This is a genomic window from Occultella glacieicola (genome assembly GCF_004353825.1).
GTDB lineage: Bacteria > Actinomycetota > Actinomycetes > Actinomycetales > Beutenbergiaceae > Occultella > Occultella glacieicola.
The window spans coordinates 1-110,211 of record NZ_SMNA01000005.1 but is presented as its reverse complement, the minus strand read 5'-3'; the positions used below and the strand labels follow the sequence as shown (position 1 = coordinate 110,211).

117 protein-coding genes and 1 tRNA gene (1 of these 118 only partly in view) are annotated in these 110,211 nt (G+C 71.2%); 72 read left to right on the top strand and 46 right to left on the bottom strand.

The genetic code is table 11. The features are described 5' to 3' along the window. The 7 genes from EXU48_RS10900 to EXU48_RS10870 all read left to right on the top strand — a co-directional run. On the top strand, positions 1–352 hold the 3' portion of the coding sequence (locus EXU48_RS10900; protein WP_133107689.1) for a hypothetical protein. It extends 239 nt beyond the left edge of the window; 352 of the gene's 591 nt are visible here — the last part of the coding sequence; its start codon lies off the left edge, out of view; the stop codon is at positions 350–352. Then, entirely contained in the window at positions 349–1,086 is a 738-nt protein-coding gene (locus EXU48_RS10895; RefSeq protein ID WP_133107688.1) for a MazG family protein, read from the top strand. The genes EXU48_RS10900 and EXU48_RS10895 overlap by 4 nt, the downstream gene beginning before the upstream one ends. Before the next feature lie 74 nt (positions 1,087–1,160). Next, positions 1,161–2,450, top strand: coding sequence for a phosphopyruvate hydratase (eno, locus tag EXU48_RS10890; RefSeq protein WP_133107687.1), 1,290 nt, complete (start codon positions 1,161–1,163; stop codon positions 2,448–2,450). Positions 2,451–2,998: 548 nt separating this feature from the next. After that, positions 2,999–3,664, top strand: coding sequence for an FtsB family cell division protein (locus EXU48_RS25400; protein WP_133107686.1), 666 nt, complete (start codon positions 2,999–3,001; stop codon positions 3,662–3,664). Between the two features lie 19 nt (positions 3,665–3,683). Beyond that, positions 3,684–4,193 (top strand): DUF501 domain-containing protein, encoded by a 510-nt coding sequence (locus EXU48_RS10880; protein WP_133107685.1) that lies wholly within the window; start codon positions 3,684–3,686, stop codon positions 4,191–4,193. 25 nt (positions 4,194–4,218) lie between these two features. Next, a complete protein-coding gene (locus EXU48_RS10875; RefSeq protein ID WP_328591641.1) occupies positions 4,219–5,214 on the top strand; it encodes a Ppx/GppA phosphatase family protein in 996 nt (331 codons plus the stop codon). A 41-nt stretch (positions 5,215–5,255) separates the two neighbouring features. Next, a complete protein-coding gene (locus tag EXU48_RS10870; protein ID WP_165962765.1) occupies positions 5,256–6,245 on the top strand; it encodes a DMT family transporter in 990 nt (329 codons plus the stop codon). Here EXU48_RS10870 and EXU48_RS10865 read toward each other — a convergent pair. After that, entirely contained in the window at positions 6,238–7,329 is a 1,092-nt protein-coding gene (locus tag EXU48_RS10865) for an alkene reductase (protein ID WP_133107682.1), read from the bottom strand. The genes EXU48_RS10870 and EXU48_RS10865 overlap by 8 nt on opposite strands. Positions 7,330–7,410: 81 nt before the next feature. Between EXU48_RS10865 and EXU48_RS10860 the strand changes: the two genes are divergently transcribed. Continuing rightward, a complete protein-coding gene (locus tag EXU48_RS10860) occupies positions 7,411–7,773 on the top strand; it encodes a MerR family transcriptional regulator (RefSeq protein ID WP_235856970.1) in 363 nt (120 codons plus the stop codon). A 111-nt stretch (positions 7,774–7,884) separates the two neighbouring features. Here the strand turns inward: EXU48_RS10860 and EXU48_RS10855 are convergent, their stop codons facing one another. Beyond that, positions 7,885–8,490, bottom strand: coding sequence for a class I SAM-dependent methyltransferase (locus EXU48_RS10855; RefSeq protein ID WP_133107681.1), 606 nt, complete (start codon positions 8,488–8,490; stop codon positions 7,885–7,887). A gap of 67 nt (positions 8,491–8,557) precedes the next feature. Here EXU48_RS10855 and EXU48_RS10850 point away from each other — a divergent pair, with 67 nt between their 5' ends. From EXU48_RS10850 to EXU48_RS10830, 5 genes are all read left to right on the top strand, one after another. Further along, complete coding sequence (locus EXU48_RS10850) at positions 8,558–9,418, top strand: nucleotidyltransferase domain-containing protein (protein WP_133107680.1); 861 nt, start codon at positions 8,558–8,560, stop codon at positions 9,416–9,418. Next, positions 9,415–9,900 (top strand): aminoacyl-tRNA deacylase, encoded by a 486-nt coding sequence (locus tag EXU48_RS10845; RefSeq protein ID WP_133107679.1) that lies wholly within the window; start codon positions 9,415–9,417, stop codon positions 9,898–9,900. The genes EXU48_RS10850 and EXU48_RS10845 overlap by 4 nt, the downstream gene beginning before the upstream one ends. 16 nt (positions 9,901–9,916) lie before the next feature. Beyond that, positions 9,917–10,813: a uracil-DNA glycosylase gene (locus EXU48_RS10840; RefSeq protein WP_328591640.1), complete on the top strand. Its 897-nt coding sequence runs from the start codon at positions 9,917–9,919 to the stop codon at positions 10,811–10,813. A gap of 9 nt (positions 10,814–10,822) precedes the next feature. Beyond that, positions 10,823–12,211, top strand: coding sequence for an NAD(P)/FAD-dependent oxidoreductase (locus EXU48_RS10835; protein ID WP_133107678.1), 1,389 nt, complete (start codon positions 10,823–10,825; stop codon positions 12,209–12,211). Positions 12,212–12,295: 84 nt separating this feature from the next. After that, positions 12,296–12,369: transfer RNA gene (locus EXU48_RS10830), tRNA-Leu, on the top strand. Positions 12,370–12,388: 19 nt separating this feature from the next. Here the strand turns inward: EXU48_RS10830 and EXU48_RS10825 are convergent. Beyond that, the gene (locus EXU48_RS10825) at positions 12,389–13,909 is read right to left on the bottom strand and encodes a serine/threonine-protein kinase (protein WP_133107677.1); all 1,521 of its coding nucleotides are present in this window, start codon (positions 13,907–13,909) and stop codon (positions 12,389–12,391) included. 141 nt (positions 13,910–14,050) lie between these two features. Between EXU48_RS10825 and EXU48_RS10820 the strand changes: the two genes are divergently transcribed. Next, positions 14,051–14,935: a hypothetical protein gene (locus tag EXU48_RS10820; protein ID WP_133107676.1), complete on the top strand. Its 885-nt coding sequence runs from the start codon at positions 14,051–14,053 to the stop codon at positions 14,933–14,935. Here the strand turns inward: EXU48_RS10820 and EXU48_RS10815 are convergent. The 5 genes from EXU48_RS10815 to EXU48_RS10795 all read right to left on the bottom strand — a co-directional run bounded on the left by EXU48_RS10815 (position 14,917) and on the right by EXU48_RS10795 (position 19,432). Beyond that, entirely contained in the window at positions 14,917–15,465 is a 549-nt protein-coding gene (locus tag EXU48_RS10815) for a GNAT family N-acetyltransferase (protein WP_133107675.1), read from the bottom strand. The genes EXU48_RS10820 and EXU48_RS10815 overlap by 19 nt on opposite strands. A 34-nt stretch (positions 15,466–15,499) precedes the next feature. After that, positions 15,500–16,189 (bottom strand): response regulator, encoded by a 690-nt coding sequence (locus tag EXU48_RS10810; RefSeq protein ID WP_133107674.1) that lies wholly within the window; start codon positions 16,187–16,189, stop codon positions 15,500–15,502. After that, the gene (locus EXU48_RS10805; protein WP_133107673.1) at positions 16,186–17,559 is read right to left on the bottom strand and encodes a sensor histidine kinase; all 1,374 of its coding nucleotides are present in this window, start codon (positions 17,557–17,559) and stop codon (positions 16,186–16,188) included. The genes EXU48_RS10810 and EXU48_RS10805 overlap by 4 nt, the downstream gene beginning before the upstream one ends. Positions 17,560–17,624: 65 nt before the next feature. Then, complete coding sequence (locus EXU48_RS10800) at positions 17,625–18,476, bottom strand: ABC transporter permease (RefSeq protein ID WP_133107672.1); 852 nt, start codon at positions 18,474–18,476, stop codon at positions 17,625–17,627. Continuing rightward, positions 18,473–19,432 carry an ABC transporter ATP-binding protein gene (locus EXU48_RS10795; protein ID WP_133107671.1) on the bottom strand — a complete coding sequence of 320 codons (960 nt, stop codon included), beginning with the start codon at positions 19,430–19,432 and terminating at the stop codon, positions 18,473–18,475. The genes EXU48_RS10800 and EXU48_RS10795 overlap by 4 nt, the downstream gene beginning before the upstream one ends. Before the next feature lie 303 nt (positions 19,433–19,735). Between EXU48_RS10795 and EXU48_RS10790 the strand changes: the two genes are divergently transcribed. The 3 genes from EXU48_RS10790 (at position 19,736) to EXU48_RS10780 (ending at position 22,206) form a co-directional block, all read left to right on the top strand. Beyond that, entirely contained in the window at positions 19,736–20,632 is an 897-nt protein-coding gene (locus EXU48_RS10790; RefSeq protein ID WP_133107670.1) for a Bax inhibitor-1/YccA family protein, read from the top strand. 95 nt (positions 20,633–20,727) lie between these two features. Continuing rightward, positions 20,728–21,717 carry an acetylxylan esterase gene (locus EXU48_RS10785; RefSeq protein ID WP_133107669.1) on the top strand — a complete coding sequence of 330 codons (990 nt, stop codon included), beginning with the start codon at positions 20,728–20,730 and terminating at the stop codon, positions 21,715–21,717. Between the two features lie 81 nt (positions 21,718–21,798). Further along, positions 21,799–22,206 carry an FKBP-type peptidyl-prolyl cis-trans isomerase gene (locus EXU48_RS10780; protein ID WP_133107668.1) on the top strand — a complete coding sequence of 136 codons (408 nt, stop codon included), beginning with the start codon at positions 21,799–21,801 and terminating at the stop codon, positions 22,204–22,206. Positions 22,207–22,287: 81 nt separating this feature from the next. Here EXU48_RS10780 and EXU48_RS10775 read toward each other — a convergent pair whose 3' ends face one another. After that, on the bottom strand, positions 22,288–23,265 hold the full coding sequence (locus EXU48_RS10775) for a class I SAM-dependent methyltransferase (protein WP_133107667.1): 978 nt from the start codon (positions 23,263–23,265) through the stop codon (positions 22,288–22,290). A gap of 138 nt (positions 23,266–23,403) precedes the next feature. On the opposite strand from EXU48_RS10775, the gene EXU48_RS10770 reads away from it, so the two are divergent. After that, positions 23,404–24,633, top strand: coding sequence for an AI-2E family transporter (locus tag EXU48_RS10770; RefSeq protein WP_133107666.1), 1,230 nt, complete (start codon positions 23,404–23,406; stop codon positions 24,631–24,633). Positions 24,634–24,643: 10 nt separating this feature from the next. Then, on the top strand, positions 24,644–25,852 hold the full coding sequence (gene ilvA / locus EXU48_RS10765) for a threonine ammonia-lyase (RefSeq protein WP_133107665.1): 1,209 nt from the start codon (positions 24,644–24,646) through the stop codon (positions 25,850–25,852). Between the two features lie 94 nt (positions 25,853–25,946). Here ilvA and greA read toward each other — a convergent pair whose 3' ends face one another. Further along, on the bottom strand, positions 25,947–26,426 hold the full coding sequence (gene greA, locus EXU48_RS10760) for a transcription elongation factor GreA (protein ID WP_133107664.1): 480 nt from the start codon (positions 26,424–26,426) through the stop codon (positions 25,947–25,949). Between the two features lie 270 nt (positions 26,427–26,696). Between greA and EXU48_RS10755 the strand changes: the two genes are divergently transcribed. Beyond that, positions 26,697–28,433: a hypothetical protein gene (locus tag EXU48_RS10755; protein WP_133107663.1), complete on the top strand. Its 1,737-nt coding sequence runs from the start codon at positions 26,697–26,699 to the stop codon at positions 28,431–28,433. A 35-nt stretch (positions 28,434–28,468) separates the two neighbouring features. Here EXU48_RS10755 and EXU48_RS10750 read toward each other — a convergent pair whose 3' ends face one another. After that, the gene (locus EXU48_RS10750; RefSeq protein ID WP_165962764.1) at positions 28,469–28,900 is read right to left on the bottom strand and encodes a DUF4307 domain-containing protein; all 432 of its coding nucleotides are present in this window, start codon (positions 28,898–28,900) and stop codon (positions 28,469–28,471) included. Between the two features lie 115 nt (positions 28,901–29,015). Between EXU48_RS10750 and mca the strand changes: the two genes are divergently transcribed. From mca to EXU48_RS10735, 3 genes are read left to right on the top strand one after another with little or no spacing between them, the layout of a single operon-like run. Next, entirely contained in the window at positions 29,016–29,870 is an 855-nt protein-coding gene (gene mca, locus EXU48_RS10745; protein WP_133108024.1) for a mycothiol conjugate amidase Mca, read from the top strand. Continuing rightward, positions 29,867–30,163 carry a hypothetical protein gene (locus EXU48_RS10740; protein ID WP_133107661.1) on the top strand — a complete coding sequence of 99 codons (297 nt, stop codon included), beginning with the start codon at positions 29,867–29,869 and terminating at the stop codon, positions 30,161–30,163. Before mca ends, EXU48_RS10740 begins: the two co-directional genes overlap by 4 nt. Next, entirely contained in the window at positions 30,160–30,972 is an 813-nt protein-coding gene (locus EXU48_RS10735; RefSeq protein ID WP_133107660.1) for a nitrilase-related carbon-nitrogen hydrolase, read from the top strand. Before EXU48_RS10740 ends, EXU48_RS10735 begins: the two co-directional genes overlap by 4 nt. Positions 30,973–30,994: 22 nt before the next feature. Here the strand turns inward: EXU48_RS10735 and EXU48_RS10730 are convergent, their stop codons facing one another. Then, positions 30,995–31,984: a PPK2 family polyphosphate kinase gene (locus EXU48_RS10730; protein ID WP_133107659.1), complete on the bottom strand. Its 990-nt coding sequence runs from the start codon at positions 31,982–31,984 to the stop codon at positions 30,995–30,997. Between the two features lie 55 nt (positions 31,985–32,039). Further along, on the bottom strand, positions 32,040–32,711 hold the full coding sequence (gene trhA / locus EXU48_RS10725; RefSeq protein ID WP_235856969.1) for a PAQR family membrane homeostasis protein TrhA: 672 nt from the start codon (positions 32,709–32,711) through the stop codon (positions 32,040–32,042). A gap of 229 nt (positions 32,712–32,940) precedes the next feature. Here trhA and EXU48_RS10720 point away from each other — a divergent pair, with 229 nt between their 5' ends. The 7 genes from EXU48_RS10720 to EXU48_RS10690 all read left to right on the top strand — a co-directional run bounded on the left by EXU48_RS10720 (position 32,941) and on the right by EXU48_RS10690 (position 41,754). After that, positions 32,941–33,702 carry an isoprenyl transferase gene (locus tag EXU48_RS10720; protein ID WP_133107657.1) on the top strand — a complete coding sequence of 254 codons (762 nt, stop codon included), beginning with the start codon at positions 32,941–32,943 and terminating at the stop codon, positions 33,700–33,702. Between the two features lie 436 nt (positions 33,703–34,138). After that, positions 34,139–35,506, top strand: coding sequence for a PhoH family protein (locus EXU48_RS10715; protein ID WP_133108023.1), 1,368 nt, complete (start codon positions 34,139–34,141; stop codon positions 35,504–35,506). 117 nt (positions 35,507–35,623) lie between these two features. Further along, on the top strand, positions 35,624–37,165 hold the full coding sequence (locus EXU48_RS10710) for a UDP-N-acetylglucosamine 1-carboxyvinyltransferase (RefSeq protein ID WP_133107656.1): 1,542 nt from the start codon (positions 35,624–35,626) through the stop codon (positions 37,163–37,165). A gap of 190 nt (positions 37,166–37,355) precedes the next feature. After that, on the top strand, positions 37,356–38,627 hold the full coding sequence (locus EXU48_RS10705) for an extracellular solute-binding protein (protein ID WP_133108022.1): 1,272 nt from the start codon (positions 37,356–37,358) through the stop codon (positions 38,625–38,627). After that, positions 38,624–39,604: a carbohydrate ABC transporter permease gene (locus EXU48_RS10700; protein WP_133107655.1), complete on the top strand. Its 981-nt coding sequence runs from the start codon at positions 38,624–38,626 to the stop codon at positions 39,602–39,604. The genes EXU48_RS10705 and EXU48_RS10700 overlap by 4 nt, the downstream gene beginning before the upstream one ends. Further along, complete coding sequence (locus tag EXU48_RS10695) at positions 39,604–40,449, top strand: carbohydrate ABC transporter permease (protein ID WP_133107654.1); 846 nt, start codon at positions 39,604–39,606, stop codon at positions 40,447–40,449. Before EXU48_RS10700 ends, EXU48_RS10695 begins: the two co-directional genes overlap by 1 nt. 36 nt (positions 40,450–40,485) lie before the next feature. After that, on the top strand, positions 40,486–41,754 hold the full coding sequence (locus EXU48_RS10690; protein ID WP_133107653.1) for an ABC transporter ATP-binding protein: 1,269 nt from the start codon (positions 40,486–40,488) through the stop codon (positions 41,752–41,754). A 9-nt stretch (positions 41,755–41,763) separates the two neighbouring features. Here EXU48_RS10690 and EXU48_RS10685 read toward each other — a convergent pair whose 3' ends face one another. The 5 genes from EXU48_RS10685 to rmuC form a co-directional block, all read right to left on the bottom strand. Next, a complete protein-coding gene (locus EXU48_RS10685; protein WP_133107652.1) occupies positions 41,764–42,423 on the bottom strand; it encodes a carbonic anhydrase in 660 nt (219 codons plus the stop codon). Beyond that, complete coding sequence (locus tag EXU48_RS10680) at positions 42,420–43,343, bottom strand: carbohydrate kinase family protein (RefSeq protein ID WP_133107651.1); 924 nt, start codon at positions 43,341–43,343, stop codon at positions 42,420–42,422. Before EXU48_RS10680 ends, EXU48_RS10685 begins: the two co-directional genes overlap by 4 nt. Beyond that, entirely contained in the window at positions 43,340–43,627 is a 288-nt protein-coding gene (locus tag EXU48_RS10675) for an exodeoxyribonuclease VII small subunit (RefSeq protein ID WP_133107650.1), read from the bottom strand. The genes EXU48_RS10680 and EXU48_RS10675 overlap by 4 nt, the downstream gene beginning before the upstream one ends. Further along, positions 43,624–44,904 (bottom strand): exodeoxyribonuclease VII large subunit, encoded by a 1,281-nt coding sequence (gene xseA, locus EXU48_RS10670; RefSeq protein ID WP_165962759.1) that lies wholly within the window; start codon positions 44,902–44,904, stop codon positions 43,624–43,626. The genes EXU48_RS10675 and xseA overlap by 4 nt, the downstream gene beginning before the upstream one ends. Before the next feature lie 100 nt (positions 44,905–45,004). Further along, entirely contained in the window at positions 45,005–46,702 is a 1,698-nt protein-coding gene (gene rmuC, locus EXU48_RS10665; protein WP_235856968.1) for a DNA recombination protein RmuC, read from the bottom strand. A 102-nt stretch (positions 46,703–46,804) separates the two neighbouring features. Here rmuC and EXU48_RS10660 point away from each other — a divergent pair, with 102 nt between their 5' ends. The 5 genes from EXU48_RS10660 (at position 46,805) to EXU48_RS10640 (ending at position 51,152) form a co-directional block, all read left to right on the top strand. Next, on the top strand, positions 46,805–47,707 hold the full coding sequence (locus EXU48_RS10660) for an ABC transporter ATP-binding protein (protein WP_133107648.1): 903 nt from the start codon (positions 46,805–46,807) through the stop codon (positions 47,705–47,707). Beyond that, positions 47,689–49,281 (top strand): hypothetical protein, encoded by a 1,593-nt coding sequence (locus EXU48_RS10655; RefSeq protein WP_133107647.1) that lies wholly within the window; start codon positions 47,689–47,691, stop codon positions 49,279–49,281. Before EXU48_RS10660 ends, EXU48_RS10655 begins: the two co-directional genes overlap by 19 nt. A gap of 46 nt (positions 49,282–49,327) precedes the next feature. After that, complete coding sequence (gene ychF / locus EXU48_RS10650) at positions 49,328–50,413, top strand: redox-regulated ATPase YchF (protein ID WP_133107646.1); 1,086 nt, start codon at positions 49,328–49,330, stop codon at positions 50,411–50,413. A gap of 111 nt (positions 50,414–50,524) precedes the next feature. After that, the gene (locus EXU48_RS10645; protein ID WP_268958162.1) at positions 50,525–50,800 is read left to right on the top strand and encodes a HigA family addiction module antitoxin; all 276 of its coding nucleotides are present in this window, start codon (positions 50,525–50,527) and stop codon (positions 50,798–50,800) included. Between the two features lie 28 nt (positions 50,801–50,828). Then, a complete protein-coding gene (locus tag EXU48_RS10640; RefSeq protein ID WP_133107644.1) occupies positions 50,829–51,152 on the top strand; it encodes a hypothetical protein in 324 nt (107 codons plus the stop codon). A gap of 134 nt (positions 51,153–51,286) precedes the next feature. On the opposite strand, the gene EXU48_RS10635 is transcribed toward EXU48_RS10640, so the two are convergent. Continuing rightward, positions 51,287–51,880 carry a VOC family protein gene (locus EXU48_RS10635; RefSeq protein ID WP_133107643.1) on the bottom strand — a complete coding sequence of 198 codons (594 nt, stop codon included), beginning with the start codon at positions 51,878–51,880 and terminating at the stop codon, positions 51,287–51,289. A 311-nt stretch (positions 51,881–52,191) separates the two neighbouring features. On the opposite strand from EXU48_RS10635, the gene EXU48_RS10630 reads away from it, so the two are divergent. After that, positions 52,192–52,659, top strand: a complete 468-nt coding sequence (locus tag EXU48_RS10630; protein ID WP_133107642.1) for a P-loop NTPase family protein — start codon at positions 52,192–52,194, stop codon at positions 52,657–52,659. Between the two features lie 169 nt (positions 52,660–52,828). Here EXU48_RS10630 and EXU48_RS25035 read toward each other — a convergent pair whose 3' ends face one another. Beyond that, entirely contained in the window at positions 52,829–53,020 is a 192-nt protein-coding gene (locus tag EXU48_RS25035) for a hypothetical protein (RefSeq protein WP_235856967.1), read from the bottom strand. 16 nt (positions 53,021–53,036) lie between these two features. Here EXU48_RS25035 and EXU48_RS10625 point away from each other — a divergent pair, with 16 nt between their 5' ends. Further along, positions 53,037–53,405: a GNAT family N-acetyltransferase gene (locus tag EXU48_RS10625; protein ID WP_235856966.1), complete on the top strand. Its 369-nt coding sequence runs from the start codon at positions 53,037–53,039 to the stop codon at positions 53,403–53,405. A 32-nt stretch (positions 53,406–53,437) separates the two neighbouring features. On the opposite strand, the gene EXU48_RS10620 is transcribed toward EXU48_RS10625, so the two are convergent. After that, complete coding sequence (locus EXU48_RS10620) at positions 53,438–54,016, bottom strand: GNAT family N-acetyltransferase (RefSeq protein WP_133107640.1); 579 nt, start codon at positions 54,014–54,016, stop codon at positions 53,438–53,440. Between the two features lie 93 nt (positions 54,017–54,109). On the opposite strand from EXU48_RS10620, the gene EXU48_RS10615 reads away from it, so the two are divergent. The 5 genes from EXU48_RS10615 (at position 54,110) to EXU48_RS10595 (ending at position 56,429) form a co-directional block, all read left to right on the top strand. Next, positions 54,110–54,640 (top strand): putative immunity protein, encoded by a 531-nt coding sequence (locus EXU48_RS10615; protein WP_207947693.1) that lies wholly within the window; start codon positions 54,110–54,112, stop codon positions 54,638–54,640. 70 nt (positions 54,641–54,710) lie between these two features. Beyond that, a complete protein-coding gene (locus tag EXU48_RS10610) occupies positions 54,711–55,169 on the top strand; it encodes a group II truncated hemoglobin (RefSeq protein ID WP_133107639.1) in 459 nt (152 codons plus the stop codon). A gap of 14 nt (positions 55,170–55,183) precedes the next feature. Then, positions 55,184–55,591 (top strand): VOC family protein, encoded by a 408-nt coding sequence (locus EXU48_RS10605; protein WP_133107638.1) that lies wholly within the window; start codon positions 55,184–55,186, stop codon positions 55,589–55,591. A gap of 77 nt (positions 55,592–55,668) precedes the next feature. Further along, complete coding sequence (locus EXU48_RS10600; RefSeq protein ID WP_133107637.1) at positions 55,669–56,001, top strand: ArsR/SmtB family transcription factor; 333 nt, start codon at positions 55,669–55,671, stop codon at positions 55,999–56,001. Next, on the top strand, positions 55,998–56,429 hold the full coding sequence (locus EXU48_RS10595; protein WP_133107636.1) for an SRPBCC domain-containing protein: 432 nt from the start codon (positions 55,998–56,000) through the stop codon (positions 56,427–56,429). Before EXU48_RS10600 ends, EXU48_RS10595 begins: the two co-directional genes overlap by 4 nt. Before the next feature lie 8 nt (positions 56,430–56,437). Here the strand turns inward: EXU48_RS10595 and EXU48_RS24480 are convergent, their stop codons facing one another. Then, positions 56,438–56,602, bottom strand: a complete 165-nt coding sequence (locus tag EXU48_RS24480; protein ID WP_165962763.1) for a hypothetical protein — start codon at positions 56,600–56,602, stop codon at positions 56,438–56,440. On the opposite strand from EXU48_RS24480, the gene EXU48_RS10590 reads away from it, so the two are divergent. The 3 genes from EXU48_RS10590 to EXU48_RS10580 are packed head-to-tail and all read left to right on the top strand — an operon-like array spanning position 56,595 to position 58,447. Continuing rightward, positions 56,595–56,996 (top strand): ASCH domain-containing protein, encoded by a 402-nt coding sequence (locus tag EXU48_RS10590; RefSeq protein WP_235856965.1) that lies wholly within the window; start codon positions 56,595–56,597, stop codon positions 56,994–56,996. The genes EXU48_RS24480 and EXU48_RS10590 overlap by 8 nt on opposite strands. Beyond that, positions 56,972–57,685 (top strand): SagB/ThcOx family dehydrogenase, encoded by a 714-nt coding sequence (locus EXU48_RS10585; RefSeq protein WP_235856964.1) that lies wholly within the window; start codon positions 56,972–56,974, stop codon positions 57,683–57,685. The genes EXU48_RS10590 and EXU48_RS10585 overlap by 25 nt, the downstream gene beginning before the upstream one ends. A 21-nt stretch (positions 57,686–57,706) precedes the next feature. Then, the gene (locus EXU48_RS10580) at positions 57,707–58,447 is read left to right on the top strand and encodes a nucleotidyltransferase domain-containing protein (RefSeq protein ID WP_133107635.1); all 741 of its coding nucleotides are present in this window, start codon (positions 57,707–57,709) and stop codon (positions 58,445–58,447) included. A 19-nt stretch (positions 58,448–58,466) separates the two neighbouring features. Here EXU48_RS10580 and EXU48_RS10575 read toward each other — a convergent pair whose 3' ends face one another. Genes EXU48_RS10575 through EXU48_RS10560 form a run of 4 tightly spaced genes read right to left on the bottom strand, consistent with a single transcriptional unit; the run spans position 58,467 to position 61,517 of the window. Next, positions 58,467–58,865: a VOC family protein gene (locus EXU48_RS10575; RefSeq protein WP_133107634.1), complete on the bottom strand. Its 399-nt coding sequence runs from the start codon at positions 58,863–58,865 to the stop codon at positions 58,467–58,469. Next, positions 58,862–60,562, bottom strand: a complete 1,701-nt coding sequence (locus EXU48_RS10570; protein WP_235856963.1) for a SulP family inorganic anion transporter — start codon at positions 60,560–60,562, stop codon at positions 58,862–58,864. Before EXU48_RS10570 ends, EXU48_RS10575 begins: the two co-directional genes overlap by 4 nt. Then, on the bottom strand, positions 60,559–60,948 hold the full coding sequence (locus EXU48_RS10565; protein ID WP_133108017.1) for an SHOCT domain-containing protein: 390 nt from the start codon (positions 60,946–60,948) through the stop codon (positions 60,559–60,561). The genes EXU48_RS10570 and EXU48_RS10565 overlap by 4 nt, the downstream gene beginning before the upstream one ends. A gap of 41 nt (positions 60,949–60,989) precedes the next feature. Beyond that, positions 60,990–61,517 carry a GOLPH3/VPS74 family protein gene (locus EXU48_RS10560; protein ID WP_165962762.1) on the bottom strand — a complete coding sequence of 176 codons (528 nt, stop codon included), beginning with the start codon at positions 61,515–61,517 and terminating at the stop codon, positions 60,990–60,992. 127 nt (positions 61,518–61,644) lie between these two features. On the opposite strand from EXU48_RS10560, the gene EXU48_RS10555 reads away from it, so the two are divergent. The 6 genes from EXU48_RS10555 to EXU48_RS10530 all read left to right on the top strand — a co-directional run bounded on the left by EXU48_RS10555 (position 61,645) and on the right by EXU48_RS10530 (position 66,438). Further along, positions 61,645–62,055: a VOC family protein gene (locus EXU48_RS10555; RefSeq protein WP_133107632.1), complete on the top strand. Its 411-nt coding sequence runs from the start codon at positions 61,645–61,647 to the stop codon at positions 62,053–62,055. A 34-nt stretch (positions 62,056–62,089) separates the two neighbouring features. After that, complete coding sequence (locus tag EXU48_RS10550; RefSeq protein ID WP_207947692.1) at positions 62,090–62,491, top strand: RidA family protein; 402 nt, start codon at positions 62,090–62,092, stop codon at positions 62,489–62,491. Further along, positions 62,488–63,507, top strand: coding sequence for a Gfo/Idh/MocA family protein (locus EXU48_RS10545; RefSeq protein WP_133107631.1), 1,020 nt, complete (start codon positions 62,488–62,490; stop codon positions 63,505–63,507). Before EXU48_RS10550 ends, EXU48_RS10545 begins: the two co-directional genes overlap by 4 nt. Beyond that, complete coding sequence (locus tag EXU48_RS10540) at positions 63,504–64,520, top strand: Gfo/Idh/MocA family protein (RefSeq protein ID WP_133107630.1); 1,017 nt, start codon at positions 63,504–63,506, stop codon at positions 64,518–64,520. Before EXU48_RS10545 ends, EXU48_RS10540 begins: the two co-directional genes overlap by 4 nt. A gap of 164 nt (positions 64,521–64,684) precedes the next feature. Beyond that, positions 64,685–64,882 carry a hypothetical protein gene (locus EXU48_RS10535; protein ID WP_133107629.1) on the top strand — a complete coding sequence of 66 codons (198 nt, stop codon included), beginning with the start codon at positions 64,685–64,687 and terminating at the stop codon, positions 64,880–64,882. 200 nt (positions 64,883–65,082) lie between these two features. Next, the gene (locus EXU48_RS10530) at positions 65,083–66,438 is read left to right on the top strand and encodes an MFS transporter (RefSeq protein ID WP_133107628.1); all 1,356 of its coding nucleotides are present in this window, start codon (positions 65,083–65,085) and stop codon (positions 66,436–66,438) included. Here EXU48_RS10530 and EXU48_RS10525 read toward each other — a convergent pair. Continuing rightward, the gene (locus EXU48_RS10525) at positions 66,404–67,828 is read right to left on the bottom strand and encodes a glucose-6-phosphate dehydrogenase (RefSeq protein WP_133107627.1); all 1,425 of its coding nucleotides are present in this window, start codon (positions 67,826–67,828) and stop codon (positions 66,404–66,406) included. The two genes, EXU48_RS10530 and EXU48_RS10525, sit on opposite strands and share 35 nt — an antisense overlap. Before the next feature lie 118 nt (positions 67,829–67,946). Between EXU48_RS10525 and EXU48_RS10520 the strand changes: the two genes are divergently transcribed. Continuing rightward, positions 67,947–68,558 carry a DinB family protein gene (locus tag EXU48_RS10520; protein ID WP_133107626.1) on the top strand — a complete coding sequence of 204 codons (612 nt, stop codon included), beginning with the start codon at positions 67,947–67,949 and terminating at the stop codon, positions 68,556–68,558. 256 nt (positions 68,559–68,814) lie between these two features. Further along, positions 68,815–69,834, top strand: coding sequence for an AI-2E family transporter (locus tag EXU48_RS10515; RefSeq protein WP_235856962.1), 1,020 nt, complete (start codon positions 68,815–68,817; stop codon positions 69,832–69,834). Here EXU48_RS10515 and EXU48_RS10510 read toward each other — a convergent pair. Then, positions 69,831–70,625: a helix-turn-helix domain-containing protein gene (locus tag EXU48_RS10510; RefSeq protein WP_133107624.1), complete on the bottom strand. Its 795-nt coding sequence runs from the start codon at positions 70,623–70,625 to the stop codon at positions 69,831–69,833. The two genes, EXU48_RS10515 and EXU48_RS10510, sit on opposite strands and share 4 nt — an antisense overlap. A 156-nt stretch (positions 70,626–70,781) precedes the next feature. Between EXU48_RS10510 and EXU48_RS10505 the strand changes: the two genes are divergently transcribed. Next, positions 70,782–71,186, top strand: a complete 405-nt coding sequence (locus tag EXU48_RS10505; RefSeq protein ID WP_133107623.1) for an isomerase — start codon at positions 70,782–70,784, stop codon at positions 71,184–71,186. Positions 71,187–71,268: 82 nt separating this feature from the next. Here the strand turns inward: EXU48_RS10505 and EXU48_RS10500 are convergent, their stop codons facing one another. Further along, positions 71,269–73,488: an NADP-dependent isocitrate dehydrogenase gene (locus tag EXU48_RS10500; protein ID WP_133107622.1), complete on the bottom strand. Its 2,220-nt coding sequence runs from the start codon at positions 73,486–73,488 to the stop codon at positions 71,269–71,271. 632 nt (positions 73,489–74,120) lie between these two features. Here EXU48_RS10500 and EXU48_RS10495 point away from each other — a divergent pair. From EXU48_RS10495 to EXU48_RS10485, 3 genes are all read left to right on the top strand, one after another. After that, positions 74,121–75,989, top strand: coding sequence for an ABC transporter family substrate-binding protein (locus EXU48_RS10495; protein WP_133107621.1), 1,869 nt, complete (start codon positions 74,121–74,123; stop codon positions 75,987–75,989). Between the two features lie 192 nt (positions 75,990–76,181). After that, entirely contained in the window at positions 76,182–77,717 is a 1,536-nt protein-coding gene (locus EXU48_RS10490; protein WP_133107620.1) for an ABC transporter permease, read from the top strand. After that, positions 77,714–78,793: an ABC transporter permease gene (locus EXU48_RS10485; protein ID WP_235856961.1), complete on the top strand. Its 1,080-nt coding sequence runs from the start codon at positions 77,714–77,716 to the stop codon at positions 78,791–78,793. The genes EXU48_RS10490 and EXU48_RS10485 overlap by 4 nt, the downstream gene beginning before the upstream one ends. Positions 78,794–78,810: 17 nt before the next feature. On the opposite strand, the gene EXU48_RS10480 is transcribed toward EXU48_RS10485, so the two are convergent. Continuing rightward, positions 78,811–79,437 carry a PH domain-containing protein gene (locus EXU48_RS10480; protein WP_133107619.1) on the bottom strand — a complete coding sequence of 209 codons (627 nt, stop codon included), beginning with the start codon at positions 79,435–79,437 and terminating at the stop codon, positions 78,811–78,813. An 86-nt stretch (positions 79,438–79,523) separates the two neighbouring features. Here EXU48_RS10480 and EXU48_RS10475 point away from each other — a divergent pair, with 86 nt between their 5' ends. The 5 genes from EXU48_RS10475 (at position 79,524) to EXU48_RS10455 (ending at position 87,800) form a co-directional block, all read left to right on the top strand. After that, the gene (locus EXU48_RS10475; protein ID WP_133107618.1) at positions 79,524–81,353 is read left to right on the top strand and encodes an ABC transporter ATP-binding protein; all 1,830 of its coding nucleotides are present in this window, start codon (positions 79,524–79,526) and stop codon (positions 81,351–81,353) included. 249 nt (positions 81,354–81,602) lie between these two features. Then, complete coding sequence (typA, locus tag EXU48_RS10470; RefSeq protein WP_133107617.1) at positions 81,603–83,531, top strand: translational GTPase TypA; 1,929 nt, start codon at positions 81,603–81,605, stop codon at positions 83,529–83,531. Between the two features lie 61 nt (positions 83,532–83,592). Beyond that, positions 83,593–85,176, top strand: a complete 1,584-nt coding sequence (locus EXU48_RS24750) for a PIG-L family deacetylase (RefSeq protein ID WP_235856960.1) — start codon at positions 83,593–83,595, stop codon at positions 85,174–85,176. After that, positions 85,163–85,681 (top strand): flavin reductase family protein, encoded by a 519-nt coding sequence (locus tag EXU48_RS10460; protein ID WP_328591639.1) that lies wholly within the window; start codon positions 85,163–85,165, stop codon positions 85,679–85,681. Before EXU48_RS24750 ends, EXU48_RS10460 begins: the two co-directional genes overlap by 14 nt. 109 nt (positions 85,682–85,790) lie before the next feature. Then, positions 85,791–87,800 (top strand): VanW family protein, encoded by a 2,010-nt coding sequence (locus EXU48_RS10455; RefSeq protein ID WP_133107616.1) that lies wholly within the window; start codon positions 85,791–85,793, stop codon positions 87,798–87,800. A gap of 30 nt (positions 87,801–87,830) precedes the next feature. Here EXU48_RS10455 and EXU48_RS10450 read toward each other — a convergent pair whose 3' ends face one another. After that, positions 87,831–88,079 carry a putative acetyltransferase gene (locus EXU48_RS10450; RefSeq protein WP_133107615.1) on the bottom strand — a complete coding sequence of 83 codons (249 nt, stop codon included), beginning with the start codon at positions 88,077–88,079 and terminating at the stop codon, positions 87,831–87,833. Between the two features lie 126 nt (positions 88,080–88,205). Here EXU48_RS10450 and fdxA point away from each other — a divergent pair, with 126 nt between their 5' ends. The 3 genes from fdxA (at position 88,206) to EXU48_RS10435 (ending at position 91,078) form a co-directional block, all read left to right on the top strand. After that, the gene (gene fdxA / locus EXU48_RS10445) at positions 88,206–88,526 is read left to right on the top strand and encodes a ferredoxin (RefSeq protein ID WP_133107614.1); all 321 of its coding nucleotides are present in this window, start codon (positions 88,206–88,208) and stop codon (positions 88,524–88,526) included. Between the two features lie 3 nt (positions 88,527–88,529). Further along, the gene (gene dapC, locus EXU48_RS10440) at positions 88,530–89,657 is read left to right on the top strand and encodes a succinyldiaminopimelate transaminase (protein WP_133107613.1); all 1,128 of its coding nucleotides are present in this window, start codon (positions 88,530–88,532) and stop codon (positions 89,655–89,657) included. A 122-nt stretch (positions 89,658–89,779) separates the two neighbouring features. Further along, positions 89,780–91,078: a citrate synthase gene (locus EXU48_RS10435; RefSeq protein WP_133107612.1), complete on the top strand. Its 1,299-nt coding sequence runs from the start codon at positions 89,780–89,782 to the stop codon at positions 91,076–91,078. Positions 91,079–91,126: 48 nt separating this feature from the next. On the opposite strand, the gene EXU48_RS10430 is transcribed toward EXU48_RS10435, so the two are convergent. From EXU48_RS10430 to EXU48_RS10395, 8 genes are all read right to left on the bottom strand, one after another. Continuing rightward, positions 91,127–91,918, bottom strand: a complete 792-nt coding sequence (locus EXU48_RS10430) for a hypothetical protein (RefSeq protein ID WP_133107611.1) — start codon at positions 91,916–91,918, stop codon at positions 91,127–91,129. 50 nt (positions 91,919–91,968) lie between these two features. Continuing rightward, positions 91,969–92,763, bottom strand: a complete 795-nt coding sequence (locus tag EXU48_RS10425) for a hypothetical protein (RefSeq protein ID WP_133107610.1) — start codon at positions 92,761–92,763, stop codon at positions 91,969–91,971. A 63-nt stretch (positions 92,764–92,826) separates the two neighbouring features. After that, the gene (locus EXU48_RS10420; RefSeq protein ID WP_133107609.1) at positions 92,827–93,729 is read right to left on the bottom strand and encodes a hypothetical protein; all 903 of its coding nucleotides are present in this window, start codon (positions 93,727–93,729) and stop codon (positions 92,827–92,829) included. A gap of 8 nt (positions 93,730–93,737) precedes the next feature. Continuing rightward, complete coding sequence (gene dapD / locus EXU48_RS10415) at positions 93,738–94,712, bottom strand: 2,3,4,5-tetrahydropyridine-2,6-dicarboxylate N-succinyltransferase (RefSeq protein ID WP_133107608.1); 975 nt, start codon at positions 94,710–94,712, stop codon at positions 93,738–93,740. A gap of 44 nt (positions 94,713–94,756) precedes the next feature. Continuing rightward, positions 94,757–95,761: an NUDIX domain-containing protein gene (locus tag EXU48_RS10410; protein WP_133107607.1), complete on the bottom strand. Its 1,005-nt coding sequence runs from the start codon at positions 95,759–95,761 to the stop codon at positions 94,757–94,759. A gap of 63 nt (positions 95,762–95,824) precedes the next feature. Next, entirely contained in the window at positions 95,825–97,666 is a 1,842-nt protein-coding gene (locus EXU48_RS10405) for an acetyl/propionyl/methylcrotonyl-CoA carboxylase subunit alpha (RefSeq protein ID WP_235856959.1), read from the bottom strand. Positions 97,667–97,936: 270 nt separating this feature from the next. Further along, complete coding sequence (locus EXU48_RS10400) at positions 97,937–98,578, bottom strand: Maf family protein (protein WP_133107606.1); 642 nt, start codon at positions 98,576–98,578, stop codon at positions 97,937–97,939. Positions 98,579–98,627: 49 nt separating this feature from the next. Continuing rightward, positions 98,628–99,320: a TetR/AcrR family transcriptional regulator gene (locus tag EXU48_RS10395; protein ID WP_165962761.1), complete on the bottom strand. Its 693-nt coding sequence runs from the start codon at positions 99,318–99,320 to the stop codon at positions 98,628–98,630. Between the two features lie 201 nt (positions 99,321–99,521). Between EXU48_RS10395 and EXU48_RS10390 the strand changes: the two genes are divergently transcribed. Then, the gene (locus EXU48_RS10390; protein WP_133107604.1) at positions 99,522–100,502 is read left to right on the top strand and encodes an NAD-dependent epimerase/dehydratase family protein; all 981 of its coding nucleotides are present in this window, start codon (positions 99,522–99,524) and stop codon (positions 100,500–100,502) included. 83 nt (positions 100,503–100,585) lie between these two features. Then, on the top strand, positions 100,586–101,101 hold the full coding sequence (locus EXU48_RS10385) for a hypothetical protein (RefSeq protein WP_133107603.1): 516 nt from the start codon (positions 100,586–100,588) through the stop codon (positions 101,099–101,101). Between the two features lie 92 nt (positions 101,102–101,193). Here the strand turns inward: EXU48_RS10385 and EXU48_RS10380 are convergent, their stop codons facing one another. Continuing rightward, positions 101,194–101,997 carry a hypothetical protein gene (locus EXU48_RS10380; RefSeq protein WP_133107602.1) on the bottom strand — a complete coding sequence of 268 codons (804 nt, stop codon included), beginning with the start codon at positions 101,995–101,997 and terminating at the stop codon, positions 101,194–101,196. After that, a complete protein-coding gene (locus EXU48_RS10375; protein WP_133107601.1) occupies positions 101,994–103,676 on the bottom strand; it encodes a DUF885 domain-containing protein in 1,683 nt (560 codons plus the stop codon). Before EXU48_RS10375 ends, EXU48_RS10380 begins: the two co-directional genes overlap by 4 nt. Positions 103,677–103,836: 160 nt before the next feature. Between EXU48_RS10375 and EXU48_RS10370 the strand changes: the two genes are divergently transcribed. From EXU48_RS10370 to EXU48_RS10350, 5 genes are read left to right on the top strand one after another with little or no spacing between them, the layout of a single operon-like run. Further along, complete coding sequence (locus EXU48_RS10370; protein ID WP_133107600.1) at positions 103,837–104,199, top strand: hypothetical protein; 363 nt, start codon at positions 103,837–103,839, stop codon at positions 104,197–104,199. 2 nt (positions 104,200–104,201) lie between these two features. Beyond that, entirely contained in the window at positions 104,202–104,519 is a 318-nt protein-coding gene (locus EXU48_RS10365; RefSeq protein ID WP_133107599.1) for a type VII secretion target, read from the top strand. After that, entirely contained in the window at positions 104,516–105,376 is an 861-nt protein-coding gene (locus EXU48_RS10360; RefSeq protein WP_133107598.1) for a WXG100 family type VII secretion target, read from the top strand. The genes EXU48_RS10365 and EXU48_RS10360 overlap by 4 nt, the downstream gene beginning before the upstream one ends. Further along, positions 105,376–105,771 carry a hypothetical protein gene (locus tag EXU48_RS10355; protein ID WP_133107597.1) on the top strand — a complete coding sequence of 132 codons (396 nt, stop codon included), beginning with the start codon at positions 105,376–105,378 and terminating at the stop codon, positions 105,769–105,771. Before EXU48_RS10360 ends, EXU48_RS10355 begins: the two co-directional genes overlap by 1 nt. Continuing rightward, the gene (locus EXU48_RS10350; protein ID WP_133107596.1) at positions 105,768–106,604 is read left to right on the top strand and encodes a hypothetical protein; all 837 of its coding nucleotides are present in this window, start codon (positions 105,768–105,770) and stop codon (positions 106,602–106,604) included. The genes EXU48_RS10355 and EXU48_RS10350 overlap by 4 nt, the downstream gene beginning before the upstream one ends. Before the next feature lie 71 nt (positions 106,605–106,675). Here the strand turns inward: EXU48_RS10350 and EXU48_RS10345 are convergent, their stop codons facing one another. From EXU48_RS10345 to EXU48_RS10325, 5 genes are all read right to left on the bottom strand, one after another. Next, positions 106,676–106,933: an acyl-CoA carboxylase subunit epsilon gene (locus EXU48_RS10345; RefSeq protein WP_235856958.1), complete on the bottom strand. Its 258-nt coding sequence runs from the start codon at positions 106,931–106,933 to the stop codon at positions 106,676–106,678. Beyond that, positions 106,930–108,525, bottom strand: a complete 1,596-nt coding sequence (locus tag EXU48_RS10340) for an acyl-CoA carboxylase subunit beta (protein WP_133107595.1) — start codon at positions 108,523–108,525, stop codon at positions 106,930–106,932. The genes EXU48_RS10345 and EXU48_RS10340 overlap by 4 nt, the downstream gene beginning before the upstream one ends. 107 nt (positions 108,526–108,632) lie before the next feature. Continuing rightward, entirely contained in the window at positions 108,633–109,112 is a 480-nt protein-coding gene (locus tag EXU48_RS10335; protein ID WP_133107594.1) for a DUF421 domain-containing protein, read from the bottom strand. 34 nt (positions 109,113–109,146) lie between these two features. Continuing rightward, positions 109,147–109,662: a hypothetical protein gene (locus EXU48_RS10330; RefSeq protein ID WP_133107593.1), complete on the bottom strand. Its 516-nt coding sequence runs from the start codon at positions 109,660–109,662 to the stop codon at positions 109,147–109,149. Positions 109,663–109,731: 69 nt separating this feature from the next. Then, the coding region (locus EXU48_RS10325) for a hypothetical protein (RefSeq protein ID WP_207947691.1) at positions 109,732–110,211 on the bottom strand (480 nt) is incomplete at its 5' end.

Here is a 110,211-nt window from a genome sequence, read left to right as displayed (position 1 = left end):
GCTCCAGTTGCTGATCGCGGCGCCGGATCTGCTGCAGGTCACCTCCGAGAACGGGATCGCCTACTCCGACGAGCAGGCCCGGGAGGTGCTCGAGGCCACCGCGGCGGCCCAGGGCGTCCCGGTCGCCGACTACACCGAGGACACCCTGCGGGTGACCCGGATGATCCTCGCGCAGGGCGACCTCAGCCAGAGCCCCGACGGCCAGGCCATGCTCGACGACGCGAACGCGCGCCTGGCCTCCTCCGAGATCGTGGTGAGTCCCCGCTACGGCGAGTGGGACGCCGAGACCAACGGCATCGCCGCCGTCACCCCCGACTGGATCCTCGCGCCCGAGGCCCCGGTCGCCGGATGAGCCTGCCCGGTCCCGACGAGGACGGCCGCCCCGGTGCGGCACTCCTCGACGCGGTGGCCGTGATGGACCGGCTGCGCTCCCCGGGCGGCTGCCCGTGGGACGCCGAGCAGACCCACGCCTCGCTGGCCCCGTACGCGATCGAGGAGGCCCACGAGGTCGCCGAGGCCGCCGAGTCCGGTGACGCCGAGGCGCTCCGGGAGGAGCTCGGCGACCTGCTGCTGCAGGTGCTGTTCCATGCCCGCCTCGCCACCGAGGCGCCCGACGGCGGCGCGTTCGACATCGACGACGTGGCCCGCACGCTCGTGGCCAAGCTGGTGCGCCGCCACCCGCACGTGTTCGACGCCGGGTCGGGCGTGGGGGACGGCGCACCGCTGACCGCCTCCGACGTGAACCGCAACTGGGACGCGATCAAGGCGACCGAGAAGCCGCGCGAGTCCATCCTCGACGGCGTCCCGGCGGACCTGCCGGCCCTCGCCCGGGCGCAGAAGGTGCTCGGGCGGGCCCGCAAGGCGGGCCTCGACCTCAGCCTCGACGAGGCCGCCGAGGGCGACCACGGCGATCCCGCGCCCGACCGTGCGACCGACGCTCCGCCGTCGGACACCATCGGCGCGGCCCTGCTGGATCTGGTCCGCCGCGCGGACGCCGAGCACGTCGACGCCGAGGCCGCGCTGCGGGCCCGGACCCGAGCCCTCGAGGCCCGGATCCGCGCCGCCGAACGGGACCTTCCGCTCTGAACCGACACGTCCCGGGCCACTATCGTGGACCGTGGCTCACCGAACCTGAACACCACAACATTGAAGGAGTCACTGTGGCCACCATTGAGGCCGTAGGAGCGCGCGAGATCCTCGATTCGCGCGGCAACCCGACCGTCGAGGTCGAGATGGCGCTGGAGGACGGCTCGTTCGCGCGTGCCGCCGTGCCGTCCGGCGCGTCGACCGGTGCGTTCGAAGCCGTGGAGCGTCGCGACGGCGACAAGGGCCGCTACCTGGGCAAGGGCGTCGAGAACGCTGTCGCCGCGGTCACCGACGTCATCGCCCCCGAGATCCTCGGCCTCGACGCCGCGGACCAGCGTCACCTCGACCAGACCCTGATCGACCTGGACGGGACCTCCAACAAGGGCAAGCTCGGCGCGAACGCCATCCTCGGCGTCTCCCTCGCCGCCGCCCGCGCGTCCGCGGAGAGCGCGAACCTGTCCCTGTTCCGCTACGTCGGCGGCCCGAACGCGCACGTGCTGCCGGTCCCGATGATGAACATCCTCAACGGGGGCTCGCACGCCGACTCGAACGTGGACATCCAGGAGTTCATGGTCGCCCCGATCGGCGCCGGCACCTTCAAGGAGGGGTTGCGCTGGGGCGCCGAGGTCTATCACGCACTGAAGTCCGTGCTCAAGGAGCGCGGCCTGGCCACCGGCCTCGGCGACGAGGGTGGCTTCGCCCCCAACCTGGAGTCCAACCGCGCCGCGCTGGACCTGATCCTGGTCGCCGTCGAGAAGGCCGGCTTCAGCGCCGGCCGGGACGTCGCGCTCGCCCTGGACGTGGCGGCCACGGAGTTCTTCTCCGACGGCGCCTACCAGTTCGAGGGCAAGGCCACCTCGCCCGAGGACCTCATCGGCTACTACGAGACCCTCGTGGCGGAGTACCCGTTGGTCTCCATCGAGGACCCGCTGTCCGAGGACGAGTGGGACTCCTGGGCCGAGCTCGTCGGCAAGGTCGGCGACAAGGTGCAGCTCGTCGGCGACGACCTGTTCGTGACGAACCCCGAGCGCCTCGCGAAGGGCATCGAGCTCGGCTCCGCGAACTCGCTCCTGGTCAAGCTGAACCAGATCGGCACCCTGACCGAGACCCTGGACGCGGTCACCCTGGCCCAGCGCAACGGGTTCACCGCGATGGTCTCGCACCGCTCCGGTGAGACCGAGGACACCACGATCGCGGACCTGTCCGTGGCCGTGAACGCCGGCCAGATCAAGACCGGTGCGCCCGCCCGCGGCGAGCGCATCAACAAGTACAACCAGCTGCTGCGCATCGAGGACGAGCTGGACAGCTCGGGCCGGTACGCGGGCGGCTCGGCGTTCCCGCGCTGGAACGGCCCGAGCGCCTGAGCCGATAGGCCCGGCTGTGCCGGCTGTGCCGGCCGAACGGATGACGGCGGGTGTCCCCTTTCGTGGGGGCGCCCGCCGTCGTCGCGTTCGCGGGCGGGTGTGCGTCATGGATGTGGTGTCAGCGCGTTGGTGCGGGTCAGCGAGTGTCTCCGGCGTGCTGTGCACGATCAGACCCGTCGTGGGCGCTGGGTGCGTTCGGCCCGATAGGGGGGTGTGGTGCGCGCTCGCAGCGCCACACCCCGCTTCACCCTCGGCCGGTGCCCGCCCGTTCTGGTCCCTTGTGGTGTGATCGCGACGTGTCGGGCGCGTCGTTGTCGCACCGTTACGGTGTCGCGGTCCTGGGGCGAGCGAGGAGGAGGGTGGGGCCTGGGGTGCGGCGTGCCAGGGTCGAGGTGGGTGTGCGTCATCTGATGGCACCACAAACCTGACGCACACCCCGCGGGCCGAGCCCCGGGGCGGCTTGTCGGTGGGCAGGTCTAGCCTGCCGTGGCACGACTCACGGCTTGCTGCTCCGCCGAAATCCCCGGGGCGTGAGAGAACATGAGGGAGTGAGTCCCCGACGCCCTGCAACCCCGCGCGCCCGCGGGTCGGTGGCGACGGCGAAGCGACCGTCCTCCTCGAGCCACGCCACCGGCGGTGCGCGGGCCACGGGGACGCGCGCAACGGCGTCGGGGTCGGGAACCGGAGCGAAGTCCGCCCCGAAGCGCGCTGGCAAGCCCACGTCGAAACCGACGTCCAAGCCGGCCACGAAGCCGTCGGCGGCGCGGCGGGCCGGTGCCGCGAAGCGCAGCGGCGCCACCACCGAGGCGCACAAGGCGCCGCGACAGATCACCGTGCGCACGCTGGTGCTGTTCGTGGTGGTCCTGATGGCCTTCATCGTCCTCGCCCCGACCCTGCGCGCCTACATCACGCAGCAGGAGCGGCACCGGGAGCTGAGCGCCCAGATCGTCGCCGCGGAGCAGCGCAACGCCGACCTGAACGGCGCCGTCGAGCAGTGGAACGACGACGCCTACGTCCAGGCCCAGGCCCGTGACCGGCTCGGCTTCGTGATGCCGGGGGAGACCCCGTACCGGGTGGTGGACCCGGAGACGGTCACCGGCGAGGAACCGGCCCCCGACCCGGGCGAGGACGGGCCCGTGAGCGTGCCTCCGACCGGCCCCTGGTACCTGACCGTGTGGGACTCCGTCCAGGTGGCCGGCGAGGTCTCCGACTGACAACCGTCATGATGGTGCCGTGACCCCTGAGCCTGTGACTCCCGACCCGGTGAGCGCCGAGGACCTGGCCGTGCTCGCCGAGCAGCTCGGCCGACCCGCCCGTGGCGTGGTGGCCGTGGCCGCCCGGTGCGTCTGCGCACGCCCGACCGTGGTCCGCACCGCCCCACGCCTCGAGGACGGCACACCGTTCCCGACGACGTACTACCTGACCAGCCCGGGCGCCGTCGCGGCCGTGAGCACCCTCGAGGCCGGCGGCGTGATGCGGGAGATGTCGCAGCGGCTCGACGAGGATCCGGACCTCGCCGCCGCTCACACCCGCGCTCACGAGCACTACCTGGCCCAGCGGGCCGAGCTCGGCGAGGTGCCCGAGATCGAGGGCATCTCCGCCGGGGGCATGCCCATCCGGGTGAAGTGCCTGCACGTGCTCGTGGCGCACGCCCTCGCCGCCGGCCCGGGCGTGAACCCGCTCGGCGACGAGGCACTCGCGCTGATCGCCGATGTCTGGAGACCGGACCGCTGCACCTGTTGACCCCGGGAGGTGGGATCCTGTGCAGGTGACTCGTGTGGCTGCCATCGACTGCGGAACGAACTCCATCCGGCTGCTGATCGCCGACCGGTCCCCGGACGGTCGGACGCTGACCCCGGTGGACCGCCGGCTGGAGATGGTCCGGCTCGGGCAGGGCGTGGACGCCACCGGCCGGTTCGACCCGGTGGCGCTGGAGCGCACCCTCGCCGCGACCGAGGCCTACGCCGAGCTATGCCGCGCCCGCGGGGTCGAGGCGGTCCGGTTCGTGGCCACCTCCGCCACCCGCGACGCGGCCAACCGGGACGAGTTCCTCGACGGCGTTCGGTCCCGGCTCGGTGTCCCCGCCGAGGTGATCTCGGGGACCGAGGAGGCCGCGCTCTCCTTCGCCGGCGTGCTCAGCGGGATCGGGGCGCAGGCCCCCGGCCCGTACCTGGTCGTCGACATCGGGGGCGGCTCCACCGAGCTGGTGCTCGGGCGGGAGAGCCCGACGGCGTCCGTGTCGATGGACATCGGATCGGTACGTCTGACCGAGCGTCACCTCCGCGACGACCCGCCCACCCAGGCGCAGATCGACGCTGCCTCCGCCGACGCCCGGGCCGCCCTGGACGCCGCCGCGGCCAGGGTGCCGTTGGGCGAGGTGGCCACCCTCGTCGGCGTGGCCGGGTCGGTGACCACGGTCACCGCGCACGCGCTGCGGCTGGATCGCTACCGCCCCGAACGCATCGACGGTGCCGAGCTGCCCGTCGCCGCGGCCCTGGCCGCTTGCCGGAGCCTGCTGACCATGGACCGCGGTGAGCGCGCCGCGCTGCCCTACCTGCATCCCGGCCGGGTGGACGTGATCGCCGCCGGTGCGCTGGTCTGGTGCGAGGTGATCACCCGGGTGGTCGCCGAGGCAGCCGCGGCCGGCCGCCACCTAATTCACGTGCGCGCGAGCGAGCACGACATCCTCGACGGCATCGCCCTGTCCGCTGCCCTGCCCGGCCCTGCCGGCACCTCCACCGGACCGTCACGCGATGCCGAATGACGCCCGGTCGCGGGCGTCCGCCCGGGGTCGACTTCGCCTCCATGCCCCGCTGGGTGCGCGTCGCGAGCGTGCCGGTCATGGTCGTCGCCGGTGGGCTGACGTCCGTGCAGGCACAGATCACGGGCACCTTCCGAGCTGAGCTGGGCACCGGGCTGCGGGCCGCGGGGATGGCCGCGACGGTGTCCATGCTCGGTGGGCTGTTCACCATCATGGTCATCGCCCTCCTGGTCCCGGCGGCCCGGCGTGGCGTGGCCACGCTCGTGCGTTCGATCCGGTCCGGTGCGTACCCGTGGTGGACGTTCGTCGGGGGCTGCGTCGGCGGTGTCTTCGTGCTCAGTCAGGCCCTGGCGGTGAGCGTGATCGGGGTCGCCCTGTTCGCGGTCGCCGCCGTGGCGGGTCAGACCACGGCGTCGCTGGTCGTGGACCGAACCTCGTTGGCACCCGGTGGACCCCAGCCGCTCAGCGCGGCCCGGGTGGTCGCCGCCTCGGCCGCGATCGCCGCCGTGTTCGTCGCATCGGTCGGCGGCATCGCCACGGACGGCGGTCCGACGTGGGAGATCGTCGTCCTCGTGCTGCTGCCGTTCCTGGGTGGGGCGGGAAATGCGTTCCAGCAGGCGGTCAACGGCCGGGTCGCGCAGATCGCCGGGCCGGTCCCGTCCACCGCACTCAATGTCACCCTCGCCACCACCGTGGTGCTCGTGTTCCTGTGCGCCACCCTGATCGCCCCCGGCGAGAGCTTCCACGCCTGGCCGACGCAGTGGTGGATGTACCTCGCCGGGCTGATCGGTCTGCTCTTCATCTTCCTGGCCGCCATCCTGGTCCACGTCCACGGCGTGCTGACCCTCGCCCTGCTCACCATCGCGGGCCAGGTGATCGCCGCGGAGATCCTCAACGCGTTCGCCCCGGGCGGCGCGATGACCCCGGCCAGCGCCGTCGCCGCGCTGCTCGTGGTGGCCGGGGTGGCGGTCGCCCTGTTCTCGGCGCGCCGGCGCCCGGTCCCGAGCGCCGCGGCGCGTGCCGGCACTAGCTGAGCCCCTCCGTGACCAGGGCCGGGTAGTCCAGGTATCCGCGGGCACCCGGGGTGTACAGGTGCGCCTGCTCGATCGGGTTCAGGGGTGCCCGGAGCGCGAACCGGGCCGGCAGGTCCGGGTTCGCCAGGAACGCGCGGCCATAGGAGACCAGGTCCGCGAGACCGGCCCGCAGCACCTGTTCGCCTGCGTCCCGGGTGGTCTGGTCGCGGTTCTCGCCGACGTTCGCGATCAGGGTGCCGTGCCAGCGCGGACGCAGGTCCGCCAGCGCCGGGTAGTCATCGGCCTCGGTCAGATGCAGGTAGGCAAGGCCGAGGCGGTCGAGCCGGTCCACGAGGGGCCGGTAGACGGGCCCCGGGTCCGCCTCGACGATCCCGAACTGCGGGTTGCCCGGGGAGAGTCGGATGGCGGTGCGGTGCGCGCCGATCTCATGGGCGACGGCGGAGGTCACCTCGAGCGCGAACCGCGCCCGCTCCCGTGGTCGGCCGCCGTATCCGTCGGTGCGCAGGTTCGTGTTGTCGGCGAGGAACTGGTGGATCAGGTAGTTGTTGGCGCCGTGCAACTCGACCCCGTCGAAGCCGGCGTCGATCGCGAGCCGGGCGGAGCGGGCGTACGCGGCAACGGTGCTCGCGATGTCGGCCTCGGTCATCACCCGGGGCATCACCGGGGCCGCCCTGGTGCCGTCCGGCAGGTGCACCGACGCAGCGGCGGGCACCGCACTGGGTGCGAGCGGCAGGTCACCGGCCAGGCCGGCGAGCGGATGCCCGTTGCGGCCGCCGTGCATGAGCTGGGCCCAGATCCGTCCGCCGTGGGCATGGACCGCGTCCGTGACCCGGCGCCAGCCGGCCACATGCTCGGCGTCCGTCAGCCCCGGCACCCGCCACCCGCTCTGGCCGCGCCGCTCGGGGTAGATCCCCTCGCTGACGATCAGGCCAGCCGACGCGCGCTGGGCGTAGTAGTCGGCGACGATCGGCAGTGGGGTGCCGTCCTCGGCGGCGCGGTAGCGGGTCATCGGTGCCATCACGAGCCGGTTCGGCAGCTGCAGCCGGCCGCGGGAATAGGGTCGTAGGAGCAGGTCGTTCGACATGCCGGAACCGTAGGACCTCACATTGATGTCAGATTCAAGTGCTCGAGGCCTCGGCGCCGTCAGGTTCAGGAGATCGGGGACATGATGCGGATCGGAGAATTGGCGCGTCGGACCGCCGTGAGCGAGCGGTCGCTGCGCTACTACGAGGAGCAGGGCCTGCTCGACGCTCACCGCACGTCCGGCGGGCACCGCGAGTTCGCCGAGAGCGCGGTCGATCGGGTGATCCACATCCAGGAGCTGTTCGCGGCCGGTCTGTCCAGCCGCACGATCGCGGACGTGCTGCCGTGCATGCGGGACAGCGACGGCGGCCCGGCGGCCGTCGCGACGCCGAGCCTGGTGGAGACACTGCTCGGTGAGCGGGCCCGGATCGAAGCCAGGATCGCGCAGCTCGCGTCGTCCCGGGCGGTTCTCGACGAGGTCATCGAGGCCGCCTCCGGCAAGTGACCCCCCGCGAGGCCGCCGAACGCGCGGTGACAACGTTTCAACCGGTTGGCAACCAGCGGAAACAGCGCGTTCGGCTGGGTGCCGGGCCCGGGTGGGGGCGGGTGGCGAGGGTCAGCGGCGGGCCAGGACCGCGACGATGAAGTCCGAGTCCGTGGTGAAGGGACGCAGATCCCAGGTGGAGAACAGGGAGTCGGCGGCCAGGCCGGCGGTCGAGACGTCGGTGCGGAACGTCTCGAAGTCGTACCCGCGCCCGGCGCCGAACCCGACCACGGCGCGTCCGCCGTCGTTCAGGTGTCCACGGAACCGGCGCAGGACCTCGACCTCCGTGCCCGGGGCGAGGAAGGTCATGACGTTCCCGGCGCAGACGATCACGTCGAAGCCCTCGGTGACCCCCGCCGTCGGGAGGTCGAGCTCGGCGAGGTCGCCGACCAGCCAGGTCGGCCCCGGGTGGTCGGCCTCGGCGGCCTCGATGAGCACCGGGTCCACGTCCACGCCGACGACCGTGTGACCGGCGTCGGCCAGGAACGCCCCCACCCGCCCCGGGCCGCAGCCGGCGTCGAGGATCCTCGAACCACGGCTCGCCATGGCGTCGATCAGCCGGGCCTCACCGGCGAGATCGGCCCCCTGGGCGGCCATGGCGCGGAACCGCTGCACGTACCAGTGCGAGTGATCGGGGTTCTGCTGGACCTTCTGTTCCCATTTGCTCGGCGTGCGCACGCCTCATGCTACGTCGACGGGTGCGCCCGGCTGCGCCGGGGTCGACGCCGTGCGGACAATGAGGACCATGGCTCTCGACGACCCGCGACTGCGCACGATCGCCACCGAACTGGTCGCGGTGCCCGGGGTGATCGGTGTCCTCCTCGGCGGCAGCCGGGCCCGCGGTGAGCATCGCGCCGACTCCGACGTGGACCTCGGCCTGTACTACCGCGGGAGCCGGGCACGGGTCGACATCGCGTCGCTGCGCGACCTGGCCGGCAGGCTCTCGGGCCGGGAGATCGACGTCACCGAGCACGGTGGCTGGGGTCCATGGGTCGACGGCGGAGGCTGGCTCGATCTCGACGGCGTCGCCGTCGACTGGATCTACCGCGACCTGGACCGGGTCGAGGACTGCTGGGCCGGCGCCGTGGCCGGGCGGCACGCATTCCACGTCCAGGCCGGGCACCCGCTCGGCGTGCCGGAACTCGCGTACCCGGGTGAGGTGGCGCTCGGCCGGGTGCTCGCCGACCCCACCGGGGTCCTGACCGAGCTGCGCGAGCGGTACCGGCGCTACCCGCCCGCCCTGACCCGCGCCGTCGTCGCCGGGTTGTGGGAGGCCGGCTTCATCCTCGGCGGCGCCCGCAAGGGTGCCTCGCGCGGTGACGCCACCTACGTGGCCGGCTGTCTGTTCCGGGCGCTCGGCCTGTGCGCCCACGCGCTGCACGCCCACGCCGGACGATGGCTCGTCAACGAGAAGGGCGCGATCGAGGCGGCGGGCCGGCTGCCCGGGGCACCGCCGGACTTCGCGACCCGCGCCCACCACCTGTTCGGCGAGGTCGGCCCGCGTGGTCTGGCGGCAGCCATCGACCGGGCCGAGGTGCTCCTCGCGCAGGTGCGGGACGCCGTCGGCCCGGCCGCGACGGGGGACGCGGATACAGTGAGCCGATGACGGACACCCCGCGCACACCGGCGATCGAGGCACTCGAGGCCGCCGGCATCCCGTTCACGGTGACCAGCCACGGCAGGGTCGGCTCGCTCGCCGAGGCGGCCGAGGCTCGCGGCGTCCGACCGGGCGACATCGTCAAGACCATGGTGGTGCGGCGGGGCTCGGGCGACTACCTGTTCGTGCTCGTGCCCGGTGACCGCACGATCTCGTGGCCGAAGCTGCGCACCCTGCTCGGCGTGAACCGGCTCTCGATGCCGGACGCTTCGAAGGCCCTCGAGGTCACCGGGTACGAGCGCGGCACGATCACCCCGTTCGGTGCGAGCACCGCGTGGCCGGTGATCGCCGACCTGCGGGTCGCCGGGCGTCGGGTCTCCATCGGCGGCGGGGCGTTCGGAGTCGCCGCGACCGTGGCCGGCGACGACGCCATCCGCGTGCTGTCCGCCGAGGTCGCGGACGTGACGGAGCCGGAGGGCGGAGAACCGTGAGCTGGGCGAGACAGCGGTGAGCACCACCGGGCGGGCGGGCGACGCCCTGCCCCACCCGCTCACCGGTGAGCCGTTCGTATCCCCGGTCCCGCCCGGGTCCGGCTGGCCGGGTGATCCGGCCACGGTGCGGACCCCGCGGGCCGGCACGCCCGCCGAGGTCGCGCGGCTCGCCGAGCAGGCCACCCTCGCCCAGGTCGATGCCCGCAGCAGCGTCTGCTCCGCGTGCCCCCGGCTGGTGTCCTGGCGTGAGGACGTGGCCCGCACGAAGCGCCGGGCGTTCGCCGACCAGCCCTACTGGGGTCGCCCGGCCGCGAGCTTCGGTGACCCGGACCCGACCCTACTGATCGTCGGGTTGGCACCGGCCGCGCACGGGGCGAACCGCACCGGGCGGATGTTCACCGGCGACCGGTCCGGCGACTGGATCTTCGCCGCCCTGCACCGGGCGGGCTACGCGACCCAGGGCACGTCGGTCGCCGCCGGGGACGGGCTCGAGCTGCACGGGGCACGCATGGTCGCGACCGTGCGCTGCGCACCGCCGGACAACAAGCCGATCCCCGAGGAGAAGCACGCCTGCGCGCCGTGGCTGCACCGCGAGCTCGACCTTCTCGCCGACGGTCTCACCTCGATCCTCGCCCTCGGCGGGATCGCCTGGCAGGCCACGTTCGCGGCGCTGGCGCGGCTCGGCTGGGGGATCCCCAGACCGCGACCGGCGTTCGGGCACGGGGTCACCGTTGCGGTGACCACCCCGGTCACCGGACGCGAGCTCGCCGTGGTCGGCAGCTACCACGTCTCCCAGCAGAACACCTTCACCGGACGGCTCACCGAGGCCATGCTCGACGACGTACTGGCACGCTGTCGGGACGGCGCCACCCGTGCGCAATCACACACTGCCGGCGAGGGACATCCGCTCTAAGGTGATCGCATGACCACGATGCCCGCGTTCACGTCCGCGTCCGGCCGGACCCGCAAGGTTCCCAGGATCCTGATCCTGGGCGGCGGCTACGTGGGCCTGTACACGGCGATGCAGATCCGCAAACGGCTCGGCCGGCGCGAGGCCGCCATCGTGATGGTGGACCCGCGGCCGTACATGACCTATCAGCCGTTCCTGCCGGAGGCCGCGGCGGGCTCGCTCGAGCCACGCCACGTGGTCGCACCGCACCGACGTCTGCTCCGGGGCAGCACGCTGCTCTCCGGTTCCGTGGCGGCCATCGACCACGCGAACCGGCGCGCCACCATCAACCCCACCGAGGGCGAACCCTACGAGGTCTCCTACGACCACGTCGTGGTCGCGCTCGGGGCGGTCGCCCGGGTGCTGCCGATCCCCGGCCTGGCCGAGAACGGGATCGGCTTCAAGCAGATCGAGGAGGCCATCTCACTGCGCAACCGGGTCCTGAACAAGCTCGACGTCGCCGCCTCCACCTGGGACCCCGAGGCCCGCAGGCGGATGCTCACGTTCACCTTCGTCGGTGGCGGGTTCGCCGGGATCGAGGCGATCGCCGAGGTCGAGGACATGGTGCGCCAGGCCGTCAAGGACTTCGACTCGATCCGGATGAAGGACGTGCGGTTCGTGCTCATCGAGGGCGCGCACCGGATCCTGCCCGAGCTGGGCGAGGAACTGGGCGGGTACGCGCTCGAGCAGCTGCGCAAGCGCGGCATCGAGATCAAGCTCGCCACGTTCCTGAACTCCGCCGTCGACCACCACATCGTGTGCTCCGACGGGGACGAGTTCGACTCGGACACACTCGTCTGGACCGCCGGGGTGAAGGCGAACCCGGTCCTGACCGGCTCCGACCTCCCGCTCGACGAGACCGGGCGGGTCCGGGCCCTGCCCACGCTCCAGGTTGCGAACCCCGACGGGACCGTGGTCGAGGGCGCCTGGACCGCGGGCGACAACGCGGCCGTGCCGGACCTCTCGACCGGTGAACCCGGCACGTTCTGCGCTCCCACCGCGCAGCACGCCGTCCGGCAGTCCCGCCACCTCGGCGACAACATCGTGCGTCACCTCACCGGCGTGCCGCTCGAGGAGTACTCGCACAAGAACATCGGCACGGTCGCCTCGCTCGGCCTGTACAAGGGCGTCGCGCAGATCTTCGGGATCAAGTTCCGGGGGCCGGTGGCCTGGTTCATGCACCGCACGTACCACATGTGGGCGATGCCGACCCTGAACCGCAAGGCCCGCATCGTCCTGGACTGGACGGCGGCGCTGGTGTTCAACCGCGAGATGGTCGCCCTCGGCAGCCTACAGACCCCACGGGAGGCCTTCGAGGCCGCGGCCGCGAGTGCCGCGAAGCGGGCCCCGGCGGGCAAGTAGCGGGGCTTCGGCAGGGCCGGTAGCGCGCGTCCGACGGGCCCCGGGGACCGCGCGGGCGCGCGGATAGACTCGCGTGAGCCGTCGGCCCCCATAGCCCAATCGGCAGAGGCAGCCGACTTAAAATCGGCACAGTCAGGGTTCGAGTCCCTGTGGGGGCACCCAGCGCGGCCCCGCGGCTCACGCCCGGGTGATGACGTCCCTTCCGGCGGGCCCGGGACCGGCCTCCTGGGCGACGATCACGTGGTCGAGGGAGCCGCCGTCGGAGCCGCCCTGGCCGTCGGGCCGGTTCAGCCACCAGGATGCGAGGGCGATCGCGGCGGCGAGCAGCACGATGCCGAGGATGACCAGCACGATCCGGCCCCGCCCGCGGGACGGGGCGCCGACGAACCCGCCGCGGTACTCGCCCGAGGACTGCCCGAACGAACCCCGTGGGCCGGGTGCGGGCCGTTGCTGGTAGAGCGGGCGCTGGGCCGGTGGCGTGGCTCCCGGTGCGCCGTAGCCGTACGGGGCCGCCGGGGGCGGCGGCACCACCGGTGCGACCGGATCCGCCGACGGCACCCGGCCGGCCGGGTGCGGCGGTGTGGACTCGCGCCGCGGTGGGGTGGGGAGCGGTCCGGGACCGGTCGGAGCCTGGCCGGGCGGCGGCACTTCCTCGCCGGGCGCGAGCGTCAGGTGGCCCTCGGGCACCGGCATCCGCACCACCTCGTGCCTGGCTCGCGGCCGCACCCGGGTCTCACCGGGGTCCGGGGGCTCCGGTGCCGGGGTCGCTCCCTTCGGCACCTCGAGCGGGGTGACCTCGTGGCCGAGTTCGCGCTGCACGTCCTGCAACGCCCGACCCATCTCGATCGAACTGTCGAAGCGCGCGTCCGGGTCGTAGGACAGACCGCGGCGCAGCAGCGCACGCAGTGAGCCGGGCACGTCGGGACGTTGCATCTGCGCCACGAAACCGGTCGTGATGCGCCCGGTCAGGTGCGAGGCTCCGTTCGGGCCACCCGGCACCTCGTGCGGGGACCGGCCCTCCAACAGCGAGTACAACGTGGCGGCGAGCGCGTACCGGTCCGAGCGGGTGTCCGACGTGGGCGGCTCGGCGAGGGTCTCGGGGGCTGCCCAGGGCAGGCTCAGCCCGATGGAGTCCGACGCCTCGACGGAGGGTCCGCCGACCGTGGCGTACACCTGGGCCCGCGCGACGGTGGCGCCGGGGAAGTCCTCGTCGATCGTGGAGATCCCGAAGTCCGAGAGCACCGGCACGCCGTACTCGGTCAGCAGGATGTTCGCCGGTTTGATGTCGCGATGGACGATCCCGGCGCGGTGCGCCGCCTCGAGGGCGCCGCTCAGGCGTACCCCGAGCGTCAGCACGTCCTTCACCGACAGCGGGAAGTTCCGGTAGTGCTCCCCGAGGCTGCCACCCGAGCAGTACTCCATCACCAGGTACGGCTGGCCGTCGCCGTCCACGTCCGAGGAGTAGATCGAGGCGATGTTGGTGTGGTTGGACAGCCGGGCCATGAGATTGGCCTCGGCGCTGAACTGGCGTCGGCTGCCGTCGGTGAGTGCGTCGGTTCGGAGCACCTTGATCGCCACGTCCCGGCGTGGCATGAGCTGCTCGTACAGGTAGACGTCGGAGAAACCGCCGTGCCCGATCGGATACTTGTACACGTAGCCGGGGATCTCGGGAGGTGGTGGAGTCCGCTGCTCGGTCATGTACCTCCCCCGGGAACTTGTCTGTCGTCTCGAACCGGCCGACGGACGGACTACATTGGCCTCGCGCGTCCGCCGGCGACGCGTCCGATCATATGGGGGAGAGCGCCGATGGGTCGCAGGGGCAGGTCGCACTCCCGCACTGTGGGCCGCCCCACGCGGATCGGCGCGCACCGCGGGCGCCGCGCGGTCCCCATGATCCTGGCCGCCGCGGTGCTCGCCGCACTCGCGACACTGAGCGGCTGCGCGAACTCGCCGGCCGTCACGCTCGGCCCCGCGCCCAGCCCGGCCGTCGACCCGGACGGCGCGGCCGCCGACCTGCAGACCCTGCTGACGGAGTTGTACGGCGCATTCCTGATCGGGGATCCCGACGCGACCACCATCATCTCGGCGGACGCCACCGGCACCGTCGCCGTCGCGGAACTGGACGAGGCACTCTCCCTCGGCGGCCAGGTGGAGGCCTTCGCGGCCGCGACCGGCGCGGAACTGGCCCACCTCGCCGAGCAGTCGCCGCGAACGCCGACCGGCGTGCGCATCGAGGTCACCGACGCCACGGTCGTCGGCACGGAGCACGACCGGCCGGTCGCCACCGTCGACCTGGTCACCACCATCACCCAACGCGGCGGGGCCACCCGTGAGGCCGAGGTCGAGTTCCTGGTCGGCTGGGGCGCGGACGGGCTGACGGCGGTGTGGGCCGTCGAGCGTGACGGCACCGACGTGGTCAGGGACTCCGGTGCCGGGCTGGGGTCACCGACCGGGGCCGTGGACCGGTTCCTGAGGCTGGCCCTGAACGAGGAATGGGAGGCGCTCGAGCAGTTCAGCGGAGGCGTCAACGCGAGCGACACCGAACTGGCCGTGTTCGCCTCGGTGGCCGCGGCCGCGGGCCGTCACTACGTGCTCGAACTGCCGCAGGAGCGGGCCGGTGATACCCACGTCGTGTACATCGTGGGCGACTCGAACCAGGTGATCGGCAGGTTCGACGTGGTCCTGGGCGAGGACCCGCGGGTGGTCTACTTCCCGACGGCCTGAGCGGGGGAGTCGAGCGAGACCACCATCGTCGCGGCGTTCTGGTTGCGTCCGACCTCGACGAAGCCGAGCGAGGAGTACAGCCGCATCGCCGGGTTGCCGTCCTCGACGCTCAGGCTGATCCTGCGGATGCCCTGGTCCCGCGCCCGGTTCATCAAGGAACGGACCAGACCGGTGCCGATGCCGCGGCCGCGCTGGTGCGGCACGACCGCCATCGACAACTCCGGCACGTCCTCGGCGACGAAGCCGTAACCGGGGTTCCGGGCCGGGAACTGACGCAGCCACGCGGCGCCGATCGGTATCTGCAGGCCACTTGGGCCGGCCAGGTCGACGGCGATCACGCCGATGTCCCCGGCCCGCTGCCAGCCGGCCACATACAGCGAGGTCGACTTGTCCTTCAGGATCTGCTTGCGGGTGAACCGCTCCTCGCCGCTCCAGTTGAACGCCTCGAGGAGCATGTCCACAAGGAACTCGGAGTCCTCAGGACCGGCCTCGCGCACACCCACCGGTCCCCGCCGGGACTCCTCACTCATCGATGTCCTTCCGCAACTGCCACTCGGTTTCTGATCAGGCGGGACGGATCAAGCCGGTCTCGTAGGCGTAGACAACTGCCTGGACGCGATCGCGCAGCCCCAGTTTCGCCAGCACTTTACCTACATGAGTCTTGACTGTCGCCTCCGACACGAACAGTCGTTCGGCGATCTCCCCGTTGGACAGGCCCTCGGCGATGGCCAGGAGCACCTCGTGTTCGCGATGGGTGAGCTCCGAGAGGGGCCCGGCGGCGGCGCCGGCGGCGGCCGTGGGGGAGTCGGAGGCGGACCCCTCCGGCATCTGGGTGGCGAACATCTCGAGCATTCGCCGCGTGATCCGGGGGGAGACCACGGCGTCCCCGGAGGCCACGGTTCGGATCGCGGCGACGAGCTCGGCCGGCTCGGTGTCCTTGAGCAGGAACCCACTCGCACCGGCGCGCAGTCCCGCGAACGCGTACTCGTCGAGGTCGAACGTGGTGAGGATGATCACTTTCGTGTCCGGGTGCTCGGCGACGATGGTCGTGGTCGCCTCGATGCCGTTCACGCCCGGCATCCGGACGTCCATGAGCACCACGTCCGGGCGGAGCGAGCGGGTCATACCGACCCCGGCTGCGCCGTCGGATGCCTCCCCGACGACCGTGATGTCGTCCTCCGCCTCGAGGACGAGGCGGAACCCCATCCGCAGCAGCGACTGGTCGTCGACCAGCAGCACCGAGATCCCCGTCATGACTCCTCGTCCTTCCGCTCGAAGTGCAGCACGGCGCGTAGCCGCCAGCCGCCCGCGTCGGGGCCCGCTTCCACGGTCCCGTCGTAGACGGCGGCACGCTCGCGCATCCCGACCAACCCCTTGCCGCTGCCGGCCGGTCCCGCCTGGCCGCTTCCGGCATCATTGCGCACGCTGACCGTGACCGCGTTGTCGCGTCGCGCGATCGTGGCCGAGATGTAGGAGGCGCCCGGGGCGTGCCGGAGCACGTTGGTCAGGCCCTCCTGGACGATCCGGTACACGGTCAGCTGCAGCCCGGCGTCGTCGGGGAGGGCCGGGCCGGTGAACGTCAGGTGCACCGGCAGCCCGGTGGCGCGGAACCTCGCCACCAGGTCGCTCAGCGCGGGGGCGCCCGGTTGTGGGGCCATCGGCAGCGCACCGGAGTCGCGGTCGGAACCGGCCTGACCGGCCTGACCGGCCTGAGCGGTTCGGTCGGCCTGAGCGGTTCGGTCGGCCTGATCGGCACCCGGGGCCGATGCTCCCGGCCTCCCGGACGGATCCGATGGCTCGGCCGGGGTCCGTTCCATCGGGTCCTCACGGAGCACGCCGAGGATGCGGCGCATGTCCGCCAGGGCGGCCCGGCCGGTGCCGGACAGCTCCCGCAGCGCCTCGGCGCTGCGCTCCGGTGCCTTGTTCAGGCTGGCGCCGGCGCCGTCGGCGAGCGCGATCATGACGGACAGGCTGTGCGCGACGACGTCGTGCATCTCCCGGGCGATCCGGGTGCGCTCGGCGGCGGCGGCGAGCAGTTCCCGCTGGTCGCGCTCGAGCGCGAGCTGGTTGGCCCGGTCGAGCAGCCGCTGCAGGTGATCGCGCCGGCTCCGCACGCTCGCACCGATCGCGAGGCCGACCAGGGTGAAGCCGGCCACCAGCACCATGCTCACGATGGCGAACTGGAACTCGGAGACCGGCTCGATCTCCATGGGGTCCTCGGGCCGGCTCCAGAGCAGCAGTGCGGAGGAGGTCGCCACGTTGACGCAGATCAGGGTGAGCCACGCGACCCGCGGCGGGCGCAGGGTGGCCACCGCATAGCACCCGAACGCGAGCGCGAGTTCGAACCCGCCGGTGCCACCGGTCAGGCCGACGCTCAGCGTGCTCAGCGCCGTCAGGATCGCCACGCAGAGCAGCGGCCGGCTCCGGCGCCACAGCAGCGTCGCGCCGCCCACCAGGACCAGCGCCCCGTACAACGCCCACTGGGCCACGAAGGCCCCTGTGACCAGGCCCGGGATCACGAACCAGGCCACCAGGAGCCAGTCCATGGCAACCGGGTGGGTCACGAAGAAGCGCCGGAGCGGCCCGAGCCGGCGGGCATGCAGCTCGGTGAACGGAGCGTCCACGGTCGCGGGCGTAACCGAAGGCGCCGGCGGGATCGCTCCCGCCGGCGCCTTCCCTCGCTCGGTGCTCAGGCGTCCCTCCTACGCAGCAGCACCGCGGCGGCCACCAATGCGGCGACCACCCAGATCATGAGCACTCCGAAGCCCTCCCAGGGGGTCAGCACCGCGCCGACCTGCTCGCCGGTGATGATCCGCTCGCCGGCCGCACCCAACAGGTACGGGGAGATGTCCTGGATCCACTGGACCTGGATCGTGCCGAGAATGGGCAGCAGCAGGAGCATCCCGAGGACGGCCGCGATGCCGGCCGCAGCGTGCCGCAGCAGCGTGCCGATCCCGAAGGCGAACAGGGCGATCGCGGTCATGTACAGAGGTACGCCGAGCAGACTCTGCAGGCTGGCGGAGTCGCTCAGGTCCACCTGGAGGTCGTAGGTGGAGAGCATCGGCGTGGTGACCAGGACCGAGATCGCCACTCCGACGGCGCCGAGCACGAAGGAGGTGAGCGCGACGATGGCGCCCTTGGCGGCCATCACCGGCAGCCGGGTGGGCACCGCCGTGAGCGTGGACTTGATCTGCCCGGTGGAGTACTCACCGGTGATGATCAGCACGCCGAGAACGGCCACGACGATCTGACCGAAGTAGTAGCCGGTCGCGGCCACGCTGGTGCCGATGACGGTGCCCGTGCCTCCGAGGCTGGCCTCCCCTCCCATGGCCTCAGGGTTCTGGACGATCTGAGTCATGCCGAAGCCCATCAGCAGGCTGAAGCCGACCATGACCGCGACGGTCACGATCGCCACCCAGACGGTCGAGCGCAGGCTGATGAACTTGATCCACTCCGAGCGCAGGATGCGCCCGAAGGTCAGGTGGTGGCCGTTCGCGGCCGTGGGGGTCGCGGGCACGACGGTGGCGGTGGCGGCGGTCATCGGTTCGCCCCTTCGGTCTCGGCGACGACGGCGGGAGCGGTCTCCTCGCCGGCGCCGTGGGAGTGGTACTCCACGTCGTCTGCGGTCAGGGTCATGTAGGCCTCCTCGAGGGAGGCGCGCAGCGGGGTCAGCTCGTGCAGGACGAACCCACCGGCGGCGGCCGCCTCACCGATCTGCTGGGCGCTCAGTCCGTGCACCTCGAGCAGGGACGGTTCGACGGAGGTGACGGTGACGTCCGCGCCCTGCAGCCGGGACACGAGATCCTCGGCCTGGGGGGAGCGGACCCGCACGCTCGACTTGGTCACGGCGTCGATCACGTCCTGCACGGCCCCGGCGGTGATGATGCGCCCGCGCCCGATCACGATGAGCTCGTCGGCGGTGATCGCCATCTCGCTCATCAGGTGCGAGGAGAGGAACACGGTCCGACCCTCGTCGGCGAGGTAGCGCACCATCGTGCGGACCCACTTCACGCCCTCGGGGTCGAGACCGTTGACCGGCTCGTCGAGGATCAGGGTGCGCGGGTCGCCGAGCATCGCCGCGGCGATCCCGAGACGCTGGCCCATCCCGAGGGAGAAGCCGCCCACGCGCTTGCCGGCCACCGCGGCCAGGCCGGTCATGTCGATGACCTCCTGGACCCGGGCCTTGGAGATGCCGTGGGTCGCGGCGAGTCCCCGCAGGTGGTTCGTGGCGCTGCGGCCGGAGTGCACGGCCTTCGCCTCGAGCAGCGCCCCGACCTCGCGCAACGGGGCCTTGTGCTGGACGTAGGGCTTGCCGTTGACGGTCACGGAACCGTGCGTGGGCCGGTCCAGGCCGACGATCATCCGCATGGTCGTGGACTTCCCGGCACCGTTGGGTCCCAGGAACCCGGTCACCCGGCCGGGATTGACGGTGAAGGAGATGTCATTGACGGCGGTCTTGTCGCCGTACTTCTTGGTCAGGCCGTGGGCCTCGATCATCGGGCCAGCCTCGCTTCCAGGTCGACGTGTGTGGTGCTGGCACCAACGCTAGGACCTCGCCGGTGCCCTGCCCACCTGCGCCAGACGGATCTTGTCGGCCTCCGGCCTCGGCCCCTCGGGTGAGGCTCTCATCCGATCGGTGGAGACCGGGAACACCGCTGCGGTTGTGCGCGTTCTACAGCGTGGAACCATCTTCGGATCTCCCGCCGTCCCGCCGGTGGTGTGCCCCTAGGATGGGAGATGACGGCCCACGCACGCCGGCCGGCGGCGACGACCGGGTGGCGCGACCTTCGGAGGCAAGGCATGGCAAACCCCTTCTTCACGAACTCCGCGGAGTTCGGTAAGAGCAAGCCCAACCAACCACCGGTGAACCCGTACGGCCAGGCCGGATACCCGGGTCAGCCGGGCCAGCACGGTTACGGCCAGCAGCCGTACGGTGCGACGGCGACCCAGGGTTACGACCCGCAGTTCGCGGGGATCGAGCAGTCCTACTACGGCCCGGATGCCGGCCCGGCACAGACCGGCCGGCTCACCTACGACGACGTGATCGTGAAGACGGCGGGCGTGCTCGCCGTCGTCATCGGCGTGGCCGTCGCGGCCTGGTTCGCGGTTCCGGTCGAGATGCGCATGCCGGTCATGTTCATCGGCCTCATCGGCGGGTTCGTCCTCGGGCTCGTCAACGCGTTCAAGCGCGAGCCGAGCCCGGCGCTGATCATCGCCTACGCGGCCTTCGAGGGCGCGTTCCTCGGGATGATCTCCGGGGTCTTCGAGACCATGTGGCCCGGCATCGTGGTGCAGGCGGTCCTCGCCACGTTCGTCACGTTCGCCGTGACCCTCGCCCTGTTCAAGAGCGGCAAGGTCCGGGTCACCCCGAAGTTCACCCGGTTCCTGCTCATCGCCGGAGCCTCCTACCTGGTGTTCTCCCTGGTCAACCTCGGCCTGATGTGGTTCGGCGGGATGGACGGCTTCGGCCTGCGCAGCGTGGAGATCATGGGGATCCCGCTCGGCCTGGTCATCGGCCTGTTCGCGGTGGTCCTGGCCGCCATGAACCTGATCTGGGACTTCGACTCGATCAGCAAGGGCATCCAGAACGGCGCCCCGGCGAAGATGGCCTGGTCCGCGGCGTTCGGGATCACGATCACGCTCGTGTGGCTCTACCTGGAGTTCCTGCGGATCCTCGCGATCCTGCGCGGCGACTGATCAGGACCTGGTCGGCGAACGGCGCGTCACCCCGGCTCGGGGAGGCGCGCCGTTCGCGTTCCGGCGGTCGTGACGGGCACCACTACGGTAAGCGCATGCCGCTCTTCGACCTGCCACTCGCGCAGCTTGCCGACTACCGTCCCGAGATCGCCGAACCGGCGGATCTCGACGAGTTCTGGGCGGGCACGCTGGCCCAGGCCCGCACCAGCACGGCGACCGTCGAGGTGGCGCCGGTGGACTCCGGGCTGCGGCACGTCGAGGTCTTCGACGTGACCTTCCCGGGTTTCGGCGGCCACCCGATCAAGGCCTGGTACGCCCGGCCGGCAGGGGTCGCGCAGGACCTGCCCGTCATCGTGAACTACCTCGGCTACAGCGGCGGGCGGGGCCTGGCCCACGAGGTGTCCCTGTTCCCGGCCGCCGGGTACGCGTACCTGCGGATGGACACCCGTGGGCAGGGGTACCGCGGCGACGGCGGCCAGACCCCGGACCCGGTCGGCAGTGGCCCGGCGACCCCGGGGTTCCTCACCCGCGGCATCGGTGACCCGGCGGACTACTACTACCGGCGCCTGTTCACCGACGCCGCCCGCGCCGTCGATGCGGCCCGCACCCTGCCCGGCGTCGACCCGGCTCGAGTCGTGGTCTCCGGTGGCAGCCAGGGTGGGGGCATCGCGACGGCGGCCGCGGCCCTGGTCCCGGACGTCGCCGGTGCGCTCATCGACGTGCCGTTCCTGCAACACTTCCGCCGCGCCGTCGAGATCACGGGGTCGACGCCCTATGCCGAGCTCACCGCCTACCTCGCCGTGCACCGGACGTCGGCCGACCGGGTCTGGGAGACCCTGTCCTACTTCGACGGCGTGAACCTCGCGAAGCGGGCCCAGGCGCCCGCCCTGTACTCGGTGGCGCTGATGGACCAGGTGTGTCCGCCGTCGACCGTCTATGCCGCCTACCACGCCTACGGTGCCCTGGCCCCGGCGGGCTCGGTCGTCGACAAGCAGATCGAGGTCTACCCCTACAACGGACACGAAGGTGGCGGCGGCTACCAGGTGCAGCGCCAGCTGCGCTGGCTCTCCGGCCTCCTCGGATGAGGCCACCCGCCCAGGCGACCTGCGCCGTCGGGCGTTTAGGCTGATCTCGATCATCGACACCGAAACTGCGAAAGAGGATCCATGACTGACGCCACCCTGCCCACGGCCACCGGCTCGTTCGGTGACAAGCCGGCGCTGAGCTTTCCCGAGAACGCCGCACCCGCCGAGCTCGCCGTCCAGGTACTCAGCCCGGGCGACGGCCCGCTCGTGGAGGCCGGCCAGACGATCGACGTCAACTACCTCGGCCAGATCTGGGGCGGCGGCATCTTCGACAACTCCTACGACCGCGGGTCCTCCATCCAGTTCCCGATCGGCGTCGGCGCGGTCATCGCCGGGTGGGACAACTCCCTCGTCGGCCAGCCCATCGGCTCCCGCGTGCTCGTCTCGATCCCCCCGCACGACGGCTACGGCCCGAACGGGATGCCCCGCGCGGGCATCAAGGGCACCGACACGCTCGTGTTCGTGGTGGACATCCTCGGCGCCTCCTGACGCCCCCGGGGCAGCGAACGGGCCCGCCCGGACCTCGATGGTCCGGACGGGCCCGTTCGACGTCCTGTGCCTACCTCCGGCCTACTTCCGCAGGCCCACCCGGCGCAGCAGGCGACCGGCCCGGGAGCGGAGCCGGTGCGGCAGCGACACCACCGGGGCCGCCGCCGCGTGGTCGGTGACCGGCCGCGGCTCCGCGCCCGAGTCCTCGCCGCGGACGAGGATGACCAGGGCCTGCGGGAACAGCACGTTCGCGGGCACCCACTCTACGATCCGGAAGCCGGCGCCGCCCCAGACCCGCTCGACGTACGCGGGAGGCGCCGCGGCCCAGCCGTAGTAGTCGCCCGTGCGCACCTCGCCGCCACCGCTGCCGGCGTATTGGATCTCGCCCCGTTCGAAGCCGGCGCGGGCCGCGTCGACGTCCTCGAACGTCGTCGCGAGCGACGTCGCGAACTCGTCCGCCTCGCCGGCCTCCACGGCGGCCCGGGCACCGGCCACCTGGCCCATGAACGCCCCGTCCAGGACCGTGATCGCCGCGACTCCGCCGGGCCGCACCAGCCGCGCGAACTCCAGCGCCCACGCCTCGTGCGCCGGCCCGGACAGGTGCGAGAAGACGCTGAAGGCCACCGCGAGGTCGAACGCCCCGCGACCGAGCACGGTGGGCGGGAAGGGGTCCACGGTCATGGCATTGACCCCGGGCAGGGTGACATTGACCAGCGTCGTCATCTCCGGGTCCACGTCGAGGGCGTGGATGTGGGTCGGCGCGCTCCGGCCCAGCAGGAACCGGGAGATCCGGCCCCAGCCGGACCCGAAGTCGATGATGCGCGTCGCGTCACCGACACCGGAACCGGTGTGCTTGACGGCCATCTCGTCGACGACCTTCACGAACGTCTCGGCCTCGCTGTAGGCGGCCTCGTAGGAGAGCCCTACGAACTTCTGCTGGATCTCCTGGGGCGGGTTCGGGGGCGTCCCGGCGTCGACGTCGATCGCCTCCGGAAGGGCCTCGAGGGATGGCGCGGAGGCGAACCTCAGCACCCTGTCGGAGTGGGCGGAGTCTGCCACGTGGGGCCGGGCCTTTCCTCGTCGACGAGTGTTGGCGTCAGAGTAGTCCGTACCCCCACCCGGTGACCGGCGCTTCGGCACGTCGGCGGTGCGGCTGCGCGGGCCGTAGTCTGAGGGCCGGAACGCAGGAGGGACACCATGTCGAACGATGAGCGCAGCGCTGCTGACGAGCCTGCGGTCGAGCACGGCTCCGAATCCGTCCCGGCGGTGCCGGGCGACGGCGCTGGGTCGAACGACCCGGCCGGGGACACTCCGGCCGACGTGAGGAAGCCGGTGACGAAGAACTACACCGGTCCGGTACCGCCGGCGGTGACCGCGACGGCCGCCTGGTCCTGGCGCCTGATCGTCATCGTGGCCGCGGTCGCCCTGGTCGCCTTCGCCCTGGTCCAGGTCAAGACCGTGGTGATCCCGGTGTTGGTGGCCGCCCTGCTGACGTCGCTGCTGTCCCCGGTGACGAACTGGCTGCACCGGCGGGTCGGGCTGCCGCGGGTCCTGGCCGTCGTCGGGACGTTGCTGCTCGTGGTGCTGGTGCTGGGAGGGCTGCTGACGCTCGCCGGCACCTCGCTCGTGCGGGGGTTCTCCGACCTCGCCGAGACCGCCTGGGACGGGATCGAGACCGGGATCGCCTGGCTGAGTTCCGGGCCGCTCGGTCTCAGTGAGGAGACCATCAACTCCTACCTCGCCACGCTCCAGGACCAGCTGTCCTCGAACATCGACTCGATCCTCTCCGGCGCCGTGTCGGTGACCACGTCCGTGGGGCACGTGCTCGCCGGGGCGCTGATCGCCATGTTCTGCCTGTTCTTCTTCCTGAAGGAGGGCGAGACGATCTGGGGCTGGATCGTGCGCCTCTTCCCGCGGGTCGCCCGCGACCGGGTCTCCGGGGCCGGGATCCGGGGCTGGGTCAGCCTGAGCGTGTACGCACGCACCCAGATCGTGGTGGCGTTCATCGACGGCGTCGGCATCGGGCTGGGTGCCTGGCTCCTCGGCGTGCCGCTCGCCCTGCCTCTCGGGGTGCTGGTCTTCCTCGGTTCGTTCATCCCGATCGTCGGCGCGGTGCTCACCGGCGCCGTCGCGGTGGCGGTCGCGCTCGTGGACCAGGGACCGTTCCGGGCCCTGATCATGTTGGCCGTCGTGCTCGGTGTGCAGCAGCTCGAGAGCCACCTGTTCCAGCCGATGCTGATGAGCCGGGCCCTGAAGCTGCACCCCGTGGCGGTGCTGCTCGCCGTCGCGACCGGCACCCTGATCGGCGGGATCGTCGGGGCACTCTTCGCGGTGCCGGTCGTCGCCGTCGTGAACGCGGTGATGAACTTCCTCTACCATCCGACCCGTGACGATCCGGCCCTCCTCAAGGAGCCGGCGACGACATGAGGAGCGGCAGGTGACGGTCGACCTCGAGCGGATCCGCGGGGCCGCGGCCGAGCTCGAGGGGGTGATCCAGCGGACGCCGGTCCAGTACAGCGGGGCGCTGAGCGCGATCGCGGGCACCGAGGTCTGGTTGAAGTGCGAGAACCTGCAGACCGGTGGGTCCTTCAAGATCCGAGGCGCCTACACCCGCATGAGCAGGCTGGCTCCGGACCAGAAGGCCGCCGGGGTGCTCGCGGCCAGCGCGGGCAACCACGCCCAGGGCGTCGCCCTCGCCGCACGCCTGCTCGGGATCCCGGCCACGATCTACATGCCCGTCGGGGCGGCGTTGCCGAAACTCGCCGCGACCCGCGGCTACGGCGCCGAGGTACGCCTGCACGGCGCCACCGTGGGGGAGGCGCTCGTCGAAGCCCTGGCGGAGGCCGGTCGGACCGGCCGAGAGGTCATCCACCCGTTCGATCACGAAGACATCGTGACCGGTCAGGCCACGATCGCCCTGGAGATCGCCGAGCAGGTCCCGTCGGTGCGCACCGTGCTGGTACCCACCGGCGGCGGCGGGCTGCTCGCCGGCGTCGCGACCGCCCTGCACGGGGTCCTCGGCACCGACATTGAAGTGGTGGGGGTCCAGGCCGAGGGGGCGGCCGCGTATCCGGGCTCCATCAGCGCCGGCCACCCGGTCGCGCTCGCCACGATGAAGACGATGGCGGACGGGATCGCGATCGGCGAGCCCGGGCGGATCCCGCTCGAGATCGTCCGCCGCGAGGTGCGGCAGGTCGACCTGGTCAGCGAGGAGGACCTGAACCGGGCGATGCTGCTGCTCGCCGAACGTGCCAAGCTCGTGGTGGAACCGTCCGGGGCGGCCGGCGTCGCGGACCTGCTGGCCCGGCCCGGCGCGCATGAGGGACCGATCGTCGTGATCCTCTCCGGAGGCAACATCGACCCGCTGGTCCTGATGAAGGTGCTCCAGCACGGCATGGTGGCCGCCGGCAGGTACCTGCAGGTCCACGTGCGGGTCCAGGACACCCCGGGCCACCTCGCCGGGCTCCTGCGGGAACTGGCCGGCCTCGGCGCGAACGTCCTGGACGTGGCGCACGTGCGCACCGCGGCCGGCCTCGCGGTCGACGAGGTGGACATCGCCGTCGAGTGTGAGACCAAGGGTCCCGAGCACTGCACCGATGTGGTGCGCGAGCTCACCGAGCGCGGCTACCGGGTGCGGCAGGGCTGACGCCGGACCCGGCAGCGGCCGCACAACGCGGCTGCCCGCCGGACCGGATGGTCTGGCGGGCAGCGGGCGTGATCGGGTCGGACCCGGTGGCGGATCAGCCGGCGAAGGGCTTGGCCTTGGTGATCTTCACCTTGACGGTCGCGCCGTTCGGGGTCTTGTACTCGACGGTCTCCCCGGTCTTGTGGCCGAGGATCGCGCTGCCGAGCGGCGAGCTGGCCGAGTAGACATCCAGATCGGTGTCGCCGGCGACCTCGCGGGAACCGAGGAGGAAGGTCATCTTCTCGCCGCCGACCGTGGCCGTGACCACCATGCCGGGCTCGACGATGCCGTCGTCGGCCGGGGGCTCCCCGACCTGGGCGCCGCGCAGCAGCTCGTCGAGCTGGCGGATCCGGGCCTCCTGCTTCGCCTGCTCCTCGCGAGCGGCGTGGTAGCCACCGTTCTCCTTGAGGTCGCCCTCCTCGCGAGCCGATTCGATCTTGTCGGCGATCTCGGTCCGTCCCTCGCCCACGAGGTGGTCGTATTCGGCCTTGAGACGGTCGTAACTGTCCTGCGTCAGCCACGTGGTTTCGGACACGGTTCCTCCTTCATCTACAGTCGAGCCCCAGAGCGTGACCGCGATCGGTCACAAGCGGGCGAGTCTCCATTGCCCGGGCTGGATACCGTTGCGGACCGCACCGGGGCGGTGGAAAAGGTCGATTATACCTACCGGTGGCCATCGCGAGGCCAATGGATAGTTCGGCCGATGCCCGAAGTCGCCATCGTCGGCGGTCCGCCGCAGCCCCCACGATAGGCTGACCGCGGTCGATCAGAGCCGTGCGCGAGCCGGGAACCGAGAGGGGACGCGATGAGTCACGAAGCGCCGTCCTCCGCCGGTCCGGGCGGTCCGGGCAGTGTCGGGAGCCCGGGGCCGACCGTGGATCCCGCACCGTCGGTGTACCCGCAGGCGTGGCCGCCGAGCCCCTACGCCCAAGGCCCGCAGGCGCCGCGTTCGGGCGTCCACTTCCCCGAGCCGGCCGGGCGTGTCGCCGAGCCGGTCGGTTCCCTCCCGTCGGCGGCCAGCGGTGGCTGGTCACCGCCGGGCGGGACCCGGCCGGCTCCGCCGGCACCGGTGCAGATGCCGCCCTACGGGTACCGGTACCGGGAGATGCCCGCCTACCCTGCGCCCCGGTTCCCACCGCAGGCACCACCGCCCCCGCGTCGGCGGGGCGGGCCGCCGCCCGGGTGGGTGATGGCCCTCGGTGCCGTCCTGGTCGTCGCGCTCGTGGTGCTGGCCTCACTGGCCTACCTCCAGGACCGGAACGCCGAGCCGACGGCGGGCCCCGGCACCGCCGAGATGCCCACCGACGACGGGTATGGACGCCCGAACACGAACGCCGACGGCCGGTTCACCGGAACCCACCTGAGCGAGCAGCTCAACGCGGCGCTCGCGGCCCGGGACCGGGACGCCTTCTTCCGCTACGTCAGCGGTGACGCGGTCGAGCCGCTGTCGCTGTGGTGGGACAACATGGGCGTCCTCGGCTGGAGCCGGGGTGTGTTCTCGATGCAGGGCCTGCAGAACTCCAGCTACCGGGACAACACGGCCGTGCAGAGTGTCCAGCTCGGCGCCGTGACCGCCGGCTCCCCTGCGATCCCGGCCGATTCCGACCACCCGGATGCCGGCCGGGAGTACGCCCCGGTGAACGGCTACCGCGCCACGATCGCCGTCAGCGACGACGGCGCGAGCGGGATGATCACCGGCTGGGAGGTCGAGGAGGACCCGGCGCCGTGGGACCTCGAACCGCTGTACGCGGTGATCACCGAGCATTCCGTCGTTGCCGGCTACGTCGACGAGGTCGCACTGATCGATTCCGTGGCGGAACCCGCCGAGGAGAGCGCCCAGTGGGTCGTCGAGCGGTACGAGACCGAGACCGGTGTGGCGAACGCCCAGCGCTTCCTCTCCTTCTACAGCGAGGACATGGACACCTTCAACAGCTGGTTCATCAACCCGGACGAGTTGGACGGCTGGACCGGGGACCGGGCGGGCACGCTGTTCCCGCAGTCGCGTCCGTTCCCGGGGCCCGGGATCGGTGAGGACATCGCCACCGGCGGCTGGAACACCACCGCGGGCGGCGTCGTCACGGTCGGCCCGAACGGCCTGGCGTACGGCATCTCGGACACGCAGGACACGATCACGCACGAGTTCATCCACGCGATCCACGAGGTGAACGTCCCCGAGGCGGCGTACGCCGGGTCCCCGGTGACCGAGGGCTGGGCCACGTACAACGAGTCGCTCTTCCAGGGGCACGGCACCTACGCCACCCGGCTGAGCTACACGGGGCGCGTGCTGAGGGACTGCGTGGAGGACCTCGACGGTTCGTTCCCGTCCGAACGGGACTTCGAGGACGTCGAGGACGTCGGCTGTGCCTATTCGCTCAGCGGCAGCATGTATGCGTACGCGGAGTCGCTCGGCATCGACGTGTTCGACCTCTCCGACACGGCGCTCGAGACCGGGGAGTCCCTGCCCCGGACCGCCATGGAGATCGCTGACACCGACCTGACCGCAGAGGGCTGGACCGCGTGGCTCGAGGCGAACTTCGGTTGAGGCGGGTTCGTCGGCTCAGGTGCCGAGGGTGAGGTTCAGTCGGTGAAGGTGCACGCACGGACAAGGCCGGTCGTGGCCTCCTCGCTGGTCGCGACCTCGGCGGTGATCCGGACCGTGTCCGCAACCTGCGGACCGATCTCCACCTGGAGCAGCCCCACCTGCCCGTAGCCGGTACTGAGGGCCTCCAGCGTGCACACCGCGCTGCGCTCGGCCGGCTTCGTGACGTCGAAGGTCACGCGCACCGACTCGGAGTCCACGACGTGGAAGCCGACGTCACGGCTCTCCACGGACGGGGCGAACATGTCGACGGCGATCCAGGCCAGGACCGCGATCCCGGCCACGGCCAGCGCCGCGATCAGGATCCGTGCCCGCAGGCGTCGCCCACCGCCGGCGGTCCGTCGGCCGTAACGGTCCGCGAGCAGGGCCGCGGTAGCGTCCTGCTCGGTCCGGGCCGGTGCCTGCACCACGCGTACCATCCTTAGACTGGGAGTCCCGCGCGCGGAGTTCGGCGCGCGTCGTCGTGCCCATTGTCCCACCCGCCGATCCCAGGAGGATCACTTGGCTGCGCAGAACCTGCGGCTCATGGCCGTGCACGCCCACCCCGACGACGAATCGAGCAAGGGCGCGGCGACCATGGCGCGGTACGCCGCCGAGGGCGTCGAGGTCCTCGTCGTGACGTGCACCGGCGGCGAGCGCGGCGACATCCTGAACCCGCGTCTCGAGAACGACCCCGAGGTGCTCCGGGACATGCCGGGCTATCGACGCCGGGAGATGGCCGCAGCGGCGGCCGAACTCGGGATCTCGCAGCGCTGGCTCGGCTTCGTCGACTCCGGGCTGCCGGAGGGGGACCCGCTGCCGCCGCTGCCGCCGGGGTGCTTCGGGCTGGAACCGCTCGAGGTGAGCACCGAGGCGCTGGTGCGCGTGGTCCGGGAGTTCCGGCCGCACGTGATGACCACGTACAACGAGAACGGCGGCTACCCGCATCCCGACCACATCATGACCCACCGGGTCTCGGTCGCGGCGTTCGACGCGGCCGCGGACCCGGACGCGTTCCCGAGCGCCGGTCCGGCCTGGGAGATCGCGAAGCTGTACTACGACCACGGCTTCTCCCGGTCCCGCGTGGTCGCCATCCACGAGGCCGTCCTGGCTGCCGGTAAGGACTCCCCGTTCGCGGAGTGGCTGGAGCGCTGGGAGGACCGCGACGACCGCGCCGACCAGGTGACCACCAGGATCGAGTGCGCCGACTACTTCGACCAGCGCGACCGGGCCCTGCTCGCGCACGCGACCCAGATCGATCCGGACGGGTTCTTCTTCGCCGTGCCGCGTGAGATCGAGCGGGAGTCCTGGCCGTTCGAGGAGTTCGAGCTGGTCCGGTCCCGGGTCGTGACGAGCGTTCCCGAGACCGACCTGTTCGCTGGCATCCGGGAGCAGGTGTGATCGCGCCGCTGCTGGCCGAGGACGTGCCCGACCCGAGCGTGGTCACCCCCGGCATCGGCGGGTTCGCGGTGTTCTTCTTCCTGGCCCTGGTCGTGTTCTTCCTGGCCCGCGGCCTCGGCAAGCACATGCGCCGGGCGCGCACGAACGCCGCCGCGCAGGCCCGGTCGGACGCCGAGGACACTGCCGACAGTGCCGACACTGCCGACACTGCCGACACTGCCCACCCTGCCGGCCCGACCGGCTCCGGCGACCCGGTGAGCCCCACCGACCCGCCCGGCGGCACCCGGCCATGACCACCCTCCCGGTCGCCGTCGCGCAACTGAGCGCGACCGCGGACGCCGACCACAACGCGCGGCTGGCGACCGCGGCGATCGCGGACGCGGCCGGCCGCGGCGCGGAGCTCGTGGTCCTGCCCGAGTACACGTCCGGCTGGGCGCCCCGGCTCGGCCCGGACCTGGCCCAGCCGGCGGACGGCTCCTTCATGCGCGCCGTGTGCGAGGCCGCGCGGGCGGCGGCGGTGCACGTCGTGGTCGGCACCACCGAGACCGGCCCGACGGCGGAGGAGGGCCGGGCGCGCAACGTCGCCGTCGCGATCGGTCCGGATGGCACCGTGCGCGGCCGGTACGTCAAGGTGCACCTGTTCGACGCCTTCGGGGTTCGGGAGTCCGACGTGCTCATGCCCGGCGATCCCGACCCGGCGAACACGCTCGTCCTCGACCTCGGCGGGCTCCGGGTCGGGGTCGCGACGTGTTACGACCTCCGGTTCCCGGAGGCCTTCCGGGTCCTTGCCGATGCGGGCGCGCACGTCCTCGTGGTGATCGCGGCCTGGGCCGAGGGCCCGGGCAAGGTGGCCCAGCTGCAGACCCTGGCCCGGGCCCGTGCGCTGGAGAACACGAGTTATCTGCTCCTGGCGAGCCAGAGCGGACACGGCCGCAGCGGGCACAGCGCGATCATCGACCCGCTCGGCGTACCGATCGCCGAGACCGGCGACGAGACCACGGCGACCTTGCGCGCGGACCTGGACCCCGCCGTCGTGAACCGGGTCCGCGAGACGGTTCCGAGCCTGCGGCACCGCCGCTACCGGGTGGTGCCCGCGGGCTGACCGGACGACCGGTGAGCGCGGGCTACTTCTTCTTCTTTCCCTTCTTTCCCTTCTTTCCTTTCTTGTCCTTCTCCTTGGAGCCTGTGCCCCCGCCGCCCCCGCCGCCCCGACCGCCGTCGGTGTCCTGGTGTTCGTGGGCCTGGTAACCCGGCTCGGACATGGTGGCGGCGAGGCGCGCCTTCTCCTTCTCGACATCGAAGTCCGCCGTCGGCCAGGACAGGTCGAGATCGGACAGCGCCCGGTAGAGCAGTTCCGTGACGGCGATCCGGGCGTACCACTTGTGGTCCGCCGGCACCACGTACCAGGGGGCTGCCTCGGTGGAGGTGCGCGTGAACATCTCCTGGTAGGCGCCCTGGAACTCGTCCCACTTGAGCCGGGTGTCGACGTCGCCCGGGTTGTACTTCCAGTGCTTGTCGTCGCGTTCGAGCCGTTCCCGGAGCCGGGCACCCTGTTCCTCGTAGGAGACCATCAGGGCGACCTTGATGAGGGTGGTGCCCGCGTTGACCACCTGCCGGTCGAACCTGTTCAGCTCGGCGTAGCGGCCCTCGTTCTCCTCGGCCGGCTCCAGGCCGTCGACCTTGACCACGAGCACCTGCTCGTAGTGGGACCGGTCGAACACACCGATCTTGCCCGCCGGCGGAAGCGCACGACGGATCCGCCACAGATGATGGTGCTTGCGCTCCTCGGCGGTGGGCACTCCGAACGACGCGAGCGCGACGCCCTGCGGATCGAGCATCCCGAGGACGTGCCGCACGATGCCGCCCTTGCCGGCGGTGTCGAGCCCCTGCAGGACGAGCAGGACCGACCGGTCGCCACCGGTGCGACCGTCGGCGAACAGGCGTTCCTGGAGGTCGGACAGTTCCTCACCGCGGGCGGCCATGGCCTTCTCGGCGGCGGCCTTGCCCTCCGACCAGCCGGGCGTAGCGTCCCGGTCGAGGTCCGCGAGCACGAAGTCCCGGCCGGCGCGGAGCAGCTCCCCGGGCGCCTCGTCCCACTCAGCGTGCTTGCCCATGCGGCTCTCCCTCGTGGCGCGGCGACGTGCTGGGTCCAGCCTAGTGCGGGGCCGGTCAGACTGCCGAGAACGCCGCCAGGGCGATCGCGATCGCGTGGCAGGAGTAGCCGATGACCGTGCCGGTGTGGAAGACCTCGTGGAACCCGAACCAGGTGGGGCTGGGGTTCGGGCGCTTGAACCCGTACGCGAGGGCGCCGAGGGTGTACCCGAGGCCGCCCGCGATCACCAGAAGCGCGATGGCCGGCCCGCCGTTGGCCCAGAAGGCCGGCAGGAAGCCGACCGCGACCCAGCCGAGGGCCACGTAGACCGGGACGTAGAACCACCGGGGCGCACCGAGCCAGAAGACCCTGGCGAGCAGCCCGGCCACGGCGCCGCCCCAGACGAGCCAGAGCAGCAGGGTCGCGGTGCTCGGGGGAAGGAGCAGGACGGCCAACGGCGTGTAGGTGCCGGCGATGACGCCGAAGATGTTCGAGTGGTCGAGCCGGCGGAGCACCGCAAAGGCGCGCGGGGACCAGGTGCCGCGGTGGTAGATCGCGCTGGTGCCGAACATGACCACGGTGGTCAGCGCGAACACGGCGGTGCTGAGCTTGGCGGCCGGGGTCGAGGACCCGACCACCAGGACGATCCCGACCACGAGTGCGACCGGGGCCATGACGGTGTGGATCCAGCCGCGCAGCCGTGGCTTGACGGGCGCGTCCGTGATGAGCGGGTTCGTGGAGGGGGCCACAGGCTCCGGCGCCGGCCGAGGCCGGTGGGTTCTGGTGCGTGCCATGAGGACCCTCACATTCGTGGAGCAGCCTGGTTCGGGCCACCGTTCGATGGTCCTTACGTCATCGTAGGTTACGCAAGCGTAGGTCCATGCATCGGTTGAGAGTTGTAGCGTGTGTCCGTTCCCACCGATGGTGCGAGCGATCACCGCCGGATGTACACCCATGCGAGGAGGAGCGGAAACCGAGATGCGGCCACCGAACTTCCTGTACGGCATCTACGAGCGCAGGCTCGCGAACCAGATGCACGGCCGACCGGTTCCACATCACATCGGCGTGATGCTGGACGGGAACCGCCGCTGGGCCCGCTCGGTCGGACTGGAGACGGCCCAGGGGCACCAGGCCGGGGCGGACCGGATCACCGACCTGCTCACCTGGTGCGAGGAGGTGGGGGTGGGGGTCGTCACGTTGTGGATGCTCTCCACCGACAACCTCCGGCGCGATCCCGCCGAGATCACCGACCTCCTCGAGATCATTGCGGCCACCGTCGCGAAGCTCGCCACCTCCAGGCGCTGGCGCCTGCGGATGGTCGGCGAACTGGACCTGCTGCCGGCCGAGATCGCCGACCGGCTCCGGGCCGCCGAGGCCCTCACCGAGGACGTCGACGGTGTGCACGTCAACATCGCCGTCGGGTACGGCGGCCGGCACGAGATCGCGAACGCGGTGCGCTCGCTGATCAAGGAGTACACCGAGCAGGGCCGCCCGCTCGAGGACCTCACCGACGTGGTCACCGTCGAGAAGATCGCCGAGCACCTGTACACGAAGGGCCAGCCGGACCCGGACCTGGTCATCCGCACCTCCGGTGAGCAGCGGCTCGGCGGCTTCCTGCTCTGGCAGAGTGCCCACAGCGAGTTCTACTTCTGCGAGGCCTACTGGCCGGACTTCCGCCGGGTGGACTTCCTGCGGGCGCTGCGCTCCTACGGCGAACGTGAGCGCCGCCTCGGGCGCTGACCGGGCGGCCCCCGCCAGGGCTCCGTGGCCGGTGCCGTGCATCCGGTGCTCGTCCGCACCCGGACCCGTTGATGCAGAACCTTGCGCGGGCTGTCCTGACGGCACCAGGCCCTCTTGGGCGGGCGGGGAATGTGTCCGGCGGGTGAACTCTTCGCGATCCGCGCGCCACGCCGCGTCGATCCCACTCCGGACGTCGGCACGGTCGTAGCGTGGTGATCACTGGGTGGCACTCCGGCCACCCACCGGGAGGCCAGCCCATGGAGCACACGCTCAGGTGGGAGAGGGGCCGCCGGCCCCTCGTCGGGCCGACCGCCCTCACCCCGCACCCGCAGCGCGGCAGTGCGCAGCGGAGCAGGTTCACCTGGAGGAGCTACCAGTGACCCGTGAGTCCCTCGCGTTCGACGATCCGATCGATGTCACAGCAACGGGTAGATCGATGGGCGGTGAGGGACTCCACGGTCCCTTGCCGGTGCCCGACCCGCAGGCAGCCGACGGCGCACGCGTCACGTACGTCCTCGACACCTCGGTGTTGCTCTCCGACCCCCGCGCGATCTACCGCTTCGCCGAGCACGACGTGGTGCTGCCGATCGTGGTCGTCACCGAACTGGAGGCCAAGCGCCACCACGCCGAGCTCGGCTACTTCGCCCGCAGCGCCCTGCGCATCCTCGACGACCTGCGGGTCCGGCACGGCAAGCTCGACGAACCGATCGAGGTGGGGGAGGCCGGCGGCACGGTCCGGGTCGAGCTGAACCACTCGGACCCGTCGATCCTGCCCTCGGGCCTGCGCCTGGGCGACAACGACACGCGGATCCTGTCCGTCGCGGCGAACCTGCGCTCCGAGGGGCTTGACGTCCGGGTCGTCTCCAAGGACCTGCCGATGCGGGTCAAGGCGTCCGCCGTCGGCATCAGGGCCGAGGAGTACCGGGCCCAGCTCGCCGTCGACTCCGGCTGGCGGGGGATGTCCGAGGCCCAGGTCACCGAGACCGAGATGGCGACCCTGTTCGGTGAGGAGCGCCTGACCATCGCGGAGCTGGCGGTCGGCGACGGCGTCCGGGACCTGCCCTGCCACACCGGCCTGGTGCTGCACTCGCCGCGGGGATCGGCACTCGGGCGGGTGACGCCGGACAAGCAGATCTCGTTGGTCCGGGGCGACCGGGACGTCTTCGGGATGCACGGCCGCAGTGCCGAGCAGCGGATCGCGATCGACCTGCTCCTCGATCCGGAGATCGGCATCGTCTCCCTCGGGGGCCGGGCGGGGACGGGGAAGTCCGCGCTGGCCCTCTGCGCCGGGCTGGAGGCCGTCCTGGAACGGCGTGAGCACCGGAAGGTGATGGTGTTCCGGCCGCTGTACGCCGTCGGCGGCCAGGAGCTCGGCTACCTGCCCGGCAGCGAGGCCGAGAAGATGAACCCCTGGGCCCAGGCCGTCTTCGACACCCTCGGCGCGGTGGTCTCCTCGGAGGTCGTCGAGGAGGTCATGGACCGCGGCATGCTCGAGGTGCTCCCGCTCACCCACATCCGCGGCCGGTCGCTGCACGACGCGTTCGTGATCGTGGACGAGGCACAGTCGCTCGAGCGGAACGTCCTGCTCACGGTGCTGTCCCGGATCGGGCAGAGTTCGCGGGTGGTCCTCACCCACGACGTGGCCCAGCGGGACAACCTGAGGGTGGGACGTCACGACGGCGTCGCTGCCGTGATCGAGGCGCTCAAGGGACACCCGCTGTTCGCGCACGTGACGCTGACGCGGTCCGAGCGATCCCCGGTCGCGGCGCTCGTCACCGAGCTGCTGGAGGGCATCGAAGCCTGAGCTCCGTCGCCGACCTCATGCGCACTGCGCATGAGGTCGGCGCAAGATCGCGCGACACGCGCTGTGTTCCATCTCACGAAACCTCGCGATATCTCAGATGTGAGATATCGTGACGGCATGACCGTGATTGAAGAGACCGATACCTCCGTCGCCGAGATCGGCACCCTGATCCGCGGGGCTCGGCAGAACAAGGGCTTGACCCAGAGCCAGCTCGCCGAGCGCCTGAACACCTCGCAGAGCGCCATCGCCCGCATCGAGCAGGGCAGTCAGAACCTCTCCGTCGAGCTCCTCGCCCGGATCAACCGGGCCCTGGAGGCGGACCTGCTCTCGATCGGGGCTCCCCGGGCCTCGCACCTGCGGGTGACCGGCGGCCAGCAGCTCTCGGGCACGATCACCGTCAAGTCGTCCAAGAACGGCGCGGTCGCCCTGCTCTGCGCCTCGCTCCTGAACCGGGGAAGGACCCGGCTGCGCGGCGTCGCCCGGATCGTCGAGGTGGACCGGATCGTCGACGTGCTCCGGTCGATCGGGGTCCAGGCCACCTGGTCCGCCGACGGTAGGGACCTCGACATCGTGCCGCCGGCCCGACTGGACCTGAGCGGCATCGACTCGGACGCAGCCCGGCGCACGCGCAGCATCATCATGTTCCTCGGTCCGCTGCTGAACTCCGAGGCCACCTTCGACCTGCCCTACGCGGGCGGCTGCGACCTCGGCACCCGCACCGTGGAGCCGCACATGATCGCCCTGCGGCCGTTCGGACTGGACGTCGTGGCCACCTCGGGCGCCTACCACGCGACCGTGGAGCCGAACCGTCCCGAGGACATCAAGGTGGTGCTCACCGAGCGCGGTGACACGGTCACCGAGAACGCGATCATGGCCGCCGCGCGGCACCCGGGCGTCACCACCATCCGCAACGCCAGCCCGAACTACATGGTCCAGGACCTGTGCTTCTACCTCGAGCTCCTCGGGGTCCGGGTGGACGGTATCGGCACCACCACCCTTCGGGTGCACGGCCGATCCGAGATCGACGTCGACGTGGACTACGCACCGTCGGAGGACCCGGTCGAGGCGATGAGCCTGCTCACCGCCGGCATCGTCACGCACTCGGAGATCACGGTCTCCCGGGTGCCGATCGAGTTCATGGAGATCGAGCTCGCGACGCTCGCCGAGATGGGACTGCGCTACACCGTCTCGGAGGAGTACACCGCCGCGAACGGCCGGACCCGCCTCGTCGACGTCACCGTCCACCCGAGCGACCTGCACGCCCCGATCGACAAGATCCACCCGATGCCGTTCCCGGGCCTGAACATCGACAACCTGCCGTTCTTCGCCGTCATCGCAGCGTCGGCATCCGGTCACACCCTCATCCACGACTGGGTCTACGACAGCCGGGCCATCCACCTCACCGACCTGAACCGGCTCGGCGCCGACGTGCGCCTGCTCGACCCGCACCGTCTCGACGTCACCGGCCCCACCCACTGGTCCGGCGCGGAGGTGAGCTGCCCGCCCGCGCTACGCCCCGCCGTCGTGATCCTGCTCGCGATGCTCGCCGCGAAGGGGACCTCCGTCCTGCGCGGCGTCGACATCATCGCTCGTGGCTACGAGCAGCTGCAGGAGCGCCTGATCGAGCTCGGCGCGCAGATCGAGACGTTCCGGGACTGAACGCCCGCCGCGAGCCAGGTCGGAGCCCCCAGGGGCCGGCCTGGCTCGTGCGTTCCCGGGCCGTGGCGTCCGGCCCGCCGGTCGGTGGGCGTGCGGGCCCTCGACGTGCGCGCCGCACCGATCGGGTGTTGGCTGGGCGCCAAGATCCAGCGAAGACGCGATTCTGGGAGGACCGGTGCGTCGAAACCGAATGGTCGCGGCGACCCTCGGAGCCGCGCTCGCGGTGACGGTCGCCGGGTGTGCGCCCGACGAAGGGCCGCCCACCCTGAACTGGTACATCAACTCCGACAACGGCGGCCAGGCGCAGATCGCGGCGGAATGCACGGAGGCCGCGGACGGCGCCTACACCATCGAGACGGTGCTGCTGCCGCGTGACGCCGCGGCCCAGCGGGAACAGCTCGCGCGCCGCCTCGCCGCGGAGGACAGGTCGATCGACCTGATGAGCCTGGATCCGCCGTTCATCCCGGAGCTGTCCGAGCCAGGCTTCCTCGCGCCGGTCCCCGAGGACGTGGCCGAGGACGTCTCGCAGAACGTGGTGCAGGGCTCGCTGGACTCGGCGACCTGGAACGACGAACTCGTCGCGATCCCGTTCTGGGCCAACACCCAGCTGCTCTGGTACCGCGAGTCGGTGGTCGAGGAGGCCGGGCTGGACATGTCGCAGCCGGTCACCTGGGACCAGTTGATCGAGGTGGCTACCGATCAGGACCGCTATCTCGCGGTGCAGGGGATCAAGGGGGAGTCCCTCACGGTCTGGATCAACGCCCTGATCACCTCGGCCGGCGGGCAGATCATCGAGAACCCGGGCGCGAGCGCGGAGGACACCGAGCTGGGCCTGGAGACCGACGCCGGACGTGAGGCGGCCCGGATCATGGGGCAGATCGGTCGCGAGGGTCTCGGCGGTCCCGGCCTGCCCACCGCCGACGAGTCCGCATCGCTGCAACTGTTCCAGGGTGACGACGCCTCGTTCATGGTGAACTGGCCGTTCGTGTGGACGTCCACGCAACAGGCGGTCGAGGACGGCCTCATCGACCAGTCGGTGCTCGACGACTTCGGCTGGGCGCTCTACCCGGCGGTCACCGAGGGCACGGACTCCGCGCCGCCGGTCGGCGGGATCAACCTCGGCATCGGTGCGTTCAGCGACCACACCGACCTGGCGTTCGAGGCCGCCCAGTGCATCGTCACCCCCGAGCACCAGGCGTTCTACATGGTCAACGACGGGAACCCCGCCTCGAACACCGAGGCCTACGAGGACCCCGAGGTCCAGGCGACCTTCCCGATGTACGAACTCATCCGGGACTCGCTCGAACAGGCGGTGCCCCGGCCGCAGACCCCCCTCTACAACGAGATCAGCACCGGTCTGCAGGAGACCTGGCACCCGGTCTCCAGCGTCGACCCGGACACGACTCCGGAGGCGGCCACCGAACTCATCACCGCCGTCCTGAGAGGGGAGCGTCTGCTGTGAGTCACAGTGCGAGCGGGCCCGCGCCCGCGACCGACGTCAACAAGCCCGACCGGCGCGGCAGGAGCGCAAGGCCACGCGCGAGCGACCGGGCCCGATCCGAGGCCCGGCTCGGAATCCTGCTCGCCGCGCCGGCCTTCATCGTCATGCTCGCCGTCACGCTCTACCCCATCGTGCAGGCGTTCATCGACTCCCTCTCCCGGATCCGGCTGACCGCGCCGGACGCCAACGAGTTCGTCGGGTTCGGCAACTACGCGGTGGTGCTCAGCGACCCGGTGTTCTGGTCCGCGATGTGGGTGACGTTGTTCATCATGGTGGTGACCGTGGCGGTCGAACTCGTGATCGGGTTCGCCCTCGCCCTGGTCATGCACCGGGCCATCAAGAGCCTGCGCGGGATCCTGCGGACCGCGATCCTGGTGCCCTACGGGATCATCACGGTGGTCTCCGCGTTCGCCTGGTTCTACGCGTTCGACATCAGTTCCGGGTACGTGAACTCCTGGTTCGACTGGGTCCCGGGGGTCAGCGAGGACCTGAACTGGTTCGCGAGCCAGGGCACCAGCCTGTTCGTGATCATGGCCTCCGAGATCTGGAAGACGACGCCCTTCATCTCGCTGCTGTTGCTGGCCGGCCTCGCCCAGGTCCCGGGCGAGCTCGAGGAGGCCGCCAAGGTCGACGGCGCGACCTCCTGGCAGGTGTTCAAGCGCGTGATCGTGCCGAACATGAAGGCCGCGATCATGGTGGCCGTGCTGTTCCGGGCGCTCGACGCGTTCCGCATCTTCGACAACGTCTTCGTGATGACGAACGGTGCGAACGGCACCACGGTGCTCTCGCTGCTCGCCTACCGGACCTCGATCGGGCGCCTGGAGATCGGGCTCGGGTCCGCCGTCTCGGTGCTGCTGTTCCTGTCCGTGGTGCTGATCTGCTTCGTGGCGATCAAACTCTTCAAGGTCGACCTCTCCAGCGCGCGAGGAGGCAACTGATGGCTCTCACCGGACGCCAGAAACTGTGGTGGGTGCTCATCACGGTGCTCGTGCTCGTCTACGCGCTGTTCCCGGTCCTGTCCATCCTGGCCACCTCCTTCAAGCTCCCGGGCGACCTCAGTTCCGGCAGGTTCCTGCCGACCACGTGGACGTGGGAGAACTACGCGCAGATCCTCGCCCCGGACGGTTCGGCCCGGGACCTGTTCCTGCCCGCGCTGCGCAACTCCATCGGCATCTCGCTGATCGCGACCCTCATCGCCGTGGTGCTGGCCACCGTGGCGGCGTACGCGATCGCCCGGCTGGACTTCCCCGGCAAGCGGCTGGTGCTGACCACGGCGCTGGGGGTCTCGATCTTCCCGGTGATCTCGATCGTGACGCCGCTGTTCAACATCTGGCGCTCGATCGGGCTCTACGACACCTGGGCCGGGCTGATCATCCCGTACCTGTCGCTGACCCTGCCGATCTCGATGTGGACCCTCGCGGCGTTCTTCCGGCAGATCCCGTGGGAGCTGGAGCAGGCCGCCCAGGTGGACGGGGCCACGCCGATGCAGGCCTTCCGCAAGGCGATCGTCCCGCTGGCCGCGCCCGGTGTGTTCACGACCGCGCTGATCGCGTTCTTCATCGCCTGGAACGACTTCGTGTACGGGATCTCGCTGACCTCCACCAGTGCCGCGCGGCCGGTACCCGCGGCGCTCGCGTTCTTCACCGGCGAGTCCTACTTCGAGGATCCGACCGGCGCCATCTCGGCGGCAGCCGTGGTGGTGACCGTCCCGGTGATCGTGCTGGTGCTGCTCTTCCAACGACAGATCGTGGCCGGACTGACCCAGGGAGCCGTCAAGGGCTGAGGCCCTGACGCGAACGACTAGAAGGAGACATCGGAGATGGCGTCGATCACCTTGAACCACATCGTGAAGCAGTACGGCGACGGGTTCCCGGCCGTGAACGACGTGAGCCTGGACATCGCCGACGGCGAGTTCGTGATCCTGGTCGGTCCCTCCGGCTGCGGGAAGTCGACGCTGTTGCGGATGATCGTGGGCCTCGAGGACATCACGTCCGGTGACCTCGAGATCGACGGGAAGCGGGTCAACGACCTCGCCCCGCGGAACCGGGACCTCGCGATGGTGTTCCAGAACTACGCGCTCTACCCGCACCTGACCGTGTACGAGAACATCGCGTTCCCGCTGCGGCTGACGAAGGGTCAGTACTCGGACTCCGAGATCGACTCCCGGGTCCGCAACGCCTCGTCGCTGCTCGAGCTCGACGAGCACCTGGACCGCAAGCCCGCCAACCTCTCCGGTGGACAGCGCCAGCGGGTCGCGATGGGCCGCGCGATCGTGCGCCAGGCCCAGGCGTTCCTGTTCGACGAGCCGCTGTCCAACCTGGACGCCAAGCTCCGCGGTCAGATGCGCACCGAGATCGCCCGGCTACAGCGCCGGCTCGCGACCACCACGGTGTACGTCACGCACGACCAGACCGAGGCGATGACGCTCGGCGACCGGGTGGCCGTGCTCCGCCGCGGAGTCCTGCAGCAGGTGGCCAGCCCGCGGGCACTCTACGACCAGCCGGTCAATCTGTTCGTGGCCGGGTTCATCGGCTCGCCACCGATGAACTTCCTGCCCGGCCGCGTGGACGGCGACCACCTGGTGGTGCCGTTCGCGCGGATCCCGATGGACGAACGCCTGCGGACCGCGATCGGCAGCCGTGACCTGGTTATCGTCGGGATCCGCCCGGACGCCTTCGAGGACGCCGACGTGGTCAGCTCGGACAAACGCGGCGACGGCGTCACGTTCGACGCCGACGTGGACGTCACCGAGTGGCTCGGGTCCGAACTGTATGCCTACGTGCCGTTCGAGACCGACCCGGCAGTCCAGAAGCAGCTCGAGGAGCTCGACCGGGAGCTCGACGGGGAGGGCATGCGGACCCAGCTGGTGGTGGCCCTGGACTCCCTGAGCAGCATCCGGGACGGTGACGCCGCCACGCTCTGGTTCGATCCAGCGTCGGTGCACGTGTTCGACCCGGAGAGCCAGGACAGCCTCACCCGGGACGACGACAAGGCCGCGTCGATCGACGCCGACGCGGCCAAGGCCCGGCAGCGTGCCACCGCTCGGGCGAAGGAGCGTGCGGCCCGCGAGGACGCCGCCGCATCCTGAGCCGGACGCTCAGATCTTGCCGATGGTCTCCACCACGGAGGCCCGGCCGTCGGCGAGCGTGTACTCGACCCCGACGATCGCGCACCGGCCCTGTCGCACGGCCTCGGCCAGGCTCGCGGAGTAGCTCTGCAGCATCCGGACCGTGGCTCGCACGTGCTCGCGGCGCAGTTCGTCCGCGTCCGGGATCCGCATGGTCCGACTGTCGTCGTGGAAGAAGTCCGAGAGCGACCAGGACGGGTCGCTGCGGGTGACCAGGCTCGGGATCACCCGGTCCACGATCGCGCGCACGAAGCCGGACGGCAGTTCCCCGGTGGCGAGGGCGTGGCTCGCCGCCCCGACGGCGCCGCAGTGGTCGTGGCCGAGCACCACCACGAGCGGGGCGCCGAGGATGTCCACCCCGTACTCGATGGACCCCAGCACGGTGGTGTCCACCACATGCCCGGCGGTGCGGACCACGAACATGTCACCGAGGCCGCGGTCGAAGATGATCTCGGCCGCCACCCGCGAGTCCGAGCACCCGAACAGGACCGCGAACGGGTGCTGTTCCGTGGAGACCTCGGCGCGCCGGTCCACACCCTGGCTCGGGTGCTCCATCCGCCCGTCGACGAAGCGGGTGTTCCCGGCCATGAGTTCGGCCCAGGCCTGGGCCGGGGTGGGGCGTCGGTTCATCGGTCACCACTTTCGAGTTCGCTGCGGGTGGGAGGGCTGGCGCCGGCCCGGGAGACGGTGATCGCGGCGATCGCCGCCGCGTGCCCCATCACGGCGCGGAGGGCGTCGGCGTCGACGGCGTGCAGGGCTTCGCGCCGGTCGGCGCCGAGCAGGTCGGCGCTCCAGAGCCCGTCGATGAGCCCGCCCATGTAGGAGTCGCCGGCCCCGACGGTGTCGACCACCTGCACCCGGGGAGAATCGAGGGTGACCTCGACGCCGGTGCTGGTGACGGCGAAGGATCCGGCGCCGCCTCGGGTCAGCACGACCACGGCGGGACCGGAGGCCGCCCAGGCCCGGACCACGTCCTGCGGATCGCGGCCCGGCTGCAGCCAGGCGACGTCCTCGTCGGAGACCTTGACCAGATCCGCACCGGCGACCAGCCCGGTGACCGTGGGCAGCGTCTGAGCTGCCGTGCCCATGATCGAGGGCCGCGCGTTCGGGTCGTAGGAGATCGTGGCGAACTCCCGGGCCGCCACCACGAGTTCGGCGACCGCGGCACCGCCGGGCTGCAGGGTGGCGCCGATCGAGCCGACGTGCACCACGACCAGGTCGCCGTCCAGCGTCACCTCGGGCACCCGCCAGTCGAGATCGAACGTGTAGGTCGCGGCGCCGTCGGCGTCGAGGGTCGCGACGGCGGTCGACGTGCGGTCGGCGCGATCGGACAGCGGCACCAGGCGTACCCCGTTGCCGGTCAGGTGGTCGCGGACCAGGGCGCCGTGGGCGTCGTCGGAGAACCAGGTGGCCAGCTCGGCGTCCCGTCCGAGTCGGGCCAGGCCGAGCGCGACGTTCGCCGGGGAGCCGCCCGGGTGCTCGGTCACGGTCCCGTCGGCTGCGTGGACCACGTCGACGAGGGCCTCCCCGATGACCAGCGCGTGCGTCATGAGCCGGCGTCCTCGTCGGCCTCGGCCGGGCTGTCCGCGACGACGTCGGCGTCGGGCTCCACGAGTGAGACCGTGACGTCCCCCTTCGCGGCCGCGAGCCGGTCCCTGGCGGCGTCGAGCCACCGTTGGCAGCGGTCGGCGAGGGCCTCGCCACGCTCCCAGAGCGCGAGGGAGTCCTCGAGGTTGGCGGCGCCGGACTCGAGGCGACCGACCACCTCGACGAGTTCGTCCCGAGCCTGCTCGTAGCTGAGTTCCGCAACATCCGGAGTGTTCACGGCGTTCATCCAACCACCTCGTCGTCGGTGCGCGTACCGACGTCCCGAACCGTGACCCCCAGGCGGCCGCCGGCGACCAGCGCGGAGAGGCCCTCACCGACCGTGACCTGTGCAGGCGAGCGCACCACGGCGCCGTCGTCGGTGCGCAGCACGGCGTAGCCCCGTTCCAGCGTCGCCTGCGGGGACAGGGTGCGCAGCGCCGTCCGCAGGTTCGTCAGGTCCGCGTCGGCGCGGTCGAGTCGATGCCCGACGGCGGCACGTCCGGCCGCACGGGCCCGCTCCAGGGCGTGCAGCCGCGGGCCGACGATCGACGTCGGGTCCGCGAGCACCGGGCGGTCCCGGAGCGCGGCCAGCCGCTCGCTCTCGGTGCGTAGCCGCCGGGTCAGGGCGCTCGTCATCCGCTCCCGGGCCTGGGCGATCCGGGCCAGCTCCTGGGTGACGTCGGGCACGATCCGCTTCGCGGCATCGGTGGGGGTCGAGGCGCGGTAATCGGCGACCAGGTCCAGCAGCGGGGCGTCCGTCTCGTGGCCGATCGCGGACACCAGCGGCGTCGCGCACTTCGCGGCGGCGCGCACCATCGCCTCGTTGGAGAACGGCAGGAGGTCCTCGACCGAGCCGCCACCCCGGGCGATCACGATCACCTCGACGTCGGGATCGGCGTCCAGGTCCGCGATCGCGCGGCTGACCTCGGGCACGCAGTGCGGGCCCTGCACGGCGACCTCCCGGATCTCGAAATGGACCTGGGGCCACCTGGCCCGGGCGTTCACGAGGACGTCGTGCTTGGCCTTGGCGTTCGCGCCGCAGATCAACCCGACCCGCCCCGGCAGGAACGGCAGGGGCCGCTTGCGCTCGGCGTCGAAGAGCCCCTCGGCGGCGAGCACCCGCTTGAGGTGCTCGATCCGGGCCAGGAGCTCCCCGAGCCCGAGAGCCCGGATATCGTTCGCACGCAGGCTGAGCGTGCCGCGCTTGGTCCAGAAGCTCGGCTTGGCGTGCACCACCACGTGGGCGCCCTCGGTGATGGACTCCCCGCGGGCGGCGAGGAGCCGCTTGAGCATGGTCACGGACAAGGACATGTCCACGTCCGTGTCCCGCAGGGTCAGGTAGGCCGAGGCCGAGGCGTTGTGGGCGTTCACCTGGACCAGTTGACCCTCGACCCAGACGGGCGCCATCCGGTCCACGTAGTCGGCGATCTTCGCAGCGAGGAGCCGCACCGGCCAGGGCCGCTCGGCCGTGGTCTCCAGGGCCTTGGCGGGCAGGTCGCCCGGGCCGTTCGTCGGACCGCTCATCCCCCTAGGGTGCCCTACCGTGGGGACATCGTCGTCATCGCCGGTGGGCGCCCGCGGACCACCCGCGCCACGTCCGCGCGTGCGGCCGGGACCACTCGCGTCACGTGCCCGTGGCCCGCTTGGTGTCGCGGTCGGACTCGTCACCGCCGTCGGACTCGAACAGGTCGAGCAGATCGTCCGAGCCGGAGCCCAGGACGAGGTCGCGTTCGGCGCGGGCCCGCGCATCCGCCGAACCGCGCCGGCGCCGCGGCCCGCTCGTGATCTCCGGGCCGTGGACGTCGGACTTCTGCGCGGGCACGGCCAGGATCTCCAGCGGCGGCGGCACATCCATGGCCGGTTCGAGGCCCTGCAGGGCGCTGAACCGGCGCGCCTGCGTGATGACCTGGGAGTCCAGGGAGGAGTTGAGCTTGTTGAACGCGTCCACGGTCGAGTTCAGCCGCTTGGACAGCGTCTCCAGGTGCCGCCCCATGGTTCCCAGCCGCTTGTGCAGTTCCCGGCCGACGGTGAACACCTGCTGCGCCTCGGCGGCAAGCATCTCCTGGCGCCACGTGTAGGCGACCGTGCGCAGTAGCGCGACCAGCGTGGCCGGGGTGGCCAGCACCACGTTCCGCTCGAACGCGTGCTCCAGGATCGTGGGGTCCTGCTCCAGGGCGGCATTGAGGAACGTCTCCGCCGGCAGGAACATCACCACGAACTCCGGTGTGTTCTCGAAGTGGTCCCAGTACGCCTTCGCGCCGAGGCTCTCGACGTGGGTGCGCACGTGCCGGGCGTGCGCCTGCAGACGCTTGGTCCGGACGGCGTCGTCCTTGGCCTCCATCGCCTCGAGGTAGCCGCTGAAGGCCACCTTCGCGTCCACGATCACCTGCTTGCCGCCCGGCAGCTTCACCACGAGGTCGGGGCGGAGGTTGCCGTCGTCGGTCGCGACCGTCTCCTGCTCCTCGAAGTCCACGTGCTCGACCATGCCGGCCGCCTCGACGACCCGGCGCAACTGGAGCTCGCCCCAGCGGCCGCGCACCTGCGGTGCCCGCAGCGCCGTGACGAGCTGGCTGGTCTCGGTGCGCAGCGACTCCGAGGAGGTGCGCATCTGGTTGACCTGCTCGGCCAGTGTGGAATGGGCGGCCAGGCGGGCCTTCTCCGCGCTGGTCATCTCCGCCCTGACCTCACCGAGGGTCCGGCTCAGCGGTTCGACGAGGGCCTTGACCGCCTGCTCCCGCTTGGCCAGTTCGGCGTCCCCGGCCTGCTGGGCGCGCTTGAACCGTTCCTCGGCCTGCTCCAGGAACGCCTGGGTGTTGGCGGCCAGGGCCTTGCGGGACAGGGCCTCGAAGTCGTCCGAGAGTCGCTTCTGATCCGCGCGCATCTCGTCCAGACGCTCCTTCGTGGCGGCCTGCTCGGCCTCGAGCCGTTCTCGGGCGGCCGCCCGCTCCGTCTCGAGGCGGCCCTGGGCGTCGGCGCGTTCCGCGCCCAACCGCTCGCGCGCGGCCTCGGCCTGCTGCTCGAGCCGCTGCGTGAAGTGCTCCTGCTGGGCCGCGAGGCGTTCGGCGAAGCCGGCCCGCTCGTCCTCCAGCCGGGCCGCCTGGGCACGCTCGAGCGCGGCGACCTGCTCGGCCCCGTTGCGCTCGAGGGCCCCGACCCGCTCGGTGTGGGCGCGCTCCAGGGTGGTCACCTGCTGCTCGGCGGACCTGCGTTCGGAGGCGAGCTGCTCGCGCAGTCCGGCACCGCCCGCGCGGCCGGCGAACCACCCTGCGGCGACGCCCGCGAACAGCGCCGCGACGGCCAGAAGAACCCCGATGACGTCCATGTCCTCCACTCTCGCATCGGTCACCGACAATGCGCGGAACTGACGCGCTGACGGCGAACCCACGCTCCGCCGTCGGGCCCGGACACCGCCTACGGTGGTGCCATGTCCGCCCAGCAACCGCCGCCCTCGGGTCCGCCCCGCCTGGACCCCTTCGCCCCACCCGCGCCCGATGCGCTCCGGCCACCGCGGCCGGTCGCCGGCCAGCCCCAGGGCGCTCCGCAGCCCACCGCACCGCCGCCGCCTCCGGACCCGAACGCCGCGTTCTCGATCCGCGGCCTGTGGAAGCGGTTCGGTGACAAGACCGCCGTCGCCGGCGTCGACCTCGACGTCCCGAGCGGCTCCTTCTACGGGATCGTCGGGCCGAACGGCGCCGGGAAGACCACCATGCTGTCGATGGCCACCGGCCTGCTCCGCCCCGACTTCGGCACCGTGAGCATCCACGGCGCCGACTTCTGGTCCGACCCGGTCGCGGGCAAGCGCCGGCTCGGGGTCCTGCCCGACGGCGTGCGTCTGTTCGACCGGCTCACCGGCGAACAGCTGATCACCTACGCCGGGCTCCTGCGCGGCATGGACCGGGACGTCGTCGCCGAGCGCACCGCGGACCTGCTGCGCGCGCTCGACCTGGCCGCGGACGCGAAGACGCTCGTGGTCGACTACTCCGCCGGCATGACCAAGAAGGTCGCCCTGGCGTCCGCGCTGATCCACGCGCCGGCGATCCTCGTGCTCGACGAGCCGTTCGAGGCCGTCGACCCGGTCTCCGCGGCGAACATCCGCGACATCCTCGCGTCCTACGTGCGCAGCGGCGGCACCGTGGTGGTCTCCTCGCACGTGATGGACCTGGTGCAGCGCATGTGCGACCACGTCGCGATCATCGCCTCCGGGCGGATCCTCGCGGCGGGCACGGTCGACGAGGTCCGGGCCGGGGCCAGTCTGGAGGACCGGTTCGTCGACCTGGTCGGCGGGCGGCAGAGCGCGGAGGGGTTGGCATGGTTGCGCTCTTCGTGAGGCTGCGCCTGACGCTGATGGCGAACAGCTTCAAGCGCAGCGTCTGGCAGTTGATCGGCTTCATCCTCGCGGCCCTGTACGCGGCCGGCCTGGTCGTCATGGCCGTCTTCGGCACCGTCGTCGGGGTCCGCGCGGACCCGCACATCACCACGGACGTGGTCACGATCGTCGGGGCCGTGACCGTGCTCGCCTGGTGGGTGGTCCCGCTGTTCGCCTTCGGCGTGGACGCCACGCTGGACCCACAGCGGCTCGTCACCTACGGGGTGCCCAGGCGCAGCCTGCTCGCCGGCCTGACCGCGGCCGGCCTGACCTCGGTGCCGGGCTTCGCCATGGTCGCGCTCGCCCTCGGCATGGCGCTGGCCTGGGTCCGCGAGCCAGCGACGCTGCTGGCCGCCCTGGTCGGCGGCGCGCTCGCCGTCGCGCTCTGCGTGGTCGGGTCCCGGGCGATCACGACGGCGTTGGCCCCGTTGCTGGAGTCGCGCCGTTACCGCGAGGTGCTCACGATCGCGGCGTTCGTGCCGATCATGCTGGTCGGGCCCGCGTTCGCCTGGGGTGCCGCCCGCCTGGAGGAGGGCGGATCGGGCCTGGCCGAGCAGATCCCGGCGCTGCTCGAACAGGTCGCCCGGATGGCCGGGTGGACGCCGTTGGGTGCCCCGTGGGGGCTCGCCGGATCGGTGCACGACGGCGAATGGCTCCTCGCGCTCGCCCGGTTGCTGATCGCCGGCTTCGCCCTGGGTCTGCTGTGGTGGCTGTGGGACGTCTCGCTCGCTCGGTCGTTGGTGTCCCCGCCCACGGCGGGGGCGGGCAAGGGCCGGTCGAAGGGGCTGGGCTGGTTCGACCGGACGCCGGCCACCCCCGCCGGGGCCGTGGCGGCCCGGGCGCTGACCTATTGGTTCCGCGACCCGCGCTACTCCGGGTCGGTCGCCGTGATCCCGCTGCTGCCGGTGGTGCTGCTCGCGGTCGGCGGCGGGTCCGCGAACGAGATCCTGTTGATCCTCGCGCCGCTGACCGCGTGGATCCTGGGCTACGCGATCTCCGCGGACATCTCCTACGACAGCAGCGCGTTCGCGCTGCACGTGGCGACCGGCGTCTCGGGGCGCGACGACCGGACGGGCCGGGTACTCGCCGTCGGGATCCCCGGGCTGGTCGTGGTGGCCGCCTTCGCGGCGATCTCCCTCGGGGTGACCGGACGGTGGGACCTCGCCCCGGTCGTACTCGGCGCGTCCCTCGGGGCGCTCGGGGTCTCGCTCGGGGTGTCCAGCGTGACATCGGCCCGGCTGCTGTACCCGACGCCCAAACCCGGCGACAGCCCGTTCAAGCAACCCCAGGGGGCAGCCATGGCCACCATGATCTCGCAGGGCCTCGGATCCCTCGCGAGCATGGTGGTGTCGCTGCCGTATCTCGCGCTCGCGATCGCGGCCCTGCTCACCTCCAGCGCGCTGCTCGGCTGGCTGACGCTGGGAGTCGGTGTGGTCGAGGGGGTCGCGGTGATGCTGCTCGGCATCCGGTGGGGTGCGCGGATCTTCGACCGCCGTGGTCCCGAGCTGCTCCAGCAGGTCATGTCCTACGCGTGAGGCGGCTGCCCGGGCGCCCCGTCGCGGGCCCGTACACTGCTATTCCGTGGCTCTCACTATTGGCATCGCCGGCCTGCCCAACGTCGGCAAGTCCACCCTGTTCAACGCGCTGACCCGCGCGACCGTGCTCGCGGCGAACTACCCGTTCGCGACGATCGAGCCGAACATCGGGGTGGTCCCGCTCCCGGACGAGCGGCTGAACGTCCTGGCGGGGATCTTCGGCAGCGAGCGGATCCTGCCGGCCACGGTCTCGTTCGTGGACATCGCGGGCATCGTCAAGGGCGCCAGCGAGGGCGAGGGCCTGGGGAACAAGTTCCTCGCGAACATCCGGGAGGCGGACGCGATCTGCCAGGTCACCCGGGCGTTCGCGGACCCGGACGTGGTCCACGTGGACGGCAAGGTGTCCCCGAAGGACGACATCGAGACCATCAACACCGAGCTGATCCTGGCCGACCTGCAGACCCTCGAGAAGGCGATCCCGCGGCTCGAGAAGGAGGTCAAGGGCAAGAAGACCGACGCCAAGGTGCTCGAGACCGCCCGGGGCGCGCTCGCCCTGCTCGAGGCGGGCACCACGATCTCCGCCGGTGGCGACGCGGCCGGTCTCGACCCGGAGATCGTCGCCGAACTCGGGCTGATGACCGCGAAACCGTTCATCTACGTGTTCAACACCGACGACGAGGGCCTCGCCGATGCGTCCATGCAGGCCGAGCTGCGCGAGCTGGTCGCCCCGGCCGAGGCGATCTTCCTGGACGCCAAGTTCGAGGCGGAACTGGTCGAGCTGGAACCGGAGGAGGCCGCCGAGATGCTCGCCGAGACCGGCCAGGAGGAGGCCGGCCTGGACCAGCTGGCCCGGGTCGGGTTCGACACCCTCGGGCTGCAGACCTACCTGACCGCAGGTCCCAAGGAGTCCCGGGCCTGGACGATCCACAAGGGCTGGACCGCACCGCAGGCGGCCGGGGTGATCCACACAGACTTCCAGCGCGGCTTCATCAAGGCCGAGGTGGTCTCGTTCGACGACCTCGTCGGCGCGGGGTCGATGGCCGAGGCGAAGGCCCGCGGCCGGGTGCGGATCGAGGGCAAGGACTACGTGATGGCCGACGGCGACGTGGTGGAGTTCCGGTTTAACGTCTAGCGTTATTGACGCAAGACGTTATATACCGGTCTGGACCGATGCTGGTGCCGAGGACGTGCAGATCGTGGACCATCACTAGGAGGAGAGACGGCTGAGAAGCTCTACCCGCCGGTGCATCCCGGTGAGGTCTTGATGGAGGACTTCATCGAGGGGTTCGGCATCACCCAGAACAAGCTCGCTGTGTCGATCGGCGTGCCGCCGCGGCGTACCAACGAGATCGTGCATGGCAAGCGTGCCGTCACGGCCGACACCGCGCTGCGGCTGGGTCGCTACTTCGGGATCGAGCCGCAGTTCTGGCTCAATCTGCAGTCCCGTTACGACGTGGAGGTTGCTGAGGATCGAGTAGCTGAGCAGGTAGCGGCAATCACGCCGCTGCAGGTGGCGTGAACGGCGAGCACTCCGATCGAGTGGACGGGTGACGGAAGAGTTGCTGTCGGGTGGTAACGCAGCGGCTCTCGTCGTTCGGGTCGGTGGGACAGTGCGCAAGCCGTTGTTCGACGGCGCGTCCGCGTTCTCGATGAACTCGTCGGCGACGGCGCGAGTGCTCGACCGATTCGCGGCGGATCCGTTCTGGAGCGTGCGGATCGCAGTTGTCGAACACGAGAATACCGAGCGCGGCACGCTGCTCAGGCTGTTGGAGGAGGAACCGCGCCAACGCGGTGTGGTTCATCACGCGGCACGGAAACGGCTGGAGGCCGAGGGCATCGAGTTCGGAGCGAATGGGATGCCACGAGCATGACGACGACGTCCGGCGCAACGCGGCGTCAGGCCGTTTGTGCGGCCGCGACCGGCGCACATCTCGACTCTGTGCCGCATCATGTGCTCGCTGATGCGGTGGCGAGCTCGGTTTCAACGTATGAGCGAGTGCCTGACTCAGGCCTCCGGTAGGCGCTCGGTCAGTTCGGAGAGGAGACTTCTGGCTTCGTCGTGCGCTGGATCGTCAGCGGTTGCGCGATTGATCGCACCCTGGAGGATCTTGGCGGCCTGGGCTACGTCCCCTTTGCTGTCCGCGAGCACGACGGCGTTCCGAACGGCCTCACCCAGCCGACTGACTTCGGAGAGCGCGGCCTCCGAATCGCCGTCGCGGAAGAATCGAATCCAGTTGCCGGCCGGGTCGACGAGACTGAAGCCGCTCAGCCCGCCGGCGTTCTTTCGGGGGCGCGGCCTCGTGATGCGCGGGAATCCCTTCACCGGGAGGCGGCCATAGGCCTCGCGCAGTCCCGACGCGAACTCCTCCCAGATCGGGCCTGTGTCCGTGACGATGACGAGGCAGGAGCTGTGCGAGGACTCTGGTGTGTGACCGTCCAGGCCGTAGTACTGCAGGTCGAACCCGTGACCGTTGACCCCGAGGCACGCATAGGGTCGGTCCTGACGGTAGGTGGTGCGGAATCCCAGGGCGGCGAAGAACGTCTCGATCTCGCCGATGTCGGCGCACGGCAACAGGGGGATGGTGCGGGGAGGAGGCATGAGAGCACCCTATGCTCGCGGCCGGCCAGCCATCCGGACGTTGCGCTGTGCCGGACGGTGGCCGAGCTCCGCCCCAACGTGACATCGTCCGACTCGAAGACCGCTATCCGCCGGCGCTACGTCGGGACCGCAGAGGAGCTCTGGATGAACGTGCAGTCGAACCACGGGCCGCGCCTCGCACGTCGGACTCTGCCTGAACGGGTCGCCGCGGTCACGCCGCTCGATGTCCCGTGAGCGAAGGGGCCCGGGTTGGTTCCGACTCCTCGAGACTGATCATCATCCGTGGGAACTCCGGAAGCGGGAAGTCGCACTTGGCGCGCTCCATTCGGCAGGCGCGTCCGCGTGGTGTCGCGATCATCGGGCACGACGTGCTTCGGCGGGAGATCCTCCACGTCCGTGATCGCCCGGGTGCGCTGAGTGTTCCGTACATCGACATGTCGGCGCGCTTTGCGCTCGATCACGGGCTCGACGTCGTCATCGAAGGCATCCTGCACGCCGAGATATACGGCGAGATGCTCACCCAACTGCGTGCGGACCATCTGGGCCTCACACGCGCGTACTACTACGAACTGGAACTGGGGGAGACCCTGAGGCGGCACCGCACCAAACCGCTCGCTGTCGAGGTCACCGAGGAGCAGGTCACATCCTGGTACGTCGCCGGTGACCGCATCGACGACCTTGGGGAAGTGATCTTCGATGCGGGCCACAGCGAGCACGCGGCCCTCAGGAAGGTCCTTGCCGATGTCGGATGGAGTGCTCCCGGCCGACGGGTCCCGTGAGGCCCGCGCAGCCTCGTGAGGCTACGTGGTGATGGTTCCACCCGCTGATACTCGTTGGTGCTCCGGTGCAGCGTGTGGTCCAGATCCGGTCGGCACAGGGGTTGGGCCCGGCTCATTCATGGCGGAACCGGGCGACGCGGCCGTGGGACAGTGAGACGTGGCGAGGCGATCACCGGCAGCCCAGGCGTGGCTGGATGCCCTGCGTCCCGCGTGCCGTCGCCGCGGCATGCGGTTCGTCAGCGGGACCGCGTTCACTCTCGACGACGTCTACCTCGCCGCCATCGAGGTACCCGTGGTCCAGCCCGACCGGGATGCCGAACGACTGCGGATCGACCGACCCGACCTCGGTCGCGCGCTTCATGGCCGGGTGCCGACGGATGGCGGAGGATGGCAGCGGCGCACGGCTGGCCATCGAGCGCAGGTCCGACGGCACGTTCGTCGGCTGGTGCACCTTCAACAGTTGGGATGCTGACTTCCGAAGCGCCTCCCTTGGCTACTGCCTCAAGGAGGCTGCGTGGGGCCACGGCTATGCGACGGAAGCGGCGCGCGTCCTGCTCCAGTGGGCTTTCGACACGCTCGACCTCAACCGGGTCCAGTCCGAGACCGATACCCGCAACGGGGCATCGGCGCGCGTGCTGGAGAAACTTGGCTTCGTGCGTGAGGGGACACTACGCGCGGACTGCATCGTCAACGGTGCCGTGTCCGATTCCTGGGTGTACGGCTTGCTGAGGCGCGACTGGGCCTGACCCGCCAGCGCGCGGGCAGCATCTTGGGTGGATCAGGCCGGTTGGATCGTCCGGCGCATCACCGTGTTCTTCAGCCCCTTGGTGCGGATGAATTCGAAGCCGGCCTGCTCATACATCGTGCGAGTCCCGTTGTAGACGAATGAGTTGTTCATCCGCTTCTCACCGACTTCGTGCGGGTAGCCCTCGACCACACCGCCGCCCCGCGCGGCAATCTGGTCGAGTGCACCAGCCAGCGCCGCCCGGGCGTAGCCCTGCCTCCGGTAACGCTTGTCGACGAAGATGCAGGTGATTCGATAGTCGGGCGTGACGTCGGCCTCGGCGACGTACTGCTTGCGGTGATGGATGTTCGGCAGTTCATCCGGGGTGCCGTACTCGGCCCACGCGATCGCTTCGTCGTCCATGATCACCAGCGCCGCGTGAGCCTGTCCTTCCGTGACCAGCTGCTCCTTGAACGCGCGGCTGCCCTCGTAACCCGGCCCTCGGTCGGCGCAGTCGTGGAAGTAGGTGCACCAGCACCCGCCGAAGATTCCGTTGTGCCGCTCCACCAGAGCAGCGAACGCGCCCCACGTCTGCGCCGTGAGTGGCTGGATCGAGTAGTCGTCCGTGACCATGCCGCCGATTCTAGGCAGGAGGCTGCTGCGTGCCGGTGCCGCCAGGCCGCACAGCGGGCCGATGGGCCGGTTCCGGTGTGACACGATCTGGTCGTGGCATCGGCGCAGACCCTCAGCGATTCGGACCGGCGGGCCTTGGCACGGTGGGCGCTGGCCTGCGCCGAGCGTGCGCTTGTCCTGTTCGACGCCGATGACGCGGTTGCCGCCGAGGTCCGGGACGTGGTGACCCGCACGCGTGCCTACAGTTCGGGGCAGAGCACCGCCGCCGAGGAGATCACCAGACGATTCGTGGCGGTGCGGGCGGCAGGTGCCGCGACCACGCCGGCCGGCGCGGCGGCGGCCAGGGCGCTCGCCCAGGCCGCGGCGGTCGCGCACATGGGTGCTCATGCCCTGGGTGCGGCCGCATACGCGGCGAAGGCGGTATCGCTGGCGCACCCGGATCGACCGGAAGCGGTCGAGGACGAGATCCGGTGGCAGGTGGCGCACCTGAGTGAGCGGGAGCGAGCAGCGCTGCGACAACTACCAGCCGTGGGCAGCGACTCCGCCGGTCCGCTCGGGGGCGGGCTTCTCTCACGCGGCATCCTGGGCACGACGATCCGCGAGATCCAGTCACGGATCAGCTGAGCGCCCACCGGTGCCCGTACGGACTGGGCGAATGCGTCCATCCCGGGACGTCGCGGCGTACCGTGGCCGCATGACGACCGTGTACGAGGCGGCGGGCGGCTACGACGGACTGAGGCAACTCGCCCTCGCCTGGCATGAGCGCGTGATGGCCGACCAGGTCGTGAGCCACGCGTTCAGCCACGGCTTCCGCGCCGACCACAGCGAGCGGCTCGCCGCCTACTGGGCGGAGGCGCTGGGTGGGCCGGCGATGTACTCGGAGCGCTACGGCGACCAGACCGCCGTCGTGCGGATGCACAGTGGCAACGGCCCGCACGAGGAGATGGATCGTCGCGCGATCTCCTGTTTCGATCAAGCCCTGGCGGACGTCGGCCTCGACGCCGAGGACCGGTTGTGGCAGGTGCTCCACGACTACTGGTCGTGGGCGACCACCAGCGTGATGAATCGGTACCAGGAGAGCGCCGACGACGTCCCGGCGCGGCTCGACCTGCCGTCCTGGTCCTGGGACGGTCTCCGAGACCCGGCTTCGTAGGGAGGACTGCGTCGATGGTCGCCGTCGGTCAAGTGAACCTCGTCGTCGCGGACCTCGAGAGGAGCCGATCGTTCTACGAACGGCTCGGGATCGCGTTCGTGACCCGCAATCGGCGCGGCGACGGCCCCGCCGAGGCCTGGGTCTCGACCAATACGGGCATCCCCGTCGTCCTGCACTCGACCGGCTTCGCCTCGTGGTGGGACGCGACCGCGCCACAGCCTGCCCCCGGCGGGCCGCAGGTGGACCTTGTGCTCGACTCGGCGGAGCGACTCGATGCACTGGTCGCCGAGTTCGAGTCCGCCGGGACGCCGATCGTGAAGGCGCCGACCGACATGCCCTGGGGCCAGCGCCTGGCCATCCTGCGTGACCCGGACGGGCACCGGATCGGCCTCAAGGCGCCGCTCGACGCCCAGCGTGCGTAGCCGGACTGCTTGCGGGGGGTGGCGCCGACGGCTCGGTTGCCGTATGGTAACGGTTACCGACGGGCAACGGAGGCGATGTGGAAGCGGAAGCGGCGCTGGACGCCCTCGGTGACCCGACGCGGCGGCGGATCATCGAGGTCCTGCGCGACGGGGCGTGCCCGGTCGGCGGCATCGCCGACCGGTTGCCCGTGGGTCGACCCGCCGTGAGCAAGCATCTCAAGGTGCTCGAGGGCGCCGGTCTGATCGAGCACCGATCGGTCGGCACTCGAAACCTCTACGCGCTGGCGCCGGCCGGACTCGCCGCCGTCCAGGTCTGGCTCACCCAGCAGTGGGACACGGCGCTCAGCTCCTTCGTCACCCACGTCGAGCGCTCCAGCGCACCGTCCGATCCACAGGAGAGTCCGACATGACCCTGCCCCCGATCCGCCGTCAGGTGTTCGCCGCCTGCGAACTCCAGACCGCCTACGCCCTGTTCGTCAGCGACATCGGGTCCTGGTGGCCCGTGGCCTCCTTCGGCTGTTTCGGCGAGGGCTCCTCGGTCACCCTCGACGGGTCACGGTTCGTCGAGACCGGCCCCGCCGGGCAGACCGCGGTCTGGGGGACCATCATCGAGGCCGACCCGCCGACCATGGTGTCGTTCACGTGGCACCCGGGTAGGGAACCGGACGCCGCGAGCCGTGTCGTGGTCTCCTTCGCTGCCGCGGGCGACGGGACGCTCGTCACCCTCGAGCATGACGGGTGGGAGAGCTTCGCCGAACCGGCCGCGGCGCGTGCCCAGTACGGCGGCGGTTGGGTCACGGTGCTCGACCGCTACGCGGAGGCGGCATCGGCCCAGTAGGTGATGGCCTACCTGGCCGCGGCGCTCAGCGCGCCCTCGGCCCGATCGGCGCGCAACAGGTACGGCTGCTGTCGGCCGAGCAGGTCGCCGCTTCCGCGGAGGCGCCCGTCGGCCGTTAGCCCACGGGCGGCCGACCTGCGGCCGGTCGCGTGCGAGAGTGGGTCGATGGACATCGACGACCTCCCGACGGCGGAACTCGCGACTCCCGGGACGTTGCGGGACGCGCTGGTCGCCGCGGCCCTGGCCGGGACGAAGACGGCCACCAGTTCCCTGCTGGTCGCCTACGAGACCGCCGGCGAGCCGGTGCCGCAGGTCGGTGCCAGGTTCGCGCTGGTCGACTCCGCCGGGGAGCGCGTCGCGATCCTGGAGAACACCGAGGTCCGGGTGGTCCGCCTGAGCGACGTGGACGACGACGTCGCGCCTGCCGAGGGGGAGGGGTTCACGTCGAGGACCGACTGGCGCCGGGCGCACCAGGCGTTCTGGGACACCCCGAAACACGGGCCGAACTGCCGGCCGGATTCGTCATCGACGACGAGGCCTTGGTGGTTCAGGAGTTCTTCCGGGTGACCGGTCGCGATCCTGACGCGGCCGAGGCCACCGAGGCCACGGGGGCCACGGGGGCCATTGAGGCGATCGAGGCCATGCAGGCGCAGTCGGCGGAACCCGTTGCCTCGAGTCCGCTGCAGGATCTCCTGCGCCGACGGCGGACCAGCCGCCGGTTCTCGGCCGGGCCGATGAGTTCCGAACAGCTCTCGCGGCTGCTCCGGGCGGCGCTCGGACCGGTCGGCGACGGTCGTCGCAGCGTGCCGTCCGCGCACGCCCGTTACCCACTGTCACTGGCGGTCGTCGTCGGCGGCGTCGACGGTCTCCCGGCCGGGGTGTACCGGTACGACGCCGATGCCGACGCCGTGTCCCGGCGCACGGCCGGGGACCGTCGCCGGGACTTCGCCGCCGGGTCATTCGTCGACGAGGACTGGCTGGCCGGGGCTGCGGCGCTGGTGGTGATCGGCGCCGACCTCGGCGCCGCCGCGCGGGACTTCGCCGACCAGCCACCGGACCGTGGCGAGCGGTACGTCTGGCTGGAGGCCGGGCATCTCAGCCAGAACCTGTATCTCCAGGCGGCCGAGGAGGAACTCGGGGCCGCCCTGGTCGCCGGCGTCGACGACGAGCGGTTGCGGGAGGCGGCGCACGACGCGCTTCCCGAAGGGCACCTCCCGCTGGCACTGTTCGCCGTCGGCCCCGCGACGGACCGGTAGCCGCACGCCTACGATCGGCGGATGTTCACCACCGAGTACCGCGACGGGCTGGCCGAGCTCCTGAGAGAGCGGGCCCGGTCCGACCCCCGGGTGGTCGGGGCCGCGCTGGTCGGCTCCGCGGCAACCGGTCGCCAGGACCGCTGGTCCGACATCGACCTCGCCCTGCAGATCGCCGACGGCGTGGACCCGGATGGCGTCGCCGAGGAGTGGACCGCCTGGATGCGGGCCGAACAGGACGTCGCGGACACCCTCGACGTCCGCGGGGCGGGCACCCTGTTCCGGGTGTTCCTGCTCGCCAACTCGCTCCAGGTGGACCTCTCGTTCTGGCGCCACGATGACTTCCGCGCCACCGAGCCGGGGTTCCGGGTGCTCTTCGGCACACCCAACCCGGCCACGGAGCCGAACCTGCCGGACCCGGCCGGCCTGATCGCGATGGCCTGGCTGCATGCGCTCCACTCCCGCTCCGCCGTCGCCCGGGGCCGGCTCTGGCAGGCGACGATCATGCTCGACGGGCTCCGGGAGCGGCTGGTCTCGCTCGCCTGCCTGCGGCACGGACTGAACCCGCACCAGGGCCGCGGCGTCGACCAGCTGCCCACCGCCGAACTGGACGCCCTGACCGCGACCCGGCCGTCCGCCGTCGAACAGCAGGAACTGCGACGCGCGCACAACGCCGCTCTCGCCGCCCTAGCCGCCGAGGCCACCCGCCACGACCGTGCGCATGCCGAGCGACTCGCCCCGGCGTTGCGGGCGCTCGCGGGCTGAGCCGGACCGGAACTGCGCGTCAGGCCACGCAGAACTCATTCCCCTCGGGGTCGGCCATCACCACGTGGCCGAGGACCGTGCGGCCGTCGTCGTCGCGGTAGTGCTCCTCCCGGACCCGAGTGGCCCCGAGCGCGGTCAGTTCCGAGATCTTCGCCCGGATCAGCTCCGCGCGGGACACCCAGTCCCACGGTGGTTCGCCGGCCACTCGGATGTCGATGTGGAGCCGGTTCTTCGCGGTCTTCGGCTCGGGAACGCGCAGCCACCCGATCGCCGGCCCGACCCCGTCCGGGTCGACGATCGAGGCACCGTCCGGGTCGTCGTAGCCCGGTTCGGCGACGTATCCGAGCGCACTCGCCCAGAACTGTGCCAGTCGGTGCGGATCGTTCGCATCACCACCGAGGGTCCAGTGCATGGTCATGGATTGATGCTAGGCCTCGGTCTGGCGGCGGGGCCCGAGGCCGATCCCAGGGTGGCCAGGGCCTCGTCGACCGTGGCGTGCACCCGGCCGTCCGCCTCGAGCTTCTGGTACCACGCCACCCGCTGGGCCACGACCGCGGCCCTCGGCGGCAACGCGGCGAGGTGCAGCTCGACGCCGGTGCCGGCCAGCGCGCGGTCGAGCTCCGCGAGCCCGTCCAGCACCGTGATCGTGATCGCGGCCAGTCGGTGCAGGTCGAGTACGACCCTGGCCACCCCGGGCTCGGCCGCGACCAGCTCCTCGACCGCGGTCGTGTTCGACCTGGTGTTGGCCGTGTACAGACCGTTGCCCAGATGCACGGCCAGCACGTCGCCCTGGTGTTCGCCGGCCGTGACGGCTGCCCGGTTCAGCTCCCGGAGCACGAGCCCGAGGGTGACGACCACGCCGGCCACGACGGCCGGGAGCAGGCCGGCGGTCAGTCCGATGGCGGCCACGAGGAGTGCGATCCAGAAGTCGATCGGGCTGATCCCGGCCCAGCGGACCAGTTCGGGCAGGTTGATCAGGCCGACGACCGCGACGAACACCATCGCGGCCAGCGTCGCCTGCGGCAGCAGACTGACCACCGGACCGAGGAACACGGCGACCAGGACCGCGAGCATGACCGTGACCAGCGTCGAGAGTTGGGTCTTCGCGCCGGCGTTCTGGTTCACCGCGCTCTGCGAGAACCCGCCGGCGGCGGGCATCGCCGTGAAGAAGGCCCCCGCGACGTTCCCAGCGCCGGTCGCGAACAGTTCCCGGTCGGCGTCCACCGGGGGCTCCGCGGGCGTGCGGAGCGTCCGCGAGACCGTGGCCGACTCCAGGAACGACATGACCGAGATCGCCAACGCTCCCGGGGTGAGCGCGGCGAGACCGTCCAGGTCCGGCAGACCGGGGATCGGCAGCCCGGACGGGACCGGCTCGATCAGGGCGACCCCGCGCGCCTCCAAGCCCGCCACGGCGACCAGCAGGATGCCGGCGACCACCACGATCACGGGGCCCGGCACCCGCGGCGCGAACCGGGCGAGCACGACGAGCACGGCGATCGAGGCGACCGACAGTGCGACGGTCGCCGGATTCGCGGTGTCGAGCGCCTGACCCACGGCGGCGAGGGAACGGAGGAATCCGTGGCCGGAGTAGTCTCCCGTCTCCCCGAGCAGTTTCGGCAGCTGTCCGACGGCGACGGTCGCCCCGACGCCGATCTTCAGGCCGAGGACGGTTGCGCCGCTGATGTTCTCCACAAGTGACCCGAGTCGCAGCAGCCGCGCGATCAGCAGCACGATCCCGACCAGCAGGGTCAGCGTCATGAGCGAGCCGAGGGCGTCGTCGGAGCCCGCGGCGACGCCGGCCGAGACGAGCGTGGTCGCCGTCAGCGTCGCGATCGTGGACGTGGTCGTCACACTCATCGTTCGCGACCCACCGAGCAGGGCGTATACGGCCAGCGGCACGATCGCGGTGTACAGGCCCACCTGGACCGGCAGGTTGGCGATCGTCGCGTAGGCCATCGCCTGCGGAACCACGACGGCCCCGGCAGACAGCCCACCGACCACGTCCGGCAGCAGCCACTCCCGCCGATATCCGGTGAGTGTGGGGAGCAACCAGGATCGGCGGGTCCGGCGCGCGGCGGCGGACACCGGACCCACCGGTTCCTCGGGGTGGCTCACGCGGCCAGGGCGCGCGCCTTGATCCGCTCGAACTCCTCGGCCGTGATCGTCCCGGAGTCGAGCAAGCCCTTCGCCTTGGCGATCTCATCCGAAGGACTCGTCGCTGCGACGGAGCGGATGTAGTTGTCGGCGGCGTCCTGGGCCTGTCGCGCCTGGCCGGCGCTGCGCTCGGCCATGCCCTTGCCGCGCGCGATCAGGTAGATCAGCGCGGTCAGGAACGGGACGAACACCAGGAAGATCATCCAGACGGCTTTGGCCCAGCCGCTCAGCTCCCGGTCCCGGAACACGTCAGCGACGATCGAGAACAACGCCATCAGATAGGAGATGAACACGAAGGCCCAGAAGAACCACCAGATGATGTCCCAGAAACTCTGCCAGAAATCCACGGTCACGCCTCGCATCCTGGGTCCCCGTTGGACCCGCAGGCTCACCCTGACGGCTCGCCGGCGGCCGCGGCACCATCCGAGATGGGTGATTGCCCCCGCGGCTGGACGTGGCTCAGGTGTACGTCGTGATCATGACAGCGGTGGCCTCGTCGATCACCCGGCGCACGGCGGTGCCGGAAGATCCCGAGGATCTTGCTCTCCTGCTGCTCGAGCACGCCCTCACCGGCGAGCCCTTCGAGCAGCTGTTCCTTGAGGGTCTTGGCCCGGTCCGACCAGGAGAACATCCCGCCGAGGGCAGCGACGGCGTCCTTGGGTTTGCGGTCGTGGGCCTTGTCGAGGATCGCCAGACGCAGCGGGTCAGCAGGCAGGGACCGCCCGGTCCGGGCGAATCGGCCCTTCCGCACCGGCCCGTCCGCCTCTCGGCCACCTCGAGGGGCGCCGTCGGAGACGAGGTCCGTCAGCGCGGCCGCGGCGATCGCCGTGTGCAGGCTGTTCGCGTCGATCAGTGGTCGACCCGAGTCGTCGTCGAGAACCAGCAGCAGATACTCCTCGGCGAGGGTGTGGCTCATCGGTTCCTCCGTGGTCGGTGGTTCCTCCAGTCGACCATGCCCCTCGCGGCCCTGCATCCGGCTCATGGGGGAGGCCGGCCGGGCCATCCGGACGTGGATCGTCCGGAGTCGCGGCTACGGTCGTCGCATGACCGACGCAGCGATCGCGAAACCCGTCCTCGACCTGATCATCCTCGACTGCCCCGACGCCCTGGAGCTCGGGCGGTTCTACTCGGAGCTGCTCGGCTGGCCGATGGAGCCGGGCGCGGACCGGGACTGGGTCAACCTGGTCCCGCCAGGCGGCGGCGTGAGCCCGGAGCGCCCGGACGGCCGCCCCGCCCTCGCCTTCCAACGGATCGAGGACTGGGTCACGCCGACCTGGCCCGGCGGCGCCCACCCCCAGCAGGTCCATTTGGACCTGACCGTCGCGAACATCGACGCCTCCGAACCATCGGTGCTCGCCCTCGGCGCCCGGCGCCACGAGCACCAGCCGTCCGAGGACGGCAACTTCCGCGTCTTCCTGGACCCGGCCGGTCACCCCTTCTGTCTCATCCAGTGACCCGCGGACGCTCACCGTTCGATACGGTGAGCAAGTGAGCCATGTGCGCCTGATCCGTTCCGAGACCCTGGCACCCACCGAGTACGCCTACGCCGCGTCCGCAGGTCCCGGTGCAGAGCTGGTCTTCCTCGCCGGCGCCTGCCCCCTCGACGAAACCGGCGCTGTCGTGGCGCTCGGGGATCCCGTCGGCCAGGCCAACGCCGTCGTGGCGAACCTTCGGCAGGCACTCGCGGACGTCGGCCTGTCCCTCACCGACGTCGTGTCCACCCGGGTGCTGGTGGCCACCACCTCCCAACCCGATCTGGTCAGGGTCTGGGAGGTGGTCCGGGACGCGTTCGCCGACCATGACGTGCCGAGCACGTTGATCGGCGTGACCGTGCTCGGCTACCCCGGCCAACTGGTCGAGGTCGAGGCCGTCGCGGCGAGGAAGGCATGAGCGCACCACGCGTCGGCCTGATCGGCGCCGGCGGTATCTCCGGGGTGCACGCTGCCGGCTGGCGGGCCCTGGGGGCGGACGTGGTGGTCCACTCCGAGCACGGGGCGCACGCGCTCGCGGACACCTTCGGGTTCCGCACCGCGGACACCCTCACCGAGTTGTGGCCGCAGGTGGACCTGGTGGACATCGTCACCCCGACCGCCACCCACGCCGAGCTCGCCCTCGCGGCCATCGCCGCCGGTAAGCACGTGATCTGTGAGAAGCCGCTCGCGCGCACGTCCGTCGAGGCGGCGGCCGTCGTCGGGGCCGCCGAGGCGGCCGGGGTGCGGGTGTTCCCCGCCCACGTGGTGCGCTACTTCCCGGAGTACGTGGCCGCGCGCGACGCGATCCGGGCCGGCCGGATCGGCACGGTCGCCGTGGCCCGGTTCCGTCGGATGAGCGCGGCCCCGAAGGCGGACTGGTTCTTCGACGAAGCCCGCTCCGGCGGCATCGTGCTCGATCAGATGATCCACGATCTCGACCAGGCCGAGTGGCTCGCCGGTCCGGTCGCCCGGGTGTTCGCCCGTTCGACGGCGAAGGCCGGCGACGGCGGTCGGGTCGCCAGTGCCGCGGTACTGCTGACCCACACCTCGGGTGCGATCAGCCATGTCTACGGCGTCTGGGGACATCCCGGCCTGCGGTTCACCTCCTCGTTCGAGATCGCCGGGGACGCCGGCCTGCTCCGGTACGACATGGCGCGTTCCGACACGGTGCGGGTCCAGCTGGGCGGCCCGGCCGACGCCGGCGGCTACCTCCCGGCCACCGACCCGTCGGAGAGCCCGTACGCCGCCGAGCTCGCCGACTTCTGGGCCGCGATCGAGTCCGGCACCCAGGCATCCGTGGCCGGCACGGACGGTGTCCGGGCCGTCGCGCTCGCCGAGGCGGTGCTGGCCTCGGCCGCGAGCGGCGTGCCGGTGGACCTGCCGGCCGATCCAGCCGATTCCGCACATTCGAGCACCGAGGGGAGCCCGCGATGACCACCACCACGCCGCTGACCATCGGCATCCTGTCCTTCGCGCACACCCACGCCGCCTCCTACGCCCGGATCCTCTCCGCGATGCCGGACGTCGAGGTGCTCGGCACCGACCCCGGCCCGTACGACCCCGGCACCGTGCGCGGCGCGGGGTTCGCCGCCGAGCACGGCGTGACCTACGTCGAGGACGTGGCGAGCCTGCTCGCGAAGGCGCCGGACGCCGTCGTGATCTGTGCGGAGAACACCGCGCACCGCGAACTGACCGAACTGGCGACCGTCGCCGGTGCGCACGTGCTCTGCGAGAAGCCGCTGGCCACCTCCGACACGGACGCCGCCGCCATGGTCGCCGCTGCCGACGCGTCCGGGGTGATCCTGATGACGGCCTACCCGGTCCGGTTCGCGAGCGCGTTCACCGATCTCGTGGCGCGGGTCCGTGCCGGCCAGCTCGGTGAGATCTATTCCATCCTCGGCACCAACAACGGCAAGATGCCGCTGGCCCAGCGGTCCTGGTTCACGGACCCGACCCGCTCCGGCGGCGGCGCGCTCGTGGACCACGTCGTGCACGTCGCGGACCTGATCGACGCGCTCCTGGGCGAGCCCGCGCAGGAGGTGCACGCCGTGACGAACCGGATCCTGCGGGCCGACGCGGGGGTGGGTGTGGAGACCGGGGGAGTGGTCTCGGTCCGCTACCCGTCCGGGGTGATCGCCACCATCGACTGCTCGTGGAGCCAACCGGAGTCCGCACCCACCTGGGGCGGCCTGACCCTCGAGGTGCACGGCACCGCCGGGTCGGTGCGGATCGACCCGTTCGCGGCGCACGTGTCCGGCTACGACGCCGGCGGCGAGCTCTGGGCCGGCTTCGGCGCGGACCTGGACGCCCGGATGATCGACGAGTTCCTCGACGCCGTGCGCACCGGCCGGGCCCCGCAGCCCGACGGTGCCGTGGGCGCGCGCACGCTCGCCGTCGTGACCGCGGCACAGCGGTCGGTCGCCTCGGGGCTGCCGGTCCCGCTCTGAGCCGGTCCGGTCCACGCGCCGAGCCCGACGGCGGCCGGTCGCCGCCGCGGTGACCGACGGCAACTCGTGGCATCAGAGGGCATCGTCGCACCCGGGATCCCTAGGCTGCACGGGACGCCGCGTATCGGGGGTCGCGGCGTCGACGAGAGGGAGAGGCCGACGACGTGACCGACCGCACCACGGGCGTCCGCTGGACCCGCAACTTCATCCTCGCGATCGTCACCAGCTCGTTCATGGGGATGATCTTCTACCTGCTCATGACCACGATGGCGTTCTACGCCGTCGAACGGTTCCAGGCGACCGAGAGCCTGGCCGGCCTAGCGTCCAGCGCGTTCATCATCGGTTCGGGCCCTGTGGTGTGATCGCGACGTGCCGGGTGCGTCGTCCCCGCACCGCAACGGTGTCGCGGCCCTGGGGCGAGCGAGGTGGGGGTGGGCCTGGGGCGCGGCGTGCCAGGGTCGAGGTGGGTGTGCCTCATCTGATTGCACCACCACGATCCGGACCCACACCTGCGTCGGCCCAGGGCGTGGACCGATGTCGGTCCTCGGGCGGACCATGGGGGATGTCCACCCGCCCGCCCGAGGAGCCCGGCACCGCGGCCGGTAGCGCCGGCCCTGATGCCGGGTCTGTTGCCGGCCCCGATCCGGGGGTCCCGGACGACGTCGCCGCGAAGCCACGGTGGCGCCGGGACGCGACGATCTTCCTGAGCGGCCAGACCGTAACCCTGTTCGGGTCGATGCTCGTCCAGTACGCGATCATGTGGCACCTGACCCTCGAGACGAAGTCCGGCTCGGTGATGGCGCTGGCCTCGGTGTTCGGCTTCCTGCCGCAGGCGATCGTGTCGATCTTCGGCGGCGTGTGGGCGGACCGGCTCGACCGGAAGCGACTCATCATGGCCGCCGACGGCACGATCGCGGTGACCACGCTCGCGCTGGCGATCCTGATGCTGGCCGGCACCGACCACCTGTGGCTCTTCTACGGCACGCTGGCGATCCGTTCGATCGGCGCCGGGATCCAGCTGCCCGCGGTCTCCGCGCTGATCCCGCAGCTCGTTCCCACCTCGAAGCTGATGCGGGTCAATGGCCTGAACGGGACCATCCAGTCCGCGATGATGCTCGTGGCACCGGCGGCCGCCGCGGCCGTGTACGCGAACTTCTCGATCGTCGCGATCTTCTTCGTCGACGTCACCACCGCGGCCATCGGCATCGGCCTGCTGGTGGTGCTCTCGGTGCCGCGGATCGTGCGCCGCGACGTCGACGGGCCGCTGCCCGGTTACTTCGACGACCTGGTCGGGGGAGTGCGGTACGTGGGGCGCCACCCGTTCATCCGCTGGGTCCTCCTGCTCTTCGGGGTCGTGTTCCTGCTGGTCGCGGCACCCTCGTACCTCACCCCGCTGCTGATCGTGCGCACGTTCGGCGAGGAGGTCTGGAAACTGACCGCGAACGAGTTGGCGTTCAGCATCGGCATGACGCTCGGCGGCGCACTCATCGCGGCCTGGGGCGGGCTCAGGAACCGGATCCTGATGATGCTCGGATCCGTCTTCGTCTTCGGCGGCCTCACCGCCGCGCTCGGCCTCGCTCCGAACCTCTGGGTGTTCCTGGCCCTCATGTTCGGAATCGGCCTGTTCGTGCCGCTCTTCTCGACGCCGTCGTTCACGGTGCTCCAGGAGACCGTCGAGCCGGAGCGCCAGGGCAGGGTGTTCGGCTTCGTCGGCCTTGTGATGGCGGTGTCCATGCCGCTCGGCATGGCGGTGTTCGGTCCACTCGCGGACCTCTACAGTGTCGAGGTCCTGATGATCGCCGCCGGTGTGCTGCTGATCGCGGCTGCCGCGGTTGCCCTCCTGGTGCCCGCGGGCCGCCGTACGATGCTCGCCGCCGGGGACCTCAGCCGACGGGAGGGGCGACGACCGGGTCGTTGACGCCCGGCACGGCACCCCAACCCTCCGGCCCTGCGGAACCGGCCGGGTAGTCCTGCATCGGGACCTCGTCGGCCCGCCACGCGGCGAGGACCGGAGCCACGATGCGCCAGCAGTCCTCCGCGACGTCGCCGCGGATCGAGAGCAGGGGATCACCGTCGAGCATCCGGCCCAGGACCTCGCCATAGGGCAGCATCCGGGCGGCGCCGAGGGTTGCCCGCAACTCCTTCTGCTCGAGTTCGAAGGGGTCCCCCTCGGCGTTGACGGACATCGAGATGACCATCTCGGCCGGCTTCAGCCCGAGGATGAGCAGGTCCGGGCTGCCGGTGCCGTGCAGCCCGCTCGGCACGTGGGCCGGTTCGCGGAAGTAGACCTCGATCTGCTTGACGGCCTCGCCGAGCGCCTTGCCGCTGCGCAGCACGAATGGTGTCCCGCGCCAGCGCTCGTTGTCGATCTCGACGACCAGTTCGGCCAGGGTCTCGGTGTCCAGCGCCGGGTCCACGCCCTCCTCGGCGACGTAGTCCGGCACCTCGCGGTCGCCGATGGTGCCCGCGGTGTACCGGGCCCGTCGGGAGGCGGTGGTCGGGTCGTCGCCCCAGACCCGGGCGGCCAGCAGCGCCTGGGCCTTGAGCGAGCGCACGTGCTCCGCGTCCAGGGTCCGCGGGGCCTCCATGGCGAAGAACGCGAGGACCTGCAGCAGGTGCGACTGGATCATGTCCACGAGCGCGCCGGCCCGGTCGTAGTATCCGGCCCGGCCCTCCAGCGCGAGGTTCTCGTCGTAGCGGATGACCACCTTCTCGATGTGCGCCGACTTCCACACCGGCATCAGTAGCCGGTTCGCGAACCGGACCCCGAACAGGTTCAGCACCGTGCTGAGGCCGAGGAAGTGGTCCACCCGGAAGATCCGGTTCTCCTCGACGACCTTGAGGAGCTGGACGTTCAGCGCTTCCGCCGACGCGAGGTCGCTTCCGAAGGGCTTCTCCAGGGCGAGCCTGGTCCCCGGAGCGACGCCGCGCCGCTCGAGCAGGGCACAGACGCCCGCGGTGATGCGCGGCGGGAGTGCGAAGTAGATGATCGTGGGCCCGTCCACGGTGTTGAGCAGGCTGTCGACGGCGTCGACATCGAGCACGTCGGTGCGGACGTACCGGGTGTCGGCCACGATCGCGTTCGTGGCCGGCTCGGGCACCCCGGCGCCGCTCAGACCCGAACGCACCCGCTCCGCCCAGTCCTCCTGGCCGAGGTCGGCGATGTCCGCCCCGACGACGCGGACCTCACGGGTCGGCTCGTCGGCGAGGAGTGAACCGAGACCCGGCAGCAGCAGCCGGTTCGTGAGATCGCCCGAGGCACCGAGGATGAGGATGGTGTTGGCGCCGTGCGTCGTCGCGTCGCTCATCGCGCCAGTCTCGCAGGAGTGCCCCGGCGATGCGATGCGGGTGGTGGCACCATCCGGTGTCGGGACCGCGAGCGGACGGCCGCCGCCGATGTCACCGACCCACGCTAGCGTTCGGCCCATGGCTGAGATGAAGGCGATCCTGACCCGTTACCTCGATTCGCAGCGGAACGCGCTGCTCTGGAAACTGGACGGCCTGGGTGAGTACGACCTGCGCCGCCCCATGGTGCCCAGCGGCACGAACCTGCTCGGCCTGGTCAAGCACGTGGCCGCCGTCGAGTCCGACTACTTCGGCAACGTCTTCGGGCGTCCGTTCCCCGATCCGCAGCCCTGGATGGCCGAGGACGCCGAGCCGAACGCGGACATGTGGGTGACGCCCGAGGAGTCCACGGCCTCGATCCTGGACCTGTACGCCCGCGTCCGCGAGCACGCCGCCGAGACGATCGCGGCGCTCGACGTCGACTCACCCGGGGTGGTGCCCTGGTGGGGCGAGCACGGCGACGTCACGCTCGGCTGGATCCTCGTGCACGTCGCGACCGAGGTCGCCAGGCACGCCGGTCATGCGGACATCGTCCGGGAGCAGATCGACGGAGCGATCGGCCTGCGCGACGGCGTCTCGAACCTTCCCGAGGAGGGCAACGTGGCGTGGTGGTCCGGATACACCGCCCGCGTCGAGGCGGGGGCGCAGGAGGCGGCGGGCGTACGTGATGCAGGGCCGCAGAACACGGCCTAGGCTCACGGAGGTCTCGCGCGGTCGGCGAGGGCGGACCTGGTGGACGTTCGGAGGAACGGGAGGCGCGACGCGCCCGACGCCCAAGGGGGCAGATGTGGTGATCGGCAGGGTTCGGCGCAGGCGGGGGCCGGGCAGGAGTGCTCGGCAGGCCGTCACGGCACCCGCGGCCACGGTGACGGGGCCGCGTGCCCCGGGCGGGACGTCCCCCCTCTGGACGGACCGTCTCGGCCGGGCGAGCATTCGCACGCTGCAGGTGATGATCCTGGTCGCCGGTGCCGCGGTCATCGTCCTGGCCCTCGTGCAGGTCAAGCTTGTCGCGATCCCGCTGATGGTCGCCCTGATCCTGGCCGCGGCGCTCACACCGGTGGTCGCATGGATGCGCCGACGGGGGGTCCCGGCCCTGCTCGCCACCTGGCTGACCCTCATCGCAGCCGTCGTGTTCATCGGGGGCGTGGTCACCGGGATCGTCTTCGCAGTGCGCAACCAATGGGAGGAACTCGCCACCGCTGCGCGCGAGGGTCTGGCCGAGCTCCAGGAGATCTCGCAGCGGTTCCAGGTCTCCTTCGACATCGACTGGGACTCCGTGCTCGACTCCGTCACCGAGTTCGTCACGAGTGCGCAGTTCGGCTCGGGCGCCGTCGCGGGCCTGTCGGCGGTCGGTCAGGTGATCACGGGTCTGATCCTGATCGTCGTGGTCCTGTTCTTCTTCCTCAAGGACGGGGAGAAGATTTGGAACTTCTTCCTCACGCCGCTGCAGGGTGAGCACCTCGACCGGGGCGAACGGATCGGAACCACGGCCGTGAAGGTCCTCGGCGGGTACGTGCGGGGCACCGCGCTGGTGGCACTGGTGGACGCCGTGGCGATCGGCGTCGGCCTGGCGATCTTGCGCGTGCCACTCGCGTTGCCCCTCGCGGTGGTCGTGTTCTTCGGCGCGTTCATCCCGCTCGTCGGCGCCACGGTGGCAGGGATCTTCGCCGCGCTCGTGGCCCTGGTCGCGAACGGACCCGTCACGGCGCTGATCGTGGTGATCCTGGTGATCGCGGTCAACCAGCTTGAGGGGGACTTCCTCCAGCCGGTCGTGATGGGGCAGTCGCTGAAGCTGCATCCACTGGTCATCCTGCTCTCGCTCACGATCGGCACCATCCTCGGCGGCATCCTCGGCGCCATCCTCGCCGTACCTGTCACCGCCGTCGGCTGGGCCGTCGCCAAGATCGTGCTCGAGCCCGAACGTGAGATGAAGCTCGACCCGGCAGCGGCTCCGCCCGCGCCGCGTTAGCCGGCGGCTGCTGCCACGAGGATCCGGCGGGTCGTGTCGTCGGCCGGGAAGAACGTCTCGATGGCGATCTCGTCGAGGGTCACGTCCCGAGGGGAACCGAACACGGTCACGGCGTACAACAGGGACAGGTCCCCGAACTCGGTGCCCAGGATCATCGGCACGGCGATGTCGTCGCCGACCGCCCGCACGTCACCCCCGGGCGGGGGAGCGGGGTAGGACTCCAGCTCCTCGAGCAGATCCGCCAGCGCCGGGTCGTCGGTGCGCTCCCACTGCCGGCGGACTCGCCGGAGCACGTGGCGGCGCCACTGCGCCGGGTTGCGCAGGCGTCCCGCGAACCCGTCCGGGTGCAGGCTCACGCGCAGCATGTTCAGCGGTGGCCCGGTCAGGGACTCGGGGGTGTCAGCCAGGAACCGGCGCATCGCGGCGTTGGCCGCGAGCAGGTCCCAGCGGCTGTCGACGGCGACCGCGGGGTTCGGGTTTTGCCCGGCCAGCACGGCGTCGATCGCCTCGCGCGCCGCACCGAGGTCGGCGAGGGGGCGCTCCCGGTGCACCGGGGCCAGGCCCGCGGCCAGGTGGAACGCGTTCCGCTCCCGCAGCGGCACGTCGAGCTCGTCACAGAGCCGCTCGATCATGTCCCGGCTCGGTCGGGACCGACCGGTCTCGATGCAGCTCAGGTGCCGCGTGGAGACATCGGCGGCGATCGAGACATCGAGTTGGGACCGTCGGCGCCGTTCCCGCCATCGCCGCACCAGTGGGCCCACGCCCGTCGCCCCGCCCGTCGTCATCGTCATGCCGAACAGCCTGCCCACAACCGTGGACCTGCGGCAATGACCCCCGGGGTCATGGCGACGGACATGACCTCACGCGTCATCGACGCACGACCGGTCGCCGCCTCACCGTGGACGTCCCGGCTCCACCCGGGAGCCGACCGACGAGAGGACCACGACATGACGACCACCACGACGGACCGGATCATCACCGGCTACACCCGGTTCTGGAACACGGCCGACCCGGCCGAACGGAGCCGGGTCGCGGCCACGGTCTTCACCGACGAGATCGACTACCACGCGACGGTCGGTGTCCTCACCGGGGCGCATTCCCTCGGCGCCTTCCGGGACGAGTTCGTCGGGCACGTCGGCGGGGCCACCCTGCGGCACCTCGACGAACCCGATCTACTGCCGGACCGGGCCCGGCTGCGCTGGGAGATCCTCCTGACCGACGGGACCTCCTTCGCCACCGGCACCGACGTGCTGGTGCTCGCGCCGGACGGCCGGATCGCCTCGGTCACCGCGTTCCTGGACCGGGCCCCGGAGGGCTTCGCCGACCACCACGGCGAGCAGATCGACGCCTGAGCCGATCAAAGACGACGGCGGCCGTCACCACGAGAGGTGACGGCCGCCGTCGTACATGCGTCCCGCGCGTGCCGCGCGCAGCTCAGGAGAGCGTGGCGAGGACCTCGTTCAGGGTCGTGGACGGACGCATGACGGCCGCGGCCTTCGCGTCGTCCGGGCGGTAGTAGCCGCCGAGGTCGACGGGCGAGCCCTGCACCGCGAGCAGTTCGGCCGTGATGGCTTCCTCGTTCTCGGTGAGCCCGGCCGCGACCGTCGCGAACGCGGCGGCCAGGTCGGCATCGTCGCTCTGCGCGGCCAGCTCCTGCGCCCAGTACCGGGCCAGGTAGTAGTGGCTGCCACGGTTGTCGATCTCCCCGGCCCGGCGGCTGGGCGACTTGTTCTCGTTCAGGAACGTGGCCGTGGCCCGGTCCAGGGTGTCCGCGAGGATCTGGGCGCGGGCGTTGCCCGTGGTGGTGGCCAGGTGCTCGAAGCTGACAGCGAGCGCCAGAAACTCGCCGAGGCTGTCCCACCGCAGGTGGTTCTCCTCGACCAGCTGTTGCACGTGCTTGGGTGCAGAGCCGCCGGCCCCGGTCTCGAACAGGCCGCCGCCGTTGATCAGCGGCACCACGGAGAGCATCTTGGCGCTGGTGCCGAGCTCGAGGATCGGGAACAGGTCGGTCAGGTAGTCACGCAGGACGTTCCCGGTCACCGAGATGGTGTCCTCACCGCGGCGGATCCGCTCCAGGGAGAACCTGGTGGCCTCGACCGGGGACATGATTTCGATCTGCAGGCCCTCGGTGTCGTGCTCGGCCAGGTACGTGCGGACCTTGTCCGCCAGGTTGGCGTCGTGGGCTCGGGCCGGGTCCAGCCAGAACACGGCCGGGGCGCCGGTGGCGCGGGCGCGGGTCACGGCCAGCTTCACCCAGTCCCGGACCGGGACGTCCTTGGTCTGGCAGGCGCGCCAGATGTCACCCGCGGCGACCTCGTGCTCGATGAGGACGGTTCCGGCCGAGTCGACGACCTGCACGGTTCCGGGGTCGGTGATCTCGAACGTCTTGTCGTGGCTTCCGTACTCCTCGGCCTTCTGGGCCATCAGACCGACGTTCGGCACCGAGCCCATCGTGGTCGGGTCGAAGGCGCCGTTCGTGCGGCAGTCGTCGATGACGGTCTGGTACACACCGGCGTAGGAGGAGTCCGGGATCACCGCGAGGGTGTCCGCCTCGGCGCCGTCCGGGCCCCACATGTGCCCGGAGGTGCGGATCATCGCGGGCATCGAGGCGTCCACGATCACGTCGCTGGGCACGTGCAGGTTCGTGATGCCCTTGTCGGAGTTGACCATCGCCAGCGCCGGGCCGTGGGCGAAGCCCTCGGTGATCGCGGCCTGGACCCCGGCGCGGGTCGCCGGGTCGAGGGCGTCGAGGCCGGCGAGGATGGAACCGAGGCCGTTGTTCGCGCTCAGCCCGGCGGCGGCGAGCTGCTCGCCGTGGACCGCGAACAGGTCGGGGAAGAACGCCCGGACCACCCGCCCGAAGATGATCGGGTCCGAGACCTTCATCATCGTGGCCTTCAGGTGCACGGAGAACAGGACGTCGTCGGTCCTGGCGTGGGCGATCTGCTCGGCCAGGAACGCGTCCAGCGCGGCCGCGCGCATCACGGTGCCGTCCACGACCTCACCGGCGAGCACCGGCAGCGAGTCCTTCAGGACGGTCGTGGCCCCGTTCGCGGCGACGTGCCGGATCTGAAGGGTGTCGTCGGCGGCGAGCACCACGGACTGCTCGTTGGAGCGGAAGTCGTCGGCGTCCATGGTGGCCACGTTCGTCTTCGAGTCCGGCGTCCAGGCGCCCATGGAGTGCGGGTGCGATCGGGCGTAGTTCTTCACCGACGCGGGCGCACGGCGGTCGGAGTTGCCCTCGCGCAGGACCGGGTTGACCGCGCTGCCCTTGACCTTGTCGTAGCGGGCCCGGATCTCCTTCTCCGCCTCGGTGGCCGGCTCGTCCGGGTAGGCCGGCAGGGCATAGCCCTGGCCCTGCAGTTCGGCGATGGCCGCCTTGAGCTGCGGCACGGAGGCGCTGATATTCGGCAGCTTGATGATGTTCGCCTCCGGCTGCTTGGCCAGCTCACCGAGCTCGGTCAGGGCGTCGGGCAGCCGCTGCTCCGGCGTGAGGTACTCGCCGAACAGGGCGATGATGCGGCCCGAGAGCGAGATGTCCCGGGTCTGCACCTCGACGCCCGCCGTCGATGCGTAGGCCTCGATGATCGGCAGGAACGAGTACGTCGCGAGCAGCGGCGCCTCGTCGGTGTGGGTGTAGATGATGGTGGACATACGAAGAAGATCCTCTGCTGGTCGGGGAATCGCTCGACATCAAGATATCGGGTGTCCGGCGCGAGGGTTGCGCCCGGCACCCGCCGAGGGAGGGGGCTCCCTCCCGAGCCGCAGCGAACCACGCGGTGGCGACGCCCCGCCGTCGGGCCTCGGATACGACATGCAGGTCGTGCAACCGCGCCGAACCGAATGCCCGGCGCATCGCGGAGCCGTAGAACTGAACCTCGGCAACGCCGAGGAGCCCGACGGCGGAACTCGCCACCGCGATGAAGCGGGATCGGTCGGTCGGTGGGAGCGCGATCCGCGCCGCGACTGCGTCGCCTCGGACCTCGGTTGGCTCAGTTCCACGAGTGCACCGACGTCCGTCGCGATGGCGGGCGCGAGGTCGGGCAGCGACGTGACCAGCGCATAGCAGTGACGTTTCCGGCTCATTACCACTTCCCGGAAAGGGACGCACTCGGGTCTCACTTGGATAACGATGCGGCCACAACCTTGTGACCAAAGGGCGAGATGGCAACTGAGCGTGTGTACAGTTCCGGTGTCCATGGCGGACGCTCTGCCTCGTCAGACCCATCAGGTCTTTCCGGAACCGGTCCGGGACAGGGGGCTCCATGCCATCCATAGGAGGAACATTGAAGATCCGGCGCATTTCCGCCCTGGCTGCGACCGTCGCAGCAGGTGCGCTCGTGCTCAGTGCTTGCACCCCGCCCGGGGACGAGGGCACTGACGGCGGTGACGGTGGCAACGCCGGCATCGACGAGGGCACTTCCATCAACATCGGTTGGAACCAGCCGTTCTACGAGTACAACTCGAGCACGGCGACCGGTAACGCGACGGCCAACGCCATCGTCCTGTACCTGATGAACTCGAGCTTCAACTACTACGACAAGGACCTCAACCTCGTCACGGACGAGTCCTTCGGCACGTACGAGAAGGTCAGCGACGACCCGCTCACGATCACCTACACGATCAACGATGACGTGACCTGGTCCGACGGGACCCCCGTGGACGCCGCGGACATGCTCCTCACCTGGGCCGCGACCAGTGGCCACATGAACACGGTGGAGGCCGAGGAGGACGAGGAGGGCAACGTCACCAACCAGGACGAGGTCGACGCCGGCGTCTTCTTCAACAACACCAGCGCCGGCCTGGCCCTCGTCGAGGAGACCCCGGAGATCTCCGAGGACGGCCAGAGCATCACGCTCGTCTACTCCAAGCCGTTCGCTGACTGGGAGGTCAACTTCGGTGTTGGCGTCCCCGCGCACGTCGTGGCCGGGCACGCGCTCGACATCGACGACGCGCAGGAGGCCAAGGACGCCCTGATCGCGGCCGTGAACGACCGCGACGCCGAGGCGCTCAGCCCGATCTCGCAGTTCTGGAACACCGGCTTCCAGTTCGGTGACGCGCTTCCGGACGACGAGTCCCTGTACCTGTCCTCCGGTGCGTACCTGCTCGAGGAGTACGTCAACGGGCAGTACGTGACCCTGGTCGCGAACCCGGACTACACCGGTGACCACGCGCCGACGGTCGAGCGGGTCACGATCCGCTACAACGAGGACCCGATGGCTCAGGTCCAGGCGCTCGAGAACGGTGAGGTCGACGTGATCTCCCCGCAGTCCACCGCGGATGTGCTGGCCTCGCTCGAGGCGCTCGGCGACGGCTACAACATCGTCACCCAGGACGAGGGCACCTACGAGCACGTCGACGTCATGTTCGACAACGGCGGCCCGTTCGACCCGGCCACCTACGGCGGCGACGAGGCGACGGCCCTGGCGGTTCGGCAGGCGTTCCTCAAGCTGATCCCGCGCCAGACCATCATCGACCGCCTGATCCTGTCGCTGAACCCCGAGGCCGAGGTCCGCAACTCCTACACCTCGATCCCGGGCTCCCCGAACTACGACGTGGTGACCGCGGTCAACGGCATGGGCGAGCAGTTCCCGGCCGAGACCGACCTCGAGGCAGCGACCGCGCTGATCGAGGAGGCCGGGGTCACGACCCCGATCGACGTCCGGTTCCTCTACGGCGCGAGCAACGTGCGTCGTCAGCAGGAGTACCAGCTGATCGCCGAGTCGGCGGGCCAGAACGGCCTGTTCAACGTGATCGACGGCGGTGACGACAACTGGGGCACCCTCCTCGAGGACTCCAGTGGCTACGACGCGTCGCTGTTCGGCTGGCAGTCCACCTCCACGGCCGTGTCGGAGTCCGACGCGAACTACCGCACCGGTGGCCTGAACAACTTCGGTGGCTACTCCAACGCCGAGGTGGACGCACTCTTCGACGAGCTGCAGATCGAGACCGACACCACGCGCCAGGGCGAGATCCTGGCCGAGGTCGAGACTCACCTCGTCAACGACGCGTTCGGTGTCACGATCTTCCAGTTCCCGGGTGTCACGGCGTACAACACGGAGGTCGAGGGCATCGACCCGATCTCCATCTCGCCGACCATCTTCTGGAACTTCTGGGAGTGGAGCACGACCGCCACTGAAGAGGCCTCGAGCTGAGCCGGTTCGGTTCAGCGCTAGCCTCTAGCTGACGAAGCACGTGAGGGGCGCCGGGACAACCCGTCCCGGCGCCCCTCGCGTGACTGCAGATCAGCTGGTTCCCCACCCCTAGAGGTTCGGGCTGCATCGCGGTGGTGTCGGCGTAGACTCCACGGCCATGTGCCCGAGCCGGTTGCGAGGTATCTCCCCACGATGTTGAGATTCATCATTCGCCGAGTTCTGATCGGACTCGGCATCCTCCTCGTCTCGTCCTTCCTGCTGTATCTGCTGGTCGACCTGACGCTCGACCCCCTCGAGGACCTGCGGACGTCCACGGATCCGAACAAGGAATTCCTGATCGCGCAACGGATCGAGCTGCTCCAACTGGACCAGCCGGTCGTCCAGCGCTACCTCGACTGGATCGGTGGCGTGCTCACCGGCGACCTCGGCAACTCATGGGTGACCAACCGCCCCGTGAGCGAACTGCTCCAGGGCGCGATCATCTCGACCATCCAACTGGTCAGTGCCGCGACCGTGCTGTCCATCCTGCTCGGCGTCGCGGTCGGCATCGTCTCCGCCCTGCGTCAGTACAGCGGCTTCGACTACCTGATCACGTTCGTCTCGTTCCTGCTCTTCTCGCTGCCCTCCTTCTGGGTCGCGGTCCTGCTCAAGCAGTGGGGCGCGATCGGGTTCAACGACTTCCTGGCCGACCCGTGGATCGCCTGGGGCGTGGTGATCGGCGTCGGCCTCCTCGCGGGGTTCCTCTGGCAGCTCGCCATCGGTGGGGAGCTGCGGCGCCGACTGATCAACGCCGCGATCGGCGCGGCGGCCACCATCGGTGCCCTCGCGTATCTGCAGCTGTCCGGCTGGTGGTCCGAGCCCAACATCGGACCGGTCATCCTGGCGGTGACCTCCGTGGTGATCGCGTTCGCGGTGACCTCGCTGTCCACCGGCCTGAAGAACCGGCGCGCGCTCTACACCGCGCTGACCTGCGCGGCCCTCGGCGTGGCGCTGTGGTACCCGATCCGGTTCTACCTGTTCTACTACCTCACGCCGTACATGAACTGGGCGATCGCGGCCGGCCTCGGCCTGCTCGCGGCCCTGGTGGGGATCGGGATCGGGGTCCTGTACCGCGGACCGGACTGGAAGCAGTCGGCGCGCACCGGCGGCATCGTGGCCTTCCTGGTGGCCGGACTGATCTTCATCGACCAGGTGATGAGCGTCTGGGGACCGTTCTACAACTCGAACGCCGTGAACGGGCGCCCGATCGCGACGATCGGTGACCGGACCCCGAACCTCGGCGGCAACTGGTGGGTCGGCGTGCTCGACTCCTACGCCCACCTGATCCTGCCGACGCTGGCCCTGATGCTGATCTCGTTCGCCTCGTACACCCGGTACTCGCGCGGCAGCATGCTCGAGGTGATGAACCAGGACTACATCCGCACGGCTCGGGCGAAGGGCCTGTCCGAGCGCACCGTCGTGGTGCGGCACGGCTTCCGGAACACCCTGATCCCGCTCGCGACGATCGTGCCGATCGACGTGATCACCCTCATCGGGGGCGCGATCATCACCGAGCGCATCTTCGGCAGACCCGGGATGGGACAGCTCTTCCTGCAATCGCTGGCCGGCAACGACATCGAGCCGGTGATGGCCTACCTGCTGATCGTCGCGTTCCTGGCGATCGTGGCCAACATTGTCGCGGACCTGGTCTACGCCGTCCTCGACCCAAGAATCCGGGTGAACGCATGAGTGCCAACCACATGACCGACCCGACCCCGGACGACGGGCGCGTCGAATCGGCCGAGAACGCCATCGAGATGAAGGAGGTCGAGGGCAAGTCCCAGGGTCAGATCGTCCGGGCCCGGTTCTTCCGGCACAAGGGCGCGATGATCAGCATCATCGTGATGGCCTTCGTCCTGCTCCTCGCGCTCACCTCGATCGGGTTCCCGGTGTTCACCGACTCCTGGTACATCTCCGGGTGGTGGGCCTACGGTCCGAACGAGACCAACACCATCGTCAACCCGGGCGGCGCCCCGACACTGACCATGCCCTGGAGCCCGGAGGGCTTCGCGATCGGCCCGCACCCGTTCGGCCAGGACGAGATCGGGCACGACATCTTCGCCCGGGTCATGCGCGGCGTGCAGACCTCCCTGCTCGTGATGATCGTGGTGGGTCTGGTCTCCACTGCCGTCGGCGTGATCGTCGGCGCACTCTCCGGCTTCTTCCGCGGCTGGGCCGACACCGGGCTGATGCGGATGACCGACCTGGTCATCACCGTCCCGACCATCGTGATCGGCGCCGTGCTGGGGAAGCTCTTCGGCGGCGCGGACCCGCTGCCGCTGGCCATCGCGCTCGGCGCGGTGACCTGGACCGGTCTGGCCCGGCTCGTCCGCGGGGACTTCCTGTCCCTGCGCGAGCGGGAGTTCGTCGATGCCGCACGGGTGGCCGGGGCGAGCAACTCACGGATCATCTTCAAGCACATCCTGCCGAACGCCATCGGTGTCATCATCGTGGCGACCACGCTGCTGATGAGTTCGGCGATCCTGCTCGAGACGGCCCTGAGCTACCTCGGCTTCGGCATCACGCCGCCGAACGTCTCCCTGGGACAACTGATCAACCAGTACCAGTCCTCGTTCAGCACCAGACCGTGGCTGTTCTGGTGGCCCGGCCTGTTCATCATCGTCATCGCGCTCTGCGTGAACTTCATCGGTGACGGACTGCGGGACGCGTTCGACCCGCGGCAGCGCCGGATCCCGTCGGCCCGGAAGATGGCCCGCGCCGCGCGCCGCGGCCAGGCCGAGGTGTCCCAGGCCCACGCGTCATGACGGCGGGCCGGACCTGCTCAGCCCAGCGTGAGGCCAAGGACACTCAGGGGGGCCAGGATGCCGAGCACGACCAGCACCTCACGGTTCCAGGTCACGACCGGGTGCACGGCACCGATGGTGCCTCGCCCGAGATGACCGGCCTCCGTGAGCGCCTCCAGGCGCGTCCCGATGGCCAGAGCGACGGCGTCCGCGCTCGCTCCGGAGATCGTGGTGCGGCCCTCGGCGGCGCTGCCGCGGTCCGCATCGCCGGGCTGTTTCTGCACGCCGGAACGCGATGGTCGGCGGGTCCGGGCGCCCATGCCGCTGCTGGCCGGCACCGCCCAGGACGAGTGGCGGCGGCCGTCATCGGTGTGGACGCGCAGGGCCCACTGGGTGTCCACCGCGGCCAGCGTCGGCCACGGGATCTGCGTGGTCCGGAGCACGTTCACGATCGTGATGCCGCCGTCGGACACCTCCACCAGCGGGTTCCAGAACAGGGCCCAGACGCCCGCGACCACGAACAGCGTGACCGGGCCGGAGCGGGCCAGCTCGCGCCATCCGCCGTCGAGCACGAAGAACACCAGGGCGCACACCGCCACCACCGCGACCATGATGGTCAGTGCGCGCGCGAACAGCGTGCGGAACGTCAGGGTCGGACCGATCATCTCCCCATGCTCCCACTCGCAGGTTCCCGGCCTGCTCGCCAGCGTCGTGAGACCCACGGACGCCGAAGGAAGGAAGGTGTGCGGGCGTGACCACGCAGACCACCGAAGAGACCCCCAGCCCCACCGGTGTGCCCATCCTGTCCGTGAACGGACTCAACGTCGACTTCTACGTCGAGGGCGAGTGGTTCCCGGCCGCGATCGACATCAGCTACGACGTGCACCCGGGTGAGGTGCTCGCCATCGTCGGTGAGTCCGGCTCCGGCAAGAGCCAGTCGTCGATGTCGCTGCTCGGCCTGCTGCCCCCGAACGGGCGCGCCAGCGGCAGCGCGCAGATCGGTGGCAACGAGCTGATCGGCCTGACCGGCCCGGCGATGCGCAAGATCCGGGGCAAGGAGATCTCGGTCATCTTCCAGGAGCCGATGACGGCCCTGAACCCCGTGTACACGGTCGGGTTCCAGATCGTCGAGACGCTCCGGACCCACTTCGACATGGGCCCCGCGGCGGCGAAGGAACGAGCGCTCGAGCTCCTCCGGCTCGTGGAGATGCCGAACCCGGAGGTGCGCTTCCACTCCTACCCGCACCAGCTCTCCGGTGGCCAGCGCCAGCGCGCCATGATCGCCCAGTCCCTCTCGTGCGACCCGAAGCTGCTCATCGCGGACGAGCCGACGACGGCCCTGGACGTGACCGTGCAGGCCGAGATCCTCAAGCTGATGCGGGACCTGCGCTCCCGGATCGACTCCGGGATCGTCCTGATCACCCACGACATGGGCGTGGTCGCGGACATGGCGGACAAGATCATCGTCATGCGCCGGGGCCGGGTCGTCGAGCACGGCACTGCCGACAAGATCTTCAACCACCCCGAACACGAGTACACGAAGGAACTCCTCGGCGCGGTGCCGCACCTCGGTGCCCACAGCCGGGCCGAGGTGACCGAGCCCGCACCGACGGGGTCGCCGTCCTCGAAGCACACGAAGGCGGAGGCGCCGTTCGGCGAGCGGGTGATGGACGCCGTCGGCATGGAGATCGAGTACCCCAAGCGTGGCCGCACGCCCGCGTTCAAGGCGGTCGACGGCGTCGACCTGAGCATCAACCGTGGCGAGGTCGTCGGTCTGGTGGGGGAGTCCGGCTCCGGCAAGACGACCATCGGCCGGGCCGTGGTGGGGCTGCTCCCGGTGACCGGCGGCTCGCTGACCATCAACGGCGCCGACATGGTCGGTATCGGACCCAAGGAGTTGCGCGAGCTGCGCAAGTCGATCGGCATCGTGTTCCAGGACCCGGGCTCCTCGCTGAACCCGCGGCTGCCGATCGGGGAGTCCATCGGTGAGCCGCTGATGCTGCACACCGGCATCAAGGGCGCCGAGCTGACGAAGCGGATCGACATCCTGCTGGACCAGGTCGAGCTGCCGCGGTCCATGCGGAACCGCTACCCGCATGAGCTCTCCGGTGGTCAGCGTCAGCGTGTCGGCATCGCCCGGGCGCTCAGCCTCGAGCCCGCGTTGCTGGTCGCCGACGAGCCGACGTCCGCGCTCGACGTGTCGGTGCAGGCCCATGTGCTGGAACTGTTCAGTGAGCTGCAGCGCGAGCACGGGTTCGCGTGCCTGTTCATCAGCCACGACCTCGCCGTGGTGGAGATGCTGTCCAGCCGGATCGCCGTGATGCACCACGGCAAGCTCGTCGAGATCGGCCCGACCGGGCAGATCGTGAACAATCCCCAGGACCCGTACACGCAGCGGCTGATCGCGGCGGTTCCGGTGCCGAACCCCGAGGAGCAGAGGGTGCGCCGGGAGACCCGCGACGCGCTGCTCAGCGCGGCGGTGGCGGAACTCGCCGCGGAGGACGAGTACGGAGCCGAGCACGCGGGCGGCGACCCCCTGGCCGGGATGGACACCCAGCGCAGCTCCGGCACCGGGGTCTAGGCGCTCGCAACCTCGCAACACGGCAACACGGCAACACGGCAACACGGCAACACTGCAGGGCCCGGCGGGGTGCACCGCCGGGTCCTGCCGTGTCCCGGGGGTGTGGGCTGCGTCGGCGGTGTGGGCCACCTCACCGCCACGACGGCACTCGCCACTAGGTGCGACTGGCGGACGCCGGTAGGATGATGTCGGCGCCCCGTGATGGATTGGCGCGTTCCCCCTTCCCCCTCTCGGAATTGAGTACTGCGGATGAGTGTGCCCACGACTGGCCTGCTGCAGCGCACCGATCTGCGCAACGTCGCGATCGTCGCGCACGTCGACCACGGCAAGACGACCCTGGTGGACGCGATGCTGTGGCAGTCCGGTGCGTTCGGAGCGCACGACCACGTGGACGAGCGCGCCATGGACTCCGGTGACCTCGAGCGCGAGAAGGGGATCACGATCCTCGCGAAGAACACCGCGGTGGAGTACGCCGGCCCGGCCGCTGCCGCCGCGGGCCACGCCGAGGGCGTGACGATCAACGTCATCGACACCCCGGGGCACGCCGACTTCGGTGGCGAGGTGGAGCGTGGGCTGTCCATGGTGGACGGCGTGGTGCTGCTCGTGGATGCGTCCGAGGGCCCGCTGCCGCAGACCCGGTTCGTGCTCCGCAAGGCGCTCGCGGCGAACCTGCCGGTGATCCTCGTCGTGAACAAGGTCGACCGACCGGACGCCCGGATCACCGAGGTGGTCGGGGAGGCCCAGGACCTGCTGCTCTCCCTCGCCTCCGACCTCTCCGACGAGGCGCCCGACCTGGACCTGGACGCGATCCTCGACGTCCCGGTCGTGTACGCCTCCGCGAAGGCGGGCCGCGCCAGCATCACCCAGCCCGCCGACGGCGAACTGCCGGACTCGCCGGACCTCGAGCCGCTGTTCAGCACCATCCTCGAGCGTATCCCGGCCCCCTCCTACACCGAGGACGCACCGCTGCAGGCGCACGTGACGAACCTCGACGCCTCGCCGTTTCTCGGTCGCCTGGCGCTGCTGCGCATCTACAACGGGACGCTGCGCAAGGGCCAGACGGTCGCGTGGGCCCGCCGCGACGGCAGCCTGCAGAACGTGCGGATCAGTGAACTGCTGCGCACCAAGGCGCTGGACCGGGTGCCGACGGACGTCGCGAACCCCGGGGACATCGTCGCGGTCGCCGGCATCGAGGACATCACCATCGGGGAGACCCTCACCGACGCCGAGGACCCGCGCCCGCTGCCGCTGATCACCGTGGACGACCCGGCGATCTCGATGACCATCGGGATCAACACCTCCCCGCTGGCCGGCCGGGAGAAGGGGTCCAAGGTCACCGCACGTCAGGTGAAGGACCGCCTCGACCGCGAGCTGATCGGCAACGTCTCGCTCAAGGTGCTCCCCACGGAACGCCCGGACGCCTGGGAGGTGCAGGGCCGCGGCGAGCTGGCGCTGGCCATCCTGGTGGAACAGATGCGCCGTGAGGGCTTCGAACTGACCGTCGGCAAGCCGCAGGTGGTCACCCGCGAGGTCGACGGCAAGGTGCACGAGCCGGTCGAGCGGATGACCATCGACGTGCCCGAGGAGTACCTCGGCGCGGTCACCCAGCTGCTCGCGGCCCGCAAGGGTCGCATGGAGAACATGTCCAACCACGGCACCGGCTGGGTGCGGATGGAGTTCCTGGTCCCGGCCCGTGGCCTGATCGGGTTCCGGACCCGGTTCCTGACCGACACCCGTGGCACCGGGATCGCCTCCTCCATCGCCGAGGGGTACGAGCCGTGGGCCGGCCCGATCGAGTTCCGGACCACCGGCTCCCTGGTGGCCGACCGTGCCGGGGTGGCGACGCCGTTCGCGATGCTGAACCTGCAGGAGCGCGGCTCGTTCTTCATCGAGGCGACCTCCGAGGTGTACGAGGGCCAGATCGTCGGCGAGAACTCACGTGGTGACGACATGGACGTGAACATCACCAAGGAGAAGAAGCTCAACAACATCCGCTCCGCCACCTCGGAGTCGTTCGAGAACGTGGTCCCGCCGCGCAAGCTCACCCTCGAGGAGTCCCTCGAGTTCGCCCGCGACGACGAGTGTGTCGAGGTCACCCCGACGGCCGTGCGGATCCGCAAGGTGATCCTCGACCAGAACGACCGCAGCAAGGCGGCGTCCCGCGCCCGGAAGGCCTGAGCCCGCCGGCCCCGTGCGGCCGGGTGCGCGAGCGCGCGGCCGGTGGTGCGAGGATGCTCCGGTGACAGATCCGATTCCCGCCGGGGCGGTGCGCGTGCTGGCGACGTTCGCCCACCCCGACGACGAGACCCTCGGTGCCGGAGCGGTCCTGGCCAGACTCGCAGCCGGTGCCGACGTCACCGTGGTGACCGCGACCCGAGGTGAACGGGGCGAGGTGATCCCGGGCGACCTCAAGCACCTGGAGGGGGACGGGCAGGGCCTCGCCGCCGTGCGGGAGGCCGAGTTGTCCGCCGCCCTGGCCGCCCTCGGGGTGCGCCGGCACGTCTTCCTCGACTCCGTCGCCGAGCCGGGTACCGCGTCCTACACCGACTCCGGCATGGCCTGGGCCCCGGGCTCCACGGTGCGGGCCGTGCCAGCCGCCGACGCCACGCCGGACGCGTTCTCGCGTGCGGGCGTCGAGGGCCCCGCCCGGCTGTTGGCCGGGCTGATCCGGGCGCAGCGGCCCGACCTGGTGATCACCGAGGAGCCCGACGGCGGTTACGGGCATCCCGATCACGTGCACATCCATCGGGTCACCATGCGCGCCGTCGAACTGGCCGCCGGCCCGACCGACCCCTCGACCGCCATCTCGCCCGCCCCCTCACCCCGCTCCGGCGCCGCCGAACGCGCGCTTCCCACGGCTCACGCGGACGGTGACCGGGGGGAACCGCGCACTCGGGGCGTCGCCGAGGGCGAACTTGGGGGCATCGGGGGCGAACATCGGGGTGTTGGCGGGGGTGGCGGTCCGTGGCGGGTACCGATCGTGGCGTTCTCGGTGCGGGGGGCGCAGGCGTCCCGGCGGGCCACCGCGTGGCTGCAGACCCACCCCGATCGTCCCCGGACGGGCGTGAACGGGGGCGCGCTGTCCGTGCCGGAGCCGGACGGCGAGCTGGCCAGCCAGGTGGTGCCCGACGGCGAGGTGGACTTCGAGGTCGACGTCACCACGGTGGCCGGGCAGGTCGTGGCCGCCATGACGGCGCACCGCACCCAGGTGCAGCTCGCCACCCGGGTCGACGCGGTGGACGCGGTCGGGTGGTTCGCGCTCAGCAACGACATCCTGGCGCCGATCCCCGCGCGGGCCGGCCTGCAGGTCGCCGCCGGGCACGGCACCCGCGCGGACCTGCAGCGGCTCCTGGCACGGGTCCCGGCGGCCCGGAACGGCGAACCGGCCGGCGCACCCGCCGGTGCGGACGTCGGTGCCGGTGCCGGTGCTCGGCCCGATGCCGACGACCGGTCCGGTGCCGACCCGGAGCCACCGCCGTCGTGGTACCCGCCGGTGATGACGGTCTTCTCCGTCCTGCTCGGGGTCATCCTCGGTGCCACCGGCACCGCGTTCCACCGGTGGTCCGAGCCCTGGGGCCTCGTCATCGGCCTGGTGGCCGTCCTCGCCGCCGGCGTCCTGGCGCGGACCTTCGCCGACGCCCGTGGACTCCTCGGCTATGGCGCCGGGGTGGTGCTCACCGTGCTCGCGATGACCTACCTCGGGCCCGGCGGCGACGTGATCGTCGCCGACGACTCGATCGGTATCGCCTGGCTGTTCGGTGTCATGTTCGCCGTGCTCCTCGGGGCCTTCGCGCCGCGGAGGTGGTTCCGTGACGACGTCTGAGCCGGGCTCCGAGGTGAGCGAGGAGGCCCGGGAGGAGTTCCGGGCGACCATGTCCCGGCTCGCCTCCGGGGTGAGCGTGGTGGCGGTGCGCCACGGCAACCAGGATCTCGCGATGACCGCGACGTCCCTGGTCTCGGTCTCCCTCGACCCGCCCACCGTGCTGTTCTGCGTGCACTCGGACGCCCGGCTGCGGGAGGCCGTCGAACCCGGCGCGCGCTGGGCCGCCAGCATCCTCGGCGGCGACGCCCTCGCCGCGGCGGACTGGCTGGCCACCCCCGGCCGGCCCGCCTTCGGTCAGCTCGCCACGATCGCGCACCGTCGGGGCGAGGTCAGCGGGGCGGCGATCCTGGACGGCGCGAGCGCCTGGCTGGAGTGTGAGACGGAGTGGATCCGGACGGCGGCCTCCCACGACGTCGTCGTCGGCCGGGTCCTGGCTGCGGCGCGGGTGCCCGGTGCGGGCGGTGCGATCCTGCATTTCCATGGACGGATGACCACGATTCCGTGACACTTTCGTTGCCTCATCCGACCATCGAGGTGCACGGGCGTGGTATTGGGGGCCGGTAGAATGGCGCGCCGGGGGGCCACGTCGGGTGGCCGACACGAAGGACATCTGCTTGCGACACGAACACGACACGCCGGACACGGCCGCCGGGACCGACGGTCCCGACGGCTCCGAAGAGGCACAGCAGGGCGCCACGCCCGCTGAGCCCACGGATGCCGCGGCGACGCAGGTGATCGACGCGCAGGTCGCGGAGCCCGAGGTCCCCGTCGAGCCAGCCGCAGCGGCCGAGCCGGCCCCCGATCTCGATGACGTGGTCGCCGGCGAGTCCGCCGGTGGACGGGATGAACCAGCAGGGGACGAGAGCGCAGTGGCAGCTGGTGGCAAGGGACGCAAGCCGAAGGGCAAGCGCACGGGGCGGGCCAAGAAGGCGCTGATCTGGACGGCTGCCGTGATCGTCGTGCTCGCCGGCGCCTATGCGGCGGGGGCCTGGTTCCTCGGTGACCGGGTGCCTGGCGACACCCGGGTGGCCGGCGTGGACATCTCGGGTCTGGCGGTCGACGACGCCGTCCGCACCCTCGACGAGGGCCTCGCGGAGGCTCGCATCAGCCCCGTCCCGGTGGCGTACGGCGACGCCTCCGGCGAGCTCGACCCGACCACCGCCGGGCTCGATGTGGACGCGGAGGCCACCGTGGCCCGGATCACCGGGTTCACCCTCGACCCGCGGGTCGTGCTCGGTCACGTGTTCGGCCTTGGCGACCAGCCGGTCGTGTCCACGGTCGACGAGGCCGCCCTCGACGCTGCCGTGGCCGCTCTCGCCCAGAGCCTCGATGTGCCGCCCACAGAAGGTGTCATCGAGTTCGTGGACGGTGCCGCCGCCATCACCGAACCCGCCGACGGCGTCGGGCTCGACGTCGAGGGCGCGAGCGAGGTGCTCGCCGCCGAATGGCTCACCGCGCCGCGCCCGCTGGAGCTCCCGTCGGAGGCGACCAGCCCGACGGTCGACTCCGACGTGATCGCGGCGGCGATGACCGAGCAGGTCGAGCCGATGCTGAGCGGCCCGGTCACGGTCGCCGTCAACGACACGACGGCCGAACTCACCCCGGCCGAACTGGCGTCCGCCGCCACGATCGCCGTGGACGGGGCCACCCTCACGCTCACCATGGACGGCATGGCGCTCGGCGACCTGGTCACGACGAAGGTCCCCTCGATCGGCGAGACCCCCAAGGACGCACAGATCGTGCTCGGCGACAACGGACCGACCATCGTCCCGGCCGTCACCGGCACCGGGCTGGACCCGGCCGCGCTCGCCGAGACCGTCCGCGCCGCCGCGGTGAACCCGGACCCGGCGGCCCGGACCGCCACCCTCGAGCTGACCCAGACGGAGGCGGAGTTCTCCACCGCGGACGCCGAGGCGCTCGGCGTCACCGAGGTCATCGGCACCTACGCCACCCCGTACCCGCACGACCCGACCCGGACCCAGAACCTGCTCGCCGGGACCGCGCACATCAACGGCACCCTGGTGCTCCCGGGTGAGCAGTTCTCCCTGCTCGACGCGCTCCGGCCGATCACCTCGGCGAACGGCTACAGCGTCTCCGGCGTGGTCGTGAACGGGTTCGAGAGCGAGGCGATCGGTGGTGGCCTGTCCCAGGTCTCCACGACGTCATTCAACGCCGGCTTCGAGGCCGGGCTGACCGATGTCACCCACCAGCCCCACTCACGATGGTTCTCCCGTTACCCCGAGGGCCGCGAGGCCACCGTGTACGACCCCAGCATCGACATGGTCTGGGAGAACAACACCGGCTACGGCGTGCTCATCCAGGCCTACGTCACCGATGACGAGGTGGTCGTCACCCTCTGGGGCACCGACGTGTTCGACGTGAACATCACCACCGGCAGCCGGTACAACTTCACGTCGCCCCAGACCGTCTACAACACCTCGGCGAACTGCACCCCGGAGCGGGGAGGCTCCAACGGGTTCTCGGTCAACGTCACCAGGACCGTCTCCCGCGACGGCGAGGTGATCACCGACGACACCTACAGCCACCGCTACTCGGCCTGGAACCGGGTGATCTGCGGACCTGCGCCGTCGGCCGAGGACGCCGACGCCGACGACGCCGGCTGACGGTAGCCCAGGCCGGCTGCCGCTGCCGCCTCAGCCGCGCACCCGTCGCGGCGGCGCCGGTGGCACCCGCTTGCCCAGCGCGATGTCGCCGGCCTCGACCGCCACCAGCCCGTGCCGGGTGGCGACCTCGACGCCGGACTCGTCCACCCGGACGAGCTCACCGAGGGCGTCGCTGACCCCGCCTGCCTCGAGCCGGTAGCGGACCACGACGCGCTCACCCACCTGCCAGCCATGCCAGAACGGCGGCAGCGTGCCGCTGGGCTCGCGTTCGTCGACCATGGACTCCCCTCCGGGCGCGGCGCGGAACGAATCACGCCGTCACCCTCTGATGGGAGATACTAGGCGGAGCAGCCCCGGCGGCGGTTGATTCGTGACGCCGCCAGCAAGGTTCAGGAGGGACCATCCATGACCTACGTGATCGCGCAGCCCTGTGTGGACGTCAAGGACAAGGCCTGCATCGACGAGTGTCCCGTCGACTGCATCTACGAGGGCCAACGCTCGTTGTACATCCACCCGGACGAATGCGTGGACTGCGGGGCCTGCGAGCCGGTCTGCCCTGTCGAGGCGATCTACTTCGAGGACGACGTGCCCTCCCAGTGGTCGGAGTACTACCGCGCCAACGTGGACTTCTTCGACGACATCGGCTCGCCCGGTGGCGCAGCCAAGATGGGTCTGATCGAGAAGGACCACCCGATCATCGCCGCGCTCCCGCCGCAGGGCGAGTGAGGCGTGGGCTTCGTCCAGCTCAGCGACGCCTACCCGTGGGACGCGCTCGCCCCCTACGTCGAGCGGGCCCGACGGCACCCCGGCGGGGTCGTGGACCTGTCGATCGGCACGCCCGTCGACCCGACCCCGCAGGTGGTCCAGGACGCGCTCCGGGCCGCCGCAGACGCCCCCGGATATCCGACAGCGCACGGCACCCCCGCGCTGCGGGCGGCGGTCGTGGACTGGTTCGCACGATGCCGCGGCGTGAACGGTCTGGACCCGGACGGGGTGCTGCCCACGATCGGTTCGAAGGAGTTCGTGGCCGCGCTGCCGTCGCTGCTGGGGCTCGGCCCCGGGGACAAGGTCGTGGTGCCGAGCGCCGCCTATCCCACGTATGACGTGGGCGCCCGCCTGGCCGGGGCGGAGGTGCTGGTCGCCGACGACGTCGCCGCCTGGGCCGGTGACCCCGCCGTCCGGCTGGTCTGGGTGAACTCACCCAGCAACCCGACCGGGCAGGTCCTCGGCGCCGAGCGACTGCGCGGCGTGGTCCGCGCAGCCCGGGAGGTCGGGGCGGTGGTCGCGTCCGACGAGTGCTACGCACAGCTCCCGTGGGTCGCGCCGTGGACGGACGACGGCGTCCCGTGCCTTCTGCAGGAATCGGTCGCCTCGGGCGATCACACCGGTCTCCTGGTCGTCTACTCGCTGTCGAAGCAGTCCAACCTGGCCGGCTACCGCGCCGCGTTCGCGGCCGGCGACCCGAGCCTGATCGCCTCGATCCTGCTGCTGCGCCGGCACATGGGCATGATGATCCCGGCGCCGGTCCAGGCCGCCATGACGGCCGCCCTCGGCGACGACGCCCACGTGGCCGCCCAACGGGCGACATACGGCGCTCGCCGGGAGCTGTTGGTGAGCGCCCTGACCACGGCGGGCTACGCCGTCGACCACTCCGAGGCGGGCCTGTATCTGTGGATCCGGCCCGTCGCCGGTGGTGGTGACTGCTGGAGCACCCTCGGCGACCTGGCCGACCACGGCATCCTGGCCGGGCCCGGGGCGTTCTACGGCGAGGCCGCCACCGGTCACGTGCGGATCGCGTTGACCGCGCCCGACGAACGGATCCGGGCGGCCGCGCAGCGCCTGTCCAGCATGCGGTAGCCCACGGCCGGGCAGCGGCAGCCGTTTGGGAAACACCCGGATCGGCGAGTACGTTGGAGACGGAAGATCTTTCGCCCGGGCACCGCTTGCCCGTCGGCAACCAGAATCAAGGAAGGGACATGATGTCCGACGCCACACTGAGCCCCGCGACGTTCCGGGTCGATGACCATGAACTCGAGTTCGCGCGGGTGCCGGCGGTCGAGGGGAACGACGGCGTCGTCATCTCGAACCTGCTGAAGGAGACGGGTCTGGTGACCCTGGACTCCGGCTTCATGAACACCGCGAGCTGCGAGTCGAAGATCACCTACATCGACGGCGACGAGGGCATCCTGCGCTACCGCGGGTACCCGATCGAGCAGCTCGCCGCCCAGTCCTCCTTCCTCGAGGTGGCCTACCTGCTGATCCACGGCGACCTGCCCGGCGCGCAGGAGCTGAGCGCGTTCACGGAGCGGGTCGAGCGGCACACCCACCTGCACGACAACTTCAAGAACCTGATCGGCGCGTTCCCGACCGACGCGCATCCGATGGCCGTGCTGTCCTCCGCGGTGTCGGCGCTGCCCGGCTACTACCCGGAGAGCGTCGACCCGTTCGACGAGCACGCCGTGGAACTCGCCACGGTGCTGCTGCTCGCGAAGCTGCCGACCATCGCGGCCTACGCCTTCCGGCAGTCCCGCGGCCAGGAGATGATCGGCCCGGACCCGGCGCTCGGGTACGTGCCCGACTTCCTGCGGATGAGCTTCTCCACCAACGGTGAGCCGTACGAGACCGACGACGCCCTCGTGCAGGCCCTGAACCTGCTGCTGATCCTGCACGCCGACCACGAGCAGAACTGCTCCACCTCGACGGTGCGGATCGTCGGTTCGGCCCACGCGAACCTGTACGCCAGTGTCTCCGCCGGCATCGGTGCGCTCTCCGGCCCGCTGCACGGCGGGGCGAACGAGGCCGTGCTCGCGATGCTCGGTGAGATCCAGTCCAGCAGCGACGACGTGGACACGTTCATGGACCGGGTCAAGAACAAGGAGAAGGGCGTTCGCCTGATGGGCTTCGGCCACCGGGTGTACAAGAACTACGACCCGCGCGCCGCCATCGTGAAGAAGGTCGCGGACAAGGTGCTCGCCCGGCTCGGCAAGAGCGACGAACTCCTCGACATCGCCAAGCGGTTGGAGGAGATCGCCCTCTCGGACGAGTACTTCATCCAGCGCAAGCTCTACCCCAACGTGGACTTCTACACCGGGCTGATCTACAAGGCGATGGGCTTCCCCACCAACATGTTCACCCCGCTGTTCGCGGTGGGCCGTGCCCCGGGCTGGATCGCCCAGTGGCGCGAGATGATGGAGGACCCGACCACCAAGATCGGCCGCCCCCGGCAGGTCTACACCGGCAGCCCATCGCGCGACTACGTCGGCATCGACGAGCGCTGACGCCCCGCTCCGATGGGAGAACCCCGGCACGCCAGTGCCGGGGTTCTCTCAGTTCACCGGGAGGGCCAGCGCGATCCGCTGCTCGTCCCACGGCAGCACCCGCAGCTCGACGATCCGCCCGACCTGGACGGCCTCGATCGCCGTCGGCGGCACGAACGACGTCTTCGTGGCCGGGTACCGGCTCCCGTCCGGGCGGGTGACGAGTAGCTGCACCTCGACCTCGGAGTGGTCCTCGCGGACCTGTCCGGTGGGATGCAGCCCGGTGACCACGCCGGTCGTCACCGCGCCACGCGCGGCCACCTCGAGTGCGGCCGGGTCCGTCAGACCGTGGCGGACCATGACGGCGTTGAAGGCCGCCTGGATCTCCTCGGGGTCGGCGTCGACTGCGAACTCCACCCGGCTCAGGTCCTGCGGCCGGTACCGGACCGGACAATGGGCACCGACGGTGAGCCGGCCCAGCTCGTGATGGGCGAACAGGGTGGTGGTCGCGGCACGGAACCGCTGGCCCTGCGGTGTCTCGACGTCCAGCACCAGGTCCAGCTGCGGCATGTCGTTGACCGTCCAGCCCGTGTGCTCGGCGTCCACGAGGGTGCCGATCGCCACGGGTGCGTCGGAGAAGTCCCGGGAGGCCCGGCCCCGAGCCGTGCCGAGCTGGGCGCCCACGCCACCGTGACCGGTCAGGGACAGGACCGTCCCGGCGATGACGACCACCGTGATGACCACGCCGATGGACTCGTTCAGCCAGGCGTCGACGCCGCCGCCGGCGTTCAGGGCGACGGCGGCGTACCAGCCGACGGCCAGGACGATGGCCAGGATCGCGATCACACGCAGGATCCGCATGGGGGTGCTCCTTGTCGGACGGACGAACGTTCGGACGGACGGGTGGGCGGTCAGACGGCCAGGCCGACGGAGACCCGCCGCTCGTCCTCCGGCAGCACGAACGCGGCGACACGGGCGCCGACCCGCAGGTGCGGCAGCGCGTTCCGGGGCACGTACAGCTCCTGGCTCGCGGGGTACTGGGATCCGTCCGGCCGGGTCACCACCAGGGCGAGCCGCAGCTGGGTGTGGGCGTCGCGGACCTGACCGGTGGGTGTGGCCGCGGTCAGCACCGCGTGGGTGCGGACCCCACGGCTGGAGACGTCGAGCTGCTCCGGGGTGGTCAGGCCCCTGGCGACCAGGTGATCGGCGAGCGCGGCCCTCGCCGCGGCGGGGGAGTCGGTCACCAGCGAGACGGACTTCGTGCGACCGGGTCGGTGGCGGACCGGGACCAGGGTGCCCGGCCGGTACCGGCCGAGCTCGTGCTCGGGGACCAGTTGCGTGGCCCGGGACCGGAACCGGGTGCCTTCCGGGGTCTCGACGTCCAGCTCGAAGCGCCGCTGCGGGACGTCGTTGACACTCATCCCGGTGCGGCTGACCGAGACGACCCGACCGACGGCGATGCCCGAGTCGCGCGTGTCGCTGCCGTCCTTCAGGATCCAGCGCGTGATCGGCCCGCGCAGCAGGGTCCCGACCAGTGCCACCAGCACCGGGATCACGAGCCAGAGGTAGCGACGGGCACGGCGCGCGGAGGAGGGCAGGGTGTCCACGAGTTGATCGCCCCACACGGTCATCGCGACGACGGCGCCGAGCACGAGTACCACCGTCGCGCCGGTCAGGACGAGGACCTTCTTCAGCATGGGGTTCATGGCCCCGATGGTGGCGGCCGGCCCGGGGCTACCGGTCCCAGGTCGGCCCCGGCGGGCGTGGGCTCAGCGCACCCGGACGGTGCCGGCCGGGTCGTCGGCGCCCACGGCGCCCTCGGGCAGCGGCGCCCACGCGGCCCGTGCGCCCTCCGACCGGACCCAGCGCTGCCCGGCCACAACCACCTCGCTGACGCCCGTCTCGTGGGCGGTCGCGACCGCCCACTGGGCCACCGCCCAGGCGAGCCGGTCCCGGGAGTCCGCTCCGCCGTCGGGCACCAGAGCCTCGACGCCGAGCAGCTGGTCGGCCTCCGCGGCGACCATCGACACGCTCGGCAGGTCCCGGGCCAGCCGGGTGGACAACATCGCGGGCAGGGCCGCGGTCGTGGCCGGGTCCGGCTCAGCGAGGCGGCACACCACGGAGGCCGGTGAGTGCCCGGTCAGCGCGGACGCGAACAGCCGCGCGAGCTGCTCGTGCTGGGCGTACGCGTCCGGGAAGCCCGAGCGCTGCACCTCCTGTGCGGCGACCGTGACCTCCAGGCGCTCGTAGTCCGGCACCCGGACCAGGGCGTCGTAGAACGCGTTCGTGGCGTGGACGGGGTCAGTGACCTGTTCGACGGTGCCCCAGCCCTGCGAGGGGCGCTGCTGGAACAGGCCGAGGGAGTCCCGGTCGCCGTAGTCGAGGTTCGCGAGCCGGGACTCCTGCATGGCGGTGGCCAGCCCGATCGTGACAGCGCGGGCCGGCAGGCCACGTTCGGTGGCGATCGCCGAGATCAGGGCCGCGTAGGCGGCCTGCTCCGGGTCCAGCGCGACCGACGTCGAACCGTCCGTGGCGAGGCACCGCTGCACCAGCGGTGGGCTCGGCAGCCGTACGAGGCTCTGCACCACGTTCACGGCCGCGATGGTGAGCCCGAGGGTGACCAGCAGCACGAGCGCGATCCGCCAGGGGCGTCGCCGACGACGTTGGGCCACCGCCGGACCTACTGGGCGTGCAGCGCCGCGTTGAGCGAGATCCCCGAGCCCGAGCGCTCGAAGGCCTCCACCGCGCCGGTCGTGGAGTTGCGCCGGAACAGCAGGTTCGAGGTGCCGGAGAGCGCCCGGGCGCTGACCACCCGTCGGCCGGTCTCACCGGCGGCGGCATCGTCACCGACCAGCGTCACCTTCGTGCCCGCGGTGACGTACAGGCCCGCCTCGATGATGCAGTCGTCGCCGAGGGAGATCCCGAGGCCGGCGTTCGCACCGAGCAGGCACCGAGCGCCGATCGAAACCCGCACCGACCCCCCGCCGGACAGGGTGCCCATGATGGAGGCACCGCCGCCGATGTCCGTGCCCTCGCCGACGACGACGCCCTGGGAGATGCGGCCCTCGACCATGGAGGCGCCGAGGGTGCCCGCATTGAAGTTCACGAAGCCCTCGTGCATCACGGTGGTGCCCTCGGCCAGGTGGGCGCCCAGCCGGACCCGGTCCGCGTCCGCGATCCGCACGCCGGCGGGCAGCACGTAGTCGGTCATCCGGGGAAACTTGTCCACGCCGAAGACCTGGATGTGGCGTCCCTTCCCAGCGGCCCGCAAGCGGAGCCGGGTCTGCTCGAAATCGTCGACCGCGCAGGGGCCGGCCGAGGTCCAGACGACATTCGGCAGCACCCCGAAGATGCCGTCGAGGTTGATCGTGTTCGGCTCCACGAGCCGGTGGGAGAGCAGGTGCAGGCGCAGGTAGGCGTCGGCGGTGTCCGACGGCGGAACGTCCAGATCGGTGGTCACGTGGCGGATCACCTGGCGGGTGCCGCGGTCGGGGTCGGTCACGGCGAGGGCCGCAAGGTTGGCCGGCACGCCGTAGGGGCCCGCGCTCTGCGCGGGTGTCTGGCCGAGGCCGGGCGCGGGGTACCAGACGTCGAGCACCTGGCCGCTGCCGGTCAGAGTGGCCAGTCCGATTCCCCAGGCGGTGCGTGCGCTCATGAGGGTCAGCCTACGCGGGCGGGCCACTCGGGGATGCGGGTCTCTCAGTGAGCGGAATCGAGGTGCGCCCGCAGCGCGGAGACGCCGACCCACCGGCCCCCGGCCGCGCTCACCCGCTCGCGAAGGCCACGGTCGGACGTGGCGACCGTGACGGCCGGTCCAGCGACTGCCGAGGTCGGGGCCGTTGGGGCCCGGGCCGGGGTGGCCGGGGCCCGGGCCGCGACGACCTGCCGCACGATCTCGTCGTCACCGGAGCCGGCCGCGTCCACGATGCGCACCCGCGGCAGCACCGGGCCGGGCTGACCGGCACCCGAGACGGCGTGGTCATCGGGCCCGATCGTGATCCCGCGGGCCGCGCCCTCCACCACCATCACGACCTCGGGCCACCAGTGGTCCGCGGGCAGCCCGAGCAGGCCGGCGGGCACCCCGCGCGCGGCGAGGGCGGCCAGTTCGCCGGCCAGCCGGGACGCCGCGCCGGCCCGGTCCCGCCACCAGCCGTCCGGGCGGGAACCGACCACGTTGGCCGCGTCCACGACCAGCACCGGGCGCACCCGCAGCAGGGTGGCCAGACTCGGCCAGGCCTCCGCGAAGGCCGGCAGCAGGGGGCGGTTCACGACCTCGTCCACGTCGACCCAGGCGACCTCGGCGCTCTCGGCGTCGGTCGGGGCCGGATCCACGTGGCGGACGGTCCTGCCGAGCACGGTCGTGTAGGACCAGTCCGGGTGGCGCAGCACCGAGGTCGCCAGCGGGGCGACGGCGGCCGGGGGGATCCCGGCCTCCTCCTCGGCCTCGCGCAGGGCACCGGTCAGGGAGTCCTCGTCGGGGTCCAGGGCGCCACCAGGAACGCCCCAGGTGCCACCGTGGTGGGACCAGGCCGCGCGGAACTGCAGAACGACGCGGGTGGGCGCAACGTCCGTGGGGCCGCCGTCGGCGAGCAGCAGCCCGGCTGCACCGGCCGTGCCCCAGTGGCGCTGGCCGCAACCGCACTGGACCCAGGCGTCGGCGGGTCCGTGGGCGCGTCGGCCGTCGGGGTTCAGCGCGTGGGTCACCCGATCAGCCTAGGGCGAGCGCCGAAGGCCGCCGGGTCGTCTCAGGGCTCGGGCACCTTGCGGTCAGTCGCCGTCCTCCAGCGTGTCGATCTGGCAGATCACGGTGCCCGACCCGACGGTCTGGCCGACCGCGGCGCTGAGCCCGTGGACCCGACCGGACCGGTGCGCGACCAGCGGCTGCTCCATCTTCATGGCTTCGAGGACCACCACGAGGTCACCCTCGTTGATGATCTCGCCGTCGGCCACGGCGACCTTCACGATCGTGCCCTGCATCGGGCTCGCCAGCGCGTTCCCACCACCGCCGGCGCCGACGGAACGGTTCGTGGCCCGGCGGGGCGGGCGCTTCGGGGTACGGGCACGTCCTGTCGCGCCGAGGCTCAGGCCGGCCGGGAGGACCACCTCGAGCCGCTTCCCGCCCACCTCGACGACCACCCGCTCGGTGGCCGACTCGGCCGGCGCCGCGGTGGTGGGGGCCGGGGCGGGTGCAGCACGGCCGCCGTCGTGCGGCGGGGCGAGGCGCTCGGCGAACTCGCTCTCGATCCAGGTGGTGTGGACGCGGAAGTCGTCGACCGTGGCCGCGGTGAAGTCGGCGTCCGCGAGCACCGCCCGGAAGAACGGCAGCACCGTGGGGATACCGGTGACCTCGGTCTCGGCGACCGCCCGGCGCGCCCGCTGCAGGGCCTCGGTCCGGGTCGCACCGGTGACGATGACCTTCGCGAGCATGGAGTCGAAGGCCCCGGAGATGACGTCCCCGCCGACCACGCCGGAGTCGACCCGCACGCCCGGGCCGCTCGGCCAGCGCAGCGAGTTGATGGTGCCGGGGGAGGGCAGGAAGTTGCCGAACGGGTCCTCCCCGTTGATGCGGAACTCGAACGAGTGGCCCCGGGTGCTCACCTCGGTGTAGCCGAGCGGCTCACCGGCCGCGATCCGGAACTGCTCACGGACGAGGTCGATCCCGGCGACCTCCTCCGTGACGCAGTGCTCGACCTGCAGCCGGGTGTTCACCTCGAGGAACGAGATGGTGCCGTCGGTGCCGATGAGGAACTCGCAGGTGCCGGCGCCGCGGTAGCCCGCCTCGCGCAGGATGCTGATGGAGGCCTGCCGCAGCTCGGCGTCCTGTTCCGGGGTGAGGAACGGCGCCGGGGCCTCCTCGACCAGTTTCTGGTGCCGGCGCTGCAGGGTGCAGTCGCGGGTCGAGACCACCACGACGGTGCCGTGGTCGTCGGCGAGGCACTGGGTCTCCACGTGCCGGGGCCGGTCCAGGAAGCGTTCGACGAAGCACTCGCCGCGTCCGAACGCCGCGGTGGCCTCCCGGACCGCGGACTCGAACTGTTCGTCGATCTCCTCGACCGTGCGGGCGACCTTCAGGCCGCGCCCGCCGCCACCGAAGGCGGCCTTGATCGCGACCGGGAGCCCGTGCTCGGCGGCGAAGGCGTGCACCTCGCTCGCGTCCGAGACCGGGTCGGGTGTGCCGGCCACCAGCGGCGCCCCGGCGCGCTGGGCGATGTGCCGGGCGCTGACCTTGTCCCCCAGGGCGTCGATCGCGGCCGGTGGCGGGCCGATCCAGGTCAGGCCCGCGGCGATCACGGCGCGGGCGAAGTCGGGGTTCTCGGAGAGGAACCCGTACCCGGGATGGATCGCGTCCGCGCCGGCTCGGCGGGCCACGTCGAGGAGCTTGGCGGAGTCGAGGTAGGTCTCGGCGGCCCGCACGCCGTGCAGGGCGAAGGCCTCGTCGGTGAGCAGGACGTGCTGGGCGTCGCGGTCGGAGTCGGCGTAGACGCCGACCGAGGCGATACCGGCGTCCCGGCACGCACGGGCCACGCGGACCGCGATCTCGCCGCGGTTGGCGATGAGCACCTTGCGCAGCGGGTGATTCTGGGTGGTGGTCGCCGCGCTCGTCGACATGCACTCTCCTCGATCGGTCGGCGCGCCGTCGCCGCGCCTCTGGTCAAGCCGGTCGGCGCCCTTGGGCACGTCGGCGTCGGTTCACGCTAGCCCTGCCGCGGCGATGTGCCCAATCGCGACTCCCGGGCAGGCGGAAGTCTGTTCTTCGGCGCAACGCACTTCCGGCTGACTTGTGGGGTGTCTACAAACGGTGCCGTAGGTTGAGGCGCGGCTCGCGGATGTCGTAGTGCAACAGGTACAAAATCGGGTCGGGTGCGTCTCATTGACCGACTACGACCAGAAGTCCGTCCAGTTCAGACCCAGTTCGCCGAGCATCGTGCGCAGCAGCGGCAGGCTGATCCCGACCACGCCGTGGTGGTCGCCCTCGATGCCGGTGATGAAGGCTCCGCCGAGACCGTCGATCGTGAACGCCCCGGCGACGGCGAGGGGCTCGCCGGTACGTACGTACGCCTCGATCTCGGCGTCGGTGAGGTCGGCGAAGTGGACCGTGGTGCTCGAGACCCTCCCGACGCTGCGCCCGTCGGCACCGATCAGCCAGTGGCCCGTGTGGAGCACCCCGGTCCGGCCGCGCATCAGCCGCCAGCGGCCGGTCGCGCGCTCGACCGTGCCGGGCTTGCCCAGAGCGCGTCCGTCGAGTTCGAGCAGCGAGTCGCAGCCAAGGATGACGTCCGGCCGGTCGGCGGAAGTGGCTGCGCCCGGCGCCTGCGCGATGTGCTCGGCCTTCGCTCGGGCCAGCATCAGGACCGCCTCCGCCACGGTGGAGGCGGGGCGGTCCGACGGTCGGGATCGGGCGTGCTCGCGCAGGACCGCGTCCTCGTCGAGGTCGGCGACCCGGATCAGGGGCTCCAGCCCGGCGGCGCGCAGGGTGGCGGCTCGGGCCGGCGAGGCGGAGGCAAGAAGCAGCGTGCGCATCCGGCGAGCGTATCCGCCCGGCGCGCGGCCGCCGTCGACCGTGTTCTCGTCAGTCCCGCTCGGGCAGACCGAGCTGTCGGGCGGTGGCCGCCGCGAGCGTGTCGAGGTGCTCGGCGTGCCGGGTGATGCTGCGGACGTAGTGCCCGAACAGCTCGAACGAGATGGCGCCGAACAGTTCGCTCCAGGCATTCACCACCCGCACCGGGTCGGCCGGGTCGAGACCGGCCGGCACGGGCACGCCCAGGGCGTCGATCGTGCGCAAGAGACTCTCGGCGTCCTCGCGCAGGCCCGGGGTCGGCGCCGGGTCGCTGAGGTCCACGCGGTCGGTGAGCAGGTCCCGACGGGCCGCGTGGAAGAAGATCTCCGTGAGACGGACCACCACACGGGTGGCCGGCTCGACCGTCTCCGGGGGCGCGTCGTACCCGATCACCGGGGTGCCGTAGAGCAGGGCGTACTCGTGAGGGTTGGCCACGGCCCAGTCTCGGGTGCTGTGCCAGACCTGGTGCCACCGGGTGGTGACGCGGTCCGGCGGGAGCGCGTCGTCGGCTGCGGTGACGGCCGTGCCGAGACGCGTGTAGCCCTCCAGGATCAGCCCCGTGAGGATGTGGTCCCGGCTCGAGAAGTAGCGGTACACGGCCGACGGGGAGATGCCGACCTCGCGCGTGACCGACCGAAGCGAGAGCCCGGCGGCGCCGACCTCGCCGAGCTGGCGCCGGGCCACGGTGAGAACGTCGTCGATCATCGCGGCGCGGGCACGCTCACGCGGGGTCCGGGATGCGGGCTGTGTGGGCCGTGTGGGCGGATCCGGCGGGTCGGACGGGGCGGGCTGCATGGGGCGTGCGGTGCCTTCGGTCGAAAAGTGTGAACAGTGTTCTTGACGGATCACTCTACTCGGGTGAACACTGTTCGCAATAGAGAACACTGTTCACAACATGGAGGAATCATGGCACGGATCGTTGTCCTCGGAGCCGGACCCATCGGCGCGACCACGGCGAGCAGGTACGCCGCGCGCGGTGACCGGGTCACGGTGGTGACCCGGTCGGGGAGCGGGCCGCACCGGCCCGGGATCGACCGGGTCGCGCTGGACGTGGCGGCCGGCGGTCTCGGCGAGGTGGCGGCCGGCGCCTCGGTGATCGTCAACGCCGTCAACCTGCCCTATCGGCAGTGGCAGGCGGGCTGGCCGCCGATCCACCGGGAGGTGATGGGCGCGGCCGAGTCGAGCGGAGCCGTGCTCGCGCTCGTCGGCAACTTCTACGTGTACCCGGCGGGGTCGAGCCCGATGAGCGCCCGGACCCCGATCGACCCGCCCACCCGCAAGGGCGCGATCCGGGCCCGGATCTGGGCCGACCTGGTCGCCGCGCATCGGGCGGGACGGATCCGGACGCTGGAACTGCGTGGCTCCGACTACGTCGGCGCACAGGTGGTCTCCACCGACGGCGCCCACGCGGGCCCGCGTCTGGTGGACCCGGTGCTCCGGGGCAGGCGTGCCGCTGTCGTCGGAGATCCGGATGCCGCGCACACCTGGACTGCCGTCGACGACATCGCCCGCACCATCCTCACCCTCGCCGAGGACGAGCGGGCCTGGGGCAGGGCCTGGCACGTGCCGAGCGCCCCGGCCCGGTCGATCCGTCAGGTCGCCGAGGACGTCGCGGCGGCGGGCGGTCTGCCGAGGGCCAGAGTGTCACGGATCCCGAGGCCGGTCCTGCGGCTGCTCGGGCTGGCGCAGCCGCAACTCGGGGAGATCATCGAGATGCTCTACCAGTTCGATGCTCCCTTCGTCGCCACGCATGAGGAGACCACCGAAGTCTTCGGTGTGACGTTCACTGCGTGGGAGGAGACGGTGGCTGCGATCGTCGCGGCCGCGCGGGCGCGGATCACGGGTGGTCGTGCAAGGACGGCCGTCGGTGCGACACAGTCACCGTGACGGCTCGTCGGCGCGGGCTCGTCGGAGGAAGCCCGTTGCCGCCGTCCCAGCGGTTCGGGGCAGGCTGAGCGGAGGTGGGCGTCGTGGTCGAACCCGCGGTCCGGGGTGTGGCCGAACTTGTGCACCGGCTCGGCGGTGGCGCTCTCGTCCTGGGACTTGCTCTGGCCGGCTGCAGCACCGAGACGTCGGCTCCGGCCCCGCTCGACTCGCCCTACTCCTCGTCCGCTCCCGGCGAGTCCTTGATCGAGACCTCCAGGACCTCGGCCGCTGCGCCGGCGCAGTTCCGCGATCGCGAGCCCCTGCCCGACTGCGGTGACGTGGTCTTCCAGCAGGGGGAGCCGGAGTGGCCCGCCGACGTTGTGACCTGCCTCAACACGGCCGGTGGCGCGGACGGTCCGGGTGCCGAGACTGCGGTCCAGCGGCCGACCGTCGAGGGAGACCCGATCATCACCTACTACCGCGTGGGAGCCGGTATCGACGGCATCGAGATCTACACCGACGCGACCCAGGACCTGCTCGGGTCCCGGACCTGGGAGTACCGCACCTGCACCGACAGCGCCGAGTTCGACGGGGCCGGACCGCTCTGCGAACGAGGCTGACGCAGCCGAGGTCACCGCACCAGCGACGACCTCGCCCGGCCGATGCCCACGCCGTCCGGGAGTGCCCCTGTCGCCGTGCCCCGACCCAGCGGCTACGGAGCGAGCGCGGCCGAGAACCGCAGCAGCACCACCGAGTTGTCGGGGCTGTGCCACACCACCACCGGCGCGTACAGGGCCGGCGGCTGGACACCACCGGCGCGGGGCACCACACCGCCAGGGATCGCGACGACGTGCTCGACGCCGCCGGCGTCCGGGTAGGTGACCGATCCGGAGATCGAGAAGTGCTGATCGTTCGGGTGCTTCAGGGTCAGGTCGCTGACCCTGCCGATCATGTACCGCGGGTCCTGCACCAGGCGGGGCCAGCCCGCCAGCCAGGCCGCCCGCTGTGTGGCCACGGTGCGCTCGGCGTTGCGGTACCGCAGGGCCACGACGGCGGCGAGGCCACCCAGGACCACCACGAGCCAACCGGTGTTGTCCCGCAGGAGCAGCAGGATCGCACCGAACGCGAGCAGGGTGACGGCGAGGGTCGTCAGCGCCAGTGAACCGGGGCGGACCAGGACGCCACGCGACCTGAGCAGGAAGGCGATCGTCAGACCCACGACGCCGACCGCCCCGATCAGCAGCAGGAGTCCCGCCGGACCGTCGCTGAAGACGGGGTTCAGCCCGCCGATCAGGCCACCGGTGGCGAGGCCCCCGGACACGCCGAGTGCCAGGCCCGCCCGCAGTCTGGCCGCCAGTGAGGGACCGGGACCTGTGTCCTGCAGGTCCGCAGCCGTCGGCGGCACGTCGAAACCCTCCGCCGTCGGGTAGTACACCGCGATCACGACCGGTTCCGGCCCGGCCGGGGTCACACCGCCGTCGGGCGTGAGGTCCGACCCGTGGTCGGAACGGGTCACACCAACGCCTCGCGCAGGGTGTCCAGGCCGACGGAGCCGACGTCCAGGGCGCGCCGGTGGAACGCCTTGAGGTCGAAGTCCGCGCCCTCGCGCTCCGCGGTCTCGTCCCGGATCTGTTCCCAGAGCCGCTGTCCGACCTTGTACGCGGGCGCCTGTCCGGGCCAGCCAAGGTACCGGTTCAGCTCGAACCGCAGGAACCCCTCGGCCATGTTCGCGTTGGCCTGGAGGAACGGCCAGGCCTTCTCGGCGTCCCAGATGCCGCCGCCCCACTCGTCCGGGCAGGGCTTGCCGAGGTGCACGCCGAGGTCGATCACCACGCGGGCTGCGCGCAGCCGCTGTCCGTCCAGCATGCCCAGCCGGTCGCCCGGGTCGTCGAGGAAGCCGAGGTCGGCCATCAGCCGCTCGGCGTAGAGGGCCCAGCCCTCGCCGTGACCGCTGACCCAGCAGGCCATCCGACGCCAGCGGTTCAGCAGGGCGGAGCGGTACACGGTCTGGCCGACCTGGAGGTGGTGACCCGGCACGCCCTCGTGGTAGACGGTGGTCTTCTCGACCCAGGTGTCGAACTCGGTCACGCCCTCCGGGACCGACCACCACATCCGTCCGGGCCGGGAGAAGTCCTCGCTGGGGCCGGTGTAGTAGATGCCACCCGACTGGGTCGGAGCGATGCGGCACTCCAGCCGCCGGACCGGTTCGGGGATGTCGAACTGGGTGTCCGCCAGCGCGGCGAGTGCGGCGTCGGACGTGGTCTGCATCCATTCGCGCAGCGCTTCCGTGCCGTGGAGCTTGCGGGCGGGGTCGGCGCTCAGGGTGGCCATCGCGTCCCGCACGGCCGTGCCCGGCCCGCCGATCCGGGCGGCCACCTGCTCCTGCTCGGCGACGATCCGGGCGAGCTCCTCCAGGCCCCACTCGTAGGTCTCGTCGAGGTCGATCGCGGCGCCGAGGAAGCGGCGCGAGAACCGCGCATAGCGCTCCCGCCCCACGGCGTCGTCCGCCGGGGCCTGTCCGGCCAGGTCCCGCAGGGCGGAGGCGAGCGTGCCGTACGCCGCTCGTGCCTGGGCGGCACCGTCGGCGAGGTGGCCGGCGAGGGCGGACGGCGGCGCCTCGTCGTCCGGCCGCGCACCCGTCGCGAAGGTGGTCCAGAACGAGGCGTCCCCGGCGAGGTCGTCCGCCTCCTTCACGCACTCGGTGACCTGCCGGACGGCGGCCACCAAGCCCCGCGACGCGGCCAGCCGGAGCGAGGAGATGTAGCCGTCCACGGCAGCCGGGACGGCGTGCATCCGCTCCGCGATGGTCTCCCAGTCCGCGGCCGTGTCGGTGGGCATGAGGTCGAACACCTCGCGGATGCCCTGCACCGGCGAGGCGATCACGTTGAGGTCGGCGAGGTTCTCGTCCGCCTCCGAGAGTTCGAGGAGCAGCCCCTGGCGCTCCCGCATCGCGGCCTGCGTGATCCGGTCCACATCGTCGACGGGCTCGACGTCCGCCAGATCCGCGAGCACCTTCCGGGCAGCGGCGGCATGGGCCTGCTCGCCGGCCGGGGAGAAGTCGTCGAGCCGGTGATCATGGCCGGTGATGCCCATCCCGGTCGCGGCGATCGGGCTGAGCTCGGCGAGGATGTCGACGAAGGCATCCGCGATCGCGTCGGTCGGCGTGGGGGTGCGGGGGCTGGGGGCATCGGTCATGAGGCCCCACGCTACCCGGACTCGCACGGGGAGGCCGGGGCCGCGTCGCCGGCGTCGACCGCGTCACGCTGAGCCTCACGGTGGTGCCGGCCCGGTCGGGGGGACTTCTCCCCATGGGCCGTGTTTGGAGGCCGCCCGTGCGGTCATGCATCCTCGTACGGTGGAGTCACAATCCCAGATGCTCGAAGCGGTCCGCGCCCGGATCCGGGCCCAGCTCGAAGCCGCGCAGGCGAAGGCCACGGCGCTCACCGGTGAGGATCTGCCGGACCGCGGCATCGGGGAGTCGGACGACGGCATCGTCCAGGCGACCGTGGACCGGCAGGGACTGCTCGTCGACGCCCAGTTCGGACCGCAGATCATCGACCTCACTCCGGAGGAACTGCGCGAGGGCCTGCTGGCCGCACTCGCCGCCGCGCGGCGCGACCTCACCGGTGGCGCGACGCCGCGACGACCCGACCCGAGCATGTTGTCGGACACCTCCACGATCGACGCCCTGGACGACATCATCAACGGGAGGCTCTGAGCATGGGATTCGACCTCGAGGTCGACACGGACGCGGTGCGGGCGCACGCGAACGACGTCGCCGGGATCGCGGCACGGATCGGGGAGGCTCGGTCGGCGGCCGGGACCGCGACGCAGATGTCGGCCCACGCCTTCGGGATCCTGTGCAGTTTCCTGACGCCGCCGGCGAACGCGGTGCAGGCCATCGGGCAGGCCGGGATCGCCGGGTCGCAGGGCGTGGTGGGAGGGCTCGGTACCACCCTCACCGCCATCGCGAACAACTACGACACCGTCGATCAGTACACGGCGGGCCGGCTCACGAAGTTCATCGAGTCGCTGTGAGCGAGCTGGTAGCACCGGTCACGGTCGACCGGCCCGAACTGGGCGAGTGGTACCAGAGCCTGAAGATCGTCGGGCCGATCGACAGCACCGTCGAGTCCGTGCAGAACGGGAACTGGGCGGGGGCCCTGTTCGGGCTCGCGGGGTCCGTCACGGACCTCGCCGCCGCGGTGGTCGACCCGATCGCGACCCTCGCCTCGAGCGTCGCCGGGTTCCTGCTGGACCACATGCCGCCGCTGCCGGAGTTCCTGGACATCCTGGCCGGCGACCCGGCCGAGGTCACAGCGATCTCGGACACCTGGTCGAACATCTCCAGCCACCTGACCACCGTCGCCGCCGACTTCGATGCCGCCGTCCAGGCCGCGCTCGAGCCATGGATCGGCGCCACGGCGGACACCTACCGCCAGGTTGCGAACATCACCAGCGGCACGATCTCGTCGATGGCGGGCGTCGCGACCGGGCTCAGTGTCGGGTTCGCGGTCGCGAGCGGCATCGTCGCAGCGGTCCGTGCGATCGTCCGTGACCTGATCGCGGATCTGGTCGGCAAGCTCATCTCGTGGGTGGTCGAGTGCCTCGCCACGGTCGGGATCGGCCTGGCCTGGATCGGGGCGCAGGCTGCGACCACGATCGCGAAGTGGAGCACCAGGGCAGCGGACTGGATCGAGAAGGTCACGGCGGCGATCGAGAAGTTCGCCACCCTGGTCCAGAGCCTCGACGGGACCCTGACCGAACTGGTGCCGTCGCTGAAGAAGCTGGAGACGGTCCTGAACTCCGGTGGTCCACAGCTCGGCGACATCATCCCGGGCATCGCGGGACTGGGTAATGCCGGCTACGGCGGCGTACAGGAGGCGACGGACTGATGTCCTGGCAAGCGGGTTACGAGGAGTCGGTGCGACAGCTCCGGGCGCTGACCGCCCTGGCCACCGACCGGGCCGGCGCCATGCGCAGCGCCAACGACCGGCTCGGTGGGGTCCGGATCGAGTCGTGGTCGCCGCAGCGGGACGTCAAGGTCGTGATCGACTCGACCGGGCTGATCCAGGACGTCGAGTTCACCGAGGCCGCCACCCGGTCCTCGCCGCTGGCGCTGAACCTGAGCCTGATGCGAGCGCACGACGACGCGCTGCGCCGGCTGGCGGCGCAGGTCGAGGAGATCGCCGCGGACGAGCTCGGCGACTCGCCCGAACTCCGGGAGCAGTTGCAGGGCACCTACCGGAACGGGCTGCCGGCGCGGATCTTCGACGCACCTCCCGAATGAGCGGGTCGACGCCGTCGGGTCGCCCGCAGCACGACCGGCGCCGACGCGGCCTGCCGGTCGTGGTCGGCGCCATCCTGGCGCCGCTGCTGGTCCTGTTCCTGCTGGCGGCCACGGGCGCACTCTCGCGGCTCGGGCAGCCCTGGACCACCGTCCTCGTCGTGGTGCTGCTCCTGGTCGCGTTCGGTGCCGGGGCCACTTTGTACACCCGCCTCGCCGAGTCCCGGGCGCTCGCCGACGAGCAGGCGTACGACGGCGAATGGGCGGTCTGGGCGGAGGCGAACGGTTGGCACCTGGTGCCTCAGGAGACGGTCGATCCGGCGCTCGTGCCGCTCGCCCTGCCGCGCCGGCATCGGCTCGTCGGGCCACGACGGGCGATGGCCGGCCACGTCGAGGGTCGGGACGCGCGCGTCGAGTCCTGGCGCAGCGAGGAACCGCTGCATCGGGTGAACGCCTACGGCGAGGCCCGCCGTGAGCTCGTGGCGCTGGCCGCCCGAGCGCCGTTGCCGGTGTTCGCGGCCGGGGTAGACGCCGATCGCGGGTTCGACCGCTGGGAGCCGTTCCCGGGCATCGTGGACGCCCGCGCGATGACCCTGCAGCCGGGGTCGGGGCTGCCCGCGAAGGTGACCCTGATGGCCCCGGCTGCCGACCTCCCGCTCGTGGCACCCGTGGTCGCGCGCCTGCTCGGGGCGCTCGTCGGTCACCTGGATGCGCCGCTCACGGTGGCCTCCGACGGTGCCCGGGTCGTGATCTCCGCGCCGGACGGCACCGGCGCCCAGGACCGGGTGCGGCGGATCGGTCTCGCGCGGGACGTGCTCGCGGCGTTCGGGGCCTGAACCGGCCCGGGGCGGCGAGTGGCGCCGTCGGGCAGGGCGCTCGGGCAGGGTGCTCGGGCTGCCCGGGTGCGTCAGGACCCGTGCGCGCTCCACCGCCATGCGGCCCGGCCGGGGCGGGCGGGCAGGCCGAGCCGGTGACCGGGATCGCGCCATGCGGAGGTCTGCGTGCCGTCGTCGATGTCGTCCGGGGTGCCGGCGCGGGCGGCCAGGATCCCGGCCACCAGGGCGGCCAACTCGACATCGTCGGGCTCGCCGCGCATGACCCTCACCACGTCGTCGGGCACCTCGCCGACGGCCGCGTAGGAGCCGTTCCCGTTGGTCGTGCTCACAGCGGGATGTTCCCGTGCTTCTTGGCGGGCAGCGACGCCCGTTTCGTCCGCAGCGCCCGCAGCCCGCGCACGATCTGGGTTCGGGTCTCGGACGGTGCGATGACCGCGTCGACATAGCCGCGCTGGGCGGCGTCCCACGGGTTCACGATCGCCTCCTCGTACTCGGCGACCAGCCGGGCCCGCTCGGCCTCGACGTCCCCGCCGTCGTCGGCCACCTTCTTGAGGGCCCCGCGCTGGAGGATGTTCACCGCACCACTGGCGCCCATGACGGCGATCTGCGCCGTCGGCCAGGCCAGGTTGATGTCCGCGCCCAGTTGCTTGGAGCCCATCACGATGTACGCACCGCCGTAGGCCTTGCGCGTGATCACCGTGATCAGCGGCACGGTGGCCTCGGCGTAGGCGAAGATGAGCTTGGCGCCGCGACGGATGATGCCGTTCCACTCCTGGTCGGTCCCGGGCAGGAAACCGGGCACGTCCACGAACGTGAGCACCGGGATGTTGAATGCGTCGCAGGTGCGCACGAACCGGGCCGCCTTCTCGGCGGCGTTGATGTCCAGCGTGCCGGCCATGGTCTGCGGCTGGTTCGCGACGATCCCGACGGGGTGGCCCTCGACGTGCCCGAAGCCGACGATCACGTTGCGCGCGTACAGGGCCTGGACCTCGAGGAACTCCTCGTCGTCGAGGACGTGCTCGACGACGGTGCGCATGTCGTAGGGCTGGTTGTCGGAGTCCGGGATCAGCGTGTCCAACTCGATGTCGGCGTCGCCGACCTCGAGGTCGGCCTCGACCGGGTAGGTCTCCGGGTCGGTGAGGTTGTTCGTGGGCAGGTAGTGCAGAAGCGCCTTCACGTAGTCGTAGGCGTCGTCCTCGTCCGCGGCGAGGTAGTGGGCCACCCCGGAGCGCTCGTTGTGGGTGTGTGCGCCGCCGAGCTCCTCGAACCCGACGTCCTCGCCGGTGACCGCGCGGATCACGTCCGGCCCGGTGATGAACATGTTCGAGGTCTGGTCCGCCATCACGATGAAGTCGGTGAGCGCGGGGGAGTAGACCGCACCACCGGCGCTCGGGCCGAGGATCAGCGAGATCTGTGGGATCACCCCGGACGCGGCCACGTTGCGGCGGAAGATCTCGGCGAACTGGGTCAGCGCCGCGACACCCTCCTGGATCCGGGCGCCGCCGCCGTCCGAGATCCCGATCAGCGGCACCCCGGTGCGCAGGGCGAGGTCCATCACCTTCGTGATCTTCTGGCCGTGCACCTCGCCGAGGGAACCGCCGAACACGGAGAAGTCCTGGGAGTAGAGGCACACCTGCCGGCCGTCGATGGTGCCGTACCCGACCACGACGCCGTCGCCGGGGATCTTCTTCTTGTCGAGTCCGAAGTTGCTGGAGCGGTGGGTCGCGAACGCGTCGAGTTCGACGAAGCTGCCCTCGTCCAACAGGCTCTCGATCCGCTCCCGCGCCGAGCGCTTGCCCCGGGCGGCCTGCTTCTGCGACGCGAGGGCCGCCAGTGCCTGCGGACCCTGCTCGTGCCGGGCGTCGAGGTCGGCGATCTTGCCGGCGGTGGTGGTCAGCTCGGGGGCGTCGGAAGAAGTCACATCAGGCACTGTAGTTGTCACTGTTCGCCAACGCGGTTCGGGGAGCCGACGTGTCGGATGCCGGATCGGTTGTGGGTTTCCTACAAGCGGGGGTGAGCGCCAAGGGGTCAGCCAGGCTCCGGTTCCTCGGGGGCGCCCTGCGTGGCGCCCTCGTTCGTGAAGAACGAGAGCTGGCCGTTGGATTCGAGGACCGCCAGCCGGATCTCGGCGAACGAGGTGATGCCCTGACCACGTGCGGCCGCCATGAAGTCGTCGAGGCTGAGCCGTTCGCGGCGCATTTGCGGCATGGCCGGCTCGCCGTCGGCGAACACCACTACCGGCACGCCGTGCGTGACCCGCGCCGCCTTGCGCCACCGGGCGTTCACCCAGGAGATCGCGATGGTCAGGATCGCGAACGTGCCCACGGCGAGCACCGCGGCGGTCACCGAGTAGTCCTGCTGGGTGACGGCCTGTTGCACGAGGTCGCCCATCGTGATGAACACGATCAGCTGGAACGAGCTCAGTTCGCCGAGGGTCGAGCGGCCCACCACCCGGGTGATGAACCACAGGAAGACGAAGATGACGGCGGCCCGGATCACGATGTCCACTTCGAAGGGCTCCTTCTGCTGCGTCGGGAGGGGGTCAGGGGAACAGGACGGTGCGGATCGGCACCTCGGCGATCCGGGCGTCGTCCACCACGAGCGCCACCGCACCGCTGCGGCCGAGGTTCGCGTTCGGCTGGATGTAGGCGTCGTAGTCCAGCACGAACGTGCTGCCCGACGGCGCATCGAAGGTCAGGTAGAGCCACTCACCGTCGCGCGTGGTCTCGCTGGGTTCGGGGTGAAAGCCCTGGGTCTCGTAGATCTCGAGGTAGGCGGCCGTCACGGCGATGGTGATCTCGGGACCGAAGCCCTCCGGGTTGGTCACCCGCACCTGCCACGGCACGTCCTGCCCAGGCCGCGCGGTCGTCGCGGCGGTCACCGTGAGCGTGTAGCCCTGCGCCGGCGCCGACTCGGTCGTCACCCGGTTGCCGAGGAACCCGCCGAGTGCGGCCAGCAGCACCAGCGCCAGGGCAACCGTCCCGATCCGGCGGGCCAACACCGATCGCGGGCCGTCGCCCAGCGGGCGGACATCCTCGAGGGTTGAGCGTTCGCTCATGGATCGGGTTTAGCACTACCGCGCCGACCGCGCGCGTCCGGTCGGTCCATGGCTGCCTCAGCCGCTCGGTCAGAGCACGGCCGGTCGGGCCCGCAGGGAGTTCGCCGAGCGAAGCGCGAGGCCGTGCCGGTACTCGAGGATCGCGGCGGACGTCCCGGCCGTCCAGGCCCCGGTGGCCGCGATGCGAAGCCTGCGCTCTGCGATCCGGATCGTGTGTGCCGCCCTCCGGTGATTGATGAGGAGCCAGCGGCGCCGGGCCAGCTCGGCCACCGTGGGGTGGTCGAGGTCCCCGGTGCGGACTGCGCGGAAGCAGTCCCGCATCGATCGGTGGTGGTACCAGGCGGCGGCCGGCATCCGGTCATATCGTGGCCGGGACATCCGGTGTGAGGGCACGTGGTCCGGCGGCACCACGTCCAGGTGGGCCGGGAAACGGCGGCCGCCGTTGTCCCTGACCTCCTGGGTCGGGACCGGCTCGACCTCCCGTCCCGTCTCGTCGACGACCGCCAGCCGGAGCCCTGCCTCCGCGAGCACCTGAGCGAACCGTCCCAC

What these genes read in the sequence shown, in the direction of transcription:
- EXU48_RS10895 (WP_133107688.1), top strand. Translation starts at nt 349, where the DNA reads ATGAGCCTGCCCGGTCCCGACGAGGACGGCCGCCCCGGTGCGGCACTC.
- EXU48_RS10870 (WP_165962765.1), top strand. Translation starts at nt 5,256, where the DNA reads ATGCCCCGCTGGGTGCGCGTCGCGAGCGTGCCGGTCATGGTCGTCGCC.
- EXU48_RS10865 (WP_133107682.1), bottom strand. Translation starts at nt 7,329, where the DNA reads ATGTCGAACGACCTGCTCCTACGACCCTATTCCCGCGGCCGGCTGCAG.
- EXU48_RS10860 (WP_235856970.1), top strand. Translation starts at nt 7,411, where the DNA reads ATGATGCGGATCGGAGAATTGGCGCGTCGGACCGCCGTGAGCGAGCGG.
- EXU48_RS10850 (WP_133107680.1), top strand. Translation starts at nt 8,558, where the DNA reads ATGGCTCTCGACGACCCGCGACTGCGCACGATCGCCACCGAACTGGTC.
- EXU48_RS10845 (WP_133107679.1), top strand. Translation starts at nt 9,415, where the DNA reads ATGACGGACACCCCGCGCACACCGGCGATCGAGGCACTCGAGGCCGCC.
- EXU48_RS10835 (WP_133107678.1), top strand. Translation starts at nt 10,823, where the DNA reads ATGACCACGATGCCCGCGTTCACGTCCGCGTCCGGCCGGACCCGCAAG.
- EXU48_RS10825 (WP_133107677.1), bottom strand. Translation starts at nt 13,909, where the DNA reads ATGACCGAGCAGCGGACTCCACCACCTCCCGAGATCCCCGGCTACGTG.
- EXU48_RS10815 (WP_133107675.1), bottom strand. Translation starts at nt 15,465, where the DNA reads ATGAGTGAGGAGTCCCGGCGGGGACCGGTGGGTGTGCGCGAGGCCGGT.
- EXU48_RS10810 (WP_133107674.1), bottom strand. Translation starts at nt 16,189, where the DNA reads ATGACGGGGATCTCGGTGCTGCTGGTCGACGACCAGTCGCTGCTGCGG.
- EXU48_RS10800 (WP_133107672.1), bottom strand. Translation starts at nt 18,476, where the DNA reads ATGACCGCCGCCACCGCCACCGTCGTGCCCGCGACCCCCACGGCCGCG.
- EXU48_RS10795 (WP_133107671.1), bottom strand. Translation starts at nt 19,432, where the DNA reads ATGATCGAGGCCCACGGCCTGACCAAGAAGTACGGCGACAAGACCGCC.
- EXU48_RS10790 (WP_133107670.1), top strand. Translation starts at nt 19,736, where the DNA reads ATGGCAAACCCCTTCTTCACGAACTCCGCGGAGTTCGGTAAGAGCAAG.
- EXU48_RS10785 (WP_133107669.1), top strand. Translation starts at nt 20,728, where the DNA reads ATGCCGCTCTTCGACCTGCCACTCGCGCAGCTTGCCGACTACCGTCCC.
- EXU48_RS10780 (WP_133107668.1), top strand. Translation starts at nt 21,799, where the DNA reads ATGACTGACGCCACCCTGCCCACGGCCACCGGCTCGTTCGGTGACAAG.
- EXU48_RS10770 (WP_133107666.1), top strand. Translation starts at nt 23,404, where the DNA reads ATGTCGAACGATGAGCGCAGCGCTGCTGACGAGCCTGCGGTCGAGCAC.
- EXU48_RS10755 (WP_133107663.1), top strand. Translation starts at nt 26,697, where the DNA reads ATGAGTCACGAAGCGCCGTCCTCCGCCGGTCCGGGCGGTCCGGGCAGT.
- mca (WP_133108024.1), top strand. Translation starts at nt 29,016, where the DNA reads ATGGCCGTGCACGCCCACCCCGACGACGAATCGAGCAAGGGCGCGGCG.
- EXU48_RS10735 (WP_133107660.1), top strand. Translation starts at nt 30,160, where the DNA reads ATGACCACCCTCCCGGTCGCCGTCGCGCAACTGAGCGCGACCGCGGAC.
- EXU48_RS10730 (WP_133107659.1), bottom strand. Translation starts at nt 31,984, where the DNA reads ATGGGCAAGCACGCTGAGTGGGACGAGGCGCCCGGGGAGCTGCTCCGC.
- EXU48_RS10720 (WP_133107657.1), top strand. Translation starts at nt 32,941, where the DNA reads ATGCGGCCACCGAACTTCCTGTACGGCATCTACGAGCGCAGGCTCGCG.
- EXU48_RS10715 (WP_133108023.1), top strand. Translation starts at nt 34,139, where the DNA reads ATGGGCGGTGAGGGACTCCACGGTCCCTTGCCGGTGCCCGACCCGCAG.
- EXU48_RS10710 (WP_133107656.1), top strand. Translation starts at nt 35,624, where the DNA reads ATGACCGTGATTGAAGAGACCGATACCTCCGTCGCCGAGATCGGCACC.
- EXU48_RS10705 (WP_133108022.1), top strand. Translation starts at nt 37,356, where the DNA reads ATGGTCGCGGCGACCCTCGGAGCCGCGCTCGCGGTGACGGTCGCCGGG.
- EXU48_RS10695 (WP_133107654.1), top strand. Translation starts at nt 39,604, where the DNA reads ATGGCTCTCACCGGACGCCAGAAACTGTGGTGGGTGCTCATCACGGTG.
- EXU48_RS10690 (WP_133107653.1), top strand. Translation starts at nt 40,486, where the DNA reads ATGGCGTCGATCACCTTGAACCACATCGTGAAGCAGTACGGCGACGGG.
- EXU48_RS10685 (WP_133107652.1), bottom strand. Translation starts at nt 42,423, where the DNA reads ATGAACCGACGCCCCACCCCGGCCCAGGCCTGGGCCGAACTCATGGCC.
- EXU48_RS10680 (WP_133107651.1), bottom strand. Translation starts at nt 43,343, where the DNA reads ATGACGCACGCGCTGGTCATCGGGGAGGCCCTCGTCGACGTGGTCCAC.
- EXU48_RS10675 (WP_133107650.1), bottom strand. Translation starts at nt 43,627, where the DNA reads ATGAACGCCGTGAACACTCCGGATGTTGCGGAACTCAGCTACGAGCAG.
- xseA (WP_165962759.1), bottom strand. Translation starts at nt 44,904, where the DNA reads ATGAGCGGTCCGACGAACGGCCCGGGCGACCTGCCCGCCAAGGCCCTG.
- rmuC (WP_235856968.1), bottom strand. Translation starts at nt 46,702, where the DNA reads ATGGACGTCATCGGGGTTCTTCTGGCCGTCGCGGCGCTGTTCGCGGGC.
- EXU48_RS10660 (WP_133107648.1), top strand. Translation starts at nt 46,805, where the DNA reads ATGTCCGCCCAGCAACCGCCGCCCTCGGGTCCGCCCCGCCTGGACCCC.
- EXU48_RS10655 (WP_133107647.1), top strand. Translation starts at nt 47,689, where the DNA reads ATGGTTGCGCTCTTCGTGAGGCTGCGCCTGACGCTGATGGCGAACAGC.
- EXU48_RS10635 (WP_133107643.1), bottom strand. Translation starts at nt 51,880, where the DNA reads ATGCCTCCTCCCCGCACCATCCCCCTGTTGCCGTGCGCCGACATCGGC.
- EXU48_RS25035 (WP_235856967.1), bottom strand. Translation starts at nt 53,020, where the DNA reads ATGAAGCGCGCGACCGAGGTCGGGTCGGTCGATCCGCAGTCGTTCGGC.
- EXU48_RS10625 (WP_235856966.1), top strand. Translation starts at nt 53,037, where the DNA reads ATGGCGGAGGATGGCAGCGGCGCACGGCTGGCCATCGAGCGCAGGTCC.
- EXU48_RS10620 (WP_133107640.1), bottom strand. Translation starts at nt 54,016, where the DNA reads ATGGTCACGGACGACTACTCGATCCAGCCACTCACGGCGCAGACGTGG.
- EXU48_RS10610 (WP_133107639.1), top strand. Translation starts at nt 54,711, where the DNA reads ATGACGACCGTGTACGAGGCGGCGGGCGGCTACGACGGACTGAGGCAA.
- EXU48_RS10605 (WP_133107638.1), top strand. Translation starts at nt 55,184, where the DNA reads ATGGTCGCCGTCGGTCAAGTGAACCTCGTCGTCGCGGACCTCGAGAGG.
- EXU48_RS10595 (WP_133107636.1), top strand. Translation starts at nt 55,998, where the DNA reads ATGACCCTGCCCCCGATCCGCCGTCAGGTGTTCGCCGCCTGCGAACTC.
- EXU48_RS10590 (WP_235856965.1), top strand. Translation starts at nt 56,595, where the DNA reads ATGGACATCGACGACCTCCCGACGGCGGAACTCGCGACTCCCGGGACG.
- EXU48_RS24480 (WP_165962763.1), bottom strand. Translation starts at nt 56,602, where the DNA reads ATGTCCATCGACCCACTCTCGCACGCGACCGGCCGCAGGTCGGCCGCC.
- EXU48_RS10580 (WP_133107635.1), top strand. Translation starts at nt 57,707, where the DNA reads ATGTTCACCACCGAGTACCGCGACGGGCTGGCCGAGCTCCTGAGAGAG.
- EXU48_RS10575 (WP_133107634.1), bottom strand. Translation starts at nt 58,865, where the DNA reads ATGACCATGCACTGGACCCTCGGTGGTGATGCGAACGATCCGCACCGA.
- EXU48_RS10560 (WP_165962762.1), bottom strand. Translation starts at nt 61,517, where the DNA reads ATGAGCCACACCCTCGCCGAGGAGTATCTGCTGCTGGTTCTCGACGAC.
- EXU48_RS10555 (WP_133107632.1), top strand. Translation starts at nt 61,645, where the DNA reads ATGACCGACGCAGCGATCGCGAAACCCGTCCTCGACCTGATCATCCTC.
- EXU48_RS10545 (WP_133107631.1), top strand. Translation starts at nt 62,488, where the DNA reads ATGAGCGCACCACGCGTCGGCCTGATCGGCGCCGGCGGTATCTCCGGG.
- EXU48_RS10540 (WP_133107630.1), top strand. Translation starts at nt 63,504, where the DNA reads ATGACCACCACCACGCCGCTGACCATCGGCATCCTGTCCTTCGCGCAC.
- EXU48_RS10530 (WP_133107628.1), top strand. Translation starts at nt 65,083, where the DNA reads ATGTCCACCCGCCCGCCCGAGGAGCCCGGCACCGCGGCCGGTAGCGCC.
- EXU48_RS10525 (WP_133107627.1), bottom strand. Translation starts at nt 67,828, where the DNA reads ATGAGCGACGCGACGACGCACGGCGCCAACACCATCCTCATCCTCGGT.
- EXU48_RS10520 (WP_133107626.1), top strand. Translation starts at nt 67,947, where the DNA reads ATGGCTGAGATGAAGGCGATCCTGACCCGTTACCTCGATTCGCAGCGG.
- EXU48_RS10515 (WP_235856962.1), top strand. Translation starts at nt 68,815, where the DNA reads ATGATCCTGGTCGCCGGTGCCGCGGTCATCGTCCTGGCCCTCGTGCAG.
- EXU48_RS10510 (WP_133107624.1), bottom strand. Translation starts at nt 70,625, where the DNA reads ATGACGATGACGACGGGCGGGGCGACGGGCGTGGGCCCACTGGTGCGG.
- EXU48_RS10505 (WP_133107623.1), top strand. Translation starts at nt 70,782, where the DNA reads ATGACGACCACCACGACGGACCGGATCATCACCGGCTACACCCGGTTC.
- EXU48_RS10500 (WP_133107622.1), bottom strand. Translation starts at nt 73,488, where the DNA reads ATGTCCACCATCATCTACACCCACACCGACGAGGCGCCGCTGCTCGCG.
- EXU48_RS10490 (WP_133107620.1), top strand. Translation starts at nt 76,182, where the DNA reads ATGTTGAGATTCATCATTCGCCGAGTTCTGATCGGACTCGGCATCCTC.
- EXU48_RS10485 (WP_235856961.1), top strand. Translation starts at nt 77,714, where the DNA reads ATGAGTGCCAACCACATGACCGACCCGACCCCGGACGACGGGCGCGTC.
- EXU48_RS10480 (WP_133107619.1), bottom strand. Translation starts at nt 79,437, where the DNA reads ATGATCGGTCCGACCCTGACGTTCCGCACGCTGTTCGCGCGCGCACTG.
- typA (WP_133107617.1), top strand. Translation starts at nt 81,603, where the DNA reads ATGAGTGTGCCCACGACTGGCCTGCTGCAGCGCACCGATCTGCGCAAC.
- EXU48_RS10450 (WP_133107615.1), bottom strand. Translation starts at nt 88,079, where the DNA reads ATGGTCGACGAACGCGAGCCCAGCGGCACGCTGCCGCCGTTCTGGCAT.
- fdxA (WP_133107614.1), top strand. Translation starts at nt 88,206, where the DNA reads ATGACCTACGTGATCGCGCAGCCCTGTGTGGACGTCAAGGACAAGGCC.
- EXU48_RS10435 (WP_133107612.1), top strand. Translation starts at nt 89,780, where the DNA reads ATGTCCGACGCCACACTGAGCCCCGCGACGTTCCGGGTCGATGACCAT.
- EXU48_RS10430 (WP_133107611.1), bottom strand. Translation starts at nt 91,918, where the DNA reads ATGCGGATCCTGCGTGTGATCGCGATCCTGGCCATCGTCCTGGCCGTC.
- EXU48_RS10425 (WP_133107610.1), bottom strand. Translation starts at nt 92,763, where the DNA reads ATGAACCCCATGCTGAAGAAGGTCCTCGTCCTGACCGGCGCGACGGTG.
- dapD (WP_133107608.1), bottom strand. Translation starts at nt 94,712, where the DNA reads ATGAGCGCACGCACCGCCTGGGGAATCGGACTGGCCACTCTGACCGGC.
- EXU48_RS10405 (WP_235856959.1), bottom strand. Translation starts at nt 97,666, where the DNA reads ATGTCGACGAGCGCGGCGACCACCACCCAGAATCACCCGCTGCGCAAG.
- EXU48_RS10400 (WP_133107606.1), bottom strand. Translation starts at nt 98,578, where the DNA reads ATGCGCACGCTGCTTCTTGCCTCCGCCTCGCCGGCCCGAGCCGCCACC.
- EXU48_RS10395 (WP_165962761.1), bottom strand. Translation starts at nt 99,320, where the DNA reads ATGATCGACGACGTTCTCACCGTGGCCCGGCGCCAGCTCGGCGAGGTC.
- EXU48_RS10390 (WP_133107604.1), top strand. Translation starts at nt 99,522, where the DNA reads ATGGCACGGATCGTTGTCCTCGGAGCCGGACCCATCGGCGCGACCACG.
- EXU48_RS10375 (WP_133107601.1), bottom strand. Translation starts at nt 103,676, where the DNA reads ATGACCGATGCCCCCAGCCCCCGCACCCCCACGCCGACCGACGCGATC.
- EXU48_RS10365 (WP_133107599.1), top strand. Translation starts at nt 104,202, where the DNA reads ATGGGATTCGACCTCGAGGTCGACACGGACGCGGTGCGGGCGCACGCG.
- EXU48_RS10355 (WP_133107597.1), top strand. Translation starts at nt 105,376, where the DNA reads ATGTCCTGGCAAGCGGGTTACGAGGAGTCGGTGCGACAGCTCCGGGCG.
- EXU48_RS10350 (WP_133107596.1), top strand. Translation starts at nt 105,768, where the DNA reads ATGAGCGGGTCGACGCCGTCGGGTCGCCCGCAGCACGACCGGCGCCGA.
- EXU48_RS10330 (WP_133107593.1), bottom strand. Translation starts at nt 109,662, where the DNA reads ATGAGCGAACGCTCAACCCTCGAGGATGTCCGCCCGCTGGGCGACGGC.